Origin of the sequence: Mycoavidus sp. SF9855, assembly GCF_024582735.1 — a bacterium.
GTDB lineage: Bacteria > Pseudomonadota > Gammaproteobacteria > Burkholderiales > Burkholderiaceae > Mycoavidus.
In genome coordinates, this window is record NZ_CP102085.1 from 1 (window position 1) to 115343 (window position 115343).

Consider the following 115343-nt stretch of genomic DNA (forward strand, 5'->3'; position numbering starts at 1 on the left):
ATGAATGATTTTTGGCAACAATGCTCCACTTTGTTGGAGCAAGAGCTTCCCTCCCAGCAATATCAGACGTGGATCAAACCACTCTCTTTGCTCGAATTTGATATTGAGGCAAGTACCCTGCATATTGCCGCACCAAACCGCTTTAAGCTCGATTGGGTAAAAAGCCAATTTTCTAGCCGTATCGCCGATCTGGCGCGAGATTTTTGTTGTAAACCAATGGCGGTACATTTTGTACTTGACCCCAAAGTCGCACGCCGGGCCAGCGGAGCAACCATGGCCAACTCCGTTGACTCCGCTGCTGTTCATCATACAGCTGCCGCAGACCTTACAGCCCAGATGACATCACTTAACCCGACTACAAGTGAGGCACCTATCGGCCAACAGAAAAACAGCGCAGCATCGGGATCCGGATGGTCAGGTTCACCGCTTACCAATCACGACAGCAGCGGTGCGCCAGAGCGCTCAAAATTGAACCCCGTGCTCACCTTTGAAAACTTTGTCACCGGCAAAGCCAATCAACTCGCACGAGCCGCCGCCATTCAGGTTGCCGACAATCCTGCGGTTTCGTACAATCCGCTTTTTCTATATGGTGGTGTAGGTCTGGGCAAAACACATTTGATTCATGCAATTGGCAACCAACTTAGGCAGCAAAAAGTGGGCGCGCGGATTCGCTACATTCATGCGGAGCAATATGTATCAGATGTTGTAAAGGCCTATCAGCGTAAAGCTTTCGATGAATTTAAGCGGTATTATCACTCGCTCGATCTTTTGCTCATTGATGATATTCAATTCTTTTCCGGCAAATCGCGCACCCAGGAAGAATTTTTCTATGCTTTCGAAGCGCTGGTTGCCAATAAAGCACAGGTCATTATCACCAGCGATACCTATCCCAAAGAAATTTCCGGCATAGACGACCGGCTCATTTCACGCTTTGACTCCGGCTTAACCGTGGCCGTTGAGCCGCCTGAGTTGGAGATGCGCGTGGCTATTTTGCTGCGCAAGGCGCGTTCGGAAGGTGTTGATTTGTCAGAGGATGTCGCGTTTTTCGTGGCTAAACATTTACGCTCAAATGTGCGTGAACTCGAAGGCGCCCTACGCAAGATTCTGGCCTATTCAAAATTTCATGGCCGCGAAATTACCATCGAGTTGACTAAAGAAGCGCTCAAGGATTTGCTCACCGTGCAAAATCGGCAAATCTCCGTCGACAATATCCAGAAGACGGTCGCTGACCGTTATGGCATAAAAATAGCGGATATGTATTCAAAAAAACGTCCGGCAGATATTGCCCGCGCGCGCCAAATTGCGATGTATCTGGCCAAAGAGCTCACGCAAAAGAGTCTGCCCGAAATTGGCGAACTCTTTGGGGGGCGCGATCACACCACGGTTTTGCACGCAGTGCGCAAAATTGCGGATGTCCGCAGCAAAGATGCGCTGCTCAACCGTGAACTGCATGTATTAGAACAAACCCTGAAAGGTTGATTTTTCAGGCACAATATAGGTTTTTCTCTGCCCATTTTAGGTAGAAAGCGCTTCTCCTTAAGCGAAGCGCAACCCGTTCAAGCTAAAGAAGGATATGTATGCAATTGGTTAAGACCGAACGAGAGAAGCTTTTGCGGCCACTGCAAGCTGTCAGCGGAGTCGTGAAGCGCCGTAGCAATACCACCCTGCCTATTTTGACTAACCTGCTGATCACTAAACAGGGCTCGGAGGTATCATTTCTGTCTACTGACCTCGAGTTGCAGATCATGACGCGGGCCGAGTTAAGTTCCGGCACAGAGCAGGGTGCCACCACGGTTGCCGCGCTTAAGTTGGTCGATATCCTGCGGGCTATGCCTGATGGAGAGGTGAGCCTAAACCTCTCTGATAAGCGCCTGACGGTACAATCCGGCAAAAGCCGTTTCGCCTTGCAAACGCTTCCAGCGAGTGATTTTCCGACCATTTCGCAAAATCAGGCGTTCGATGCGAGTATCACCATTAGCCAAAAAGCCTTTCGGCAACTGTTGGGTTTTGTGCATTTCGCCATGGCCCACCAAGATATCCGTTACTACTTAAATGGCATGTTGCTCATCGTTGAGGGCAGCCAATTGATGGCCGTTGCGACCGACGGCCACCGCCTAGCGTTCGCCTCAACCTCAGTTGAGGGTTCATTTGCACGGCAGGAAGTGATTATCCCTCGCAAAACGATTCTCGAATTACAGCGCTTGCTTGAAGATAATGACGAAGCGCTTTGTATCGATCTCGCCCCAACTCAGGCGCGTTTTACTTTTAGCCAAATTGAACTGATTTCAAAATTAGTTGAGGGTAAATTTCCTGATTTCCAGCGCGTCATTCCAAAGGGCTATACTAATACCTTTACTATTGGACACGGCGAATTCCAGCAGGCTCTAATGCGCTCCGCCATTTTGACATCCGACAAATTTAAGGGTGTGCGTTGCTTAATTGCGCCGGGCCAATTAAAAATTACGTCGAACAATGCAGAGCAAGAAGAGGCTCAAGAGGAGTTGGAAATTGCCTATGATGGCGCGTCAGCCGATATCGGCTTTAACGTAACCTATTTGCTTGATGTACTCTCCAATGTAAAGGCTGACATGCTGCAATTTAGCCTAGGAGACTCTAACTCTAGCGTACTTTTAACGATTCCAGGCAATGAGGATTTTAAATACGTCGTCATGCCAATGAGAATTTAAGCACAGAATAGACACTATTTCACCGGGGGCCATGTGCCCCTTTGGCGTTTTTAACGCACCAGCAAAATTGGAAGAATTTCATGACCGATCAGCAACAACCGCACGCCGACAACAGCTATGGCGCCTCGTCGATCCAGATTCTTGAAGGCTTAGAAGCTGTTCGCAAACGGCCTGGAATGTATATTGGCGATACCTCCGATGGCACCGGCCTGCATCATTTGGTATTCGAAGTGCTCGACAATGCTATCGACGAAGCATTGGCAGGTCATTGTAATGATATCCATGTCACGATTCACGCGGATAACTCGATTTCCGTCACCGACAATGGCCGCGGCATCCCGACTGATATCAAGCTCAACGATAAGCATGATCCGAAACGCAGCGCCGCTGAAATTGTGATGACTGAGTTGCACGCAGGCGGTAAGTTTGACCAAAATAGCTATAAAGTATCCGGCGGCTTACACGGCGTGGGCGTATCGTGCGTCAATGGCCTATCAAAATGGCTACGCTTGGTCATCCGCCGTGATGGTAAAAAGCACTTTATGGAGTTTCACCGCGGGGTGGCACAAAACCGAGTGATCGAGCAGATCAATGGTGAACCGGTCTCTCCCATCGCCGTCGTGGGTGCCACTGAACAACGTGGCACAGAAGTGCACTTTTTAGCCGACGAAGAAATCTTTAACAATATTGAATTCCATTACGATATTTTAGCCAAACGCATACGCGAGCTTTCCTTTTTGAATAATGGCGTGCGTATCCGTCTAACTGACCTACGCACAGGCAAAGAAGATGATTTTGCCTTTTCAGGTGGGGTCAAAGGCTTTGTTGAATACATTAATAAATCAAAACAAGCTTTGCATCCAACGATTTTTCACACGACGGGTGAAAAAGACAATGTGAGCATCGAAGTGGCGATGCAATGGAACGACAGCTACAACGAAAACGTACAATGCTTCACCAACAATATCCCGCAACGCGACGGTGGCGCTCACTTAACGGGCTTACGGGCGGCGATGACGCGAGTCCTCAATAAATACATTGAGAGCCACGATCAAAGCAAAAAAAATAAAACCGAAACCGCCGGCGACGACATGCGCGAAGGGCTCACCTGTGTATTATCAGTAAAAGTCCCTGAGCCCAAATTCAGTTCGCAAACAAAAGATAAACTGGTTTCGTCAGAGGTGCGAGCACCCGTCGAAGAATTAGTGGCAAAAGCGCTCGAGACATTTTTGCTGGAAACACCGAGCGATGCAAAAATCATTTGCGGTAAGATTCTTGAAGCCGCACGCGCCCGTGAAGCGGCGCGTAAAGCGCGCGAAATGACGCGACGCAAAGGAATTCTAGAAGGCGGTGGCCTACCTGGCAAACTGGCTGATTGCCAAGAACGCGATCCCGCCAAATCAGAAATCTATATTGTTGAGGGAGACTCGGCTGGCGGCTCCGCCAAGCAAGGGCGCGACCGTAAATTTCAAGCCATTCTACCTTTGCGCGGCAAAGTGCTTAATGTCGAAAGAGCGCGCTTTGACAAACTATTATCGTCAGAACAAATCGTCATTCTGATCACCGCCCTTGGCTGCGGTATCGGCAAAGAAGACTATAACCTCGACAAACTACGCTATCACCGCATCATTATCATGACCGATGCAGACGTTGATGGCGCCCATATCCGCACCCTACTGCTCACCTTCTTCTACCGGCAGATGCCGGATATGATCGAGCGTGGTTATATTTATATTGCGCAACCGCCACTTTACAAAATTAAACATGGCAAAGAAGAGCGCTATCTGAAAGACAACCACGAGTTAGGCCAACATATGCTGCGGCTTGCCCTACAAGGAGCTGAGTTGGTGCCAGCAGAAGGCGCTGAACCACTCACCGGGGATACGCTAGGCGAACTGACACGTTCTTACTTACTCGCCGAAGCAGTGATTGACCGCCTGCGCCAGATGATCGACGCAGGTGCGCTAGAAGCCATTATGGATGGCGTTGAAATTGACTTATCCTCATTAGCATCCGCTCAAACCAGCGCAGAAATGCTCGAAGCGGCATTACGCGCCGAGCCGCTTAAGCCTGAAATTCGCGTACGGCCTATCTACAATGAGACCCTTGAATCTCATTCACTACGCATCGAACGCAGCCATCATGGCAATCTAAAAGTCAGCGTCATTGATGAAGAGTTTCTAGTCACGTCTGATTTCCAGCAATTAAGAACAACCGCACAAATTTTTAAAGGCTTAATTAACAAGGGTGCTGTTATCAAGCGTGGCGAGCGCAGTATCGCCGTGAGTAATTTTAAGAGCGCGATGAAATGGCTATTTAGCGATGCTGAGCGCAACGTTAGCAAACAGCGTTACAAAGGTCTGGGTGAAATGAATCCAAGTCAGTTGTGGGAAACCACGATGGATCCGACTGTGCGACGTCTGTTACGCGTGCAACTTGAGGACGCGATTGCTGCTGATAATATCTTTACAACTTTAATGGGCGATGAGGTTGAGCCACGGCGGGCGTTTATTGAGACGAATGCGTTGCGGGCTAAGAATATTGATACGATTGGGTGATTTGTAAGCGGCCGGCTAAACCGGTGTCGCGGGTGGCACGGCAACATCTTTCAGGACGGCGAACTAGTAACTGGTTGAAGAAAGCAATGTGCAAAATTTGCACATTGCCGGTTCGGACAAACCAGTGAAACTCTACAACCTGGACGCCATCATTTCCGTCGAGTACCGCGTCAATTCCAAGCGCGGCACGTAATTTCGCCAATGGGCAACCGGCATTCTACGCGACCATTTAATGCAGGGTTGGACGCGAGAGTGATCCAAACTGGGGGCTGGCGTTTCTAGGCCGCCTCCTTGAGCGGCGTCAACTCAACACTCTCTTGTGTTTTCATACAGGGGAACTAGCGGCAGAAGGTTTTACGCAGATCACCGTTGAGCACTTGCACACGCGTTTGCAACAACAGATGCGCGCCACGTCGAGTCCAACGCATCTGCTGTTTTTTCGTAAGCACTCCACGATCCCCAGACTTGGCGCTTGGGAGAGAAGAAGGCATACTGAATTCCTCTAGATAAAACAGAAGCGATGGAGCGGAGTTAAGGATGGGAGCGGAATTTTAGCCAGAGCAGCATGTGGGAGTAGCCAAATTAGATAGGGATAAGGGACCGCTAACTGATATTGGTCAGGGGGTTAAAATTCCATGGCAACGAGCCTGTCAGTTTTTTTGTGTGTCCGAAGTCACGGTTAAATTTTACAGCTTCTTATAATGAGGCTGTAAAACGATCGCCAAATAAAATGGCAAATTGAATTTTTGCAGATCGCCATGTAAGAGGGGGCATTTTCCAATCTTTAGTGATATTTCGCAAAGCCAAATAAATGAGTTTAATGGCGGCCTGGTCATTAGGTGTAGTAGTTTTGATTTGATCGTACAGTAAGGCCTTGCCAAATGGTGGGGTTCTTCGGTTTGATAGAGGTGCGAATCTTTATTAAACCAGCGCGTAAGCGCCTAGGAGATACCCCATGTATAGTGTTCATCAAAATATCATCAAACACAAGGTAGGCCTGCTCAATTTGGCAGAAGAACTTGGCAATGTGTCTCGCGCCTGTAAAGTAATGGGATTTTCCCGCGACACATTTTATCGCTATCAAACGGCGGTAGAAACAGGCGGAGTGGATGCGCTGATTGATGCCAATCGTAGAAAGCCCAATCTTAGAAATCGTGTTGAAGAAGCCACCGAAATAGCGGTAGCCGAATTTGCTCTGGAACAGCTCGCTTTTGGCCAAGTCCGCGTTTTCAACGAACTGCGTAAGCGGGGTATTTTTGTGTCTCCATCAGGAGTGCGGTCAGTTTGGCTACGGCGCGATTTGGAGTCATTTAAAAAGCGCCTTTCAGCGCTGGAGAAGCACGTTGCTGCAACGGGTGTGGTTCTGACTGAAGCACAGGTCGTTGCGCTCGAGAAGAAGCAGGAAGACGACGTAGCGCACGGCGAGATCGAAACAGCTCATCCTGGTTATCTTGGTAGCCAGGACACGTTTTATGTTGGCACGATCAAGGGTGTGGGCCGAATCTACCAGCAAACATTTGTGGATACCTACTCGAAGTGGGCTGCGGCTAAGCTTTACACAACCAAGACGCCAATTACCGCAGCGGACCTATTGAACGACCGAGTGTTACCGTTCTTAGAGGAGCAGGAAATGGGGCTGGTCCGCATACTGACCGATCGGGGCACTGAGTATTGTGGCAGGCCAGAAACCCATGATTACCAGCTCTATTTGGCCCTCAATGACATTGAGCACACCAAGACAAAGGTTCGACATCCGAAGACGAATGGAATTTGCGAGAGATTTCATAAAACTATCCTGCAAGAGTTTTACCAAGTCACATTCCGCCGCAAAATCTATTCTTCAATCGAACAACTGCAAAACGATCTCGATGATTGGCTGGCTTATTACAACAACGATCGTACACACCAAGGCAAAATGTGTTGTGGTCGCACACCGATTCAAACATTAATTGACGGAAAGGAGGCATGGCGAGATAAAATCTCAATACTGAACAACTGCATTTGACCTGACAACTGCTCTCGTCAAACCGGGGAACTGTCAGATCAGATCTGAACTAATACAGATTAAGCTTCTCAGTTAAGTATTCAGCCATTCTTAACAATTCAGCATCCATCTCTTTTCTGCTTCAACGCTTAAACCCCGATATAAAATTGGCAGTTATGCAATAACCAATGACTTACGAGAAAGAAGATTAAAGAGGACTCTGGTTCGAAAGTGTCCTATCCTATGTTAATGGGCCTATGCGAACTTCAAGCTTGCATAGAATGTGTGATGGACTTTGATAAGGAGTGGGTTCGCGATGGGGTGCTCAAGCCAGGGGCAGATGGGTCGGCAAGGTTAAGTCAAACACATCAGTCTTAAAATGAAGAAGGGGCTAGGCAAACCAGGAGGGACTCATAGGCATTGCTATGCTACCAAAAATATCTAGTGTTCCAAATTTTAAGCGTAATGTCCTAGGTCACGACCGAGATTACTATTTAAAAGAAGCTAATATTTATTTAAAACGAGCTAATGAGCAGCAACAAAATAACAAATTTTCTAAAGCTGAGAAGTTATTTATCGAAGCGCAAGATACGCTGAACAAAATTCTTCCCACAGAGAGGAATGAGCAGGTTATCGATTGCCTAGCGCAAGCGTATTTAGGGCAAAGCGAGGTTTTATGCAAGCTGGAACCATTTGAAGAAGAGCGTATCCGTATCGTCTATGGAAAAGCCAGTCCCTATCGGTCACACGAAGTTGAGCAAAGACTGGCCAATTTGCAGCGCCGTTTATCCACCTCAGTAACACCAGCTCAGCCCCGAGGGCAACACACTGTCGCCGCGGTTTATGGATATACGATCCAGCACGCGCTTTCCAGCCCATCTCAGACCCAAGCCGCGGTCTTTTTTAAACAAGATGTCTCCCCCGTTACGAATAAGCAGTATCAGGTCGAGGAAGATATCGCTAAGTTGCAGGATACTCGGCACCTAGCCTATTGCCTTCAACAGGCTACGCTGAATGAAGAGCAAAAAAAGCCATTGACGGAGTTGGCCGCCAAGATCGCGGATCTCTTTGCAGGCAGAGCCACTAAAACATTATCAATAGTGCAAGAAATTGCCCCTTTAGCCACTATCCCTAATCCAGATATCTATCAATCGTTACTGAACCAAGCCTTAAAGACGCTGGAAGAACCTTTGCTTAACGCCAATGTTGTGCAAGGCCTAGCGGTGATGATTCGTTACTGCCCAGGAAAGCTGGTAGAAGAAGGCAAGCTCAGTTCGAGCGATTTAATGGATGGACTGAAATTGTTACTGAAACGCTTACAAAGTGCTTACCAGCATGATAAAGACACGACACGGCTCCAAACGCTCTTACAGGCCCATACGCAACTCTTAGAGGCGATGGCGTTAATGGGGGTGACGGGCATAAGCCGTGTGCAAGTGCAAGAGCCCCTTAAGGAAATCCTGTGCAAATTGAGTGGACATAGCTCTTTCACGATCCAGTTTCAAGCCCGTTATGCCCGGCAAGCCTTAGCGCATATTCCGAATGATGAAAGCACCTCGCAAGCCGTATTACGCCGGATGGCCAGTGTGACCAAGGGGGTGTTGACGCTAGCCAGTGCGGTCAAAACCTTAGATCCAGCGAAATTGCTTGAAACCTTTGAGCACTTTAGCGAAGTGTTTTCAGGAGCGGAAGAAATTACCAAGGAGCTGATCAGCCTGGCAAAAGAGATGTATGAAGCTGGCTCGACGGTGCAAAAAGGCGGTACAGAAATTCGGGAGGGCATGGATTTTAATCGGCGACATCGTTGGTACGCGGCGCTCCAAGCGACCGATATCCTATTGGCGGAAGGTCAATTCAGTCAGCTTGAAGTCTTTGTTCGCAACAGCCCATATTGGCAGCATGCTGATTTTTTACAGGGACTGTGTCAACGGTTAGAACAGATTGCCCGCAGTCATCAGGACGAGTTGATACAACGGGCCGCCGTGGATTTTTTGGGGGATTTGATCCAAAACCCAGCGCAATGGAAATCGCATAGCGATGTCAAACAGAGTGCCTCGTATGCTTTAGAGCGTCTCGCCATAGCGCTCACCGGGACCGTGCAGACTCGTGTTCAGGAAATTTTAAAGCAGAGCAACCCGAATTGGGTGCCCGCTGGGCACACTGGACAAAACTATGTGCCACCAGTTTGGGCTTCGATCTGGCACGAAGGACAGAGCAGTCAATTACTCAGTGAAGCCCGAGGCGACCTTGCCCATTTTAAACGTCAGCAAGAAATAGAACTGCGATCGAAGAAAGAGCCGCTTGCGATCTTAGGCAAAAATATCGAAGCAGAATATTTCACGGCTTGGGAAAATGCCGGGGGAGAAATTCAGGAGGGGCTAGCCATGTATGTCGCTCCGCAGGCCACTACCGTCACAGATAGAAATACCCTTTTTGATTTAAACGAAGCAGTCACGGCTTTTTTGACACAAAAGGAAGATTCTGGCGTGAAAACACAGGTACTGTTGCTACGGGGCGAAGCAGGCTCAGGCAAATCGACCTTTAACCGGCAGTTAGCGCGTCGCTTATGGCGAGAATATAGTGTAGCGCCCGCTTCCGACGAACGGCCGATCCCGCTGTATATTGCTTTGCCGACCGTAGACAAGCCACACCAAAACCTGATCGGCCAGTATTTATCGGATAAATGTAGTTTCTCTCCAGAGCAGATCGACGCCTTGCGCCAAAGCCAACGCTTTATTTTGATCTTAGATGGCTATGACGAAATTCCTGCGGAACAACGGAATTTATATGCGGATGAAAAACTGGACCAATGGCAAGCCAAAATTATACTGAGTTGTCGGCCGGAGTATTTAACCGAAGGCTATAAAAACCATCTGCAGCCACGAGGCCATTTGCGGTTGCTGCTCGAGTATCAGCTCGCCCCGTTTTCTGAACCATTAATCGACACTTATATTGATCAGTACGTTAAGCATATGCATGTTGAGTGGAGCGCCTCAAAATATAAGAACATATTAAGGCGCATGCCGAATATCAACGCACTCTTGGGTACGCCCTTTTTGCTCAAAATGGCCTTAAGCGTGTTGCCTACATTAGACAGAGCTCAGTCCGATCAAGTGGGGCTGACCCGAATCCAGCTCTATGAGAAGTTTGTGCGGAAGTGGTTTAAGCGCGCTCTCAATCGTTTAAAGCTGATGCAGCATAAATTAACCGATGCGCAGCAGAAAGCCTTTGGCAGTTTAACAGACGCAAACGAATTTATCGGGCATAGCCAGAAATTTAATACCGACTTTGCAGTGGCGATGGCTGAGGCTAAAACCACGGTGGCAGAATATTCAGCGATCGCTCACAGAGGGATGCCTCAGGATAAACGGTACGAGCCCTTTCTCAGCAGCAAAGATGAAGAAAAGAATCTACTGCGCTTTAGCGCTTTGCTCACTCGTCAGCAGCAAAAATATCGTTTTATTCATAAATCGATTCAAGATTATTTAGTGGCGCGGGCCGTATGGGAAGAGCTGGAAAACGCAAGCGGACGCGATGCATCCTCTGGTACTGAGCCGCTGAACGAGATAAAAAATGTGCGCCTGATATGGGAGACATTGGACCCTTCTATTCAAGTCGATCCAACCGCGTTATTGAATCAATTCAATTTAGTGGAGGAGCTAGCCGTCCAGCGCTTTTTAGTCGAGCGAGTCCAACAGAACCGAGCGTTGGTGAAGCTCCTGTTGACGTGGATCAAAGCCTCAACGAGCCAAGATACCGTGAACACAGCAGCGGCGAATGCGATCACGATCTTGGTTAAAGCGGGCGTGCAGTTTAATGGAATGGATTTACAAGGAATCCAGATTCCGGGCGCAGATCTGAGTTTTGGGGTTTTCGATTCTGCGCAGTTGCAAGGGGCTGATTTAAGCAATGTCAATCTTCGCAATAGTTGGCTACGCGCAGCTAATTTAAGCGGCGCGCAGATGGCCGAGGTGCAGTTTGGCGAATGGCCTTATCTGCGAGAAGCGGGCGAGGTGCTGTCCTGCGCGTATTCACCGGATGGGAAAACGTGTGCGATTGGGCTTGGAAATGGCGAAATCAGTGTCTATGACACCTCGACTTGGAAAAAAATCTACACTTTAGGAGCGCATGACAACGCTGTTTTAAGCGTGGTGTATTCTCCCAGCGGCCAGCAGATTGCCTCGGGTAGTAAGGATAAGACGGTACAGCTGTGGGACGCGCAAACCGGTGCCCGCGGGCGCACCTTAACAGGACATACAGGCTCTGTTTTGAGCGTGGCGTATTCGCGGAGCGGCCAGCGGATTGCCTCGGGCAGTGTAGACAAGACGGTGCGGCTGTGGGACGTGCAAACTGGGAAATCCGGCCCCCCCTTAACAGGACATACAGGCTCTGTTTTGAGCGTGGTGTATTCGCCGAATGGCCAGCAGATCGCCTCGGGCAGTGATGACAAGACGGTGCGGCTGTGGGACGTGCAAACTGGGAAATCCGGCCCCCCCTTAACAGGACATACAGACTCGGTTTCGAGTGTGGCGTATTCGCCGAGCGACGGCCAGCAGATCGCCTCAGGTAGTAAGGATAAGACGGTACGGCTGTGGGACGTGCAAACTGGGAAATCCGGCCGCACTTTAACAGGACATAAAGACTCGGTTTTGAGTGTGGTGTATTCGCCGAATGGCCAGCAGATCGCCTCGGGCAGTGATGACAAGACGGTGCGATTGTGGGATGCGCAGACCGGTGCCCTTGGGTACACCATGAAAGGGCATACCGACTGGGTTAGGAGCGTGGTGTATTCACCGAGCGGCCATCAGATTGCCTCGGGCAGTGATGACAAGACGGTGCGGCTGTGGGACACGCAAACCAGTGTTCCTGGGCACACCTTGCAAGGGCATACCGACTCGGTTTGGAGTGTGATGTATTCGCCTGGCGGCGAGCAGATCGCCTCGGGCAGTAGGGACAAGACGGTACGGCTATGGGACACGCAAACCGGTGCCCACGGGCACATCTTACAAGGACATACCGACCGGGTTTGGAGCGTAGTGTATTCGCCGAGTGGCAAGCAGATCGCCTCGGGCAGTGATGACCATACGGTGCGGCTGTGGGATACACAAACCGGTGCCCCTGGGCGCATCTTAACAGGACATACAGACTGGGTTAGGAGCGTGGTGTATTCGCTGCCGAGCGGCGAGCAGATCGCCTCGGCCAGTGATGACAAGACGGTGCGGCTGTGGGACGTGCAAACCGGGAAATCCATCCACACCTTAACAGAACATACCGACTCGGTTTCGAGTGTGGCATATTCGCCGAAGGGAGATCAGATCGCCTCGGGTAGCAAGGATACGACGGTACGGCTGTGGGACGCGCAAACCGGTTCCCTCAGGCGCATCTTACGCGGTCATACCGACTTGGTTTCGAGCGTGGCGTACTCGCCGAGCGGCGAGCAGATCGCCTCGGGCAGTAGGGACAAGACGGTACGGCTGTGGGACGCGCAAACTGAGGAATCTGACCACACATTAGAAGAACATACCGACTCGGTTTCGAGCGTGGCGTATTCGCCGAAGGGCGATCAGATCGCCTCGGGTAGCAAGGATAAGACGGTACGGCTGTGGGACGCACAAACCGGTTCCCTCAGGCACATCTTACGCGGTTATACCGACTTGGTTTCGAGCGTGGCGTACTCGCCGAGCGGCGAGCAGATCGCCTCGGGCAGTAGGGACAAGACGGTACGACTGTGGGACGCGCAAATTGAGGAATCTGACCACACATTAGAAGAACATACCGACTCGGTTTCGAGCGTGGCGTATTCGCCGAGCGACGAGCAGATCGCCTCGGGCAGTGATGACAAGACGGTACGGCTGTGGGGCGCGCAAACCGATTTCTCCAGGCTCACCTTAAAAAAACATAAAGACTCGGTTTCGAGCGTGGTGTATTCGCCAAGTGGCGAGCAAATCGCCTCAGGTAGTGATGACACTACAGTGCGGCTGTGGGAGATCAAAACGGGTAAGTGTTTAGCAGTGGTACCAGGTTTGGGTGGCGCAATTCGTAGCGTCGCCTGGAAAAAGACACCAGACGGCCTCTGTTTGGCAATCGGCTGTGACGACAAGTCTGTTCGCCAGTGGCAGATTATAGAAGAGGAGGGTCATTATCAGGTACGCCTGTGCTGGAGTTCAATGCATGACAGACTGACCGTGTCGAATATCTCTATCCAGAACGTACAAGGTTTAAGCCAAGTAAATACACTGCTTCTCCAGCAGCGCGGCGCGGTAGGTGAGCCATCGTTACGCTCATGCGAAGTGAGTCAGGAGCTAATCGCAGACCCTACATTCAGACAGGTGTCCAGTTCCGGGAGTTTAGATAGTCTTGCTGCGGCCGAACCCAACCCACCCGCTGGACAGTCAGCCCAACCGGCTCTCTCGGAGAACGATCGAATTGTGGTCTCTGATCTGGTCTGAGAGAGGAGGCCGCAATGCCATAGCCAGACTGTTCGCCCCGGATGGAAGGGGGATAGACAACGATGAAGGAGAGCAGAGCTGTTTGCGTAGAGAATGCTCTCATGATGGATGGTGTTTTCTATGTGCATCACTACCCTATTTTACATAAGAGAAGTTATGGACGGCTTTAGTTGTAGGCCCCCAATAGTAATGTCTGGTTTTAGGTCGGGTAACAGCAGCGCATTGCTACGCTGCCGTCCCCTAAGAACTGTACGTGCGAGTCGCCCCGCATACAGCTCAAGCCAAGCGTACAGCACTTTTTAAGGCGCCGGGCCGTACCGAAACTTGGTGGTATAGTAACGCTGGATAAAGTAATTTCTCCATTGAGGGTCAAAAGGGTTCGCCAGCTTACGTATTTTGATATGTCTGACGATGGGTACTGAGACTGCATTAAAGAGCGCTGTGATGCGAGTTTCTCCGTTGCAGCGCTCTTGCGCAGCGAATACCCCATTGCGCCCTTCTACTCGGTGGAAGTATTTTTTCTCAATCCAGTGCGCTCCTTTGGATGGGTGTCTTCGCTTTGCCCATTTCCGAAGGCACTGCCAAATGGCGTTATCGATCAAGGTGAAGCTGGCTTTGGCGACGACATGCCTATGATATTGGGCCCAACCTCGAATAATGGGGTTGAGTTTATATATCAGTTGAGCTTGGGTCACACTGCCACTACGTTTGATGATTTCCCGGACTTTATCTAGGAGGGCTTTAATGCTCTTCTTGGCCGGCTTAATAAGCAGCTTGCCGTTGTACTTGCGTACATTTTGCCCGAGGAAGTCAAACCCTTCGGCGATATGGGTGATCTTCGTCTTCTCGTTAGAGAGTTCTAATCCCCTAGCAGCCATGAATTGTTTGACTGCCGGGAGAACCTGTTGCTCTAAGACTTCTTTGGAGCTTGAAGTAACCACCCAGTCATCCGCGTAGCGGATGACATGGATTTTAAGCTTTTGATGTATGGAGCGATGAGGCCCCACGCTTGCGAAGACAGCAGCTTCTAATCCATCCAGAGCCATCATGGCGATCACGGGTGAAATTGGACCACCCTGTGGCGTCCCAGCCTTGGTCGCGTAGAGAGTTCCTTTATCGATAAAACCGGCATGTAGCCACTGTTGTAGGATGCGTTTTTCCATCGGGATATAATTTAATAGCCATTTCGAACTAAAATTATCGAAACAGCCTTTGATGTCTCCCTCTAGTACCCACTGCGCTGCATTTTTACGGGCAAGACAGTTGAAGCACTGTTCTATGGCATCCGCTGTCCCACGCTTAGGCCGAAATCCATAGGAGTTCGGATCCGCTAGACATTCCGAAATTGGTTCGAGAGCGAGCTTCCATAAAGCTTGCATCGCTCTGCACCGCATACAAGGGACGGTCATCGTTAACTACACAGGTGCCCAACCATCATTTGGGATTGGCAGAAATTCTCCACCCGTTTCATCCGCTTAGAGGCCAACGCTTTCCAGTACTGAAGACGCGTCGCGTCGCAGGGATCGATACGCTGATCCTTTCTCATGCAGAGCGTGGCAGCTTCAGTATTCCCCGTGAATGGACTGACTGGGGCGCGCCATCAGCTCATGATGGTCAAGAAGCTGTCGCTCACTACTTTGACCTTGGCATGCTCTTGGATCTAACCGCCTTGATCGATCAGCTCCCCCACTCATCTTCCAAGAAATAATTTGCAAAGGAGTTTGATAAATGAATTTTTCTATCCTATTATCAGACCAGTTATATATGTGGTCCGATATACATGCAAAATACCTTGTCATCCACTTTACGCAGACGCCGATCACAATTGTTGCGACGAATGCCAGCCTTGGACTCACTTTTACGTGGTTCGCTTATCGAACGTTACAAGCGTTGCGGCAAACCTGGCTGCAAGTGTGCCGATGGCCCCGGCCATGGCCCCAAATACTATCTATCGGTCAGCTTCCCAGGCAGCCGACCGCAAATGGATTACGTGCCGCAAACCAATCAACCCGATGTTGCCCATCGCATAGAAAATTATCACCAGGTCCGCCAAGTCATCGAAGAAATCTGCGAGATCAACCGCGAATTGCTACGTCGCCGCGAGGCGTTCTGAGAGAGTTCGGTGAATCAGTTGCCACTATCTCTCGAGCTCATCGACCCACAAATTGGTGGCGTACTTATTGCCAATATGCTCGAAGCATGGCTCGCTGCCGAGGCTATGTCAGAGCTAAGCGAGGAGGCCGTCAATGAACACTGCGATCACCGAACAACACCTCAGCAAACCAGCGTATATCTATGTACGTCAGTCAACGTTAGCTCAAGTACGGTTCCATCAGGAGAGCACCGAACGCCAGTATGCTCTACGAGACAAAGCGCTCGCACTAGGTTGGCCGAACACGGCGATCCGTATCTTGGATCGCGACCTGGGTGTCTCGGGAGCCCAGATGACAGGCCGGGAGGACTTCAAGACCTTGGTGGCAGATGTCTCAATGGGACAGGTCGGTGCAGTATTTGCCCTGGAGGTATCCCGACTGTCACGCTCAAACCTAGACTGGCATCGACTACTCGAGTTGTGCGCGCTAACCCACACCTTGGTTATCGATGCCGATGGATGCTACGATCCGGGAAACTTCAACGATGGTTTGCTGTTAGGTCTCAAAGGAACTATGGCACAGGCCGAATTACATTTTTTGCGCGGGCGCCTCCAAGGTGGCAAACTTAACAAAGCGCAGAAAGGCGAGTTGCGGTTTCCTCTTCCGGTAGGTTTATGCTACAACGACGAAGGACGAATTGTTCTCGACCCTGATAATGAAGTGCGTGGTGCTGTGCAATTGGTTTTTCGTCTGTTTCAAGAGACTGGCAGCGCATATGCGGTTGTCAGGCGCTTCGTAGAGAATAGCTTGCGCTTTCCAAAACGGGCCTACGGCGGAGCTTGGGCAGGGCAGCTAATTTGGGGGCAGCTCAGTCATAGACGTGTCCTCGGATTGATCAAGAATCCCGCGTATGCAGGCACCTATGTCTTTGGACGGTATCAGTATTGCAAACGCATCACACCTCAGGGTGAAGTACACAAACGCATGCAACTCGTGCCGAAAGTGGACTGGCGCGTTCATTTGCCTGGGCACCACGAGGGGTACATCACGTTGGAGGAGTTCGAGCAAAACCAGCAACGCTTAGAGTGCAACCGGACCAATGGCGCACAGACACTATTAAGCGGTCCAGCGCGCGAAGGTTTGACACTGCTTCAGGGTTTGTTGATATGCGGTTGCTGCGGACGAGCCATCACAATACGCTACCAAAGTCACGGTAGCATTTATCCGGTTTATCTATGCAGTTGGAAGCGACGCGAAGGCTTGGCTACTAAGGATTGCATACACGTACGTGCTGATTTACTCGATAAAGCCATAACTGATGAAGTCCTCAAAGTCTTGCGGCCAGCTGAACTTAAACTGGCCTTAGCTGCATTCAAAGAGCTTGAACAACGTGACCAAGCCATCATGCGCCAATGGCAGATGCGCATCGAACGCGCTCAATATGAAGCTGCGCTTGCGGAAAGACGCTATCAAGAATGCGATCCTGCTAATCGGCTCGTTGCGTCAACCCTTGAGCGACGCTGGAATGAAGCCATGCTTCGCGTTGAACAGATTGCGGCTGAGGCCGCTCAATTCGAAGCCCAAAAAGCGCGCGTAGCCACACCCGAACAGAAGACAAAGGTACTTGCCCTGGCGCGCAATCTCCCACGCCTCTGGCAGGCGCCATCGACCCAGGCGAAGGATCGCAAGCGGATGCTACGATTCCTTATTCGTGACATCACGGTCGAGAAATTGCCGGATCAGCGGCAGCTCATTCTGCATGTCCGCTGGCAGGGTGGCGCCTGTACCAATGTCAACGTGAATTTACCTAAACCGATCGCTGAGGCAATGCGCTATCCCACAGCTATCGTAGAACGGGTTCGTGAGCTCTTCCAGCATTTATCTGCTTCGCAAATCGTCGTGCAATTTAATCATGAAGGGCTGCGCAGCCCCCACGGCAAAGCATTCACTCTTGCCATGATTAAATGGATCCAATATAAATATCGAATTGTTTCCTTTTGTCTCAAGCGTCCTGACGAAATGACCGTCAAGCAGCTCGCTCATTACTTGGATATCAGTACATACGTGGTCTACTATTGGATTGAACGCAACATCGTTCAAGCACGTAAGCTTGATGTCCATGGTCCATGGTGGATCACTCTCACCGCTTCCAAGGAACAAGTACTTCGGGATTGGATACGCAACTCAGGACATCTACAGTCTCAACATGCCAATATTTAACTGTAAGGAGTGCATTATGAAACTACCGTCGGTATGCCTAACGGACGCTGTTTGCCATTGCTTTTTAAAATATAAACGCGCCGTAGAGGTAGAGCACGGTATCCGTGATGCCTCAGTGACAGCATTCCTTTCCATTTGGCAGCCGGAGTGGTCCAAAGTTGTCGATCTACTCCTGGCGTGCGTTTACCACGATTTTCCGTCACGCGTTTGACGGCAAGCATTTTGCCGCCGTGTGAGCGTGTTAGTAGGTGTTGCAAAGCACGGGCTTTGCCCCATCGTCCTGCTAAAACTGCCTGAGCAATACGCTCCTGGAGCCGTTTCACCTGTTTTATGATGCGGGGCCAGTTGGTCTGGCTCCACAAATTATTCGGGCGCGCAGGTGCACAACAGACCTTTACGGTCTGCCTCATCTGACTTTCCTGCGTATAACGGTTTGCCATGATTTCTTGCCCATCTTGACCAGGTGCAAGTCTGCTCGCTTTCGCGCGAGAGAATGTTTCACTCTCTATCCACCCCATTACAGGATGACATTCGCTTTTTGCACCCTCCTGTACCCACACCGTCAACAGCATTCCTCGCGGTCTGCCTGCCTTTAAGGCAACGTTATGGGCTTACCCTGTTTCATTTGAATTTCAGTGCGAGTCGGATCCCTCTTCTTTGCCGGCGGTTGTTTGTCCATGTTGGCTGAACTTAGAACAACCAAACCTAACCGCATACCATTTTGGTTCAGGCCCAGCACCTTTGGCCTGTTCATCTTAACGACAATTGCAGAGATTCACGTGTGTTGATCGTATTCGCACATCCCTAGCCCCTCTCCGCTTTAGTGCTAGCAGATTCGGCTTTGCCTCGCAGCTCGGCCTACCGATTACTCGGCGGTTACATTGTCATCGGAGCTTCATACCGAGCCGTTACCAGCCCCGCATGTCCGACTAGGGAACGATTGATGGAGCAATCGGTCTTATCTGGTCATGTTTCTCCCGTAAGACAGAAATTCAAACGACTTTTCAGGTCGCACCAAAATTAAGATGTCGCAATTTACAATGAATACTGGTATGAAATGGATGCGTTTAGAGCAGATTAAGCTGAATGTAGCGACTTTTCACTATCGCAATAAACAGTTTTATGCATAATTGCTGCGTTTAAATCATCAGCCGTAAATTTGAGCGGTTGCTTCGTTCCCTCTTTACTCTTTTTTTGCTGAGGTTCGGCCCCTCGGTTAGTCCTAGAAGGGGTATATGAGGCGCTTCGGTCATCGCGTTGAGCCTGCATAAGTTTAGCCACATGTAGAACATGGTCTAAACGCTTATGGTCAACAATCGTTCCTTGATTGATTTCAGACAGTTTGTCATAGCGCCGATAAGCAAAAGCAATGCCGTCAGCTCGCAATTCAATACGGCCATCAGGATACTCATAAACTTCAATATATCGACTGATGAGCTTGCGCGCTTCAGGAGTGTCCTCAAGTATGTAAATCACCCGATCATATTGCACTGTTAGCGAGCGCGTAACACGACGCGATTGGCGCCATGTCAGAATTGTATCGAGATCCTCGTCCTCGCGCAGCGGCCGGTGCGCATTAAAATCACTTTTAGGTGGCTTTGCAAAGCGAGCGTTGAAATCAGCCATAAAGTGCGGTACAAAAGCATTAGCCGCTTCCTTAGTGTTGATGCCACGCAGTCGAAGTTCCTTCACTAATCGATCTTGCAGCGTAAGGTTAGCGCGCTCAACACGACCTTTGGCCTGGCTCGAGTTTGCACAAATACTTTCGATGTTCAGTTCATACATAGCGCGACCAAAGTGGGTCACACCTTTGCCGCCAGTCGTCGCGTATTGCGCATTACGGAAGACGCTCGCCTTGTCACTGTAAAACGCAACGGGCTTCCCATGTCGCTCCAGATAACTGCGCGTCGCCTTAAAGTAGCTGAAGGTCGATTCCGTCGCTGTGAAATGCAACTGCATGATACGACTTGTGGCATCGTCGATGTACACTAACAGCGTACAAGCAGGACCTCGACCCTCAAACCAATGATGATCACTGCCGTCAATCTGTATCAGTTCGCCCAGGCACGCACGCCGGGCGCGTGGCTGATAAACCTTGGCCAACCTCTGCCTACGCGGCACCCACAAACCTGCTTCTGTCATCAGGCGTCGGATGGTTTCTTTGGAGACAATAACGCCATGGCATTCTCGAAGCTTTTCACAGGCCAGCGTGGGGCCAAAGTCAGCGTAACGGTCTCGTATCAAACCCAGCGCGTGGCTCGCAACACCCGCCGGCAATTGGTGGTTGCTCGGGCGTCCGTTTCTTTTTGAAATCAGGCCTGAGGCACCTTCGGTTCGATATCGCGCAATCATACGCTCCACCTGTCGCCGGCTCAACTCAAGCCGTTCCGCGGCTTTCCACACCATCAATCCGCCGTCTACAACGGCTTGTATCACTTTCAGTCTATCTACGTCTCGCATCGTCATTGTGATCGTACCTGGTGCCGCCATACCGCGCCCCTACATCAAGGAACAGCGGCATCATAAACGACATCTCAATTTTGCCCAGATACGACACTACAACTTTGCCCTTACAAAAAATGTCAAGGCTCAATTCAAATGTCCCACTTTTAACTTAATAGAAATGTCCTATTTGTCTAGCTTTAAATAATAGAAAGCGTAGGGTTGTCCACGGCAGCCCTCGCCGGGCTCTATCAAGCCCAAGAGCGGGGGCTGCCGTGGACAACCCGGTTAGCAGTGTTACAGCAATCATTGTGCAAAATTAAGCCCACTTCGTTGCAAAAGCGATGATTCAATTCTGTGTCAGATTGTTAACAACAGAAATCGCATGATTGAGATCTGCAGCGTTCAATTCTCGCTGTTTTTTAAGGCCTTTATCCTTCACTTTGGACTTAACGGGTTGGCCTGCATGGGTCCGCGAGGGGGCGTGTGTATTACGACGGTTATCCCGTTTTGCTTGTACGGTCTGAGCTACTCTCAAGACATGGCTTAAGCGTTTATTTTCCACGATTGAGCTCTGATCAATCTCCGACAAGCGGTCATAAATTGTGTAGGGCACAGAGGTGCCATTGCTCCAGACCTCGATGTGACCGTCCGGGTATTCAACGATTTCGAGATACTTACGGATCAAACAGCGCATCTCGGGATTATCTGGCAACAAATATAAAATTTTATCGTACTGCAAGGTCAGGTTGCAGGAGACTTTGCGGAGCTCTCGCCAGGTAAAAATATGATCCAAATTCTCATCGCTACGAATCCCTCTGTGAGCATTGAAGTCACTACGTGGCGGTTTGGCAAAACGAGCGTTGATATCACAAATAAAATGTGGCGCAAAGGCATTTGCTTCTTGCTGGGTAGAGATGCCGCGTAGCCGTAACTCCTTGACTAAACGGTCCTGTAAGGTCAAATTCATTCGTTCTACACGACCTTTAGCTTGACTGGTATTGGCGCAGATACTTTCGATATTTAATTCGTACATCGCTCGAGCAAATTGGGTGTGTCCTTTACCCGAAGTTGCGTCTTTGGCATTGACTCGAAAAACGCTAGCCTTGTCACTGTAGAACGCTACAGGTTTGCCGTGTTTATCTAAATATTTACGAGTGGCCTCGAAGTATGAGAAAGTAGATTCGGTTGCCGTAAAGTGTAGCGCCATCAATTGGCTGGTCGCATCGTCAACGTACACTAGCAATGTGCATGAGGGCGCACGGTCTTCAAACCAAAAGTGGTCACTGCCATCGATCTGGATCAGTTCGCCCAGACAGGATCGTCGATTTCTAGGCTGGTAAACCTTAGCAGACCGTTGTCGTCTAGGGACCCATAGACCTGCCTCAATCATCAAGCGACGCACCGTTTCCTTGCCCAGCTTAATGTCGTGACATTCGTATAGCTTCTCGCAAGCCAGCGTTGGACCAAAGTCCACGTAGTGCTCACGAATGAGTGCAATCGCACGCCCAGAAATACCCGCTGGTAGCTGATGATTGCTCGCTTTGCCACGGTGCCGGGACGGTACTCCAGCCGCCCCGAAGTTGCGATACCGATCAACGATTCGTGTCATCTGCCGAAGGCTCAAACCTAGGTGCTCTGCTGCCTGGTAACGTTTCAAACGACGTTCGATAACTGCTTGTATAACCTTGACCCGCTCAAGTTCGAGCATGCTCATCGTAATCCATCCTGGTTTAGCCATACTACGCCTTAGATCAGCAAAATAAGCCCCTTAGCATAAGGCTAGTGATCTAAAAGTAGGACTTTTGTACTGAGCTAAAATAGGACATTACTATTGGGGGCCTACAAAAAAGCTGTCCCTAATCGGACGTTATGTTCAATCGGCGACGAAAAATCGGGAGCGGAAGGCCCTCCAACGGCCCCCGACGGTCGATTCAGGCTCACTCAGAGCCCCCATCCTAGGCGCCCCTCTGCTGCAACAGCGCTCGATTCATCTCGCTTAAGCCTTGTATGCCTTCCAATAATGCCCCCTGCACGGTCAGAACGTCATGCCCTGAACTCCAGTGCAGCGTCACTTTATAGCCTTCTTGGTCTTGTTTCACCGCCCACGTCCGCACGGACTTATCTGCGCTACCGGCCACTAAATAGGTCCCCTTCGACGTCGCTTTCCACGCAACGCTAGGGACACCCCCGATAAATCCTTGAATCACCCTGAGACATTCACCCGAGGACACGTCCCACAGCCGCACCGTCTCGTCATAACTGCCCGAGGCGATCTGCGTTCCGCTCGGCGAATACACCACGCTCCTAACCCAGTGGGTATGTCCTTCTAAGGTGTGCCCAAGGGCTCCGCTGTGCGCGTCCCACAGCCGCACTGTAGTGTCATTACTGCCCGAGGCGATCTGCGTTCCGCTCGGCGAATACACCACGCTATTAACACCTGAGGTATGTCCTTCTAAGGTGTGCCCAAGGGCTCCGCTGTGCGCGTCCCACAGCCGCACCGTAGTGTCCTTACTGCCCGAGGCGATCTGCGTTCCGCTCGGCGAATACACCACGCTCAAAACAGACCAGGTATGTCCTTCTAAGGTGTGCCCAAGGACTCCGCTGTGCGCGTCCCACAGCCGCACTGTCTTGTCCTCACTGCCCGAGGCGATCTGCGTTCCGCTCGGCGAATACACCACGCTATTAACACCTGAGGTATGTCCTTCTAAGGTGTGCCCAAGGGCTCCGCTGTGCGCGTCCCACAGCCGCACCGTATGGTCCTCACTGCCCGAGGCGATCTGCGTTCCGCTCGGCGAATACACCACGCTACTAACCCAGTCGGTATGTCCTTCTAAGGTGTGCCCAAGGGCTCCGCTGTGCGCGTCCCACAGCCGCACCGTATGGTCCTCACTGCCCGAGGCGATCTGCGTTCCGCTCGGCGAATACACCACGCTACTAACCCAGTCGGTATGTCCTTCTAAGGTGTGCCCAAGGGCTCCGCTTTGCGCGTCCCACAGCCGCACCGTATTGTCCCGACTGCCCGAGGCGATCTGCGTTCCGCTCGGCGAATACACCACGCTACTAACCCAGTCGGTATGTCCCTCTAAGGTGTGCCCAAGGGCTCCGCTTTGCGCGTCCCACAGCCGCACTGTAGTGTCCTTACTGCCCGACGAGGCGATCTGCGTTCCGCTCGGCGAATACACCACGCTACTAACAGCGTAACTATGCCCTTGTAAGGTGTGCGCGAGGACCCCGGTTTGCGCGTCCCACAGCCGCACCGTTTTGTCCTCACTGCCCGAGGCGATCTGCGTTCCACTCGGCGAATACGCCACGCTACTAACCCAGTGGGTATGTCCTTCTAAGGTGCGCCCAAGGGCTCCGCTGTGCGCGTCCCACAGCCGCACCGTATTATCCTCACTGCCCGAGGCGATCTGCGTTCCGCTCGGCGAATACACCACGCTACTAACAAAGTGGGTATGTCCTTCTAAGGTGTGCGCAAGGGCTCCGCTGTGCGCGTCCCACAGCCGCACCGTATTGTCCTCACTGCCCGAGGCGATCTGCGTTCCGCTCGGCGAATACACCACGCTCCTAACAGACCAGGTATGTCCTTCTAAGGTGTGCCCAAGGGCTCCGCTGTGCGCGTCCCACAGCCGCACCGTCTTGTCCCAACTGCCCGAGGCGATCTGCGTTCCGCTCGGCGAATACACCACGCTATAAACATAACCGCTATGTCCTTCTAAGGTGTGCGCAAGGGCTCCGCTGTGCGCGTCCCACAGCCGCACCGTAGTGTCCTTACTGCCCGAGGCGATCTGCGTTCCGCTCGGCGAATACACCACGCTCAAAACAGACCAGGTATGTCCTTCTAAGGTGTGTATTTTTTCCCAATTCGAGGTCATATACACGCTGATATTACCGTTACCAAGCCCTACCGCGCAGCTTTTTCCATCTGGCGAATAGGCACAGGAATGGACCAAGCTCTCTTCTTCAAGATACGGCCATTCGCCAAACTGCACCCCGACCATCTGCGCATTCCTTAAATTCGTCTGGCGCAGCCAGCTCGCCCGAAGCTGGACACCACTTAAATCCGATCCTTGCAACTGCGCTGAATCGAATACCCCAAAACTCAGATCTGCTCCAGGAATGCTTATCCCTTTTAAATCCGCTCCATTAAATTGCTCACCCGCTCTCACCAACACCGTTATCGCATTCGCTGCTCCTATTTTTACTGGTGCATCGGACTCTTTAGACGCTTCTATCCAGGCATACAGGCACGCTTTAAAAGACGATTGCTGTTTCACCCGCTCTAACAAAAAATCCAGAATCAATGGTTCATCCACCAGCAAACATTGATTCAGCACCGCATCAGCATTAAGGACTGCGCTATTAAACCTCGGGCCACAAATCGCTCTCGCCACACAATAATCCTGAATCGATTTATGGATAAAGCGATAGTGCTGTCCCTGGTGAATCAGCGGAGCATTAAACAACAATAAACGCTTTTCTGCATCCTCTTCAAAATATGCTCGCCATGCTTCTGGCGCAACCTCGTTCCTTTCAGGATCATAGAAGGCTTGAATCACACCTTTTTGGGTCAGGGTGACCGCCATCTCCTGGCTCGCACACAGTCCTTTTGCCGATAAATCCTTACCCAGCCTGATTTGCGCGGCTTTTTCCTCTTTCGTCAATTGAATATGCTGCAACCGCTCTTCCGAACGATTCCACCAACGCGATATAAATTCGTCATACAGCGTAATCCGGGTAATGGGCTGCGCCTTACTTTCAGTCAGATCTGGTAAAAGATCCAGCGCCATATGCAGTAAAAATGGACGGCGTATTGCTTCTTTTAATGTTGGCAATCGATTCAGGGCTGATTGATACCGCTCCAGATCCCATCCTGTACGCTGGGTATACTGAATATACTTTTCAATATAAGCACTTATCCAGTCATCTGAAATCGGCGACAGCCAATATTCTTGCAATGCCCGGGTTTGCCCCCTTTTCTGAAACTGGCTCTGATACGCCGGTCCAAGATACTCGGGGCGAGAGCTGATGATGGCTTTTGCATTCGTCCACTGATCGAGCTTATTCTGCGTATAAAATGCCTGGGTGCGATCCCTGATTTCATCAAACCCATCTAAAATAAAAACCAGCCGTTCTCTTTTGAGCTCCTCAATCGCCTCTGCTGAAAATCCTTGCTCAAGTAAATAGCTACTAATCAAATCTTGGCAAGACGGAGTATGTTCAGCAAGCGCAATAAAAAGTGGGATGGGCGCAGCAGAGGATTGCTGATATTCAGCCCAGAGCGTACGCGTTAGATATCGATTGAAGGTCGATTTACCAGAACCCGCCTCACCGAGCAATAAAAATACTTTATTCTTAGAAAATAAAAAGTCACGGACTTTATCTATTAAAGGAAAAGTTTCCCGTGCACGCACACTTTCTTGGCCTTGAGGCGCAACATATAAGTCCAGCGCATCCTTGACTGCATCGAGTTCTTCCAGAGTTTTTAGATAGGCGACTTTTAATGCCTCAATATTATCGTTACCGCCGAGTTGCACTAAAGGCTTATAGTGTTCAGTCTTTGCATAAGTGTTTGACTTTTCTAGCAGACTAACTATGTTATTTGAACCAATGATTTGGATATTATTCGAGCCTCTGCTAGTTTGTAATGTAGTAATTCTCCTCTCTCGGATCCGGACAGATTTTTTATTTAAGCGCTCACTACCTGAACCATGCTCTGCCCCTCGCTTTCTAGAAGAGGCCGTGTTATCTGACATGTATTGCTCACCCATCTCTTCTAGTATTTGAGAGGGGCTCTGTTCATTCCGCTGTGCGATGAAATTTAACCTTGGCGGCCCTATTCCGCTGGTAGATATATCCATAGCTTTCTTTATGGAGGATATTTTTTAATTCTTGCTCTGCCTAAAGATCAACAGGCATAGAAAGATTTTGCTCTAAAAAAGTACGCGTTCAGACTATAGAGAAAATTATTTCGATTCTAGCTCTTATTACTTGGATTGGCTGTTTTCGAAACTACTGAAATAAGAGCGTTCAGAGTATCACGCGTAGCGACCGTATTATTCTTACCATATACTGAATTACTGTTCTTGCCAATTAATATTTGATCTGTATTTTCTCTCTCACCTAAACGCATTGCTTCGAGCCAAATTGATTCAGTTATGGGTGTATCGGGCTGTTTTTTGCTTTTAGCTGAGCTGACATCGTCCTCTTTTGAAATGGAATCTTTCTCGACAATATTACCCGAACCTTTTACTGCATTTTGATTATCTCCAATTGCTATCTGCCTTATCCTTTTGCGCTTCTTTCCATATTTTGTTTGTTTAGAAGTTGAGGCTGCCTCTATTTCAATAGACCCTTGATCATCAGTAAGATCACTGGTCTTTTGTTCTTCACTCAATGGGCGCCCCGTTCCTCGAGGAACAAGTTCCCATACATGGTTTTGAGACTGCATCAACCCACTTTGCATAGCCTGGGTTACGCCTAAAGATTGTATGAAGCTTGTTACAATTTGGGCTAGATTTACATGGGAAGTATGCATCTCTTGCCTAGACACTCCAATCTGAGGGAGAAATTCTCTGGCATTAGCATCGGCCCGAGCGGTTTGCTGGACTTCATTTAGAATGCGACTGCTCGGCCTGTCTTGCCAAAATGAATGCCATGCAGCTGGCGCATAATCCACACGCTCCATCAACTCTTTATTCGGCAGCCGCCAAAAATGACCGATGCGCTGAAGTGTAGCGATTGCACAGCCTTTGACTTCTGCGAGATCTTTTTCATTACCCCATTCTGTGTTACCCTGTGCTAACTGTTTTAAAAGACCTAATGCCCACTTTTTTGTACTTTCCTCGGATGAGGCTAAGACAATCCTTTCCAAACGAAAACAAAATCCCTGCAAAAGGCGGTCTTTTCCTGGCAATGACCATGCTTTTACAAAAGTTTCTAATCCATGCAAGTAGTTCAGCTGGATGCCTTGATCAATATAATGCAGCGCTAAATACCATTCTCGTTTCTTATAGTATCGCGCCCATTCTTCATTGATTTTCAAAAAACCTTTGCTCAATGTATCAAACGTTTTTAAGAATTTATCTAGATCTCCGCTCTTAACAGCACTCACTCCATGCGCTAAACCTTTTCCTAAATCCTTCGCTATCGGCCAGGCTCTCTGCCACCGCGTTTTTTCCGTGTTTAGACGCTTGAGTGCCTGTAAAGCATATGTTGCCTGAAATGCTATATTCGGATCCATATGACTGTTGCGATCTTTGACATCTTCGAGCTCTCTTAAAGTCCTTTCCAATGTTTCTTTAAGCTCTTTAGGTTGAAGCTGCTCAAATCCCGCATCAAACATCGTATCAAGTAAAAGCGAAACTGTTTGTAACAAAGCGCCCAATTGTAGTGCATTTTCTTTTCGATGTGCCCGCATGAGCAGTTGGTGCACATACTCCAGTAGTCGAACGCAATCCCCCGCTAAATTATAATCCGATGTTATGTGCCTCGAACGCGCACGATGTTGTATCAAAACCGTGAGGCCTTGCAACGCAGCCATATTCAAGATGCGTTCAGACGGAATCTGTAATTTATCGATTAGCCGGCGGTAATAGCCGAAATGCCCTGTCGCCTGGATCAAAAAGACGACTTCTTGTACTGAGGAAAGTGTACAAGAGGGCTCTTCTTCAAACCGGCGCAAAACACGTTCAGCAAGGTCTTGATAGGAAGAGAATTGGACGGAGTTAATAGAGCGTCTGATCCCTTCGCGTAAACACGCTGCTAAAAGCGCTGTATCGGTAATCTTATCTAGTGAGGTGGGCCAAACAAAGGATTGGGTGGCCTGAGTAGAAGGGATCGCTGACGCATTTAAAGCAGGAATTGTATTGCCTTGCAAATTAATTTGCAAACTGCTAATGAGTCTTTCAAACTCTGGATCGAGCGGTACGGTCCGGGGACGTTCGAAACACCTTGGTATACTATTTTCTTTAGTCCGACGAAAAAATGCACGATCTTCTCTGGCTAATTTACGCTTTCGAGGCATAGCCAGAGACATATATTTTTGTGCGAGTTCCTGTGCCTTGACTTTATTGCCTTGATGATCCTCAAACTCGCTATAGGCCTTATAAAACTTCGCAAGCTCAATATCGATGTCTTGCTCAGAAAAGTAACCTTGACTCCGCACGTTTCCGAGAAACTCAATGGCCTTCTCGTAAACTTTTCGCTGATTTTCCCAATCGCGTTTTAAAGCATACGAATCGATGGTCTTTTGATACTCTGTCAGCTGCTCTCGGACTTGCTCTGGGCTTAATGCTGAGATTCCTGAGGCGGATTGTGAAGCCATAGGGGTGGTTATACGTGCGCTTGAACTGCTCGCTCCGATAGAGTTGATTACCATCGTTTTTTTCCTCTTGTTGTTTCTATAAGAAATGGCTGAGCCTAAGATTCTCACTGCTTACTGTCAATAAGCGTCTTTAATTCTAGGAAAAGCTAACGATTTTTGCAAAGCATTTTTGAGGGTTTTGTTACAAATTTTCTCTCGATTGGGGTGCGCCGGAGAATGTTGAGGAGGTGGTCAAGTCTGATAATTCTTATTATCGTGCGACGAGCAAAGTCGCGTTAGGTACTGTTTCACAAGTAGAGAGAAACCTGCCGTTCCTCCGGCAGTAGCCTACTAAAACTAGCGTAACTAGCAATGGTTAGGTTAGGAGCTTTTGGGACAATGTAGCCCTTCGAAAGAGAAGGAAGAGCCGTGAGGCAACTCCAACGACTGCTAGCATCAAAGCGGTCAGGGCGCTAGGCTGGATAGCATGGTCAACATATGTGAATTGCTGATAAAACTCGTAACTATTGACAAGCTAAAGATGCTGATAAGCTTGAACCAAAAAGGTAAGTGGTGAGTTGTCTGATGATAATTGCGGACACGAGGATATGAAAATCACCGGGTGATAGGCGAGACCTAAACTATTCGTGTACCTAACGTGGAACTCGGTAAGCCCGTATATCTGCCTTTAAGGCAAAGTGAACCGCAAGGGACACCGATAGAGGTGCGGGTAAAGGATGGTCGAAAAAGCATGCTGCTCTGTAATGGAGTAGATAGGGATTGAGCGGTGCAGCAAGATTATCCCGCGCGAAAGCGTAGCCCAATTCGACTTGGTCTTTCTTGACTAAAGAACTTGAGAAACTTTTTCTAGGAGGGCAGCAGATGTCGGCATATGTAATCAGTGCTGTTGCGCCCTCCGGCTATGCGGAACACTGGCACGGTATTAACTGGGCCAAATGTTACCAAGAAGTCAAAAAGCTGCAAGCGCGTATAGTCAAGGCAACGAAGGAAGGTAAGCAACGTAAGGTTAAAGCCTTGCAGTGGTTACTAACCCACTCGTTCAGCGGCAAAGCAATCGCTGTGAGACGGGTGACTGAAAATCAAGGAAAGAAAACGCCAGGCATAGACAAGGTAATATGGCCGACACCCATCGATAAATACAAAGCGATCAAAACACTAAAGCGACGCGGATACAAACCCAAACCACTGCGTAGAATTTACATACCTAAAAGCACTGGCAATAAGAAAAGGCCGCTTGATATTCCCTGTATGATCGACAGAGCTCAGCAAGCTTTATATTTACTGGCTTTGGAGCCCATTTCAGAGACCAAGGCGGATCCGAATTCTTACGGATTCCGCCCTGAAAGATCTACAGCAGATGCGATGCAGCAGTGCTTCAATGTACTCGCTAAAAAGTGTTCACCGCAGTGGATTCTAGAGGCAGACATTCAGGCGTGTTTTGAGAAAATTTCGCATAATTGGCTGATCGAACATATTCCGATAGACAAGGAGATATTGCGACGGTGGCTAAAAGCCGGATATCTGGAAAAACAACGATTCTGTCCAACAGAAGAAGGCGCAGCGCAGGGTAGTATCATTTCGCCAGCGCTGGCAAATATGACGTTGGATGGTTTGCAAGAACGACTTGCAATGACCTGTGGCAAGGTCAGTTATAAAGGCGGTCGGACCGACCCCAAAGTTAACCTTGTGCGGTACTGTGATGACTTCATTGTTACGGGAGCTTCAAAAGAGTTACTGGAAAACGAAGCGTTACCAGTGATCAAAGAATTCCTGAGTGAAAGAGGACTATCTTTATCGCCAGAGAAGACCAAGGTCACAAATATTGCACAAGGATTCGATTTCTTGGGTCAGAACGTCCGTAAATACAACGGCAAGTTTTTAATCAAACCATCAAAAAAGAATATCCAAGCGGTTCTGGCGAAAATTCGCTCAATCATTAAAGATAATAAGGCAGTCAAGCAAATCAATTTGATTAGCTTACTCAACCCTGTCATCAAAGGATGGGCGAACTATCACAAGCACGTGGCCGCCAAGCAAACCTTTTCCAAAGTCGATAATGCAATATGGCATGCGTTGTGGCAATGGTGCCGCCGTAGGCATCCTCAAAAGGGAGGTCGCTGGATCAAGCACCGGTATTTCCACTCTATCGGAACCCGGAGCTGGGTCTTTGCAGCACCGACGGATGAAAAACGTTCGGATGGTACAACGGTCATGAAGACCTTGCATCTAGCCGCCGACGTTGCGATCCAGCGTCACATAAAAATCAAAGCTGAAGCAAATCCTTTTGACCCAGCATGGGAATACTACTTTGAAGACCGGCATGGTCGGAAAATGCGGGAAAACCTTGCTGGTTACAAAAAGCTTATTCGCTTATGGCTCGATCAGAATCGCCGTTGTTGCGTGTGTCGCCAGTTGCTTACAAAAACAACAGGATGGCACGTCCATCACATCATCCGACGCGTCGATGGAGGGAACGACGCCTCAAGGAACCTTGTGATGGTTCATCCAAATTGCCACATGCAAATTCATAACCTTGGTTTAAAAGTAACGAAGCCGGCTTCCGAAAGGGGGCTTTGAAAGGCTTGAGCTGTATGCGAGGAAAGCTCGCCCGTACAGTTCTTAGGGGGCGGTGGTGCAGTAATGTACTGCTGCTACCCGACAACCTTGCATTTGCTTTGCAAAAACCGGGTTTTTTAAATTTGATCACACCCCAAAATTTCGGTCATTTAAAAGTAGAAAAAATGCCACAATTTTGCTGTTGATTAGGAGGTCGTTCGGTGAAGAAAAATTGTATTAAAGTGACTCGTCCGTGCCAGAACTATTTTCTTTTTGTTGCGCCCGCAACTCAGCCAGCATATTACAAAACAAGGCACCTTGTTCGATTGCATCATCAAGTGCAACATGAGTATGCGGGTGCGCATCAAACCAATGGGCTGGAAAACGCGGTTTAATGCATTTCCTGTAAGGCAAGCCCGTCATCGCAAAGGCCAGCGTTTTAATATCAAGCGCTGACCAAGAAAAAGGGCAACGGCCAACAAAACGCATCATGTACCAAAACATGAAGGTAAAATCAAAACCTGCAGGAAATGCGACAAACACCGGTTTACCTGGCAATGCCTCAACCCATGCAACATAGTCCGTGAAGGCTTTTTCCGGCGCCTGCAAGCTCTGCCGACTGGCAGCCCATGCCTGGGGCTGTGTTTTCCACCAAGCGGCCTGCACGGGGTGCGCAGTCGCTTCTGGCAGCGTTTCAAGATTGGCGCTAAAAGTTGCCACTAGACGCTTATCTGAAGTGTAAGCTGCTGAAGCAAAGCTTAGCATTGAATGTGGTCCAGGAATCGGGCCATCCGCTTCAACATCTGTACTTACGTAAATTTCTTCTATTGCATTATTCATTTTGGCGCGAGCATTGTTTTTCGGCACTTACGCGCGCCACAGCGGCATGCATAAGCCAGTTTTAACGCTTTAGTGTGGCGTGCATCACAGACTAGCCCATAATCATAAAATAATTCTTTGCCTGCTTCGATCGTGCGTGATGCATAGATGTAAATACGCCCATTAATTTCTTCAGCATAGCAATTTGGCGCGCATGAATGATTTATCCAACGCGCACTGTTGCCTCCAAAATTAGCATCGATGACATTGCCGTCTTCCAAAGCGAAATAAAAGGTGTGATTTGGTTCATCTGGATTCCAAGGGTGACGTCTTTCAGCTTCTTCCCATGAAATAAGCTCACCTTTGTATTCAAAAATACGTTCGTCTGCAAGCAATCGCCGCGCAGCAAATACCCCTCGTCCATGCACGCTTGAGCGGCGTACGGCCATTTTACGCTTCATCCAAGCGTTCCTCTTTCTACTAATGAATTGTTTTTCATCCAGCAAGCCTTTTCAACATAATGCCTAGAACTTCTCTTCGTTCAGCAGATGTCAATTACGCCAAAGCTGACATTGTTGGCGCACTGTTTCATGCAAGGAGCCTTGCTCGTGATATACCTCGCGCAGCCAGGTCGCATCATTTGTCTGCGCTTGGACAAGTTTGCGCACCACTTCAAGCGCGTCTGTACACTCTAATTCTTGTGCGTGTGGCGTAAGCACATCAAGGGTCATTATGATATCTTGTGCAATCGTACGCCGCTCGCCGCTTTGCGGATTAACCTTCATCCCTGCAAGTCCAAAGCGGCACGCCTCAAATCGGTTAAAGTTGTAAACTAGGTAATCGTCTTCATGCAGTGTTAATGGCCTGTCAAGCAATAAGTAGCGTGCCAGCGCCTGAATATAGCAAGCAATGGCTGCTGCTTTTTCTACTGATAATGGCGTATCCATGACGCGAACTTCAACTGTGCCAAAGTTAGGTTTTGGTCTAATATCCCAATAAAAATCCTTCATGCTCTGAATTACGCCGGTACTGATCATCTTTGCGTAATATTCTTCAAAATCAGACCAAGTCAGCGCAAAAGGTGCACGGCCACTCATTGGAAAAGCAAATACCGAATTCAGTCGGGCTGAATGAAAACCCGTATCTGCTCCTTGCACGAAGGGCGATGATGCCGATAGGGCAATAAAATGCGGGATATAGCGTGATAATGAATGAAGCAAAAAAAGCGAGCTGTCTGCATCTGGGCAACCAATGTGAACATGCTGGCCAAATATAGTAAATTGTTTTGCAAGATAGCCGTACAGTTCCGATATATAGTGAAAACGTGGTTCATCGGAAATCTGCCGGTCATGCCAGCGCTGAAATGCATGGGTGCCACCGCCACATAAGCCAATATTCAGTTTTTCAGCTGCCGTGACCAATACATCACGGAGTATTCCCAAATCAGTCAATGCTTGATGGTAATTGGTGCAAATACCAGTTGCCATTTCGATCATGCTCTCTGTGATCTCAAGTTTGATATCACCTGGCACTTTTTGATCCTTAACCAGCCGCATCAGATCTGAGGCAGCTTTAGTTAGATCATAATCGTGTGTATTAACGAGTTGAATTTCAAGCTCTATACCAAAAGTAAACGGCTTAGATGGGTTAAAAGGTTCAAGACTCATTGTCAAGCTAACTCCTATTTAGAACGACCCTCTAAAAGGGCCGTGCCGGATAATTTTTATTGCCTTCGTTCACCGATAGACGATAGGCTCGAATAGACCAGAAGCGGCGTGAATAATTGCAAGATGACAATTGCGCACAGCATAATTGCTCGTAGTTGCGGATCAAAATCTGGATAAAGATTATAAGTATTTTCAACTAACAGATAAGCAAAGGCAGACATTGGTGCTAGTGCTAAACCAAGTGCCACACCTTGTTTTACATTAATTCCACTCGGCTTAGCAAAAGTTAAAACGCCAATCAGTTTTGCCAGCATACGTGCAGCAATCATCGCCAGCGCCGCAAACCCGCCAAGAGCTACGTAGTTCCATTGAAATGAAATCAGCGTAATAACAAAAAGGACTACCGTTAAAAGCCAGCCTGCGGTACCGAAGTGTGCTGGCCATAACTGTGGACGCGGATCGAAATTTTTAAGAATAATGCCAGCCGCGAGCAAAGCGAGAAGAGTCGAGAGCTCTAGCATGTGGGTAATCGCAATGGCTAGTAGTACGAGTCCAATTAAGATAACAAACGAATGCTCATCTTGTAAATTGACCCGCCGACAGCTACGCGCAAGCACATAGGCTACCGCGAGTGAGCCTACGATAAGATACAAGGGCTCAGTTAGCGTAGCAAATAGATTGCCATAGTATTCTTGGTGCATCCAAGTTGATACAAGTTCTAATAGGACCACCGCATACATACTATTTAGCGCGGTCAATGCGAGTAATCTTTCGGTAACTTGTCCCTCGCTTTTAAGTTCATTTTTTAACTGGATGACCATTGTAGGTGAAGTTGCAATTGCAATAGACGCGATCACTGTTGTTGTCATCAGTGGAACACCTATCAGTTGCAATACGATCATCACCATAGCGAAGGTTAAGGTGGCTTCAGCAAGGCTGGTTGCAATCAGCCATGGATTCTTACGAATCCATCGTAAGCTAAGCCGGCTACCTAATTCAAAGAGCAGCATGCCAAGCGCAACATCCATTAAAAATCGCGCATCATTGGCTAGCGCACTATCAATCACGCCAAAGCCTGCCGAACCTGCAAGCAAGCCGATAATGCTATAGCCTGTAATGCGTGGCAGACGCCATGCTTTCCAGCACAATTCACCACATAAACCTGCTGTTAGTAGAGTCAGCCCTACCCAAAACACTGCATCTGGAACCAGTGGCCAATGAGGCAAATATGAGAACGCCGATTTCATTAGTAACTTTCCTTGGTTAAACAATGTTGCAGAAGTTGGATCTACGTACTTGCATAGTGCTTGATACGGATACCTATCAATGCACATTAGTTGTTCTACGAGCTAAGCGAATGCATCAAAAGGCAATCGCCCTCTTACTATTTTTAGTGAACAGAGTGGCTTGATACATTTGGAGAGCCCTTATTGTGCCACAGCTTTTGGGAAGATTTTCATTTGAAATCAAGATAAGTATTTAGCGTTGGAAGGCGAGTTGTCTAGGTTTACTGGTTTTTATAATAGCTTTATATATACAAATAGTAGTAACAATAAGCCTCCAAGATTTCTGTGGAAAAGTAGATTTTTCGCTTTGAAATCAAGTGGATAGAAGATATATAAGCGCTTGTAAAAATATCGTATTGGGAAGTGGATAAAGAGGATAACTTTTTTCTTAAGTTGAAAAAGAAGGAGTTATCCAGAATGCGCCCACATCATTTCCTCAGGATTAGAGTCTACTTATCCACAGCCTTGTGTGGATAAGTAAGATGAATTGTTTAGGTCAATGAGTAGAAATTGTTTCACGTGAAACAGCCATCAAAAAACATTATTTATGTGAAGTCTTTAACCGTTATAATTAAAGACCAAAAATTTTGAAGGTTCACGCGACAACGTGTGAAATGCAATGCTTTATCCAACAGAATTCGATGTCATTATTGTCGGCGGTGGCCACGCTGGTACAGAAGCGGCTTTAGCTAGCGCTCGTATGGGTTGTAACACACTGCTGTTAACCCATAATATTGAAACTTTAGGCCAAATGAGCTGTAATCCGTCAATTGGCGGAATTGGCAAGGGACATCTGGTTAAAGAAATTGATGCGTTAGGGGGAGCAATGGCCCTAGCAATAGATGAGGCGGGCATCCAGTTTCGTACACTTAACTCATCAAAAGGCCCAGCAGTGCGAGCGACTCGGGCTCAAGCCGATCGCGTGTTATATAAACAAGCGATCCGTCATCGTTTAGAAACTCAGCCTAATTTGCATTTATTTCAGCAAGCTGTGACTGATTTAATCGTTCAAGGTGATCGAGTAACTGGTGTTCAAACCCAGTTAGGTATCCATTTTAGCGCGCGATCAGTGGTGCTCACTGCGGGTACGTTCTTAGATGGAAAAATTCATGTTGGATTAAATCATCATTCTGGTGGTCGCGCAGGCGATCCAGCCGCAGTTCAACTTTCTGCACGTCTTAAAGAATTGAAGCTTGCGCAAGGACGGTTGAAAACAGGAACCCCACCGCGGATTGATGGCCGTACTATTGATTTTTCAAAGCTGCAAGAGCAACCAGGAGATAACCCGACTCCAATTTTTTCTTTTATCGGACATGCTCACCAACACCCTGCTCAATTACCATGCTGGATAACCCACACTAATCAGCGCACGCATGACATCATTCGTGCAAGCTTGGATAGATCACCGATGTATACAGGAGTGATTGAAGGAACTGGGCCACGCTACTGTCCATCCATTGAAGATAAAATTCACCGTTTTGCAGATAAAACTGCGCATCAAATTTTTCTTGAACCAGAAGGATTGTTGACGCATGAAATTTACCCAAATGGAATTTCCACAAGTTTGCCTTTTGATGTTCAATTAGAACTTGTACGTTCGATGTCTGGACTGGAACATGCGCATATCTTGCGGCCAGGCTATGCGATTGAATATGATTATTTTGATCCGCGTGGCTTAAAAGCATCATTAGAAACAAAAGCTATTCAAAATCTCTTCTTTGCTGGCCAAATTAATGGCACAACTGGCTATGAAGAAGCGGCTGCACAAGGGCTTTTGGCGGGGATAAATGCAGCGCTTAAAGTTCAAGAAAAATCGGCCTGGGTTCCACGCCGCGATCAAGCTTATTTAGGCGTATTGATTGATGATTTAGTGACACGTGGTGTCTGTGAGCCTTATAGAATGTTTACTAGCCGGGCTGAATATAGACTCAGTTTGAGGGAAGACAATGCTGATATGCGTTTAACTGAAATAGGCTGGAATTTAGGTGTGGTTGATAAAGTTCGTTGGGAAATTTTTAGCCGTAAGCGCGAAGCTGTTTCACGTGAAACAAAAAGACTAAAATCAATTCGTGTGACTCCAAAGACGCTATCAGCAGAAGAGGCAACTTCATTATTAGGTAAGCCTATTGAGCACGAATATAGCCTTGCCGATCTGCTGCGACGCCCAGGTATTAGTTATACGGCGCTTATGGTTATGCAAAATAGTGTTTATGTCCCTGCGGAAGCGCTTGCGGATGATGAGTACCTAAGGCAACAAATTCAAGAGCAGGTAGAAATTAGTCTTAAATACGAAGGGTATATTGAGCGTCAGGCGAACGAGATCGAACGGAATGAGGCACATGAAAATACCAGCCTACCCAATAAGTTTGATTACGCTAAGGTTCGTGGCTTGTCGGTTGAAGTGTGCCAAAAATTAAATCAATATCAACCGGAAACCATAGGACAAGCTTCACGAATTTCCGGCGTGACGCCTGCCGCGATTTCACTTTTGATGGTTCATTTGAAAAAGAAATTTAATCAAAATATCCAGTTAAATTCTGCAGAAACAAATGATAACCAACAATCGAAGACCTGATAAATTGAGCTATATGGTTCAATTGATTTCGCTTTATTTAAAAACAATATGCAAATAAATTCACGGTTGCTTGCCAATACGCTTAATGAAGGCGCTATGGCAGCAGGTGTTGTACTGAATGACAACCAGCAAACGCGTTTGCTGGCTTATCTTGAATTACTTACGAAGTGGAACCGGGTCTATAATCTGACCGCGATCCGTGACCCGTATCAGATGTTAGTCCAACATTTACTGGATTCATTAGCCATTTTGCCCCACCTTAGCCGGTGTGCCCCATCAAATTTGCTTGATGTTGGCTCTGGTGGTGGATTGCCAGGGGTTGTCTTGGCGATTGCGCAACCCGCTTGGAAGGTGACATTGAATGATATTGTTCACAAGAAAACGGCTTTCTTGCAGCAAGCCAAAGTAACGCTCGCCTTGCCAAATGTTGCCGTTGTAACAGGCCGGGTTGAGTCATTGCAACCAGGCGTTGAGGTTGAGCGGCCGTTTGATATCATTCTTTCCCGTGCTTTTGCTAAATTAGCGGATTTTGTCTCACTTGCTCGCCATTTGTTAGCCCCAGGTGGTTCAATCTGGGCAATGAAAGGCACCCAGCCGGCAACAGAAATAGAGGCCTTACCGGCTGATGCGAAGGTCGTCAATATGATTGAGCTTGCGGTTCCGTTCCTTGATGCGAAGCGGCATCTTGTTCAAATCAAGCTTGGCGCTTGAAATAAAAGGCTAGATAATGGTTAAAATATTTTGCGTTGCAAACCAGAAAGGTGGGGTTGGTAAAACCACCACCACGGTTAATCTTGCTGCTAGTCTAGCTGCGCATAAGCAGCGCGTCTTGTTAGTTGACCTTGATCCGCAGGGCAATGCAACGATGGGTAGTGGTATTGACAAGACGCAGTGTGAATCTACGCTTTATGATGTTTTAGTGGATGGCACAGCCTTTGCCGAGGTACGCGTAAAATCAGCAGCAGGCTATGATGTGCTACCTGCTAACCGTGAGCTCGCTGGTGCTGAAATTGAGCTTGTTAACCGTCCTCAAAGAGAGCGACAACTTAAAAATGCGATTGCTACGGTTAGTGCGGAATATGATTTCATCTTAATCGATTGTCCACCTGCATTATCATTACTTACGCTCAATGGCTTATGTTGCGCTAATGGCGTAATTATCCCAATGCAATGTGAGTATTTTGCGCTTGAGGGTCTTTCTGATTTAATCGACACGATTAAGCGTGTGCATGCCAATCTCAACCGTGAGCTGCAAATTATTGGTTTATTACGGGTCATGTTCGATTCACGGATTACGTTACAACAACAAGTATCCGATCAACTCGAGCAGCATTTTGGCGACAAAGTGTTTAATACCATTATTCCGCGCAATGTGCGGCTAGCAGAAGCACCTAGTCATGGCATGCCTGGCGTGGTTTTTGATCGAAACTCCCGAGGCGCACGAGCTTATATGCAATTTGGCGTCGAGATGATTAAGCGTATTCGAGCAAAATAGAAACGAAAGAGAGCAAAATGAATGCAGTAAGCAGAAAAAAGGGTTTAGGACGCGGACTTGAAAGTTTGCTAGGCGCGGCAGTTCATGTGCTCGATAGCGCACCTCAAGAAGGCCGTCCAACCACATTACGACTCGCGCAATTGCAGCCCGGTAAATATCAGCCGCGTACCAGAATGGACGAAAGTGCATTGCAAGAGCTTGCAGCCAGTATTCGTGCCCAGGGTTTAATCCAGCCGCTTTTAGTACGTCCACTTACAAACAGTGACAACTATGAAATCATTGCGGGTGAGCGACGCTTTCGGGCGGCAGGCTTGGCAGGACTGAGTGAAGTGCCGGTCCTGGTCAGGGATGTTCCTGACCAAGCTGCTGCAGCCATGGCCTTGATTGAAAATATCCAGCGTGAAGATCTAAATCCGCTGGAAGAAGCACAAGGGATTCAACGCCTATTAAATGAATTTGATTTTACTCATGAACAAGCGGCGCAAGCGGTTGGCCGCTCGCGTAGCGCAGTGTCAAATTTATTGCGCTTACTTAATTTAGCGCAGCCAGTGCAAGTCATGCTAGTTGCTGGAGATCTGGATATGGGGCATTCACGAGCGCTGTTGGCCGTGGATGCTGCTGCGCAGATCACACTTGCTAACCAGATCGTTAATCGACGGCTGTCTGTGCGTGAGGCTGAAAAACTGGTAACGGCCTCGCTTAAATCGACCCTAGCGTCACCTAAACGGGCGCATGAAAAAGGACAAGATCTTATGCGGCTTGAAGAAGAACTCTCTGATGCGTTAGCGGCAACAGTTAAAATCAAGTTAAAACGTAAAGGTCAAGGCCAGTTAACGATTGATTTTGGTGGACTTGATGCGCTTGAAGGCATTATTGAGCGTCTACGTGTTCATCAGGACTAGAGAGTTACAAAAACTTCTCTCTTGATTAAAAAATCACTTAATACAAAAACTTGAGCTCTGACACAGAATCGCTTACAATTGCCCGCGCTGTTTGTTTATAGCGTGCGATCTCGCTTATGCCAGCCTTGTAAAAGTGGCAAACAGATGAGGATCCTTTTGTTCTTCCGCTTAGCGGTTTAAATGAAGCGCTCAATGCGGATCACTCCATTCAAAGTTGTGCAGGCGCAAATAGCTTTGTCTGTTACGATGGCCGTGCTATTTGGAGCGTTTGCTAGTAAGCCAGGCAATGCCGTGCTATCTGCTTTAACCGGCGGAGCAATCGGCTGGATACCCGCGGCTTTGTTTGCCTTGCGCTTAAGTACACGAGTATCGGCGGCAAGCTGGGTGGTGGGCGAGGTAATGAAGATTGGCCTGACCATTGCGATGTTTGTCGCAGCAGGGGTTTTTCTTCCCGCGATAAATTGGCTGGCTTTACTGGTGACTTACATTGTCGTGCTTAAAGTATATTGGGGCGCGCTGATTTTGCGGTGAAGGTAACGCAAATGCGGATAATCGCACAGAGAATTTTGTTGAATTGAGTTAAAAACGTAAATTTGAGATATGACGGCCGATACAGCAACTCATACCCTAAACCCCTCTGGGTACATTGGGCACCATCTGCAGAATTTTTCGAATAAGCCACAAACTTCAATTGTGGATTTTTCAGTATGGCATATAGATACCCTATTTTGGTCGGTGCTAATGGGTTTGGTTACGATTGGCGTGCTTTATTTTGCAGCGCGGCGTGCCACCAGTGGCGTGCCATCCCGCTTCCAGTGTGCTATTGAAATTCTGGTTGAGATGGTCGAAAGCCAATCGAAATCAATGATTCATGGTAGCCGCCGCTTTATTGCGCCACTTGCCTTAACGGTATTTCTTTGGGTCGCGCTGATGAATGCGCTAGACTTGCTGCCCGTTGATTTACCAGCGAAAATAATTGGCTGGCTTGGCTTAGCCAGCGTGATTCCTAATCACCGTATTGTCCCGACCGCTGATCTAAATGCGACCTTAGGGATCGCCCTAGGGGTATTGCTTTTAATGTTGTATTACAGTGTTAAAGTAAAAGGTCTGGGTGGCTTTACACGTGAACTGCTGTCGGCGCCTTTCGGTAAGCACCCTGCACTATGGCCTTTTAACTTATTGCTCAATGTTATCGAATATCTTGCTAAGACCATTTCACTGGGTATGCGGCTCTTTGGCAATATGTATGCTGGAGAGTTGTTGTTCTTGTTGATTGCCCTGCTTGGTAGTTTGTGGAGTTTCAGTTTAGATGCTTCCATTTTTGGTTTTGCTGGTCATGTGCTGGCCGGAAGTTTGTGGGCAATATTCCATATCTTAGTTGTGTTGTTGCAGGCATTTATTTTTATGATGCTGACGCTGGTGTATCTGGGTCAAGCACACGATAGTCATTAATTTTTGTTTTAAATTTTAAATCAAGGAGTTGTCATGCAAGCTTTTATCTCCAATATCCAAGGACTTACTGCGATAGGGATCGGCATTATTATTGGTCTAGGCGCAATTGGCGCATGTATTGGTATTGCGTTGATGGGCGGTAAATATATCGAGGCTTGCGCACGTCAGCCAGAATTGATGAACCCACTGCAAACTAAAATGTTTTTGCTAGCGGGTTTGATCGATGCGGCCTTTCTGATTGGCGTTGGGGTTGCAATGTTGTTTGCTTTTGCTAATCCATTGCTTGCGCCATTGGCAAGCTAAAGAACCCAGTGTATTTTCAGAATAAGGGCACATCGTGAATATTAACGCAACCCTCGTTGCGCAAGCGATGGTGTTTTTGATCCTCGCATGGGTTACGATGAAATTCGTGTGGCCTCCGTTGATCAATGCACTGGATGAGCGCACTCAGAAAATCGCCGACGGCTTGGCCGCGGCGGAAAAGGGCAAAGCTGAGTTGGCCGTGGTGAATAAGCAGGTTGAGCAGACCCTTGTGCAAGCGCGCGAGCAAGGTCAACAACGTGTTGCTGAAGCCGAAAAGCGGGCCCAGGTAGCCGCTGAAGAAATCAAGCGTAATGCGCAAAGCGAGGCGGCGCGCATTGTGGCGCAAGCCCAGGCGCAAGCTGAGCAGCAATTTGTGGCTGCCCGGCAAGCATTGCGCAATGAGGTTGCTGAGCTCGCAGTTAAGGGCGCCGAACAAATTTTACGGCGCGAAATTGACAGTAAAGCGCATGCTGCATTATTGCAGCAACTCAAAACCGAGCTTTAACTATGGCGGAACTCGCTACACTCGCTCGCCCTTATGCTGAAGCGCTTTTTCAGGCGGCGCAAGGCAGTAACCTTGCCGCTTGGTCTGGCTGGTTGCAGCAATTGGCGCATATCGCTAGTTTGCCTGAAGTGCATGCCGTGGTAACTAACCCTAAGATAGAGCGTGCGCAAATTTACGAATTGCTGCTGTCGGGGGTGACTTTGCCTGCTGCTGCTGAACAAGCCGGGCAGCTTAACAACCTTGTGCAAATACTCACTGATATGCACCGGCTTCATGTTTTAAATGAAATCGCGACACAGTTTGATGCACTGAAAAACGCCAGCGAAGGCGCTGCAGATGCGCTGATTACCAGTGCTTTTGAGCTTAAGGGCGAAGCGTTATCAACATTGCTGGTCGCGCTAGAGCGCAAATTTGGCTGTAAGCTCAAGCCGCATGTGACAATAGATCCGGCTCTGATTGGCGGGATTTGCGTCACGGTTGGCGATAAAGTGCATGATACGTCAGTGCGCACACGGTTAGCGCAGATGCGTTCAGCGCTCACAGCATAGCAGATGGCTTTCACAGAATTGAATGATTAGGAGCAAAATATGCAGCTTAACCCTGCGGAAGTAAGTGAACTTATTAAGACGCGGATTCAAGGTCTTACAGCTGGCACTGAGCTTCGCAATCAGGGAACCGTCTTATCCGTAATGGACGGGATCTGTCGCATTCATGGACTTTCTGATGTGATGCAAGGCGAAATGCTTGAATTTCCTGGGCAGACTTTTGGCCTTGCGTTAAATCTTGAGCGTGACTCAGTGGGCGCGGTTATCTTGGGCGAGTACACGCATATTTCTGAAGGCGATATCGTAAAGTGCACGGGCCGCGTTCTTGAAGTGCCTGTTGGGCCAGAGTTGATTGGCCGCGTAGTAGATGCGTTGGGTCAGCCAATTGACGGCAAGGGCCCGATTAATACCAAAGAAACCGATGCAATTGAAAAGATTGCGCCAGGCGTGATTTGGCGTAAATCTGTTTCAGAACCTGTGCAAACAGGGCTGAAATCAATTGATGCAATGGTGCCGATTGGCCGTGGCCAACGCGAATTGATTATTGGTGATCGCCAAACAGGTAAAACTGCAGTCGCAATCGACACCATTATTAATCAAAAAGGTAAAAACCTGACCTGTATTTACGTTGCGATTGGTCAAAAAGCAGCGTCGGTGATGAATGTAGTGCGCAAGCTTGAAGAGCATGGTGCGCTTGAATATACCATCGTTGTCAGTGCTGCAGCCTCAGATTCGGCTGCGATGCAATATATCGCGCCTTATGCAGGTTGCACGATGGGAGAATATTTCCGTGACCGTGGTCAAGATGCATTGATTATTTACGATGATTTAACTAAGCAAGCCTGGGCGTACCGTCAAATTTCGCTGCTATTGCGCCGGCCACCTGGCCGTGAAGCCTACCCCGGTGATGTATTTTATCTACATTCGCGCTTGCTTGAGCGGGCGGCAAGGGTTAGCGAAGCCTACGTTGAGAAATTTACCGAAGGCAAAGTAAAAGGTAAAAGTGGTTCACTGACGGCGCTGCCAGTGATTGAAACCCAGGCGGGTGACGTAACCGCCTTTGTGCCAACCAATGTTATCTCGATTACTGATGGTCAGATCTTTTTGGAGACCGATCTCTTTAATGCGGGCATTCGGCCGGCGATTAATGCGGGGGTTTCGGTCTCACGTGTTGGCGGTGCCGCACAAACTAAGATTATTAAAAAATTGTCAGGCGGGATTCGAACCGATCTCGCACAATATCGTGAGTTGGCGGCGTTTGCACAATTTGCGTCTGATTTAGATGAAGCTACGCGCAAACAGCTTGAGCGTGGTCGTCGGGTGACGGAGTTGCTTAAACAGCCGCAATATAATCCATTACAAGTATGGGAGCTGGCGGTTGCGCTCTTCGCTGCAAATCATGGCTATCTTGACGAGATTGAAGTCAACGCAGTCGCTAGCTTTGAAAAAAGCTTGCGCGAACACCTCAAAATTAGCCATGCTGATTTGGTGCAGCGTATTGAGCAGAAAAAAGAGCTCTCCGCAAGTGATGAAACGGCGCTACACGCAGTGCTTAAAGATTTTAAACGGTCAATCGCTTGAGGTCTCTGATGCGCAAAATGCGGAGCATAGAAGGCTGGGCGCACGCAAGAGCTGGCTTTCAAAGCAAAATCAGGAGTGATGAATGGCGGGCATGAAAGAAATTCGCGGCCAGATCAAAAGTGTCCAAAACACGAGTAAGATCACCAAAGCGATGGAAATGGTGGCGGCCTCAAAGATGCGCCGGGCGCAAGAGCGTATGCGCGCGGCTCGTCCCTATGCTGAAAAAGTACGAGAGATTGCGGCTCATATGAGTCAGGCGAGTCTCGAATACAAGCACCCGTTCATCACGCAAAATCAAGCTGCCAAGCAAGCCGGCGTCATTCTGGTGACAACCGATAAAGGGTTGTGCGGCGGTATGAATACAAATATTTTGCGTGCCGCGATGGCAAAGTTTAAAACGCTTGAAGCGCAAGGTTTGCGGATCGAAGCAACTGCAATTGGTGGCAAGGGCTTTGGTTTTTTGAGCCGTATGGGTGTCAAAATAACCTCGCATGTGGTGCAGTTGGGCGACACCCCGCACCTGGAAAAATTAATTGGCGCGGTTAAAGTACAGCTTGACGCTTATGCCCAAGGCAAGCTCAATGCAGTGTACCTAGCCTACACTCGTTTCGTTAATACAATGAAACAAGAACCGGTGATCGAGCAGTTATTGCCGTTGGCCGGTGAGCGCTTTAGCCAGCGTAGTGAGCATAATGCGACGCCGCTTACGGCGCGGCATGTTGCGCAGGCTAGTCAGCCTCATGCATGGGACTACCTTTACGAGCCAGACGCGCAAGCGGTGGTCGATGAATTGCTGCTACGTTATGTCGAGACGCTAGTTTATCAAGCCGTAGCGGAAAATATGGCATCTGAACAGTCGGCCCGCATGGTTGCGATGAAAGCAGCCTCGGATAATGCTAAGACGGTGATCAACGATTTGCAGTTGGTCTACAACAAAAGCCGCCAAGCCGCCATTACGAAGGAATTGTCCGAAATTGTAAGTGGTGCGGCAGCGGTTTAACGGTCTTTTGTAATGGCCCAAAACATGATCTGATGGGCAAGCAACCCATTCTAAAATCTTTAAAGATAGCTAAAGGAAAATTGATGAGTACCACGATGGCAGAAGGCAAAATCGTACAGTGCATCGGTGCGGTGATTGATGTCGAATTTCCGCGCGCACAGATGCCTAAAATTTATGATGCACTGATGCTAGAAGGCTCCGAACTCATTCTTGAGGTGCAGCAACAGCTTGGTGACGGCGTCGTGCGCACGATCTGCCTAGGCTCATCTGAAGGTTTGCGTCGCGGTCTGACAGTTAAAAATACCGGTAACTCGATTCAAGTACCGGTCGGTAAACCAACGTTGGGCCGCATTATGGACGTGTTGGGTCGGCCGATCGATGAGGCGGGTCCAATTGATAGCGAGCATCAGCGTTCAATCCATCAAAAAGCCCCTAAGTTTGACGAACTCTCTCCGTCCACTGAATTGCTTGAAACCGGCATTAAAGTGATCGATTTAATCTGCCCATTTGCCAAGGGCGGTAAGGTCGGACTATTTGGTGGTGCTGGGGTCGGCAAGACGGTTAATATGATGGAGTTGATTAACAATATTGCGAAAGAGCATGGTGGTTATTCCGTCTTTGCCGGGGTTGGCGAGCGGACTCGTGAAGGTAATGACTTTTACCACGAGATGAAAGACTCCAACGTGCTTGACAAGGTTGCGTTAGTCTATGGTCAAATGAACGAGCCGCCAGGCAATCGCTTGCGTGTAGCCTTGACGGGTTTGACCATGGCCGAGCACTTCCGTGATGAAGGGCGTGATGTCTTGTTCTTCGTCGACAATATTTACCGCTTCACGTTAGCCGGTACTGAGGTCTCCGCTTTACTTGGCCGGATGCCATCCGCCGTGGGTTATCAGCCAACCCTGGCCGAAGAAATGGGCCGCCTACAGGAGCGTATTACCTCAACGAAGAAAGGCTCGATTACCTCGGTGCAGGCAGTGTATGTGCCCGCCGATGACTTGACCGATCCTTCGCCGGCTACGACCTTTGGTCACCTGGATGCGACGGTTGTGTTATCCCGCGACATCGCTTCATTGGGTATTTACCCGGCAGTGGATCCACTCGATTCAACTTCACGTCAGATTGATCCAAACGTGATTGGTGAAGAGCACTATACGATCACCCGCCGCGTGCAAGCGATTTTGCAGCGCTATAAAGAACTGCGCGACATCATCGCGATTCTTGGCATGGATGAGCTTGCACCAGAAGATAAGTTAGCCGTTTCTCGCGCGCGTAAAATGCAGCGCTTCTTATCGCAACCGTTTCATGTGGCGGAAATCTTTACCGGTGCGCCAGGTAAATATGTGCCACTCGCCGAAACGATTCGTGGCTTCAAGATGATTGCTGATGGTGAATGTGACCACTTGCCTGAGCAAGCATTTTATATGGTTGGCACGATTGACGAAGCGTTTGAAAAAGCCAAGACAATCCAGTAAAGCGGGTTTCACGCAGGAATTTATATGGCAACCATCAAAGTAGACGTCGTCAGCGCCGAGGAGCAAATCTTCTCGGGGCAGGCGCAATTTGTTGCGCTTCCGGGCGAAGAAGGCGAGTTGGGTATTTTGCCTGGCCATGTACCATTACTGACCCGGATCCGCCCTGGCGCAGTGCGGATTGAGTTGGAAGGCGGCGCTGAAGAGTTTATCTTTGTTGCTGGCGGCATACTTGAGGTTCAACCGGGCGTGGTGACTGTGTTAGCTGATACAGCCATTCGCGGCCAAGACCTTGATCAAGCAAAAGCTGAGCAAGCGCGCCGTGAGGCTGAAGAGGCCCTACAAAATACGGGTTCAAACGTTGAATATGCGACGGCCCAAGCGGAGCTGGCTTATGCAGCAGCTCAGTTGGCCGCTATTCAGCGATTACGTCGGAATCGAAGTTAGCTTGCATATCTCTCAATCTTGGTTTAATATTAAATCAACGAGTTAAATTCTTTGTCTATCCATATGAGCGACAGCAAATCTTATATGAGTTGAAAAATGCTACATACACTAGATTTGAGAGATTTAAGAGAACTAAGGAAGGTTGCTATGACGCTTGCCGCTTTTGACACGCTGAAATTCGTTAAACGCCTCCAAGGTGCTGGCGTTCCTGTTGCCCAGGCTGAGGCAGAGGCTGAAGTTTTGGCTGAGATTTTTGAAAGCAATCTGCAGCAGTTGGCAACTAAAGAAGATCTGCAGCGAGAAATTGGTATCTTGCGTAACGACATGGATGGCAAACATGAGCTGTTGCGCAAAGACATGGACGCTAAGCATGAGCTGTTGCGTAAAGACATGGATGCCAAGCATGAGATGCTACGTAAGGACATGGATAATAAGCATGAATCCTTGCGTAACGATATGCATACGATGGCGGAGCGTTTTGACGCTAAGCTCGATAAACTTGGACTCACTCTAACCATTAGACTGACATTCATTATGATTGGCGTAATGAGCGCTGCCGTCACGCTCAATAAACTCTTTTGAATAAGTTTGAAGCCTTTTGAGTCGGTATATAATGTTCGGCTTGTTCTTCTTAGCCGTCCAGACTTCCGCACATGAAAGAAAAAACTCGCATTGAACGTGACACATTTGGTGACATCGCTGTACCTGCAGCTCGCTTATGGGGCGCACAGACGCAACGCTCACGGCACAATTTCAAAATCTCAAATGAAAAACAAGCGCCTGAATTGATTCGAGCGCTCGCCCAGGTTAAACGCGCAGCCGCCACCGTGAATCATGCGCTTGATCTATTACCTGCTGATAAAACGAATGCCATTGTTCAGGCTGCTGACGAAATCATCGCCGGCCTGCACCCTGATGAATTTCCGTTGGTGGTCTGGCAAACGGGTTCAGGTACTCAGACGAATATGAATCTGAATGAGGTGATTGCGAACCGTGCGAGTGAATTAACGGGCGGCGAGCGCGGAGAGGCGCGTAAGATCCATCCGAATGATGATGTCAATCGAGGACAATCGTCCAATGATGTCTTCCCAACCGCGATGCACGTTGCGGCTGCGGATGGGATTGCGAATACATTATTGCCGGCCTTAAAAACGCTGCGTGATACATTGGCGGCGAAGGCGCAGGCTTTTACAGATATCGTTAAAATCGGGCGCACCCACTTACAAGATGCGACGCCGCTTACGCTTGGTCAAGAATTTTCTGGTTATGTGGCACAGCTTGAGCAGGGAATGCGCCATTTGGCGGCGGCTCTGCCTCATTTGTATGAGCTCGCTTTGGGCGGTACCGCCGTTGGCACTGGCCTCAATGCGCACCCAGCTTTTGCCGATAAAGTTGCCGCAGAAATTAGCTCACTTACCGGCCTTCCCTTTGTCAGCGCACCCAATAAATTTGAAGTCATGGCGGCGGCTGATGCACTGGTGCATGCGCATGGCGCGCTGAAGACAGTGGCTGCTGGTTTGATGAAAATCACCAATGATATCCGTTGGCTAGCGAGTGGGCCGCGTTGTGGCTTGGGTGAATTGTTGATTCCAGAAAATGAGCCGGGTAGCTCAATCATGCCGGGCAAAGTTAACCCAACCCAGGCAGAAGCCGTGACCATGTTGTGCTGTCAAGTATTTGGTAATGACGTGGCAGTCAACTTCGGTGGCGCGAGCGGTAATTTTGAATTGAATGTATTCAGGCCCATGATTGCGCATAACGTGTTGCAATCGATTCGGTTACTCGCAGATGGCGCGCAAAGCTTTAACGACCACTGTGCCATTGGCATTGAACCAAACCGTGACCGTATTGATGCGTTGTTAAACGAATCCTTGATGTTGGTGACCGCGCTAAACCCACATATCGGCTATGACAAAGCAGCACAAATCGCGAAAAAAGCCCACCGTGAAGGCACCACTTTAAAAGTCGCGGCGCTGGCTCTTGGCCATGTCAGCGAGGCTGAGTTCGATGCCTGGGTACAGCCACGCAAGATGGTTGGCAACAAGCATTGACTAGAATAAAAAAAGCGGGCCCAAGAGGCCTGCTGAAACCGTTAGTGGCATTCTGGTGGATTTAAGCGGTTTTAGGAGTAATAAAATGTTGCAGTCTGTATCAAACGATACGTTCTTACGTGCGCTTAAACGCGAGCCTACCGACCATACGCCGGTTTGGTTAATGCGCCAGGCGGGTCGCTATCTGCCTGAATACAACCGCATACGCGCCCGCGCTGGCAGTTTTCTGGCACTGGCGAAAAATCCTGACTACGCTACTGAAGTGACATTGCAGCCACTAGAGCGTTATCCTCTTGATGCAGCGATTCTTTTTTCGGACATTTTGACTATTCCCGATGCGATGGGGCTTGGTCTAAGCTTTGAAACCGGTGAAGGCCCGCGTTTTGCCCGTCCGCTGCGGACCGAAGCTGATATCGCGCGGCTGGCGGTACCGGCAATTGATTCGACCCTGTCTTATGTGACCGATGCCGTTACCCAGATCCGGCGCGCGCTGACCAATGCCAATGGCCAACAGCGTGTACCGCTGATAGGTTTTTCTGGTAGTCCGTGGACGCTTGCTTGTTACATGGTCGAAGGCGGCGGCTCTGACAATTTTCGCCTGGTTAAAGCGATGCTCTATCAGCATCCGGCTTGGTTGCACCGCATACTTGAGATTAATGCGCAGGCTGTCGCGGCGTATCTCAATGCGCAAATCGACGCGGGTGCGCAAGCTGTGATGATCTTCGATACCTGGGGCGGAGCGTTGGCTGATGGTAAATTTCAGCAGTTTTCTCTGGCCTATACTAGAGCTGTTATCCAAAACCTAAAGCGTGAACATAATGGTGAGCAAGTACCGGTGATTGTGTTTACTAAAGGTGGTGGCCAATGGCTAGAGGAAATTGCGGCGATTGGTGCGCAGGCGGTTGGTCTTGACTGGACGGTGAATCTGGCCCACGCTCGTGAGCGTGTTGGCCACCGTGTGGCCTTACAGGGCAACCTCGATCCAACGGTGCTATTTGCCTCGCCGGCTGCCATTCGTGCCGAAGTGCGTTCAATCTTGGATAGTTATGGCAATCAAGCTGGCCATATTTTCAATCTTGGCCATGGTATCTTGCCTTTAACGCCTCCTGAGCATGTGGCTGAAATGGTCGATGAAGTTCATTCTTATAGCCGCTCATTGCGCGTGCAGTCGGCCCCCGAGCCTAAGTCTTGAGTGAGTACTCGGTCGGTTCCTAGGTAGATTCTATCAGGGGGATAGGCCGATTGGCTAAGTGCGCGACTTATACACAATTAGCCCGCCTATTGCAAGAGGTGGGTCAAATTTTTTATAAATAGCAAAAGAGTACCGTTGTCTTTTTCTAAGTGGTTGATTAATAAGGATTTGTGAAAATTGCTTCGAAACTGGGCAAACTAAGGTAAAGCCTTTGTCTTGGCCTTTTCAGCGGCTAAAGAGCGAGTTTTCAACAAAGTTATCCACAGGATTTGTGGAAAGCTAAAAAAAAGCCAAGAAATCCGGTAGTTAGCTGTTTATTGTATGCATTACTTTAAATTTGATCTGTTGATTTCGTATATCAAACGCGTCGTTTTGGAGATTGCGTGCAAACGTCTGTAATGAGTCGCTTAATTGTTCGTGTCGCCTTAGACCACCCTATCCCAACGCTGTTTGATTACCTTTGCACTATTTTGCCGGCGCCTCAACCCGGTCAGTTGGTGTCTGTACCGTTTGGTAGGCGGTCCTTAGTCGGATTAGTGTGTGAGGTGGTCGAGCATAGTGACATACCCACTGAACGCTTACGTACGCTCGAGGCTATTTGGGCTGATTGTCCGCCGCTGTCAACTCAATGGTTGGCATTATTGGCCTTTGCCGCTGATTATTACCAACGCTCACTAGGTGAAGTCGCATTACCATCGCTGCCGCCAGCGCTACGCAATGCAAAACGCTGGCCGCGGCTGTTGATCCCGGCTTCTCCCGTACCGTTAAGCGGTGAGCCTAAGGCTAGCGCGCTGGCCGTTCTCCCCATCATGGCGGACACCCAAGCACCGCTGATTGTGGAGCGGACTCTAACCCCTGAGCAAACGGAGGTGTTGCGCACGCTAAATTCAGCGCGAGGTTTTTCTCCTTTTTTACTATATGGGATAACGGGTAGCGGTAAGACGGAAGTCTACTTGCAAATGGTGGCCGGTTTGTTGGCGCGTGACCCTTTGGCTCAGGTGCTGGTGTTGGTGCCTGAAATTAATCTAACGCCCCAATTTGAAAAGACCTTCCGAGCGCGCTTTTCGGCTTGGCCTGCGCAAGCCATTGTCACTTTGCACAGTGGTTTAGCCGAAGGTGTGCGTGCGCGGCATTGGCTGGCCGCACATACAGGGCAGGCGCGTATTGTGTTGGGGACTCGGCTAGCTGTGTTAGCGTCGTTGCCAAGGCTGTCGTTAATTGTCGTGGATGAAGAGCATGAAGCGGCTTATAAACAGCAAGAAGGGTTGCGTTATTCTGCGCGTGATTTGGCCGTTTGGCGTGCGAAACAACTGAATATTCCAATTGTGCTGGGCTCGGCGACACCGTCGCTTGAAAGCTGGCAGCAAGTTGCACAGGGCCGCTATACCCGGCTAACGCTGACGCAGCGCGCGCATACCGAGGCAGTGCTGCCAACGGTGCGCTTGATCAATATGGACGGTAACAGTCACACGGCTCATGCCCCAAACTCAGGGCTGTCATCCTCTCTGGTTAAGGCGCTGCAGGAACGCTTAGTACGGGGCGAGCAAAGTCTGATTTTTTTAAACCGGCGTGGCTATGCGCCCGTACTTGCTTGCGATGCATGCGGCTGGGTCGCCGGTTGCGTGCGCTGCAGTGCTTATACTGTGCTGCATAAGCTTGAACGGAAATTGCGCTGTCACCATTGCGGTTGGCAAGCCCCTATCATGCGTGCTTGCCCGGATTGTGGCAATCTTGATTTAGCTCCGCTTGGGCGAGGCACACAAAAAATTGAAGAGACTCTCGCCGCGATTTTGCCGACAGCTCGGATTTTACGCATTGATGCGGATAGTACGCGTCGCAAAGGAAGTGCACAGGCGTTATTCGCAGAGGTACATGCAGGTGAGGCAGATATTCTAGTTGGCACGCAAATGATCGCAAAAGGACATGATTTCAAGCGGGTGACGCTGGTGGGCGTATTGAATACGGATGCTGCGCTGTTTTCGCATGATTTCCGAGCGAGCGAGCGGCTCTTTGCCCAGTTAATGCAAGTCAGCGGACGGTCAGGTCGCACCGGTCAAGGTGAGGTCCTGCTGCAAACGCGTTACCCGCAGCATCCTCTGTATGAAGCGCTGGCCCGGCATGACTATGCGGGTTTTGCTGCGACGACCCTTGCGGAGCGGCGGCAGGCGCGTTTGCCGCCCTTTGTTTACCAAGCGCTACTCCGTGCTGAGGCCCGTACCTTAGAAGCCGCACAGGCTTTTCTGATGCAGGGGATAGAATTATTGAATGGTTTGTCTGGCGCTGAACGGGTAACATGTTATGACCCTGTACCCATGGCCGTAGTTAAAGTCATGAATGTACATCGGGCTCAATTGCTGCTGGAGAGCCCATCGCGCATCGCGCTGCAAAGCGCATTACATTTATGGCAGCCTCATTTGCGTACGCTCAAAGTCAAAGGGATTGTGCGCTGGTCGCTCGAAGTCGATCCGCTTGATATCTAAATTAGCTCAGAATTGTTTCCTGATCGGGAAATTTTGTTGCATTGATTGAGATTTAGGCAGATAATTTCCCGAACAGGAAATTATTATGGCTGTTATTCATACCTCGGTAGATTTGGGCGCTGCGCTACGCCATGCCCGCAAACAACTTAAATTAACGCAACCACAACTGGCGTTAGTCGCCAATGTGGGGGTGCGTTTTCTGGTCGAACTGGAGGCGGGCAAGCCGACTATCCAGCTTGAGGGAGTATTACGGGTTATCCAGGCTTTAGGTAGTGAGCTGACTTTGACTATGCATCCTAGCTTAGAGAGTGATAACAATGACTAAACATACACTGGCCTAACTTTGCTTCTCATTCAAGAAACAAAAAAAGATGCTGACACCTCTCAAGCAACCTCAATCGTCACTACGCGCAGCAATTACAGCTGCCTACCGGCGCCCAGAAGCTGATGCCATTATCCCTCTTATTGATGCAGCCCATTTAACGGCTGAGCAAAGCGTTACGGCGCGTACGCTTGCCGGTGAATTGGTTAAAGCGCTGCGCACTAAATCTGTGGGCGGCGGCATTAAAGAATTGCTTCACGAATTCTCCTTGTCGAGTCAAGAGGGGGTGGCTTTGATGTGCTTGGCCGAAGCGTTGCTACGTATTCCTGATAGCGCTGTGCGTGAAGCATTGATTCGAGATAAGATTAGCCACGGTGACTGGAAATCGCATATCGCTCAAAAATCTTCATTATTTGTGAACGCGGCGGCTTGGAGCTTAATGCTGAGCGGCAAATTAGTCGCGAGTCATAGTGAGATAGGTTTGTTTGCTGCGCTTTCTCGACTGATTGGTAAAGGCTGTGAGCCATTGGTTCGCAAAGGCGCGGAGTTCGCCATACAACTGATGGGCGAACAGTTTGTGTGTGGTGAGACAATCGCTCAAGCACTGACCAACAGCCGCAAACTTGAAGCGCGCAATTTTCTTTATTCATATGACATGCTGGGCGAGGCGGCGCTCACAGACGAAGATGCCCAAGCTTATTTTATGGCTTATAAACAAGCCATTCACGCCATTGGCAAAGTAGCTGGGGCGCATGATATTTATGCTAAACCCGGTATTTCAATCAAATTGTCTGCGCTGCATCCGCGCTATGCGCGGGCGCAGAAAGATCGTGTTATGGCTGAACTCTTGCCACGCGTGCATGCTCTCGCAGCGCTTGCTCATCATTACAATATTGGGTTAAATATCGATGCCGAGGAAGCAGATCGATTGGAGCTGTCTCTTGATCTGTTAGAGGCGTTGTGTTTTGATCCGGCGCTCGCAGGCTGGAATGGTTTAGGCTTTGTGATCCAGGCGTATCAGAAACGTTGCCCGTTTGTGATTGATTACTTAATTGATTTAGCCGTGCGCAGCCAACGCCGGTTGATGGTGCGTTTGGTTAAAGGGGCGTATTGGGACAGCGAGATCAAACGCGCGCAAATTGACGGGCTAGAGGGATATCCGGTTTATACGCGTAAAATCTATACGGATGTTTCTTACCTTGCTTGTGCCAAAAAAATGCTCGCCGCGCCAGCCGCGATCTACCCGCAATTTGCCACCCATAATGCTCATACACTGGCGGCCATTTACCATTTGGCCGGCCCGGATTATTACGCGGGCCAATATGAGTTTCAATGTCTACATGGCATGGGTGAGCCACTTTATGAAGCGCTCCATAACCGCTGTGGCATAAAACGCCCATGCCGGATTTATGCGCCGGTGGGCATGTATGAAAGCTTACTGTCCTATTTGGTTAGGCGTTTGCTAGAAAATGGGGCCAATACTTCATTTGTTAATCGCATCGCGGATGAAACAGTGACCCTTGATGAACTTATTGCCGATCCGATTGAAGAGGCTTTAAAGGTCACCCCGCTAGGGGCTGCCCACCCGAAAATTGTGTTGCCGCGTGATCTCTATGAGAATGAGCGTGTTAATTCAAGTGGACTGGATTTATCGGACGAAAATCAGCTAGCTCGGCTATCTTCTGTTTTGTACGCCAGCATGAATATGAAATGGCAGGCAGCGCCTATCCTGGGGGCGGACATAGAGATGGACGGCAATAGCCCAGTACGCAATAGTTTTAACCCCGCTAATAAAGGTGACATTGTCGGTACGATAATTGACGCTAGCGTAGCTGAAGTGAAGGCTGCTTTGGCGATTGCATGTGCCGCAGCGCCTGGTTGGCAAATGACGCTGCCGGCAGCGCGTGCAGCGTGTCTGACGCGGGCGGCCGATCTACTTGAAGCGCAAAAATATACGCTGATGAGTTTACTGGTGCGAGAAGCCGGTAAATCGCTGGCGAGCGCGGTGTCCGAAATACGCGAAGCGGTTGATTTCTTACGCTATTATGCAGCGCAAATCGACCATGAATTTTCTAACCAAACGCATCGCCCGCTTGGGCCAATCGTTTGCATTAGCCCGTGGAATTTTCCGCTGGCAATTTTTATGGGACAAATTTCTGCTGCCTTGGCAGCGGGCAATCCGGTGCTGGCAAAGCCTGCTGAACAGACGCCGCTGATTGCGGCGCAGGCGGTTCGGATCTTGCACGAAGCGGGAGTGCCGATTGGCGTCGTGCAGTTGTTGCCAGGCGCAGGCGAGACAGTGGGGGCCGCGCTGGTTGCTGATGAGCGCATTAGTGGCGTGATGTTTACCGGTTCAACAGAAGTGGCGCGGCTGATTGCGAGAACACTGGCTACTCGGCTTGATGGTTATGGTAAACCGATTCCATTGATCGCAGAAACGGGTGGGCAAAATGCCATGATTGTGGATTCATCTGCGCTGGCCGAGCAAGTCGTCGCCGATGTTCTGGTGTCGGCGTTTGATTCGGCGGGCCAGCGTTGCTCTGCCCTGCGGGTTCTATGCGTGCAAGAGGAGGTTGCTGAGCGCATCTTGACGATGCTCAAAGGGGCCATGCAAGAGTTGGTGATCGGCAACCCGGGTTATCTGGCGACGGATGTTGGCCCAGTGATTGATGCGGCGGCTAAAGCGGCGCTTGAAAACCATATCGAGACCATGCGTGCCAAAGGGCATAAAGTGTTTCAGCCACGTTTGCTTGACGCATCGGCCACTGGTGGTTTTTCTAATGGCACCTTCGTCTTGCCAACATTGATTGAAATTGAATCAATCAATGAATTAAAGCATGAAGTATTTGGCCCCGTGTTGCATATTATCCGCTATCGCCGTCCGGCTCTTGATCTCTTACTTAAGGCGATTAACCGCACGGGCTATGGCCTAACGCTTGGCCTGCATACGCGGATTGATGAAACCATTACCTATGTCAGCGAAGGTGCGCGGGTTGGCAACCTCTACATTAACCGTAATATGATTGGTGCAGTGGTTGGCGTACAGCCATTTGGTGGCGAAGGTTTATCGGGGACCGGGCCCAAGGCGGGAGGGCCGCTTTATTTGCTACGTTTGCTGTCGCAACGGCCCTTGCAAGCACCCGCTAGGTTGACGTGGCGGCAAGCTCCGCGCAACGGGAGCTTAGTCGAGACGGCAACGACTCATGCTGCGGTGGCGAGATTGACTGCATACCGTGATTGGCTGACCGCACAAAATGATGCGCTGACCGCGCTGCGTTGCGAGCGCTACTTAAAACAAATCATCGTTGGCTCGACCTTTATCCTACCTGGCCCAACGGGCGAAGAAAACACCTATTCGCTGAAGTGCCGCGGGACCGTAAGGTGCGAGGCAGCTACGCTAAGCGGAGCGCGCGCACAACTAGCTGCCGCGTTAGCTACGGGAAATCATGCGCTGCTTGCCCCAGGCATCACGCAGCATCATGCTGAGCCTAGCCACAACCATCCTGATATGGCATGGGTTCAGACTCTTCCCGCAATCCTCAAGCACCATGTCAGCGTAGAGCGCTCTCTTGAAGATCCGTTTGATGCAGTATTATTCGAGGGGGAGCGGGCGCTGTTACAAACGCTTGTTAAGCGCATTGCGGCGCGCCCGGGTCCGCTGATTGGCATACAGAGCGTGGCGACTGGAGCACTGGCTTCGAATGAAGACGATTATATCCTGGAGCGGCTTTTAAGCGAAAGCTCGGTTAGCCTCAACACAGCGGCCGCGGGGGGTAATGCAAGTTTGATGACGATCACGTAATTGAGTTTAACGAAACTTAACCAGCACCTTTAAAACAGGCTCGGTGATAGACGAGCTAATATCGCTTTGACCAATCAAAACACAGAGGGACCAATGGAACGAATGATTAAGCAAGTAATACGCATGATGCTAGCAGGGTTGTGTATGGGCATGATGGCTTTTGCACAGTCCGCCGAGGAGGTAAAAATTGGGTGTGCGGCACCGCTGACGGGGGCGCAAGCACATTACGGCCAAGATTTCCAGAATAGCATCCTACTTGCGGTAGAAGATTTCAATGCAACTAAACCCACAATTGCGGGTAAGTCGATTCGGATCGTGCTGAATACGGCAGATGACCAGGCGGATCCCCGCACGGGTACTACCGTAGCGCAAAAGCTTGTCGATCAGGGCATTAAAGGGATGCTAGGTCATTTCAATTCGGGGACTACGATTCCAGCGTCTCGTATTTATGCCAATGCAGGCATTCCTCAAATCGCGATGGCGACTGCGGCCGAATATACCCAACAAGGTTTTAAAACAACCTTTCGTATGATGACTTCGGATACTCAGCAGGGGGCGGTGATTGGCGCTTTTGCAGTCAAACATCTCGGCTTTAAAAGGATTGCTATCGTTGATGATCGCTCGGCTTATGGTCAAGGTTTAGCGGATCAATTCGAAAAAGCGGCTAAAGCTGCGGGTGCCAAAATCATTGGCCGTGAATATAGCAGCGATAAAGCCGTTGATTTTAAGGGGGTTCTAACCAAGCTCAAGCGCGTCAAGCCGCAAGCAATTTTCTATGGCGGCGCTGATGCCCAAGCGGCACCGCTGGTTAAACAGATGCAAGCGCTTGATATAAAAGCCGTATTGATGGCCGGCGAGATGGTTAAATCAGAGACCTTTTTAAAGCTTGCCGGCAAAGCTGCCGAAGGTACTGTGGCCTCATTGGCAGGGCAGTCTCTTGACGAAATGCCAGGTGGTAAGGAATATGCTGATAAATATAAAAAGCGTTTTAACGAAAATGCGCAAACCTATGCGCCTTATGCCTACGATGGTGCGATGGCAATGTTTAATGCAATGAAAAAAGCTGACTCAACCGAGCCGGCAAAATATTTACCTTTGCTGGCTAAAACTGAAATGCCGTCAATCACCATGAAAATGCTCGCTTATGATGCACGTGGCGATTTGAAGCATGGCGATATTACGATTTATAAAGTGGTGAATGGACAGTGGCAGGTATTGTCTAGTATTAAATAGAGCTTTCACCCTGTAAATGCTCACTGAGCAACTTGTCCGTATAGCATCGCTGGGCAAGTTGCCGAGAATAAAAAATGAAGCGTGGTCGTCAAGCCACTGAGCACACTTTCTAAATTGCGCACTACAATTGCCCTATGCAGGCTAGTGCCAACTGACAGGAAGCGTGAGCCGCTTGATCTTTCCTGAAGCCAATGCAGTCCCTGCCAAGATAGTGATGCACCCTACCACCATAGAGGTTGTTAGCTGCTCTCCTAGAAAGTACACGCCCCATAATGTCCCGAAAATAGGAACCAAGAAAGCGACCGACATTGCATACGATGCGCCGGCATGAGCGACGAGTCGAAAATAAAGTAAATACGCGACACCGCTACACAAGATGCCAAGCGCGCCAACCGCATGCCATGTACTGAGGGCAATCGGCTGCTCTGGCCAAGTGAGTAACGCTAGCGGCAAGAGTGTGATGGCAGCAAAAAACTGACTGCTAAAAGCGACTACGCCTGGTGATACGGCGGCTAGTCGCTGTTTAGAATAATTTGTAGCAAAGGCATAAAGTAAAGTGGCGCTCAGCACCGCCCCAATCGCAAGGGTGAGCGGGACACCGTGTTCGGTTGTCTTTTCCCCTTCATGCATTCTGCTGACGACCAGGATGATGACACCAGTAAGCCCGACCGCTAAGCCTAATATCTGCATTTTGGTCAGTGGCGTGCGTAGCCATAAATAAGCAATCAACGCACCCCAGAGCGGGGTCGTGGCGTTTAGGATCGAATCAAAGCCTGCGTCGAGCGTAAGCGTTGAATAAGCAAATAAACAAAACGGCACAGCAGAATTGGTGATGCCTACAATGAAGAGGGGCCATATAAACTGGCGCAGGTGCGCGCGGGCAAGGGCGGTGCGTAATACCGGCAGCAGCACGAGCGAACCAATCCCAACCCGCAATGCAATCAGCGCAATTGGACCAAACTCAGGCGTGCTAATACGCATGAAGAGAAACGATGAGCCCCAAATAGCGGCCAAAATAATCAATTCGATGAGATTCATGATACGCGCAATGTGGATTTTTATTTTGTGGACGTTCCTGGATGGCGTATTATCGGTTTGCCGTCGAGATCAGTGTTATAGCGCATGGCACGTGCGCGGTAGCGCTGCGCCAGTAAAGAGCCTACCATTAACTGCATTGGATGAAACAACATTAAGGGCAAGATGGCGACACCTACTGTATAACCGGCAAAAACGATTTGTGCAATGGCAACTCCTGAGGCCAAGCTTCTTTGTGATCCGCAAAATATAACGGCAATCTGGTCAGCTTGGTTAAAACCAGCAAGCTTGCTCAGAGATTTGGTGATGATCAGTGCTAGTGCTATTAGTACTCCATTCACAATGATCAGACCCATGAGTGAGCGTGGTGGAACCTGCAGCCACAAACCTTGTACCACCGCTTCGCTAAAAGCAGTATAAGCAACCAGCGGAATCGCGCATTGTTCAATCAATTTCAGAATACGCGTATTACGTTCAAAACATGCACTGAGCCAGGGGCGGGTAATTTGGCCGATGATAAAAGGCACCAGTAAAAGCAATGTGATTTGCTTCACGGCAGACAGCCATAAAGTATTGCTGAACCCCTGTTGGCTGAGCAGTAAGCTGGCAAGTAACGGAGTGATAAGAATGCCGATCAGATTGGAGGCCGGGGCAGAACATATCGCCGCGGCTACATTACCCTTTGCGACTGAAGTGAAGGTAATCGATGCCTGTACGGTAGAGGGCAACATACATAGAAACAAAACCCCCGTATATAAAGCTGGCGTAACCAGCGGTGAGAGAATGGGCTTGAGCGTTAAGCCAAGCAATGGAAAAATCATAAAGGTGCAACTGAAAATCAGCAGATGCAAGCGCCAATGGGTGGCGCCTGCTAGTAATGTTGCGCGTGGCAATTTGGCGCCATGCATGAAAAACAGGATGCTAATCGCGATATTCGCAGCCCAACCAAAAGCCATGGCCGCTTCACCCTGGCATGGCAGTACATTAGCCAGGACAACTGCGCTGAGGATAGATACGGTGAGAAAATCTGGTAGAAACTTTGGGCGCATCATAGAGGGAAGTTAAATTGTCTTCGAGCTTGATTGTATTCGTCTTTTAAGCGTGTCACGAGCTCTACTACAGAAGGGCTATTCTCTATCAGTCCGACTCCTTGACCTGCTCCCCAAATATCTCGCCACGCTTTGGCCTGGTGGTTGTCAAAAACCATCTTTGATTTGTCCGCAGTGGGTAATTGATCTGGGTTTAATCCAGCATTAAGAATGCTTTGCCGAACATAGTTGCCGTGCACACCGGTAAAAATATTGGTGTAAATAATATCGGCTGCATTCGCCTCAATCAGCGCATTTTTATATTGATGGCTTGCATTGGCTTCCTGCGTGGCGATAAAGCGAGTGCCAATATAAGCAAAATCGGCGCCCATGGCTTGGGTTGCAAAAATAGCTTGGCCCGTGGTGATCGCGCCAGAAAGGACAAGTGGCCCCTCAAAAAAGCGCCGTACCTCGCCAACTAATGCAAAGGGTGACAAAGTGCCGGCATGGCCACCTGCACCTGCTGCTACCAAAATTAAACCATCAACCCCAGCTTCTAGTGCTTTGTGCGCATGCCGGATACTGATTACGTCGTGTAATACAATGCCGCCGTAGGCATGGACTGCGTCTATGAGCTCTTTAATTGGCTCGCGCAAGCTGGTGATAAAAATGGGCACCCGATGTTCAACGCAAACCCGCACATCGTGTTCAAGTCGCTCATTTGTGCTGTGCACAATCTGATTGACCGCAAGTGGGCCAATACACGCGTTGGGGTGTGACGTCCGGTAACTATCAAGCGCTTGCTCAATGCTCGTAAGCCAAGTATCAAGCAAGCTAGCAGGCCGCGCATTTAATGCCGGAAAAGCCCCCACAATGCCAGCTTGGCATTGTGCAAGCACCAATTCTGGGTAGCTAACGGCGAACATTGGTGCTGCAATAACAGGCAGAGCGAGGTTTTGCAAAACTGAGGGTAGAGCCATTACATTTCCGCTTTTGAGGAATCACGGCACAGCGTGATTGATGTATTTGCTGGAAAGAACGCGTACTTTACACACCCGGCACAACCTTATTCTTTTAGAGGTTACCTGCAAACGTCCCAACGGATGCTGACCTTACGCTGAAAATTAAATTTCCATCCTTGCCGGCGCGGCTTAACGAGTTGCTAGCGAGAGCATGATCAAGCCGCACAGTCTGCATCAGCACGCATCCCTAGCCGTGTGAGTAGAGCGCGGTCGGCTTCTGCTTGTGGGTTTGCCGTGGTTAACAGTTTTTCGCCGTAAAAAATTGAATTTGCACCAGCGAAAAAACATAACGCTTGTAACGCCGAATCCATCTGTTCGCGGCCTGCCGACAAGCGCACCATCGCGCGTGGCATGGTGAGGCGTGCTACCGCAATCGTGCGCACAAATTCAAATGGATCTAGCGGCTCAGTGCCGGCTAACGGCGTGCCTTCAACTTGCACGAGATTATTAATCGGTACTGATTCTGGATAAGGGTCTAAATTAGCGAGTTGGGCAATCAGCCCTGCCCGTTCGCGACGTGACTCACCTAGGCCGACGATGCCGCCACAACACACGTTAATCCCCGCTTCGCGCACATGTTCAAGCGTATTCAGTCGCTCTTGGTAGGTGCGAGTGCTGATGATCTGCCCATAAAACTCAGGGGAGGTATCCAAGTTGTGGTTGTAATAATCAAGGCCCGCGTCTTTAAGCGCTTGCGCTTGCGTTTCTTCGAGCATGCCTAGAGTGACGCAAGTCTCAAGCCCTAAAGCTTTAACCCCGCGAATCATCTCCATCACCGGTGCCAGATGTCGCTCTTTGGGGCTGCGCCAGGCCGCGCCCATGCAAAAGCGGGTGGCGCCATGTGCTTTAGCCGCCTGTGCTGCCGCTAGCACTTCATCAAGGGGCATTAATTTATCGGCGTCAACGCCAGTATCATAGTGTGAAGATTGCGGGCAATACGCGCAATCCTCTGGGCAGCCACCGGTTTTGATGGAGAGCAAAGTGGACAATTGCACGACGTTTGCATCGAAATGAGCGCGATGGGTTTGTTGCGCGCGAAACAACAAATCATTGAACGGTAGCTCATATAGCGCAAGGATGTCGGCGATTTTCCAAGGAGCTGCGTTAGTCTCATTAGTCGCGCAAGCTAAAGGCGTCAGGGCCGTGGATGGAGCAGTGTGCTCCGCACAAGTCGCTTGTGTCATTTTTTCCTCTATCAAAGGCGCTTAGCGCAGAGCGCGAGCAGTGGATCAATATTTAAATGAAGCGCGGCGGCCGCAGCCGACGGAGATTCCAAATATGGAATTTTACCTAATAGTGGCGCGTTGTATTGCTGCTCAAAGCGCATGCGCAGTGTAGCAATGTTTTCATCAAGGTAACGCATAGTCGGATCAATTTGATTGGCGACCCAGCCAACGAATGTGAGCCCGCTCGCACAAATTGCCGCGGCACTCAATAATGCGTGATTTAAACAACCAAGACGTAAACCCACCACGAGCACTACCGGCAGTTTTAACGCGCAAGCAAGATCGGCGGTATCATAATGGTCATCAAGCGGTACTCGAAAGCCACCTACGCCCTCAACCACAACGCAATCAGCTGCTTGAGCTACTGTAGCATAACATTGTCTGATCTGCTCAATATCGAAGCGGATTCCTTCTTGCTTGGCGGCGAGATGCGGGGCACAGGCTTCTTTGCATAGGTAAGGCGTGGTCAAGGTACGCGGCAAGGTAACGTTTGCTGCGTGCGCAAGAAAATCAGCATCTTCATTATGCCAAACGCCATTGCGGTATTCTGCACCTGCTGCAATTGGCTTCATGGCGGCTGTGCGTAGACCGCGAGCGCCGAAGGCACTCAGTAATGCGGCCGAGGTAAGCGTTTTGCCGATCTCAGTATCGGTGCCGGTAACAAAAAAAGAATAGGATGGATTCATCAAATTTCAGGGGTCAGTAATGCAGCGCTGAGTTGCTCAAGGTCGGCCGGCGAGTGATTCGCCGACAATGAAATGCGTAATCTTGACGCACCTGGTGCGACCGTGGGGGGGCGGATGGCAGGTACCCATAGTCCTTTTGCGTCAAGCTGCGCGGCGAGGGTAAGAGTCGGTGCATTCTCACCGATAATCAATGGTTGGATCGCGGTTATAGAATCGATTGATTGCCAATCGGTGTTCTGTAATAACGTGCGGGTTTGCGTGATCCGCTGTTGCAGCTGTCGGCGTCTGGTTTGCCCTTCGCTGCTGGCAATCAGAGTCAGGCTAGTAGACGCCGCGTGAGCGACAGCTGGCGGTGAGGCGGTGGTGAAAATATAGGGCCGTGCACGTTGTATCAGCCATTCAATCACAGTGTCGTGCGCAATCACAAAAGCGCCCGCTACGCCGGCTGCTTTACCGAGCGTGGCAACATAAACCAGGCGCGGTGAGCGTAGCCCAAATGCTGATACTGTTCCGGCGCCATTGCTTCCCAGTACGCCAAAGCCATGGGCATCGTCTACCACCAGCCAAGCATGATATTTTTCAGCCAAAGCAAGCAGCTGATCAAGCGGTGCAATATCTCCATCCATACTGAAAAGAGCATCTGTTACAATCAGCTTCAACGGAGTTTTGCAAGCGCTTAATAAGGTTTCAAGGGCGCTCGTATCTACGTGTGGGTAGATTTGTACATTAGCCCGCGAGAGGCGTGCCCCATCGATTAATGAAGCGTGATTAAGGGCGTCCGAAAAAATGGTTGCCGTCGGTTCAGGTAAATTTTTGGTCGGGCTTGCGAGCGCAGACAGCGTAGCAAGATTGGCCATATAACCGGTACAAAAATAGAGTGCGCGCGGCCTATCAATAAATCCACCGGCGAAGGCAGCAAGTTCATCTTCAAGCGCGGCGTGGGCTCGTGAATGCCCTCCCAACAAATGTGAGCCGCCGCTGCCTACGCCATAACGCGCGGCGCCCTCGACAAAAGCCGCAATCAACTTAGGATGACTGGCCAGTCCTAAATAATCATTGCTTGCAAAGTTGACCATAGTCCGCCCATCAACCTGCATATGCGTGGCACAGCCTGTTTCAGTGCAGCGCCGCTGGCGGCGCAAAGCCTGTGCGTCAAGGTCCTGTAGATTGGTTAAAAGGGTCGTCAGGGATTCCATTTTTAGGCCTGTTCAGCGAGCACTTGCTCTAGCGTGGCGCAGGTACGTGCGGCCAGCAAGGTGATTTCCTCGCTAGATAAGATATACGGTGGCATGAGATATACCGTGTTGCCGATTGGACGTAGCAGAAGCTCGTTGTGCAAGGCAAGCTCAAAGAAACGACGTGCAAAAGTCACCGGTGGCGTAGACGTTTTGTTTGAACTCTTATCAAGAGCCTTAGCCGTAGTGACGGTTTTGGGTATTACATCAAACGCAATAATTGTTCCACAGCGGCGTAGATGGCGCACTTGCGGGTTGGCGGCTAGTGGTGCCAAAAGGCCGGCAAGAGTCTCTGATTTTGAGCGATTACGCGTCAGCACATCCTCTGTCTCAAACAAATCAAGTGTAGCAAGGGCGGCTCGACATGCGAGCGGATTGCCGGTGTACGAATGTGAGTGCAAAAAGCCGCGGGCGGTGTCATCGTCATAAAATGCAGCATAAATTGTCTCACGTGTTAAGACCGCGGATAGCGGCAAATAGCCTCCACTAATGCCTTTTGATAAGCACAAAAAATCAGGTTGGATGGAAGCTTGTTCATAAGCAAAGAAAGTGCCGGTGCGCCCGCATCCGACGGCAATTTCATCGGCAATCAAATGCACTTCATAGCGATCGCATAGAGTCCGTAATTCCGCGATAAAGCATGGGTCATGCATGGCCATTCCCGCGGCGCATTGCACGAGCGGTTCAATGATGATTGCCGCTATATGAGTGTGCCGCGCTTCTAGTAATTCAGTTATGGCAGCAATGCTACGCCGAGCGACATCAGCGGCTGATTCACCTGCGCGAGCTTGACGTGCGTCGGGTGAAGGGGCAACATGAGCGTGCCGCAAAAGAGGATCATATGCAGTCTTAAAGAGTGCCACATCAGTGACGCCAAGTGCGCCGATGGTTTCACCATGATAGCCATTGGCGATGCAGACAAACTCCTGTTTGCTTGGGCGCATGGTATTACGCCAATAATGAAAACTCATCTTCAGCGCAATTTCGACGGCGGATGCTCCATCAGAGGCAAAAAATGCATGACCCAGCACGCCTCCTGTGAGAGCCGATAAGCGCTCTGCCAATTCAATTGCGGGTGCGTGGGTGCAACCTGCTAGCATGGCATGCTCAAGGGTATCAAGTTGCGCTTTGATCGCATCATTGATGTGCGCATTGGTATGGCCAAACAGATTGACCCACCATGAGCTAATGGCATCAAGATAGCGCTGTCCATCAACATCGTATAACCATGCCCCTGCGCCACGTGCCAGAGGTACCAGCGGTAGTTGCTCATGGTGCTTCATTTGCGTGCAGGGGTGCCAGACGGCGCGCTGACTGCGCGTAATCCATTCGTTTGAAAGTTTCATCTTGCCAGTATTCATCATGCTTTTAATTATAGGTGTAGTGTATCGTGTTGGGCTCGAGGCTGATTTTATAACCCTAGCTTTGCTTGCGTAAAGAGCGTAGTAAAAAACGTGCTGGATCGAGCGCGTCGATGAGTGAGCGTTCAATCGGCATCGGCTCGCCATCAAGTTGCGAGGCAATCAACTCTGCACCAAGCGTGGCCCACAGTAAGCCACGAGAGCCATATGCAAATGCGCCAAATAAACCGGGTGCGCGTGGCATGTCTAGTAAATGAGCACTGATAAATTGAGGGGCATGTATTTGCGTCATAGCTTCATCGGCTAAAGCGCCGATGAATGGCATGCGGTCGCTGGCAACGCACCGGAAGGCAACATGTCCGGCCAGTTTATATGGATCAAAACAGCCGGCTAGCGATGGTGCAAGCCGCGCTAATTGGTTGAGGTTGTGTTGATGACTCTCGATAGATGGCGTGAGATTGGGGTCATCGAAATCATAACTAGCGCCGGTTAGCATACTGCTTGAGGTTAAAGGGGCTAAGTAGCCATTGCCAGTGACGGGCAGATGTAAACTCGTAGAGGGTGGGACGATTGCCGTGCTAGAAGCCGCAGCATGGTCGGTATCGCTGGCGTCGCTCGCGGGTGTTGGCAGTATCGTTAATTGACCGCGTATGCAATGGGTTGGCGCATAACGTAAACCGGCAAGGCTGGCGGCATCGTTTGCATTCGCTAAGATGGCGACGGGGGCTGCGACGATGCTGCGGCCAGTTTCGTCCAAAGCGTGCCAGAGATTTTCACGATAAACGAGTTGCTTGATTGGCTTGCCGAAATATCGCGTAACCGCCGTGTCCGCCGCTATCAGTTGCGCCTGGCATAGTGATGCGGGGTTGAGCCAGCCCCCTTTAGGGAAATGCCAGCCCCCTTGTGCCAGCTCAAGCCCCGCTAGCGTGCTGGCTTCAGCGCGGGTGACAGAACTCACCATTTCTTTTGGATAGGCTAAATGATCGAGGGTTGCTCGCATTGCATCGAAGGCGGCCTTGTCCGGTGCCATTTGTACTAGGCCGGTGGCGCGCCAGATAAACTTCTCTATATGGCTAAGCGCTTGCCAGCGCTGCAACGCATACAGAAAACCTGCGCGCGAGGCGCGGGCCGCGATATTATCATCGCGTGAAATGAAAGGATGAAACACGCTGACAGGATTGCCGGAGGCGCCGGTTGCGCATGTTTTGCCTTGCTCAATTAATGAAACATGCCAGCCGCGTGCTGCTAGCCGCTCAGTGAGTGCGCAGCCGGCGAAACCGGCACCAATCACAAGCGCATGCCGTTCAGGTACAGCATAGGCGGTGGGTGGCTCATGCCGCCGGACACGCCAGCGAGGCGTGAAACGGCCAATTAACATTTTGCGTTTCATCCAAAAGCCTTGCGCCTTATGGACTTCAAAACCTGCTGCGGCAAGCCCTTGAAGTACAGCGCCTGCAGTCGTATAGGTGGCGAGCGTTGCGTTTTGGGTTGCGAGGCGGGCAAGCGCTTTGAAAATAGATGCGTTCCACATCTCTGGGTTTTTTGCAGGGGTAAAACCATCCAGATAAAATGCATCGGCGCGCAACCATAGCTGTGGCAGTAAATCGCTAATATCTCCCAAAGCCAAGGTTAGGATGACACGCCCGCCCTCAAACTCTAAACGATGCAACCCTGCTGTCAAAATAGGCCATGCCTCACACAACTGCTTAGCAAGTGGTGCGAGCGTAGAGAAAATAGGGCGCCTATACAGCGTATGTAAATCCTCGCGCGTAAACGGATGTTTTTCAATCGAGACAAAATGCAAGCGAGCGCAACGCGCAGGATCGTCGCGCCAGGCCGCCCACGTTGCGAGAAAGTTGGCGCCAGTGCCAAAGCCGGTTTCAACAATCGAGAAAATCTGTTGCTCCGCCCAGCGGGCGGGAAGCGCATTGCCCGCGATAAATACATGCTGCGCTTGCGCAAGCCCACCTGCTGCGCTGTGATAAATATCGGAAAATGCAGTTGAATAGGGCGTGCCGTCTTCAAGTAATGTGAGTGGGGCCGGGATAATAGGCATTTTAAGGTGAGGTCTGAGTGTTAGGTGCTCGTTTAGCGTAGCTTTTGCGCCCAAATTCTCTGATTTTTGTGGCCTGAAAGTGGCTTGTTAAATAAGAAACCGCAGAAAACGTTGGCAAAAACCAACGTTTACCTTTTATTGGCAATGGTTTGCGGCAAGATTGAGATGCGGCTTGATACACTGTACCCGTTTTGTGGCGGCGCTTGTAAACTGTTTTAAAGCCGCCCCAGCACTACGTTTGTGGCGCTTTACGCCGGAGCATGCTATGTTACGTTGACGCTGTTGTCGCAAAAAAATGCGATGCAGTGGCGCTATCGTCAGTATTTCTGCGCTGGGCTATATGCTTTCTGTTTTAACTCAACTGTGAAAGGAATTTTATGAATAAGCAAGAATTGATCGATGCTATTGCCTCAAAAACGGAGGCCAGCAAAGTCTCCATCGGCGAAATCTTGAGCACCTATGTGGAATTAGTTAAAAAAACGGTAGCGAAAGGAGACTCGGTCGAATTAGTCGGTTTTGGTAAATTTTCTTCGGGCAAGCGCGCAGCGCGTGAAGGGCGTAATCCCAAAACCGGTGAGAAAATCAAAATCGCCGCAACCAATACAGTTAAATTCACCGCCGGTAAAGCATTTAAAGAAGCGGTTAATGGCAAGGCAAAGAAGTAAAGTATTTTGGTACGTTAGACCCGCTGCAAGCGGGTCTTTTAGTATTCGTTCGCGGTGTTTTATTAAAAGTTTTTTTTAGTCGGCATTCAACGCGGCGGGGAGGTGATGCCCCAGCGAGCCAGAATTTTAATAATTTGGCTCGAATATTTGTCGCGATGCACCGGCGTTTCAGAGTGATAAGCGCCAATTGCTTGCCAAGTATTACCGTGTTTATTCATCTTTTGGCGCAAATGCCAAGCCGCAATATAAACGCTGGTGCAAGGTTCCATCAAAGTATTAGATGAAATGCCATATCCAGATAGCGCTGAAAGATGGATTGAATTAATTTGCATCAAGCCGTAATCGGTTGAGCCATTATCGTTTTTGCGCATGGCGTTAGGGCGATTGCGCGATTCTTGCCAGGCGATGGCGCGCAGAATGATTGGGTTCACATGTTGGTAACGCGCTGCGTCGTCAAAACAATCGGCGTGCGCTGGCAATGTAGTATACGTGCCAATAAAAATGAGTGAGTAAATAATCGGCTTGAGCATTCCGGTACCCGGTTTTTGGCGCTGAACTGGAATTAATAGCATAATAATAGGCTACTTTGCAGTTTGTCGCATCGATGCATACCGTAGCCTATATGAACGAAATTATCTGAGAAATTGTATTGTAATGCGTTATCTAATTTATGTTCTTTTTGCTGCATGGCTCGTGATTCAGCCTGCGCGGGCGCAAGTTACGCTGAATTTTGTGAACGCGGAAATTGATCAGGTTGCTAAAGCGATCGGGGCGGCCACGAATCAAACCATCATTGTTGACCCGCGCATTAAGGGGCAACTTAACTTGGTGTCCGAGCGCTCTGTAAGTGCGGCGCAAGCCCTGAAAACGTTGCAATCGGCGCTGCGTATGCAGGGTTTTGCCTTGGTGCAGGATCATGGGGTGCTAAAAGTCGTGCCGGAAGCCGATGCGAAGCAGCAAGGCGTGCCCGTTTTTATCGGCAATACACCGCAGGCAAAAGGCGACCAGGTCATCACGCAAGTCTTTCAGCTACGCCACGAAGCGGCGAGTAGCTTGGTGCCTGTATTGCGTCCGCTGATTTCCGCCAATAATACAATTACTGCGTATCCAGCAAATAACACGCTGGTCGTGACCGACTACGCCGATAATGTTCGACGTATTGCAAAGATCATCGCCGGAGTTGATACAGCGATTGGCCGCAATATCGAAGTGGTGCCACTGAAAAATGCCAATGCGCTTGACCTTGCTACACAATTACAAAAAATATTAGATCCGGGTCCAGTTGGCAGCGCCGACGCCACTCTGAAAATGTCAGTGCTAGCAGATTCGCGCACCAATTCGTTGATTTTGCGCGCTTCTAGCCAAGCACGGATGAAAGCGGCAAAACAACTGATCGCAAAACTTGATTTACCTACGCAAGAGCTTGGCAATATTCATGTGGTGCCACTACGCAATGCCGATGCAGTCGAGCTTGCTCAAACTTTGCGTGGCATCTTGGGTGAAAAAGGGGGCGCTGCCTCAACCGCCAATAGTGCGCTGAACTCATTTAATTCGAGTGGTGGCGGGTTGGGTGGTATGGCAAGCGGCGCCACCGGCATACCTGGTATGCCTCCTTTGCCAACGGGCAGAGGCAGTAGTGCTGCGCGTAGTCAGTTTGGCGCCCAGGCAAGCTCATTGAGTAATCCATTCGGTAGTTCAGCCAGCGGTGGCGCGAGCAATAGCCGCGACACGGGTTCAGCCAGCGGCATGATTCAGGCCAATGCCGCGACTAATTCACTCGTTATCACCGCCTCAGAGCCGGTTTACCGGAATTTGCGTAGAGTGATTGATCAACTCGATACACGCCGCGCTCAAGTGTACATAGAATCATTGATTGTCGAGGTTTCATCAGGCGATATGGCCCGCTTTGGGATTCAATGGCAGGCTGTGTTGAATATGGGTGGAACGAATGCCTTATTTGGCGGCGCTAATTACACCATGGACAAAGATCCAGGGACCAATATTGTCAAACTGGCAACCAGCCCTTTCATGGCGGCAAAAGATCCGCGTGCGTCGCTGGTTTATCCAGCAGAAGGGTTGAATATTGGTTATCTGCGCAACTATGGCAAATTTTTAGGATTGGGTGGGTTGTTACAAGCGCTTAATTCGCTCGGCAACACGAATGTGCTCTCTACGCCTACGATGGTTACTCTTGATAATGAAGAAGCGAGAATTGTAGTCGGGCAGAATGTGCCTATTTTGACTGGCGCATATTCGCAAACGGCTGGGGCGAATCAAGCCATTACGCCTTTTCAGACTTTTGAGCGGCAAGATGTGGGCGTGACGCTACATGTGAAGCCTAAAATCACTGAAGGGGGGGTGATTCAGCTGCAGATTTATCAGGAAGACTCTGGCGTGGTCGCTAATTCCCAGGATAGTTCAGGTGGGGTGACGCTGAATAAGCGAGCAATCCAATCGACCGTCCTGGCGGACGATGGCCAGATCATCGTGCTGGGGGGGCTATTGCAAGATAAATATAGCGATGGCAATTCTAAAGTGCCTGTGCTTGGCGATATACCTCTGCTTGGATCCCTCTTTCGCTATGAAGGTAAAAGGCGCGAAAAGACAAACCTGATGGTATTTCTACGCCCGGTGATCATTCGCAATGCGCAAGATGCGCAACGTGTCTCGCTTGATCGTTATGACTATATGCGCGCCCAGACGACAAATTTTGGCACGGATAATTGGCTTGTGCGTGATCAAAATACGCCCGTGATGCCAGGCGCGCCGTTGCCACTTAGCGAGGGGGGCGTCGCGGCGCCCGCGCTTAGCCCCCAACAACGAAGCGTTCCCCCATCGGCTCACCAACCGGAGGATTCTTCTGCCTTAGGCGTGCCGCCTAAGGCTCGCTGGCTCAATGATTTACCAGGCATGGATGAGGCTGGGGCGCGGCCGTGACGGTCTCAGATACTCGGTCACACGCCCCGGCGAAACCTGAAAAAGTTTCGCAAATCCAGTGCGATAAACAGATTGGGATAGAAGTGTGGATCAGCAATTAGCTGCACAAGCCAATGTGCAACCAGGGTTTTCCCGCGAAGCCCCGTCGTCTTTGGTGGCGCGGATGATACCCTATGGTTTTGCTCGGGCAGGTCAAATTTTGGCTGCGCATCAACATAGTGACAGCCTTGAAGTTTGGATTAGCGAGCGCACGCTAGCGAGCTCATTGGCCGAGGTGGCGCGTCAATTTGGCGCCTTGCGCCTTGTGCGTGTGGCGGCCGACGAGTTGGTGCAAGCCATTAATCGTGCTTATGCGCTGCAGGATGGAAGCGCGGCGCAAGTCGTGGGCGAGGTCGAAGGCGAGGTCGACTTATCTCGGCTGATGCAAGATATCCCTGAGGTTGAGGACCTGCTTGAATCGGAAGATGATGCGCCGATTATCCGCATGATCAATGCCCTATTTACGCAAGCCGCGCGAGAAGGGGCCTCGGATATTCATATTGAACCTTTTGAGAACGCATCCGTTGTGCGGTTTCGCATCGATGGTACCCTGCGCGATATAGTGCGCCCGCAAAAAGCATTGCATGGCGCGTTGATTTCTCGCATTAAGATTATGGCGCAGCTTGATATTGCCGAAAAACGGCTGCCGCAAGATGGTCGCATCACCTTGCGGGTCGCCGGGCGGCCCGTCGATGTACGGGTTTCGACACTGCCGACTGGGCATGGCGAGCGCGCTGTATTGCGTTTGCTTGAGAAAGATGCGCAACGGCTGAACCTCGATACGCTTGGCATGGCCGCCGCGACGCAAGTGCAATTCGATAAATTAATTGCCCATCCGCATGGCATTGTGTTGGTCACGGGTCCAACCGGCTCAGGCAAAACAACCACTTTATATGCGGCGCTATCGCGGCTTGAGACCGCTAGCACCAATATCATGACAGTTGAAGATCCGATTGAGTACGATCTGTCTGGGATTGGTCAAACGCAGGTTAATGAACGGATTGGCATGAATTTTGCGCGTGCCCTCCGCTCGATCTTGCGGCAAGACCCCGACATTATCATGATTGGCGAAATTCGAGACCTTGAGACAGCGCAGATCGCTGTGCAGGCCTCGTTGACCGGGCATTTAGTGCTGGCTACGCTACACACCAATGATGCCGCCTCAGCTGTCACCCGGCTAACGGATATGGGCGTTGAGCCCTATTTACTCGCGTCCAGCTTGCTAGGCGTGCTGGCGCAGCGGCTGGTGCGCTGCTTATGCCCCACTTGCCGGCTTGAACGCGCTGATGGTTGGCATGCATCTGGCTGTGAACAATGTGGCCAATCGGGTTACCAAGGCCGGCGTGGCGTCTACGAACTGCTCGTACTCAATGATGCAATCCGCACACTGATTCACCAGCAAGTCGCCGACGTTGAATTGCTAGCAGCGGGGCGGGCTAATGGGATGCGCACCTTGCGTGAAGATGCACAACGCTGGCTAGCGGCAGGCGTGACCTCGCTTGAAGAGGTGATCCGTGTTACCGGCGAATAGTGCAACAGCATTAAAAATCGTTCAATCCATCAAGATATAAGGTAGTCTGCCAATGCCAGCGTTTCGCTTTGAAGCCATTGACTCATCTGGCAAAACACAGCGCGGTGTGCTGGAGGCGGATAGTGCGCGAGCTGCTCGCAGCCAGTTGCGTTTGCAGGCGCTTACCCCGCTTTTGGTTGAGTCAGCCGGCAGCCGCACGCGCAGTGCGCGCCATGAGCGGCTTGCCTTCGGGCGCCGTTTATCGCAGCGCGAGCAAGCGATCTTCACGCGCCAGCTTGCCAGCCTATTGACCGCCGGTTTGCCGCTCGATGAAATTCTCGGCGTGCTGGCTGAGCAAGCAGAGCGTGATTATGTGCGTGAATTGGTCGCGGCGATTCGGGCTGAAGTGTTGAGTGGGCAGTCGCTGGCAGGTGCCTTGAGCATACACCCGCATGATTTTCCGGATATTTATCGTGCTTTGGTTTCCGCCGGCGAGCAAACTGGCAAGCTCGATATCGTGTTGGCGCGCCTTGCGGACTATATTGAACAACGCAATACGTTACGGCAAAAAATTCAATTGGCCTTTACTTATCCAGCGATTGTAACGCTAGTCGCTTTTGGCATTGTCGCGTTTTTACTAAGTTATGTGGTGCCGCAGGTCGTGAGCGTGTTCTCCAGTACTAAACAGCAACTACCGTTATTAACGGTGGCGATGCTGGCGTTGTCCAATTTCGTTAAGCAGGGCTGGTGGGGTATGTTGATAGCAGGGGGGCTGATAAGCTGGCTGCTAAGACGTATTTTACGCCAGCCAGGCCCTCGACTGACCTTTCATCGTTGGCTGTTGGATGTGCCGCTGCTCGGCAAACTCGTGCGTGGTTATAACACCGTACGTTTTGCCAGTACGCTAGCCATCTTGACCGCAGCTGGAGTGCCTATTTTACGAGCGCTGCAAGCCGCCGGCGAGACACTTAACAATGTTGCCATGCGTCAAAATATTGACCAGGCAACGGTGCGGGTGCGTGAAGGCGCTTCTCTCTCGCGCGCACTGGCTGGCACACATACCTTTGCCCCGGTGCTGGTCCATTTAATCCGCGCTGGTGAAGCGACTGGCGATTTGACTGCGATGCTTGAGCGTGCAGCGAGTGGCGAAGCCGCTGAGCTTGAGCGCCGCACCCTATTTTTAACGAGTTTGCTGGAGCCGCTGCTGATTCTTGCGATGGGCGGCGTGGTGTTAATGATTGTGTTGGCAGTGATGATGCCGATTATTGAATTAAATCAAATGGTGGGGTGATGATTAGCGCATATAAATAGTCGGCGACTCGGTTGCTGCGGGTAAAAATACTTCGCTTTTAATGCCGCTTTGCTCAATAATAACTGAGCGCGCGCGGACTTCGTTAAGGCGTGTGTTTTGATCAATTGGCTGGCCAACAGAAATCGCCCGCAGGGGCTTGCCCGCTTGCCCGATAATGGCGGCAGCGCCGCCCTCTTGAAGGGCGAGCACGCCGGCCAATTGAAAATCGCTACGGACTGAATTAGCTTGTCCTCCAAATAGCTGGTTGGCATAATCGACTTTTACCGGCGCCCGGCTCGCGCTGGCCGCCGATAGAGGAGTTGTGTGAGGGGAGTTCAACGTAATGAACCAATACGTTGAGGTTGCACAGAAAAGCGCAAATAGCGTGAGTGAAGTAATCCGCACTAAAGCGGAGCTTTGCATAGATATCATGAAAAAAGGTAATAAAAAGCATTAATTAGGAACAGTATAGTGAGTTTACTGCTGTATTGGGTTGAGTGTTTTATTTTTGAGGGTTGGAAATAGTTATGATGAATTGGAGAATGCGCGATTACCCAAATAGGGCCAGCGCTTTAAGCCGCGTTTTACCTTCTCAGCGTGGTTTTACTTTAATCGAAGTCATGGTTGTCATCGCGATTCTGGGTATTCTTGCCGCCTTGGTCGTGCCGAAAATCATGAGCCGTCCAGATGAGGCGCGCCGGATTGCGGCGGTACAAGACATTAAAACGATCGCGCAGGCGCTTAAACTTTATCGTCTCGATAATATCCGTTATCCAACGCAAGAGCAGGGTTTGCGCGCTTTGATCGAGAAACCGTTAACCGACCCAGTACCAAATAATTGGAAAGATGGCGGTTATCTAGAACGTTTGCCAAACGACCCTTGGGGTCATCCGTACCAATATCTCAATCCTGGCGTGCATGATGAGATCGATATTTTTAGCTATGGAGCCAGTGGCTCGTCAGGTAATGATGGGCGCGAGATTGGCTCGTGGCAATAGTTTGGCTAATGCACCTCGGCCCTTATGCATAGCGAGAGGGTTTACCCTGCTCGAAATGCTGGTTGTGCTGGTGATTGCTGGCTTGCTGATTTCTTTGGCGGCTTTATCCATTAGCCGTAACCCGCGCACCGAGCTTGCCGAAGAGGCGCAACGCCTTGCCTTATTGTTTGAGTCGGCGGCGAATGAAGCGCAAGTTCGGGCGCAGTCAATTGCATGGGAGCCAGTGTCAGGAGGATATCGTTTCCTGATACAGGTGGAAAAAGACTGGCGTGTGTTGCGCGATGATCTATTTGCCCCCCGTCAATGGCGTACCCAGCTCAACGCTATAACGATTCGTTATTCGGGTGGACAAGAACTCGCCGAACGGGTCATATTCGGTACGGAAAGCATTGATATAGCCGTCACCGTGACACTTTATTCAAATGCCGCACAGCTTAATGTGGTGAGCAATGGCAATGGCCGTTATGAAGTGCAAGAAAACAAAATATAGCGCTTACGTCGCTGGTTTTACGATGATTGAGGCACTCATTGCGCTCACTATTATCGCGATTGCACTGGCGGCATCGTTGCGCGCAGCAGGGAGTTTGGCGCTGGGCGGGCGCGAGTTGCATGATCGACTATTGGCGGGTTTTAGTGCAGATAATGTACTTGGGCAACTGCATCTAGAACGTGCTTGGCCGCAGCTTGGCGCAATAAATTTTGCTTGTCCCCAGGGGAATGCCGCTTTTATCTGCATCCGCACCGTGTCGGCGACTCCCAATCCGAGTTTTCGACGGGTCGATGTGGTGGTGAAGCGGCCGGGGCTTAACAGTGAACTGGTGCATTTGATGACGGTGGTGGCGAATGAAACGCAACGGCCGTTGTAAGTATCAAGCAGGCTTTACGCTGATCGAATTACTGGTCGCCATTACAATTCTTGCGTTGGTTGCCGTGCTGTCCTGGCGTGGCCTTGATCAAATTGTGCGGACGCGCGATGTGGTGACCGTATCGATGGCAGAAGAACGCGCGTTGGCACAGTTTTTTGACCAGGTGGGGATTGATGTGCGGCAAGCAGCTCTGGAGCGGGAGATTGGTCAGTCGCCGATGGCTTTTGGTGGGGGGCAGTTGCAAATTGTGCGCCAGCTTAATTTGTCTGGGCAGGCGCCGCGTTTACAAGTCGTGCGTTACCACGTGCCGCAAGGGCGAGTATTGCGTACAGCTTCGCCTCCTTTGGCCACGCTTGGGCAGTTGCGCGCAGCCCTGGCTGCTGGTGCCAACATGGAAGGCTGGAGCGTAGTGGAGCTCATGGGTGGAGTGGTTGCGGTGAATCTGCGCGCCTGGGTGCCACAACTAGGTTGGACGGCCAATATGCTCGATGTGCAAACCGCTTTAAATAAAAATTTAAGTCAATTGACTGGGTTGCGAGCGCCTAACGCGCCGCCTGTGCGGAGCATAACAGGCATTGAATTGAGTGTACGCGTGGTGAACGCACAGCACGCGCTCACCCGAATTCTATTGGTAGGGGAGTAAAGATTTGCGTACCGCTCTCCTCTATTCTTCCGGTTATGTTGGCCTAAATCGTGTCCGCGGCGCAGCAATGATTACGGCTCTTTTTGTGGTGACGTTGTCGGCGATGTTGGTGTCTGGGTTGCTATGGCGGCAGCAGATTCAAATTCGCCGAATCGAAAATCAACAGATGATATTGCAGGCCCAGTGGGTGCAGCGCGGCGCGCTTGATTGGACGCGCTTTATCTTGCGCGCGGCAGCAGATACTTCGCCGATTGATTATCTCGGAGGCATTTGGGCGGTGCCTATTGCACAGACGCGGCTATCCGATTTACTTGGACGAGCAGGGGCCGCGGGCGAGGCATATGGGCAAGACACTTATTTATCCGGTTCGATTGAAGATGCACAGGCGAAATTCAATCTACGGAATTTGGTGAAAATGCCCCGCTCCGGACAGTTAGTCTTAGATGTTGTGCAGATTGCCAGCTTTGAGCGTTTGTTAGCCATCCTCAATTTAAAGCCAGAGTTGGCAAAGGTTGTCGCTTTGCAACTGCGCGCGTCGCTGATGCATGCAGGGCAGCTTTTTCCAGAGCGAGCAAATCCTAAGCTGAAAATCTCAGCGGGCAGCGATAACCTAGAGAGTCAAGCAGAAGATCAGTTATTACCAGTAAATTCGGTGGCGGGCTTGCTCGATATACCCGGTTTCACTGCAGAAATTGTCGAGCAGCTCAAACCATTTGTTACGGTCTTGCCGCAGCCAACCACGGTCAATGTGAATACGGTGAGCGCTGAAGTATTGGCATCCATGATTCCAGGTTTTGATGTGGCAAAGGCGCAAATGTTGTTAGCCTTGCGCGAGCAGGTTTTTTTTGTCAACACAGGCGATTTTACGAACCGTTTGCGCACGATTGCTGGGTCGCAGCTTGAGTTTGATACGAGCCAATTTGACGTAAAAACAAATTTCTTTGTCATCCATGGACATGTTCAGTATGATCGCGCGCTACTATTGCGCGATGTGTTAGTGTACCGCCACAGTTCAACGCATAGTACACGCATCATTAGTATGCGTGATGCAATATGATTATTTTGCGAAAGGGATCAACGTTTTGACGACACTCGTGGTTCAATTACCCGCCCGCGACCCAGCACTCAGCCCTGCGCAATGGCAGTTGCCGGCTTTGCCATTTATGCTTTTTGACCGGCGCGACCGCGTGTTACGCGCGGGTAAATCATCCGTCGCGCTCCTGCCTAAAGCACGGGCCACGGTCTTACTGGTTGCCGCACGCGATCTACTCATGTTAACTGTGGCGCTTGCGCCACTGAAGGGTGCACGCTTACGGCAAGCTTTACCCAATGTGATCGAGGAGCATTTAATCCAAGATCCGCAAGCCTGTCATATTGCGCTTGACCCTATGATAGTGGGAAGCAATCAGCGCGTGCTGGCAACGGTTGATCGTGCCTGGTTTCGTTTTGTCTATGAGGCTTTTATCGGAGCCGGACATCGCGGCTTACGCGCGGTACCGATTACGCGTTGCTTGTCTGTAGAAGGTACGGTAGCGGCTGAGGCCACGGTTGAGAGTGCCGCAGATAAAAAAGCCGCGCCTTTATTCGCCATCATCATTGGGCACCCTGAATCGATCGCTTCAGCCTTGCCGTCGGATATCGCGGCGCCCTGCGTTGAGCTTGCTTTGATCCGTGACGGACATGGCCAAGGCCTGATGGTCCCGCTGGATGCGTTAAACGATACGCTAAGTGCGCTGGCCGCGGACGCACCGCTTGCCTTATACCGGCTCACTGACGTGCCAGGTCCGCCATCTTCTACGGCACTGCCGTTACCGTATGCGGATAAGCTGTCACTATCCTTTGAGGCATTGGCGCGGCAAGCGCTAACCTGCCCCTTTAATTTGTGCCAATTTGAATTTGCAGAACAATCATGGCGCCCCAGGCGCGGTACCTTAAAGCACTGGCGTTTGCCATTTGGCTTAGCAGTCGCAACCTTAATGGTGGCGGTGATTGGCGCTAACCTACAGTGGCTGTTGTTGGCTCGGCAGCAAACCGCGCTTAGCACGCAGCACATTGAAGTATTGCTGAGTGCTTTTCCAAAAACAACGGTAGTACTGAATCCCCCTCAACAAATGACGCGCCAACTCGATGCTTTGCGGATAGCCGCAGGCGAGCTTTCGCCCGCTGATTTTTTAAGCCTAGCCGAGGGACTTGCACGCTCGCTCGGGACGATACCTGCTGATGCTATTGTGCAGTTGGATTATCGTAACCGTCTGCTTGAAGTGGGCTTTAAGCCCACGGCAAAGATTGATGAAACCTTTGTGCAGCGGCTCGCTAGCCAAGGGCTCGAAGGACATTTTACGCAAGGCAAATGGATCATTAGGGGGCGTGGATGAAAAGTATTCTGACAACGCTTTGGGGGGATTTCTGGAGTGAGCGTAACCCCCGCGAAAAAACCTTATTAACCGCATTAGGAACGGTACTGGGTATGGTTTTGCTCTATAGTCTGTTATGGGCGCCTGCGCGCACAAGCAGCACACGGCTTATGGCTGCACTGCCGATCATGGAGCGCGAACTAGCGCAGATGCAAGAACAAGCGCGGCAAGCGCGAGAACTGGGGCGCATGTCTGCCAATATAACGCCTATTAACGATAGTTTGCGCGACGCTCTGGTAGCTTCGCTGGCGCAACGTAGCATCGCCAATGCACAGATCTCGGTGCTGAATGGTGTCGTGCAAATTAAGTTGACGAACGTTGCCTTCGCAGATGGGATCGGCTGGCTTGATGAAATACGCAAACGATACAAGTTGCAAGTCGCTGAAGCTCATGTGACAAGCCTTAACGAAGTAGGCCAAGTGAATCTTACGATGTTGTTGCAAACGCCGGTTGCGCGTTAATTTCATGCGTTCATTATTGCAAAAATCCAAAAAGGCGCTGCCATGGAGCTTGGTCGCGCTGGTTTCAATTATGTTCACGGTGCTGGTACTCTTGCCGGCGGCTTGGTTTTCACCGTTAGTGGCGCAAGCAACAGGTGGTCGCGTCAGTTTAGCGGCTCCGGCCGGCTCGCTATGGCATGGCTCAGCAGTGCTGATGTTAGCGGCCGGGCCGAAAGCGAGTGCACCCACCGCGTTAGCGGGGCGCATTGAGTGGCATACAGCATTCGGGCCGCTCTTCTTGGGGCAAGCGAAAATCTCAATGCATGCTAACGAGGCGATGTCCGAGGCGGTCCAACTTATCATGACACCGCGTGGCGCCACCCTTTCCTCTGGACGTTTAGACGTACCTGCAAGCTTATTGGCCGGCTTGGGCGCGCCGTTTAATACCTTTAACTTGCAAGGTGAGGTGCGGCTGCAATGGAGCGATTGGCGGCTTTTAGGGGATAAGCCATTTGGCCAACTTATGCTGAGCTTAAACAACATGTCATCGCGGGTTTCACGCGTGAAGCCGTTGGGCTCCTATCGGGTCGTAATGCAAGCACTCGGCCGTGACGCGACGCTTGAGCTCGCGACAACAAAAGGCCCTCTTCTGCTTGACGGACGTGGCCAGTGGGCCAAGCAAAAGTTTTCTTTTCGTGGTACGGCCCAAGCAGAAGCTACCGAACGGGAAAATTTACGCACTTTGCTCAATTTGCTGGGTAATCGTATTGAGCATGACGTGTACGCGTTGGTTCTAGATCTCTAATTAGAGTTAACGATAACCTTACTGTTCTATTGCTATGGCTGCAAGTCAGGGTAAAAAAATGCAAGCATTTAAAAAATGGTGGCCTGTTGCTGGGCATTCTTCTTTAATCAGATTTATTTCTCACATGACGTTATGCTCGGCCATTGGGCTATTAACGAGTGGCCTAACCAGTTGTGCCGTCGGTCCTAGCTATACGCGTGCCATGTTGGCTGTACCTGAAAAATTTAAGGAGGCGCCTGCTGGCTGGAAAGTTGCGCAGCCGGCTGATCAATTTGAGCGCGGTGCCTGGTGGCAAGTATTCAATGATCCACAGTTAAATACGCTTGCTGACAGAATTGATATCTCAAACCAAACCGTAGCGGTCTATGCGGCAACTTATCAGCAAGCCCGCGCCTTGGCGGCTCAGGCGCGCGCAGCTTTTTTACCCAAAGTGGGCATAGCAGCAGACGCTAAGCGTTTGCGCACACCATCGCGTAAAGCGAACGGTCTGAGTGCCGTGGACACAGCATACTCATTATCGCTTGACGCGTCTTGGGAGCCTGATTTGTGGGGTACGCTACAACGTACAAAGAGAGCTGAACAAGCCCAAGTGCAAAGTGCTGCGGCAGAATTTGCGAATGCGCGCCTATCTGCTCAAGCGACATTGGTGCAGAATTACTTTCAGCTGCGCACGCTGGATGCGATTCAAAAATTACTGGACAATACGGTGCTGGCTTATCGTCAAGCCCTCAAACTCACGCAAAATCGTTATGCCCAGGGAGTTGCTGCGCGTGCTGATGTGCTACAAGCACAAACAGCATTACAAGCGGCGCAAGCCGCCGCATTTAACAATGGCATTGCGCGTGCCCAATACGAACATGCGATCGCCGTGCTGGTGGGTGAGCCTGCCTCAACTTTCTCGCTAGTCATCTCACCATTGCAGATGGCTGCGCCGCCGCGCATACCATTAACGCTCCCCTCAGCATTGCTTGAGCGTCGGCCTGATATTGCTTCCGCTGAGCGCCGTGCCGCTGCGGCCAACGAAAAAATCGGCATCAGCATGGCAGCATTTTTTCCATCATTGACGCTTTCGGCAGCAGGCGGCTCCCGGAGCTCGGTGTTTTCGCAGTGGTTCAATGTGCCCGCACGCGTTTGGTCATTGGGCCCGCAATTAGCGGCTACCTTGTTTGATGGAGGGGCGCGGCAGGCGCAAACAGTAGCTGCGCGTGCGGCGTTTGAACAGGACACAGCGCATTATCGACAAGCGGTGTTGAGTGCATTTCAAGAGGTTGAGGACGCACTGGCGGCCCTGCGTATCCTGGCACAAGAAGCTGCGCTACAGCAACAGGCCGTGCAGTCAGCACAACAAGCGCTGGACATTGTTTTAAATCAATACAAAGCTGGCACGACGATGTATCTTAGTGTCATTTCCGCCCAGGCAACCGCGTTTGCTGCCGAGCAGAAAATGGTAAGCATCAATGGCCAGCGGATGGTTTCTGCGGCGGGCCTGATTAAAGCGCTTGGCGGGGGTTGGGATTTATCGCAGATGGCAGGGCAAAGTCAATAATTGGCCAGTTACAAAGCATCCAGAAGATTCTGCGGATGATTTTCATCCGCTGTGTGGATGAAAATCATCCATTGCATGGACGATTTTCATCCATTAGAATGATGATATGTACACCAGACATATTACCCCTTTGCTGTTAGAAGCATTAACTGACACACCAGTTGTATTAATTAACGGTGCGCGCCAGACCGGTAAAAGCACGCTAGCTCAAGTACCGGGGATCCACAGCTATCGCTATTTAACACTGGACAATCCAGTCGTGCTGGCGTCTGCAAAGAATGATCCAAGTGGTTTTATTGATGCGCTTGATGGTCCTGTTGTCCTAGATGAAGTACAACGTGCCCCGGAGCTCTTCCTGTCGATTAAGGCTGCGGTTGATCGCGATCGTAGGCCCGGCCGTTTTTTGTTGACGGGATCGGCTCATGTCCTATTGCTACCAACGATTGCTGATTCCTTGGCTGGGCGTATGGAGATATTGTCGCTCTGGCCTTTATCGACTGCGGAGTTAGCGGGTATACCAAGTTTTAATCGTGCGGATTGGCTGTTTAATGGTGAACTCAATGCGTTAGCAATTCCCGCTTGCAAACGTGAGCAATTGATTGATACTTTGCTAGCCGGAGGGTTTCCAGAGGCGGTTAGCCGGAATCTAGAAACGCGCCGTTCAACATGGTTTGATAGTTATTTACACGCTATTTTGCAGCGAGATGTACGTGAATTGGCAAATCTCGAACAATTGTCCGAAGTGCCTAATTTACTCCAATTGCTTGCTGCACGCAGCGCCAACTTGCTGAATTTTGCAGAATTGTCACGCTCAAGCGGCTTGCCGCAAACCACCTTAAAGCGCTATTTCAGTTTGTTGGAGATGCTGTTTTTAGTCTATCGGCTACCTGCTTGGCACCGTAATGCAAGCAAACGATTGGTAAAAGCCTCTAAAGTGTTTGTTCTAGATAGTGGTTTGCTTGCTCATCTAAGCAATGTATCTAAGAGCCATTTGATGGCAGGAGCTGGGCTACCGGGCGAGTTGGTTGAAACTTTTGTATTAAATGAGCTGCTTAAACATCTGGCTTTTGCAAAACAAAAAATGACTTTGTGGCATTACCGTACCCAAACTAATTTTGAAGTGGATTTTGTGCTGGAAAATCGGCTAGGTAAAATCACCGGCATTGAGGTTAAAGCAAGCAGCACGGTGACTAGCCATGATTTTAGAGGGTTGCGTCATTTACAAGAGAATGAGCCAGAGGCGTTTCAGCGCGGTATTGTGCTGTATAACGGACAGGAGATCGTGCCGTTTAGTCCCTATTTATTTGCTGTTCCGTTATCGATGTGGTGGGCAAAGGTTAATTAATCCTTTGAAAATAGTAAGTCACGATAGCCGGCTTTGAATCCGTTATGAGCAATTTCGAGTACCGTATCGAGTGATAGCTCGATACGGCTCATCTCGCTGTTAACCTTAATAGCGATAATGGTCTGGCTTATATGGACCGTTCTGATCCACGCTAATATATTTTGCTTGGGCCGCGGTGAGTTCGGTGAGGTGGGCGCCAATTCGCTTCAAATGTAGCCGCGCTACTTTTTCATCCAAATTTTTGGGTAACACATAGACTTTATTGCCATATTGCTCGCCCCGTGTGAATAGCTCAATCTGTGCCAAGGTTTGATTGGTGAACGAATTTGACATCACAAACGATGGATGGCCGGTAGCACAGCCAAGATTAACCAGACGACCTTGCGCTAACAAGATGATCCGCTTGCCATCAGGAAATTCAATATGGTCAACCTGCGGCTTGATATTTTCCCACTTGTATTGACTGAGTGAGGCAACCTCGATTTCTGAATCGAAGTGACCGATATTGCAAACGATCGCCTGATGCCGCATCTTTTTCATATGCTCGTGGGTAATCACGCTTAAATTGCCGGTTGCAGTGACAAAAATATCCACTTTATCAACAGCCTCTTCCATCGTGACCACACGATAACCTTCCATCGCAGCTTGCAAGGCGCAAATCGGATCGATCTCGGTAATCCAGACGGTTGCCCCCAGTCCACGCAATGATTGGGCGCACCCTTTGCCAACGTCACCATAGCCGGCGATTAATGCAACTTTGCCGGCAATCATGACATCGGTTGCACGCTTGATGCCATCAACCAGGGATTCGCGACAGCCATATAAATTATCAAATTTTGATTTGGTGACGGAATCATTCACATTAATCACTGGAAAATGCAGTTGTCCTTCTTTTTCCAGTTGATATAGACGATGTACGCCGGTGGTGGTTTCTTCTGTGACACCTCGGATATGGGCCAGGCGGCTTGAATACCAATGTGGGTCGTGTTCTAAATGCCGGGCAATGGCCGCAAATAACGCAACTTCTTCCTCATTGGCCGGTTGAGCCAGCACGGAACGATCCTGTTCCGCGCGCGCGCCGAGCATGAGCAGCATAGTTGCATCGCCGCCATCATCAAGAATCATGTTGGCATGTTCGCCGTTCGGCCAAGAGAAAATGCGGTGGGTAAAAGCCCAATATTCGTCGAGGCTTTCGCCTTTAAAGGCAAACACAGGGGTGCCGCCTGCGGCGATAGCTGCCGCCGCATGATCTTGCGTGGAAAAGATGTTGCACGATGCCCAACGAACTTCAGCGCCAAGCACTTGCAAGGTTTCAATCAGCACGGCGGTCTGAATCGTCATATGGAGCGAACCAGCAATACGCGCGCCCTTGAGTGGCTGGCTCGCACGATATTCATCGCGTAACGCCATCAAGCCAGGCATTTCAGTTTCAGCGATGAGAATTTCTTTGCGGCCCCAATCGGCTAGATGTAAATCGGCGATGGTATAATCGGAAAAGGTACTTGATTGCTTATGCATAGGCTGTACGGCGGTGTTCATGTCACGTTCCTTTCTTAAAAGCAGAAGATTGAAGACATGAGCGCCGTTTGATACAACCACGCAATGCGTGGCGTCAAGGGTGTTTTGAGCCTGGCGGAGATTCCGTCGCAACGCTCCTCAAAACGGTTCCTATTGTAGCAAAAGTAATCCACAAAGTAACAAGTCGCTACACGCGGGTTATAGTGTGCGCCGATGCGTAATTTGATATTGTGTTTTGATATTGCGTTTCGCTTCAGTGTGAAGTCTGTAATCAGTATGGCAGCGTATTTATTTTTGTGAGCTGTTTTTTTTAACTTACAGGACTGTTGGCTTTGTCAGTGGCAGTCGCAAAAGAGATATCCGATGAGTCTTTTACGCACTAAGAACGTCGAACAGATGATCGCAGCAAGCGCTGCGAATACCGGGCTCCAGAAAACAATGGGGCCGCTCGATCTGACTTTCCTTGGCATTGGCGCAATCGTTGGCACGGGCATTTTTGTGTTAACGGGTACGGGTGCAGTCACGGCCGGTCCGGCGCTGACCATATCATTTATTATTGCTGCCCTAGCATGCGGGTTTGCCGCGCTGGCGTATGCTGAGTTCGCTTCGACTATTCCTGTCGCAGGTTCGATATATACCTATGCTTATGCCACCTTGGGCGAACTGATCGCCTGGCTGATTGGCTGGGACTTATTGCTTGAATATGGGCTGGCGATTTCAGCTGTGGCGGTAGGTTGGTCAGGTTATTTTCAATCGCTGTTAGCCGGCTTTGGCATTGGGCTACCGGCTATTTTAAGCGCCGCCCCAGGTACTTTGCCAGGACAGCTTTCGGTTTTCAATTTGCCCGCTTTTCTGGTAGTGATGGCAATCGCCGGTGTGCTCTCGCTTGGTGTGCGCGAATCGACGCGTATCAATAACATCATGGTGGTTGTTAAGATAAGCGTTGTGTTGCTGGTGATTGTAGTTGGCGCCTTTCATGTGCAGCCGGCCAACTGGCAACCATTTATGCCAATGGGTTGGACCGGTACGCTCAGTGCTGCAGCAGTTATGTTCTTTGCTTTTATCGGCTTTGATTCCGTGAGTTCGGCTGCCGAGGAAGTTAAAAATCCAAAGCGTGATTTGCCAATTGGCATTATGGCATCGCTAGCCGCCTGTGCTTTGATGTATGTTGCCGTAGCGGCGGTCGTGACGGGTATTGTCCCTTACGCACAATTTATGGATGTTGCGCATCCAGTTTCGTTAGCCCTGCAAGTTGCTGGTGAAAAATGGGTCGCAGGTTTTGTCGATCTAGGTGCAGTCTTTGGGATGTTGACGGTTATTCTGGTGATGAGCTACGGTCAAACACGGATTTTGTTCGCAATGTCCCGTGATGGCTTGCTTCCTCCTGCGCTGTCAAAAGTTCATCCGCGTTTTAAAACGCCATTTTTTGCAACCTGGTTAGTGGGTTTATGTTTTGGTTTAATTGCTGCCTTGGTGCCGCTCAAAGCACTAGCGGAATTGACCAATATCGGCACGCTAGCGGCGTTCGCAATGGTATCTGTTGCGGTACTTATTTTACGTCGTACACATCCTGAATTGCCGCGCGCTTTCCGTTGCCCAGGGGTACCAGTAGTGCCAGTATTTTCGGTATTATTCTGCCTATTCCTAATGCTTCAGTTGCAGCTTTCGACATGGGTCGCGTTTATTGCTTGGTTAGTGGTGGGTCTGTTGATTTATTTCGGCTATTCACGCCGCCATGCAAAACTAGCAACGGAGGCTTGATGAATGAGGGCGATCAATTACTGGCTGTTGAAAAATAATTGATCGTCTCATTTGAGCAGTGGCGCGTCATCGAGAATGATGTCAGCCACTGTCTTCTGTTCATGTAGAGAAAATAATATGCAGATTGTCCGATATAAGTATCAGACAATCTGCATTATTTTTTTGATTTTTAAGTATTTAGGCTGGCCAGTATATTCTAGTGCGTTAGCACTGGCAGAGAGCTTAAGCTATCGCTGCAACCTTTACCCCTGCTGCTTCAGCCAGCATATCAGCCTTGTCTGTAGCTTCCCACGTAAACTCTGAATCTTCGCGTCCAAAGTGACCATAGGCGGCAGATTTCTCATAAATCGGGCGCAGCAAATCGAGCATTTGAATAATACCTTTGGGGCGTAGATCAAAATATTCCTGTACCAAACGGGTAATGACTGCATCAGGTACGCGGCCAGTGCCGAAAGTATTTACCATCACAGAGGTCGGTAGTGCCACACCGATTGCATAAGAAATTTGGATTAGACAACGTGTTGCTAAACCCGCAGCGACAATATTTTTTGCAACATAACGGCCTGCGTAAGCCGCTGAGCGATCAACCTTAGAGGGATCTTTGCCAGAAAACGCGCCCCCGCCATGAGGTGCTGCCCCGCCATATGTATCGACAATGATTTTGCGGCCGGTCAAGCCACAATCGCCTTGCGGGCCGCCAATCACAAACCGGCCGGTCGGGTTGACTAGGTAATGGATCTTATCTTTGATAAGTGCTGCCGGCAGGACCGGTTTGATCACTTCTTCGATGACGGCTTCGCGCAGTGCGCCTAAGCTTATTTCGGGCGCATGCTGGGTGGATAGTACAATCGTGTCAATGCTATGCGGTTTGTTATTGACATAGCGTAGGGTAACTTGCGCTTTAGCATCAGGACGTAGCCAAGGTAGAAGGCCACTACGGCGTAGGTTGGCTTGGCGTTCAACTAAGCGATGCGCCAGGTGAATTGGCAAAGGCATTAATTCTGGTGTTTCATCACAGGCATAGCCAAACATCAGTCCTTGGTCACCTGCACCTTGGTCAAGAGAGTTGTCATGAGCGTTATTTACGCCTTGTGCAATATCTGGCGATTGCTTATCGTAAGCAACCAGCACGGCGCAGCCACGGTAGTCAATGCCATAATCGGTATTATCGTAACCAATGCGTTTGATTGTATTGCGAGCGACCTGAATATAATCGATGTTTGCGTTTGTAGTGATTTCGCCGGCGAGCACCACTAAGCCTGTATTACATAATGTCTCGGCTGCAACGCGTGCATATTTGTCTTGTGCGAGAATCGCATCAAGGATAGCATCGGAGATTTGGTCAGCTACCTTATCAGGGTGGCCTTCCGAGACGGACTCAGAGGTGAATAGATAGTCATTTGCCACTTCAGTTCTCCTTAAATGTCGTTAACGTTTCTATCGGAAATCCGGTTTGGCGAAGCCGGTTTCAGGAGGAGATGAAGTGGCGACGCTTTAGCAGATTTCTAACACGGTAAACCGCGCTTTCCGCCCCGCAAGTTGTCTTTAACTCGGCGAAAATCGTATTGCAGAGGTTAATTTTAAATTTTTTAAAATTAACCCATACCCATAAGAACTCTAAAATTTAAAGCCTTACGAGTGAATTCATAGTAGCAGGATAATAATGTTTAATCAATTCGGTATTTTTTGTGCGTTTGGCTTATTGAAATTATTTGCCATTTTGCCGTATGGGTTTGTCGCTCGTTTTGGCGATCTATTAGGCCGTTTGTTGTATCGAATCCCTAGTCAACGGCGGCATATTGTGCATACTAATTTGAAGCTGTGTTTTCCTAACTGGAGCGAGGCCCGCCGTGAGGCAGTGGCGGCGCACCATTTCAGGCATGCGATTCGTAGCTATGTTGAGCGGAGCGTGCAATGGTTCGGTTCGGCTCAAAAACTTGAAAAGCTGGTTCAAGTCGACAGTGAAATTGATTTAAGCGATCCGAATTTACCGCCAACAATTCTTTTGGGATTTCATTTTGTTGGTATTGAAGCGGGCTCGATTTTTATAAATTATGCGCTAAAGCGCGGTTGTGGCGCTCTCTATCAGCCACTCTCAAACCCTAAGGTTGATCAGATTGCAAAAAAAGCGCGTGGGCGTTTTAATGCGGAAATGGTCTCCCGCTCAGAGAGTGCACGAACTGTCTTGCGGATGTTGCGTGCGCATATGCCCGTGATGCTGGGGGCGGATATGGATTATGGCGTGCGCAATTCGGCTTTTGTGCCATTTTTTGGGGTCGATGCCTGCACCTTGACTACCGTTTCTCGCTTGGCTAAAACCGGCCAAGCGCAAGTAGTGCCGTTTATCGGTGAAGTTTTGCCTAATTATCGCGGCTACCGGTTGAAGGTCTTTCGTCCATGGGAAAATTATCCGAGCGATGATCCCGTGGCGGATGCGCGCCGGATGAATGCTTTTCTTGAAGAACAAGTTGAGCTCATGCCTGAACAGTATTATTGGTTACATAAGCGTTTTAAGACACGGCCGCCGGGTGAGCCGAGTTTTTATGACGCCGCTTGATACTCAATCGTTTATCTTCATATGACAAAACTCCAATTTACAAAGATGCAAGGTGCCGGCAATGATTTCATTGTGCTGGATGGCATTCGCCAGTCATTTGCGCTAACGCCTAGTCAAATACGTTGGTTGGCGGACCGACATTTTGGCATTGGCGCTGATCAGGTGCTGCTGATTGAGCGCCCAAGCCGGGTCGATGCAGACTTTAAATACCGCATTTTTAACGCAGATGGTGGTGAGGTTGAACATTGCGGCAATGGCGCACGCTGTTTTGTTAAATTTGTGCATGCAGCTGAACTAACCGACCAGCGTGAAATCCGGGTTGAAGTGCAAAAAGGCTTAATTACCCTGGCATTGCAAGCAAACGGCCAGGTTTGTGTGGACATGGGTACGCCTGTATTTAATCCGCGTGATGTGCCATTCGATCCCGATCAACTTGCTAGCCGTACTGACGGTTGCGACACGATTTGGCCGCTTGAACTAAACGGCAAGCAAGCATGGTTTTCTGTCTTATCGATGGGCAATCCACATGCAGTGCAGCTCGTGGCTGATATTGACACGGCGCCGGTGTTGAGTGACGGTGCGCTGATTGAGGCGCATGCCCGTTTTAGGCAACGTGTGAATGCTGGTTTTATGCAAATTGTTAGGCGCGATCTGATTAAGCTGCGGGTCTATGAACGCGGTGTTGGGGAGACTTTGGCGTGTGGTACAGGTGCTTGTGCGGCGGCGGTGACCGCGATTCGCCGCGGCTTGGTTGATTCGCCTGTCACCGTGTCGATGCGTGGCGGTCAACTGACAATTATATGGCAAGGCGCTGAAGTCCATATGATCGGTCCGGCGGTGATTGTATTTAAAGGTGAAGTTGACATTCCCGATGGCCCTTTGCCATCTAATATATCTATTTAATACTAATGAACGACCATCAAATTGCTGAGTATTTACTGGCTCACCCAGAATTTTTTGAGCACCATGCGGAGCTTCTTGCTGCCGTGCGGTTAGCCAGCCCGCATAACGGTCGTGCCGTGTCATTGCAAGAACGCCAAATGGATATCTTGCGGGCCAAAAATAAACAACTCGAGCTTCGCTTAGCTCAACTGATGCAGCATGGTCAAAAAAATGATGGGCTGATGTTCAAGCTTGGCATATTAGCTAAGCGAATCTTGGCCGAGGAAAAGCCCGATGCTGTGCCGCAACTGATAGAACAAGTCCTGCGTGAGGTTTTTGGAGTGGCGGCGGCGGTGCGTATTTGGGGTGCCGCGGCGCCTTATGCGCAGGCCGACTTTGTCGTTAGTCCAGAGCACGAGATTGGCCTTTTTGCAAATCAGCTGACTGCGCCGTATTGTGGGAATAATCCTGAGCTTGACGTTACGCAGTGGTTAACGGCCGACGAAGAGTCTGATACGGTTTCGGAGTCTTTCGCACTAGTGGCCTTACGCAAGCCACACTATGATGAGACAAACGCTTTTGGCCTGTTGGTTATGGCTTCGCCTGATCCGCAGCATTTTCAGGAAGGAATGGCGACGGATTTTCTGTCATATATGGGCGTGCTAGTGAGTGCGGCGCTGAGCCGTTTACTTGTGCGTAGCGAGTAATGGCGGCTACCGTGACGGCTCCTGCTGATCCAATTGCTGGCTATCTTGATAGCTTGGTCTATGAACGCAAGCTTTCTAAGCATACCTGGACGAGTTATGCCCATGAGTTGGCGCAATTGGTGGTGTTAGCAGATACACGGGCGCTCAATGAGCTTACACCGGCTAATATTCGCGAGGGCGTGATCCAGGCACACGCTCAAGGTTTGTCGGCGCGTTCGATTGCTCATCGGCTTTCCGTTTGGCGGAGCTTTTATCGCTGGTTGACATTACATACTGCACTTGAGACTAATCCAGTGGCTACGGTGCGTGCGCCGAAACGTGCCAAGGCCTTGCCCAAAGCGCTCTCCGTAGATGATACAAAAACCATGATGGAGGCAAGCCAAAGCAAGCTGCCGCAGGCTTTACGGGATGGCGCTATGGTTGAATTGTTTTATTCGTCCGGCTTGCGCCTAGCTGAATTAATCAATTTAGACCTTAAATATAAGGAGCATGCCAATGGCGATCGCTCAGCCGGTTGGCTAGACTTGCCTGGCAAACAAGTCCATGTAACGGGCAAGGGCAATCGTCAGCGCACGGTGCCAATTGGCAGCAAAGCGATTGCCGCACTTAAAGCATGGCTTGCTGTGCGGCCACAGTTTATACGCGCTGATGCGCAGCCGCTTTTTTTATCTTCACATGGCCGTAGGATTTCTCCTAGCTCGGTCAAGCAGCGCGTCAAGCGAGTCGCACTGGCTGCTGGGATTGCGCCCAATGTGCATCCACATGTGTTACGCCATTCGTTTGCCAGCCACGTATTGCAATCCAGTGGCGACTTGCGTGCAGTGCAGGAAATGCTTGGCCATGCGAGCATTGCTGCTACTCAGATTTATACTTCATTAGATTTTCAGCATCTTGCTAAGGTGTATGATCAAGCGCACCCGCGCGCGCGCAAGAGGAGTTGATGTGCCACCGCGCGGGTGTATTCGACATGCCGATTGAGTCCGTTAGCGGAACATCAGCACATACATCAAGACGATATTGACTGTGAGTAAAACAAGTGCGGTTGGGGCTTGCGCTTTAATTACCGCGTTTTTATCCGGTAATTCGAGCAACGCGGCGGGTACCATATTAAAATTGGCGGCCATCGGTGTCAGTAAGGTGCCGCAATAACCAGAGAACATCCCAATCGCCGCCATAATGGCGGGGTCGCCATGGTGCATGCCAATCAGAATAGGGACGCCAATCCCACCGGTCATAACCGGAAATGCAGCAAAAGCGTTACCCATGACCATCGTGAAGAGCGCCATGCCGATGCAATAGACAAGCACCGCGATCAACTTCAAGTCCATATTGATATAGGCGGTACTGAGAAAGGCTACGGCTTTGCCGACTCCCGTTTCTGAAAATACCAAACCCAAGGTACCCAGTAATTGCGGTAAGACCACTGCCCAGCCGAGTGATTCGGTCAGACGACGTGTCTCGCGTATGGATTGCCCAACGCTGTCACGAGTTAGCCAGCAGCTAAAGCCAGCAGCAACGATACAGCCTAAGCCAAATGAAAGTAGCGTGACATTTTTCGGGTCAAATAGGGGGCGTGCATGAAACACAAGATACGGTGCTAGCAGGGTGCCAATCACGGTGACGGCAGGGATGGTGAGGGCCGGGATGAAGAGCTTGTTACCTAGCCGTCGTGCGCTTTCATGGCGTGCGCTCTCAGATAAATGTCCGCGAGCCTGACTGGCGACGACTCCACCCAACCCCGCAAGTAGCGCCATAGCGATCACCAAAATACCCACCAGTTCAGCTGGCAATCTGTCGCCTACCAGAAAAATCATCGCATAAATCGCCCAAAAACTGCCTGTTTGAAACCGTTTGGGATGAGTGCGATCACCTAAAATCATGACCGCGATGACCGCTATAATTGCACCGAGCAGCCAAAATAGATAATTAATCGATACAATCATGATGGCTCTCCTTATACGTTGTGGTCGGCAGAGTCAGGGCGCGGACCGAATTCGCGCTCAAGCTTGCGATCAAGTCGATAAAGTCGGAAGGCATGGATGATGAAGGCGCAAATCGCAGTTGGAATGCCCCATAGCGCAATACTTAGCGGCGCCACCTCAATCCCCGCTTCGCGTAAGAAGGTTGCCATCAGTACAATGGCACCGAACGCGACAAAAATATCCTCGCCAAAAAAGAGACCCACATTGTCAGTTGCCGCAGAAAATGCTCTTAACCGGTAGCGTAGCGCGTCACTAATTTTGCCGTAACGGCTATGCGCCGCGCCTTCAACCATTGGCGCGAGCAGAGGACGCACCATTTGCGGATGGCCACCCAGCCCAGTTAAACCCAGGGCAGCAGTGATCTCACGCACAAACAGATAAATGATTAATAAGCGGCCAACTGTTGCTGAGCGAATACGGGCTATCCAGGCTTGCGCATGCTCACGTAAACCATGTCGCTCGAGTAGGCCAATCACGACGAGGGGTAACAAAATAATCAGCGGCAGATTGCGGGTTTTAACAAAACCCGTGCCGATGGTAGCGAGTATTCCTCTCACCGGCAAGCCAGCTGAAATACACGTTGTAACAGCTGCTGCGGCAACCACTAGCAGCGGATTAAAACGTAACAAAAAGCCAAGAATAATGACGGCTACACCCAGCAGCGGCCATAAATTGACAATGGTTTGCATAATCGTCTCCAAAGTGTGGTCTTAAATCATCACGTACATCGACTTGATTCACCTACAGTCACAGCCTATTAAGCCGTGGATAAAAATTTAACGAGCCACCAAACATCCTTATGAAGCAGCTACAGTTGAGCGCACTTGAATTCCTTCGGCATCGAGTTGAGCACGAATGCGCTGAGCAAAAGCAAGTGCGTGCGGATTATCGCCATGTAAGCAAATTGTTTGTACCTTAAGCGGCACCCAATGGCCATCGATGGCTTGCACCCGTTGCTCGCGAATCATTTTTAAGGTGCGGGCTAACACTTCGTCTTCGTCTTCGAGAATCGCGCCTGGGCTTCCGCGAGGCACGAGCGAGCCGTCTGCCCGATAAGCCCGATCTGCAAAAACTTCTGCAACCGCCCGTAAGCCGGCTTGCTGTGCGGCAGCCATTAATGCGCTATTGGCCAGCCCAAAAACGGCTAATGCTGGGTCAAAGTCACGGATGGCGGCGATGACGGCTTGTGCCAACTTGGGTTCACGTGCTGCCTGGTTATACAGTGCGCCGTGCGGCTTGACATGAGTGACGCAAGCGCCTTGCGCACGCACGATGGCGCTGAGTGCGCCGAGTTGATAGAGGATCGCGGCGTGAATTTCTTCAGCAGATAAATGATGCTCGGTACGGCCAAAATTTTCCCGGTCATTAAAGCTGGGATGTGCGCCGATGGCCGTGCCTTTTTGCACAGCCCAGCGTGTGCACTTAAAGATTTCGTTGGCCCCACCGGCATGCCAACCACAAGCAATATTGGCTGAACTAACGAGGTCAAGTAAGGCTTCGTCAGTGATGCAACCTTCACCTAAATCGGCATTTAGATCAATGTGCATGGCGAGTCCTTTATTTAAAGGTTAGGCAAGCGCTTGCGTTGCTTATGTATAGCCTCGGTACTGCTGCTTAATAGCGGCTTCAATATGGGTTAAATAATGCTGCAAATCTGTATAGGCGATACGTGCATCGGCAATAGTGCATTCAGTAAAGCGCAAAGTGCTCGCGAGTCGTGCTTGCGCTAAACGCCATAAATCTGCTTGGATAACAATGCCAATCTTTGCATAGCCGCCCGTCGTTTGCGCATCATTCATGAGCACAATCGGTTGCCCATTGCCTGGCACTTGAATGGTGCCAGGCAGGACGGCATGCGATAGAAGTTCAATATGCTTGGTGCGCTTTAGCTCAGCACCAGCAAGCCGGTAACCCATTCGATTGCTACTGGTGGTGATGAGCCATGGCTCAGACCAGAAACTTTCATGGGCGCTCGCCGTAAAGCAAGCATATTCGGGGCCGTGCAATACACGTACGGTGGTAGTGCACGGTGCGCCACGTGGCGATGGTTTATTTTCTTCAACTATATTAGTACGGTCAAAGTGGCACCAGCCAGGCGCCTTGATGCCAAAAGCCGGGATTTGTAGCACCTGAGCGGTCTGCGGGGTGCCAAGTGGTAGTTGGTCTCCGTTTTTCAGGGCGCGTCCGTTCAGACCGCCAAAGGCCGCTTTTAAGTCTGTGCTGCGTGAACCGAGTATAGGCGCAACGTCGATGCCACCACTCAACGCAATATAAGCGCGCATGCCGATTTTAGGTGTATGCAATCGCAGTATTTGTCCGGCTTCAACGGAAAAGCTCCACCAGGCATGGACCGGCGTGTGATCAAGGGTGGCCTTAAAATCAGCGCCGCTTAGCGCCACGCGCGTCGTTTGCGTGAAGCGCAAACTGACTGGCCCGGCAGTCACTTCAAGCCCCGCTGCGTTAGGCGGATTACCAACCAGTCGGTTGGCTACATGTAATGCAAGGGTATCGAGTGCACCAGCTGCACACACCCCTGACATGCGATAACCAGCCCGGCCAAGATCCTGTACGGAAGTGAGTAAACCGGCACGCAAAACTTCAATCATCGTAACGCTGGCTCCGTGTTCGAACTTATCTGACAGAAGGTGGGCTAAATGAGTCCACAGATGGCTCTAAATCGTTGTTGTGGTTAAGCTCGCAATGGTAAAGCGCACTCGATCTCCTGGCTGTAGGAGGCTTGGGGGAGTGCGCATAGGATTAAACAGCTTTTCTCTAGTGTGTCCAATTAACTGCCAGCCTCCTGGTGAGCTGGCAGGATAAATCCCTGTCTGTGCGCCGCCAATGCCCACTGAGCCAGCAGGAATCGCAACTCGCGGCTCAGCCCGGCGTGGCGTTTCAAGTTTGGGATCAAGGCCGCCCAAATAGGCAAAACCAGGCTGAAAGCCAAGGCAAAATACGGTGTATTCTGTACTCGCATGGAGTTTAATGACGGCTTCAGCACTCAGTGCAGTATGACGCGCTACTGCAGCGAGGTCAGGCCCGTATTCACCACCATAGTCCACTGGAATTTCAACCAGGCGGCCTGGTTTTAGGTTTGCATCAGCTGCGCCCCAAGCTTTGGCAAGTTTTTGCGTTAGCACGTCTACATTGGCTGCGAGCGGGTCAAAAAGCACGGTCAAATTATTCATCCCTGGCACAACCTCAGTCACATGTGGCCAATGACGCGCCGCCGCTGCCATCGTCCAGAAGCGTTTTTGGCAGGCAAGCGTTGCAGGCGCGGGCGACTCGCAGACGAGCGCGCACTCGCCAAAAGGGAAGATGCTCGGCAACTCCATCAAACCTTGTCCTCAGATAAAGAGATAAGTTAAACGCGACTTAGTTGAATATTACTATACAAGCATATAAGATGTTTTAGTCAGTAATCTGCAAAAAATTGTTGTTATTTTATGCTGCTAGACTACAGTGGATTGCAAGCTAGGCCGTTAGTTGCTAAGTAGTGAGCTATTCATAGCGTGCCTTTTCAGTGAGCACTAGATCAAGCGCAATGTCATGGGATTCGCGTGGCAATAGATGAGTCACACGGCCGCATTCATAACTAATGCCGGCTGTAAACGGACATGGCTTAAGCCTAGCTAGAGTGCGGTCATAATAACCGCCGCCATAGCCAAGCCGGTAACGTGCTGGATCGAAACCCACGCATGGAATGAGCAATAGATCAGGGTGTACTGCAACCGCGTGAGCAGGTACAGGGATCTTGAAATAACCTTCTTTCATCGGCGTTTCTGGGGTCCAGCGATGAAAACGCAACGCGCCCCCTACTTCAGTTACGACCGGTAGGGCGGCACAGTGCGTGGGTGCCTCATGTAGCCAGTTAACCAGTGTTGTACGCGCATCGAACTCACCCGCAAATGGCCAATAGAATGCCACACAGTACGGAGTGCGTTCGGCCAGCAACGTGGCAATGCGCGCGGCAAGTGCTGCCTCGCTATGCGCTTGAACTTGTCGAGTTTGCCTGGCGGTTAGTAAAGCACTGCGTAATGCAATTTTTGAGGAATTAGCTGCGGCCTTCGTGTATTTACATGCTATGCTTTCTACGCCCATTATTTGCCTCTAGGTCAAAAAAAATGCTGCAATGCGTTCTTCAACGGGTGACTCAAGTATATCGTGCGCTCTCGGTTGTCTGCGTGCTCACAACGCTCATTAGTTGTAGCACCGTAGAAGCTGCGCGCGCGCAGTCTGAGAATGCGCCGCGAGAGCCCGATGCTATTTTTATTGCATTACGTGAGGCGGCCCAGAAAAATAATGCGCCGCGCGCGCTTGAACTGGCGCGCCAAATTCCCGCATACCCAGTCCCCTCCTACGTAGAGTACTTTGCACTTAAACCGCAACTGTTCGATAGCTTAGGTCATGCGCGCTTGAACGCGCCTGACACACCTATCTTGGCTTTTCTGCAAAGATATGAGGGGCAAGCGATTGCCGATCGGCTGCGCAATGATTATTTGCTGGTGCTCGGTGCGCGCCACGCCTGGCGTGACTTTGATGAGCAATATCGCCGCTTTGTATTAAAAGATGACCTGCAACTTAAATGTTACGCTCTCCAGGCACGAGCCGCTCGCGGGATGGACGTGGCTGAGGCTGCGCGTACTTTATTGGTCGCGCCAAACCGGTATGGCGATGGTTGTGTAGAACTGATCACGGTTTTGACGCAAAAGAAGCAGCTCGACCAGGATGACGTCTGGCAGCAAATTCGGTTGGCTTATGAAATGAACGAAGTCGCAGTGGGCAACCGCATTGCGGATGCGCTAGGACCTCAACGCCCAAGCCCAAAACAATTTGAAATGGCAGCTAATAAGCCACGGGTCCTGTTGGAGCAGGGTGTATCCATCAACACGGCGGCCCATCAGCTGGCGTTACTGGCGATTACTCGCATCGCCCGTCAGGATCCACTATTAGCGGCGGCGATTTTTATCTCGGTGGCGCCGCGCTTGACGCCGCAAGAGCAGGCAACGGGTTGGGGTACGATTGGCTATCGGGCGGCGCTTGACAAAATACCGCTTGCGCTTGATTGGTATCGGCTATCTGTTGATGGCTGGCTGTCTAATGCAGCTCACGAGTGGCGTGTGCGAGCAGCGCTGCTAGCCAACAATTGGCCGCTGGTGCGGCAGGCGATTGAAACCATGCCAAGTGCGTTGCGCCGTCAGCCAGCCTGGATTTATTGGCAAGGCCGAGCTTTACAAGCAACCGGTGAAAACGCTTTAGCGGTACAAGCCTGGCAGCAAATTGCCCCCAATTTTGATTTTTATGGGCAACTGGCAACGGAAGAGCTCGGTGGCCGCATCAGCTTCCCTGCGGCGACTAAGGTTGCTGAGATTGAAACGGAAATGGCGCGCATGCAGGCTCTGCCAGGCTTTCAGCTGGCTCAGCATCTTTATCGCTTGCAGTTCTATTTCGAAGGAGCTCGAGAGTGGAACTGGACGCTGCGTGGCATGAGTGATCGCCAGCTATTGGCGGCAGCCGAACTGGCTCGGCGCTTTAAATTGTACGATCGCGCGGTCAATACGGCTGAGCGTACCCGGCAAAAGCATGACTTTAGCCTGCGGTATATTTTGCCATTGCGCGAGATTATGGAGCGTAATGCAAAATTGACTGGACTGGATGTCGCTTGGGCTTATGGCTTAATCCGGCAAGAGTCGCGTTTTATTAGCGATGCCCGTTCTAGCGTTGGCGCGGCTGGCTTGATGCAGTTAATGCCAGGGACCGCACAACTCGTCGCCCGAAAGATTGGCTTGGGCAAAATATCTAGCGTAAGAATCAATGAGGTTGAGACCAATATTTTACTTGGGATGAATTATTTGGCGATGATTTATGCTGAGCTTGATGATTCACCGGTCCTAGCGTCTGCTGCCTATAATGCCGGTCCGCGGCGGGCGCAGCAGTGGCGTGCAGCATTAACGAGGCCAATTGAAGGGGCTGTGTTCGCGGAAACCATTCCATTCAGTGAAACCCGCGATTATGTGAAAAAAGTTTTGGCTAATGCGGTTTATTATGCCGCCTTGTTAGAAGGGACTCCGCAATCGCTCAAAGCGCGACTTGGTGTGATTGCACCTGAGAGCATGACTGAAACGTCACAATAACGATATGAAAATTTATGTGGTGGGTGGGGCGCTTCGTGATGAACTACTTGGCCTGTCTGTGCGGGACCGTGATTATGTCGTGGTAGGGGCGACTCCTGAGCAAATGGCTAAGCAGGGTTATCGGCCGGTTGGACGTGATTTCCCGGTATTTTTGCATCCGCAAACGCAAGCCGAATATGCCTTAGCGCGCACCGAGCGCAAAACAGCGCGTGGCTATCACGGTTTTCAGTTTTATTATGCGCCGGATGTTACCCTTGAGCAGGATCTAGCGCGGCGTGATTTAACGATTAATGCAATGGCGCGCGAGCTCGATGCAAAGGGGCTACCGGTTGGCCCGGTGATTGACCCATTTAATGGTCGCGCTGATTTGGCTACGCGCGTTTTGCGTCATGTGGGGGATGCGTTTGCTGAAGATCCGGTGAGAATTTTGCGATTGGCGCGCTTTGCCGCGCGCTTTGCTGATTTCACCATAGCCGATGAGACGCTGAATTTGATGCGTAAAATGGTGGTAAATGGAGAGGTGGATGCACTGGTGCCTGAGCGCATTTGGCAGGAAATTGCTCGTGGTTTAATGGAAGCCAAGCCCTCGCGTATGTTCACTGTATTGCGCGAATGTGGGGCGTTGGCGCGAATTTTGCCTGAAGTCGATGCGCTATATGGTGTGCCGCAGCGCCCTGAGTTCCATCCAGAAATCGATGCGGGTGTGCATGTCATGATGGCACTGGATTATGCGGCGACTCGTGGATATGCGTTGACGGTGCGTTTTGCGGTGTTGGTGCATGATTTAGGCAAGGCCAATACGCCGGTGGAGATGCTGCCGCGCCATCTTGGCCATGAGGAGCGTAGCGTTACACTGTTGCGGCCGTTGTGTAATCGTCTGAAAGTGCCAAATGCATGCCGTGATTTGGCGATGCTAGTGGCGCGTGAACATGGCAATATCCATCGCTCTCTGGAGTTTGGTGCCAGTGCATTAACGCGCTTGCTTGAACGTTGTGATGCCTGGCGCAAACCCGAACGTTTAGTAGAGGTCATGCAGGCATGCGAGTCTGACGCTCGCGGCCGGTTGGGTTTTGAAACTGCGGCTTATCCACAGGCGGCCCGGCTGGACAATGCTTTGAGCGTAGCGTGCCGGGTTAATGCGGGGGCCATTGCGGCGCATTATCGTGCGGCGCCCGCGGCCATCAAGGCCGCGTTGCACCGTGCACGCATCGCAGCCATTGAGGCGGCATTAAATCCGGTGAATGACCCAGTGCTTTAATTGGCTTTGGCAATAAAATTTTTATAGCGTCATTGAGCGATCGCCATGACTGAACCCTGATAAACCGTTATCAATGCCGCGACTAAATCCAATCACTTTGAACAACTCGCCCATCTCCGCTTCGGATAGCAATTTTTGCACCGCATTTGCAGCCGGCAGAAACTGTTGCGGATCATTTGCATCAAACTGCGCCAGAAGTTCAGTGATACCACAGTTGATTAAAAAGCGGGCTTGTGATGTGTAGCCGAGTAAATCCACGCCCGTCTCAAGGGCTGCTTGCGCAATGCCTGAAAATTCAACATGGGCCGTGATATCTTGTAAGCCTGGATAAAAAAATGGGTCGGTGTGTGCGTGATGCCGGTAGTGGCACATCAAAGTGCCGGTGTTGCGTTGCGGGTGGTAATACTCATGGCTTGGAAACCCGTAATCGATTAGCAATAGCGCGCCGCGCTGCAATATTTGACAAACCGTGCGCACAAATGCGCTAGCCGCTTCGTGCTGTTCAGTGAGGTAGTCCTCTTCACCGTCGATTAAGGGGAGTTGTGCTGTATAGCTAGCGTCATTTAGGTTATGGGCATCTATGGCGCCTGGACTGAGCGGTCGATCATGCCATTCTAATGGGTCGCCGGGTGCGCCACGGCGTGCCACACCGCGCTCAAACCAAGCGCTTGATTTCCGTATAAAAAGTCGTACCGGCATTGCATCCAGTACTTCATTGCCGAGGATGACGCCATTAAATGTAGCGGGTAAGCTATCCAACCACTGCACCCGGGTCGCGGCATCATGGACATGAGTCGCAAGCGTTGCGGACTGTTGGGCGCGTAATCCGCTAGACAACTCGACAATGCTGTAGCGTTCACAGCGTACGCCTAGGGCGTCGAGCGCGGGGAGTAACTGCGCCGCGAGGGTGCCGTTGCCCGCACCGAATTCCATCACATGTTGAGTGGCAGACGCAGTCAGTGCTTCTGCCACAGCGCGCGCAAGGGTTTGAGCGAAAAGGGGGGATAATTCAGGCGCCGTAACAAAATCACTGCCATCACCCGCATGCCAGCCGAACTTCGTTAGGGCATTGCTGTAATACCCTAAGCCTGGCGTGTAAAGGGCCAGCTCCATATAGCGGTCAAATGGCAGCCAGCCGCCGGCTTGATCAAGTTTTGTATCAATCTGCGCCCGCAGAGTCTGAGATTGCGCTCGTGCTGCGGGGTCTGGTACAGGTAAACTAGCGGATTCGTGAAAACTTATCTTCATCACTACATTTTAAATGACAGTGGTGCTTGACGGATATAGTCGATGAAGGTTTTACTCATTCTCATATAAAGGTTATGCTCAATTCTCTTGCCTACTCGCAACTTGCTGATTGTCGGCGGCTTTTTCTGCGGGATTATGTCATCCACCTTTTTATTGGTGTCCATGCCTTTGAGAAAAAAAAGCCGCAGCGCGTGGTCATGAATATCGAATTGTATGTTCCATTTGCTGTCTCCACTTCGGCCTCTGACGCACTCAATGAAGTTCTTGACTACAATTTGATGCGCGATACGATTGCATCGTATGCCAAGGGCCAACATATCCATTTATTGGAAACGTTATGCGACGATGCTGCCAATAGAATGCTCGCGCATCCTGGCGTGCGTGCGGTACGGATTCGCGCGGAGAAACCAGATATTTACCCTGATTGCGCCGCAGTGGGTGTAGAAGTGTTTCGTTGTAAGGAAATTTAAAATGAATGGGCATGAAAATTTACAGGATGCGCCGGCATCCCCTGCTGAGGCAGAGACTCGTGCACGCGAGCGCCCGATGAGCGCACTAAGCCGTCGCGCACAAAAAGATGCTTACGAGAACAATAAGCTTTACAAGCGGCTGGCGCGGCAGGTTGGCCAAGCGATTGCTGACTATCAGATGATTGAGGCCGGCGATAAGGTGATGGTGTGTCTATCGGGGGGTAAAGATAGCTATGCCTTGCTTGATATCTTGCTTAGATTACGGGAACGAGCGCCGTTACATTTTGATATCGTTGCGGTTAATCTTGATCAAAAACAGCCAGGTTTCCCGGAACATATATTGCCTGAATATTTAACCCAAAAGGGTGTGCCGTTTCATATTGAAAATCAAGATACCTACAGTATCGTTAAACGCCTCGTGCCAGAGGGAAAAACCACGTGCTCATTATGCTCACGCCTACGGCGCGGCATTTTATATCGCGTGGCAAGCGAGCTGGGCGCCACCAAAATTGCGCTTGGCCATCATCGTGATGATATCCTTGAGACATTATTTCTGAATTTATTTTATGGTGGCAAGCTCAAAGGAATGCCGCCAAAACTACAGTCAGATAATGGTAAGCATATCGTTATCCGTCCGCTCGCCTATGTAAAAGAGGCCGACTTAGAAGATTATTCTGCCTTGCGGCAATTCCCAATTATTCCGTGTAATCTGTGCGGTAGCCAAGCCAATCTAAAGCGTGCAGAAATGAAGGTTTTGATCCGTGATTGGGAAAAGCGTTATCCGGGCCGAGTGGAGAGTATCTTTAATGCACTGACGAATGTGATTCCATCACATCTGATGGACCGTGAATTATTTGAGTTTGCTGATCTACGTGTGACGGGTGCTGTACCTGCTCATGGCGATATTGCCTTCGATGATGAACCGTGTAGTGTTGGGCCGGCTGACACAGGAGTAGAGAATACTTTGCCCCTCAGTTTGCAGCCAATGCTACGCGCGACGCCATGATAAAATAATTTTATTAGATTTCTCACCCTAGTTTAACTCTCTGCGCGCATTGTGAATATTGTGATCCTGGCGGCCGGTGAAGGTAAGCGTATGCGCTCAGCCTTACCCAAAGTGCTCCATTTACTGGCGGGCCAGCCGCTTCTTTGTCATGTTCTTGATACTGCGCGCGCCTTGCAGCCTGCAAAAATCGTCGTGGTGCTTGGGCATGGTGCGCAGGCAGTGCAGCAAGCCGTTGCTCTGCCCGCGGTCGAATTCGTGATACAAGCGCAACAATTAGGGACGGGCCATGCAGTGCAACAGGCACTGCCATTACTGGATCGTTCTATGCCAGTGCTGGTGCTATATGGTGATGTACCTCTGATTAGCGTGCCCACACTTGAGCGACTCATTAAACAGGCCAGTGCGGACCCTAAGGCAGAGCGTTGTGCGATGTTGACGGCGACACTCGCCGAGCCCAGCGGTTATGGGCGTATTGTGCGTGAGTCGATGGGCCGCGTGGTGCGCATTGTGGAACAAAAAGATGCCAGCCCTGAAGAATGCAAGATCAATGAAGTTAACACCGGCATCATGCTGCTGCCCGGCGCCCGTATTGCCAATTGGCTTGCCGAACTGAACAATCATAATGCTCAGCACGAATACTATCTGACCGATGTGATTGAGCGTGCGATTGCGGAGAATGTAGACGTTGTCACGAGCCAGCCTGACAATGTATCCGAAACAATGGGGGTTAACAACAAAGCACAGTTAGCACTGCTTGAGCGCACTTATCAGCGCCAACTGGCAGACGCATTACTTGATAATGGCGTTACGCTGGCGGACCCAGCACGGATTGATATACGTGGCGCACTTACCTGTGGCCGCGAAGTGTCAATTGATGTGAATTGTGTGTTTGAAGGCGCTGTGAAGTTAGCTGATGGCGTGAGTATTGGTCCGCATTGTGTGCTGAAAAACGCAGTGATTGGCGCTGGGGCAAAAATTAATGCATTGACGCATATCGAAGGGGCGCACATAGGTGAGCGCGCCGTGATTGGTCCATATGCACGGCTGCGGCCAGGCGCAATCCTTGCAGAGGATACCCATATTGGCAATTTTGTCGAGGTTAAAAATGCCATGCTTGGCGCTAGCTCAAAGGCAAACCATCTTAGCTATATTGGTGACGCTGATGTTGGGGCGCATGTCAATATAGGTGCGGGTACGATTACCTGCAATTATGACGGCGCACAAAAGCATCGCACGGTAATTGAAGATAACGTGTTTGTGGGTTCTGCGACGCAGCTGGTGGCGCCGGTTAAGATTGCACAGGGAGTAACGATCGCAGCGGGTACAACCGTTTGGCGAGATGTGCCCGCGAGCGCCCTCGTGCTTAACGAAAAAACGCAAATCGCTAAAGCTGATTATGTGCGGCCCACCAAAAGAAAAGATTGATGAGTATTAAACTCCAACGCTCGCTATCTTTCATTATTCAACTTTTATCATTCTGAGTCTTATATGTGTGGCATTGTCGGCGCGGTCGCGCAGCGTAATATTGTTCCAGTCCTAATCGAAGGGTTGCGGCGGCTTGAATACCGCGGCTATGATTCTTGCGGTGTGGCCGTGCTGGCAGAGAAAGAACTGCGCCGTGCACGTAGCGTGTCGCGTGTCACCCATCTTGCAACTGAGGCGCAAACGACACATTTAACGGGTGATATTGGGATTGCGCATACGCGTTGGGCTACCCATGGCGCGCCGGTGACAGATAATGCCCATCCGATTTTTTCACGCGATACGATTGCGCTTGTGCACAATGGCATTATCGAGAATTACGAAGTCCTGCGTGAAGCGCTGCAAGCACAAGGCTATGAATTTATCAGCCAAACGGATACTGAAGTCATTGCTCATTTGATTCATAGTTTGTATCGCGGCGACCTTTTTAGCGCAGTACGTGCAGCGGTCCGTCAGCTACATGGTGCTTTTGCAATTGCCGTTTTTAGTCGCGATGAGCCGCACTATATTGTGGGTGCGAGGCAAGGCTCACCTCTGGTAGTCGGGGTGGGTGACAATGAGCATTTTCTTGCTTCCGATGCGCTCGCGCTTGCGGGTAGCACAGAGCGCTTTATTTTTCTTGAAGAGGGCGATGTCGTGCAACTTTCGCGTACGGCATCCTGTATTGCTGATCACACTGGTGCCATTGTGGAGCGCGAAATACGTACCGTCGCGGCCTATGGCAGTGCGGTTGAGCTCGGGCCCTATCGCCATTTTATGCAAAAAGAAATTTTTGAGCAGCCGCGCGCGATTGCGGACACCATTCCCGTGGCGGAGGCATTTATCCCCGCACATTTTGGTGAACAAGCTGAGCGGGTATTTGCAGGGATTGATAGCTTGTTGATATTGGCTTGCGGCACCAGCTATTACGCTGGTTTAACGGCTAAATATTGGTTTGAATCAATGGTTGCGCTGCCGACTCAGGTTGAAATTGCCAGTGAGTATCGTTATCGAGATTCAGTACCCAATCCGAATAGTTTAGTGGTGGTTATTTCGCAGTCAGGTGAGACCGCTGATACATTAGCTGCGTTAAAGCATGCGCAAGCATTAGGACACACTCGTACACTGGCGATTTGTAATGTCGCAACCAGTGCGATGGTGCGGCAGACGGCGCTGGCATTTTTGACGCATGCCGGCACAGAGATCGGCGTGGCCTCAACCAAAGCTTTTACTACACAGCTGGTTGCCCTGTTTATGCTGGCGGTCACCTTGGGTAAGCTGCGAGGGCGAGTTGCGGCAAGTGCTGAAGAAACTTATCTCAAACAACTCCGTCATTTGCCTGCTGCTTTAAACCATGTTCTTGCACTGGAGCCGCAAATCATTGCATGGGCTGAGCAATTTGCCTCTAAAGAAAACGCGCTTTTTCTCGGACGTGGCCTGCATTACCCAATTGCGCTTGAGGGCGCGCTCAAGCTAAAAGAAATCTCGTACATTCACGCTGAGGCTTATCCCGCTGGTGAACTCAAGCATGGCCCGCTAGCCCTGGTTACTCGCGCCATGCCAGTTGTCACGGTTGCGCCAAACGATGCGTTGCTTGAAAAGTTGAAGTCGAATATACAAGAAGTTCGCGCCCGCGGTGGCGAGCTCTATGTCTTTGCCGATGCCGATACGCGCATCGTCAATGGCGAAGGTTTGCATGTGATCCGGCTGCCTGAACATTACGGTTGGTTGTCCCCGATTTTGCACGTCATACCGTTGCAATTGTTGGCATACCATACTGCGTGTGTGCGTGGGACAGATGTCGATAAACCTAGGAACCTTGCAAAGTCAGTGACGGTGGAATAACCGTGATATCTATTTGGACTGTTTGAAATGGATTATCAGACCCTGCTTATCCAACGTAATACTCATCCAGCATGGCGCTTACTCGCAGCAGTTAATGCACCATTGGTTGCTAGTTTTCTATACCGCAGTTTCATCGAGCCAAATGTGCGCACTGTTTCTCGGCAAGCGTTAGCATTGCAGCTAGAAGGCTACCTATATCATTTGCATGAAACCGAGGGTGAAATTCTTTTTCCTAAGCTCGCTACAGATTATTTGGATGATTGGGCAGCGGATAAGTGCGGGTGGTTGCGCAAATACTATACGGTCGACAGTGACGAACCACATTACGATTTAACGTTCTCTGCTGAATTGGCGATTAATTGGCTTGCTGGCCTTAAACAGCGGCAATTTATCGGCACCGAGTCGCGTTTAATCATGGTGTTTGAGTTATTGCGCCAAATTGCTGACGGGACTGAGCTTGATCCTGCTGCGCGTATTGCGGAGCTTGAAAAGCGTAAAGGCGTGCTTGAAAACGAGATCGCGCGGATTCAATCCGGGCAATTGGATTTGATGGGTGCAACACAAGTCCGCGAGCGTTTTTTACAAATGGTTGCAACAGCCAGAGAGTTACTTGCTGATTTCCGGGCCGTTGAACAAAACTTTCGGTGCTTGGATCGTTCAGTACGGGAGCGTATTGCCACCTGGGGCGGTAGTAAAGGCGAATTGCTCGGCGAGATTTTCGGTCAGCGTGATGTCATTGCCGATTCGGATGAAGGCAAGAGCTTTCGCGCTTTCTGGGATCTACTGATGTCACCGGCCCGTCAAGAAGAACTTTCGTTATTACTGGAGACGGCACTTTCATTAGAGCCAGTGCGGGGGTTGATGCCGGATAACCGATTGTTGCGGATTCATTATGACTGGTTAGAAGCTGGCGAGGTGACTCAGCGCACGGTGGCGCGTTTATCGGAGCAACTGCGGCGTTATCTAGATGATCAAACATGGTTAGAAAACCGACGCATTATGCAGTTGATCCGAAACATAGAACAAAAAGCACTCACGGCGCGAGATCAAATACAAGCGGACGTTTTGACCTCTTTTATGACGCTGGAGAAGCTTACGCCTGCGCTCCGTCTTACGATGGAGCGTACCCTGTATTCACCACCGTTTAAACCCGAGATCTGTCAGCATATCCTAGCCGATGATGACGTTGCGATTGTCACAGATGCGCTTTTTGAGCAGGTGTTTGTTGATAAAGTGCGCCTCTTAGCTAATATCAGGCGTTCGTTGCAAACGCGTCGACAGATCTCACTTGCTGAGCTAGTTAGGCAATATCCGCTGGAACAAGGTTTGGCTGAGCTGGTTGTTTACCTTAGTCTCGCGACTCATCCAGACTACCATGGGGCGCTTGATGATACCCAGACTGAAAGTGTAATGTGGACAGATTTGCTTGGCCAAGTGCGAAGAGCGATTCTACCTTTAGTGATTTTTGCCCAATGAATATGGATGATAACCGCCTACCTCCGTTATTGATTGCACTGCTGCAAAGTGTGCTGTACCGTGATATTGACTTGGCTCGTTGGCAAGCACTACTTGATTTACAAGCTAGAGTCCGTGACTACTATGTAATCATTGGTTTAGAGTTAATTGTAGATGAAGCAGAGGGGTATGCTTATTTGCGTCAGCGTCCAGTGGTGGAAGGCGCCGCAGAATTGCCGCGACTGTTGCCACGCCGCCCTTTAAGCTATCCGGTTAGTCTTATTCTAGTGCTATTGCGCAAAAAAATGGCCGAATTCGACGTGACGAGTAGCGATAGCCGTCTTGTCATGAGCCGTGAAGAGATTGTTGAGTTAATCCGTCTCTTCTTGCCAGATACCGTTAATGAAGTTAAGTTACTCAATCGGATCGATACACATATCAATAAAATCATCGAGCTGGGGTTTTTACGCCGCTTGGCGGGGCAGGATCAGCAATTTGAAGTTCATCGCATTCTCAAAGCTTTTGTCGATGCACAGTGGCTCAATGAATTTGAGCAGCGGCTAACGGATTACTGTAACCATGCTCAGGCGACGCTGCTGTCGGAGGATGCATCATGAGTCATGTAGATCAGCTCGATTTCGCTCAAGACGGCGAGCGGGCAGGTTTTCGTTTACATCGTTTTGAAGTATTTAACTGGGGTACGTTTCATCAGCGGGTCTGGAGCTTGCAGCCAGGGGGTGACAATATCTTGCTAACGGGTGATATCGGTTCTGGTAAATCTACGTTGGTTGACGCGATAACGACGCTACTCGTGCCAGCGCAAAAGATTGCCTATAACAAAGCTGCGGGAGCCGATGCACGTGAACGCAGCTTACGCACTTATGTGCTAGGACACTATAAGTCAGAGCGTGGTGATGGCAACACTACTGCACGTGCGGTGACTTTGCGTGATCATAATAGTTATTCGGTACTGCTGAGTATTTTCCATAACCAGGGTTTTGACCAAACGGTGACGTTAGCGCAAGTATTTTGGTTTAAGGACCCGCGTGGGCAACCTGAGCGTTTTTATATTGTGGCGGATCACGCGTTGTCGGTCGCTGGGCATTTTGCCGACTTTGGCTCTGATATAAGCAAATTGCGCAAACGCTTACGCAATACGCGTGGGATTACGCTACACGAGAGTTTTACGCAGTACGGCGCGGATTTTCGGCGCCGTTTTGGCATCGCCAATGAGCAGGCGATGGATTTGTTCCATCAAACGGTATCGATGAAATCGGTCGGTAATCTGACTCAATTTGTGCGTGATCATATGTTGGAGGCTTTTCCAGTAGAGGCTCGTATTGCAGCCTTGATTGCGCATTTTGACGATCTTAATCGGGCACACGAATCGGTGCTTAAAGCCAAAGCACAGATTGGCCATTTAGCGCCATTGATAGAAAATTGTGACCAACATGCGCGGCAGGTAGCTGAAGTTGAGGAGTTACGTTATTGTTGGGATGCACTGCGGCCTTGGTTTGCACATCTGAAAAGTGGTTTGCTACAGAAGTGGATGAGCCAATTGCAAAACGAGCTAGAGCGCCTCTCTATAAACTCACTGGCGCTTGCAGATAAAAAACGGAGTGAGCTGGCTACCCGCGATGAAATCAAACAAGCTATTGCCTCGAACGGCGGTGACCGGCTTGAGCGCATCAAGTCTGACATTTTTCTGACACAGCAGACAAAGGATGAGCGCGCTAAGCGGGCCGATCAATATGATGCCTTAGCCCAAGCAGTGGGCTTGTCAGGTGCGGTAAATGCCGAGGCTTTTACAATCAATCGCCGTGCCATTGATGCCGGACAAGCAGCATGTGTAGAAAAGCGAGATATGCTGCAAAATGAGTTGACCGAAAAGGGTGTTGCGTTGCGGCAGCTTGAATTTCAGCATAATGAATTAGAGTTGGAACTTGATTCATTACGGAAACGGCGCTCAAATATTCCCGATCAAATGTTAAAGCTGCGCGATATATTATGTGACGCGCTATGCCTATCCGCAGATGATTTACCGTTTGTCGGAGAATTAATCCAAGTGCGTGATGAAGAAAAAGCATGGGAAGGCGCTGCTGAGCGGTTATTGCATAGCTTTGGTATCTCTTTATTGGTCCCTGACATACATTACGCTAGATTGGCTACCTGGGTTGATCAGACGCATTTGGGCGCTCGTCTAGTGTATTACCGAGTACGTTTAGTCGCGCAAACGAATCAACATGCTGTGCACCCGGCTTCATTGGCGCGCAAATTGGCGGTTAAGCCTGAGTCGCCTTTTTATAATTGGCTGGATACTGAATTAGGGCGGCGTTTCGATTATGTGTGTTGTCCTACGCTTGATCAATTCTATCGAGAGAAGCGGGCGATCACGCGTAGTGGTCAGATCAAAGCGGGTGACGAGCGCCACGAAAAAGATGATCGGCGCCGACTTGATGACCGTTCGCGTTATGTTCTAGGTTGGTCTAACGAAGCTAAAATCGCTGTCCTAGAAAAACAAGCCAGTGATTTAAAGACACGGATGCAAGCAAGCATAGCGCAAATTGCTATCGCTCAACGTGAGCTTGCTACTCAGCAGAAAAAATTGGGAACTTGGCAGCAACTGGCTGTATTTAGCAATTTCCAGGAATTAGAGTGGAGATCGCTACTGATCAAAATTGAGCAGCTTGAGCGAGAAAAACAACAACTGGAGGCGACTTCTGATGTGTTGAGCACACTAGAGCAGCAATTGGCTAAAATAAGCGAGGTGTTGCAAGAAACTGAGCACAGTATTGAAAAGAACTCACGTGCACAGGGCACCAACGAAGAAAAAATCAAGCAAGCCGAGAACACCTTAAAGGATTGTGAGCTTTTGCTTAAAGCAATGCCGCCACAAGTTCAGACCGACTATTTCCCATTGCTCGAAGCGATGCGACCTGAAGTGCTTGGTGGGCAATCGTTAACGGTTGAATCTTGCGATAATCGCGAGAAAGACATGGGCGCATGGTTGCGACAAAAGATTGGGGACAAGAGCAAGAAAATTGATCAGATCCGCGATAAAATTATTGACGCGATGCGTACCTATACGCTGGCTTACCCACTTGCCACGCGCGAGGTAGACGTGAGCGTCGAAGCGGCGCATGAATATCGCACCATGCTGAGTAATTTGCAAAGCGATGATCTGCCGCGTTTTGAAGCACGTTTTAAAGAGTTATTAAACGAAAACACCATTCGGGAAATCGCTGGCTTCCAATCGCAATTACATCGTGAGCGCCAGACTATTCGTGAGCGCATTGCTTTCATTAATCATTCATTGCGGGATATTGATTACAACCCAAATCGCTACATCGCACTTGAGGCTGAACCTAACATCGATGTTGAGTTGCGCGATTTCCAACAAAATTTGCGCACGTGTACTGAAGGTGCGCTCACCGGATCAGCTGATGAAGAATATTCAGAGGCTAAGTTTTTACAGGTGAGGCGCATCATTGAACGTTTCCGTGGCCGAGAGGGCAGCGCTGAATTTGATCGGAATTGGACGCGCAAAGTGACTGATGTGCGCAACTGGTTTACATTTTCTGCGTCTGAGCGTTGGCGCAACGATGATCGTGAGCATGAGCACTATACTGATTCAGGCGGAAAATCGGGGGGACAGAAAGAAAAGCTTGCCTACACGGTGCTAGCTGCGAGTCTAGCGTATCAGTTTGGGCTGGAAAAAGGTCCGACCCATTCTCGGTCATTTCGCTTTGTTGTGATTGACGAGGCTTTTGGTCGTGGGTCCGATGAGTCAGCTCGCTATGGCTTGGAATTGTTTAAGCGGATGAATTTGCAACTTTTGATTGTAACCCCGCTACAAAAAATACATATTATCGAACCCTATGTGGTGAGCCTAGGTTTTGTACATAATGACGAGGGGCGCCAATCGATGTTACGTTCTCTTACGATTGAGGAATATCAGGTCGAGCGAGAAGCACGCCAAGCACAATGATGAGTAACAAGGCTTCTTTAGCTATATCATGGACCACACCAACGGAGATTGAAGCAAAGTTATTGCGGCTTTGGAAGCAGGGCCGGTTGCTCTCAGCACAACTCAATGGCGCAGTTTTATTTCCGCTCAAAATGAATCTGCGCCAGCCTGAGGCGAATGCTGTCATGCATCGCTTCGACGATGTTCGCTGCTGGATTCGACTGCTAGAAAAAGATAGCAAAGCAGTCAGGGGATATGGTTATGAAATCGAATGGCAGGAATTTAATCACCGCCAACTGGGGCGCAACCGTATCCCCACAAAGGTGATTCTGCCCACGGCAGCAGATGCGTTACGCTTGCTTGGGCGGCAACGTGATGCTGCTCGTTTTGATCAATTGGCGGCGATTACCCTGGATGCTTTTCCTGAGTTGAAAGAATGGCTGAGCCGGCGTGCGTTGACCGTTCTAGAGTCGGCAGAAATATGGGAGCGGATTATGGCTATCTTGCATTGGTTTCGCCATCGTCCAAAGCCCGGCATATATTTACGCCAACTGGATATTGCCGGGATTGATACCAAGTTTATTGAAACTCGCAAAGGGCTTTTGACAGAATTGCTCGACCAGGTGCTGCCATCATCGGTGATTGAGCCAAGTGCGACGGGCGCCCGTCATTTCGAGTTGCGCTATGGCCTATTGAGTAAACCTTCATTAATTCGTTTTCGGATACTGGATCAATCCGATCGCATCGGAGGGTTGTCTGATATCAGTGTGCCGCTCTCCGAATTCGCCGCATTAAATCCAAATGCGAGACGGATTTTTATTACCGAAAATGAAATAAATGGCTTGGCATTTCCTGAGTTACCGCACAGTATGATTATTTTTGGTGGGGGATACAATATCGGCCGTTTGGCTAATATCGGGTGGTTGGCGCATAGGGATATCACTTATTGGGGTGACATCGATACCCATGGTTATGCGATCCTGGATCGTCTACGAGCTTCCTATCCGCATGTCAAATCGCTATTAATGGATCGCGCCACCTTACTGGCTCATCGCACTTTATGGGGGGCTGAAGAGCAGGACAAACGCTATTGCGGCCAGCTGGATAGGCTAACTGAACCTGAACAAGCATTATTTGAAGATCTGCGCTCTGATAGATTAGGAGAAAGGGTCAGGATGGAACAAGAGAAGCTGAGTTTTGGCTGGGTTGCTCAAGCCATCCGTAGTTTGGAAAATTAGAGTTCGAGAGTGGATTGGTCTTTATGCGATAGCAGTCAATCCTGCCATTTCACCCGTACCAAGGCGTAGGTTCATGCATTGAATCGCGGCGCCTGATGCACCTTTGCCTAAGTTATCAAGCCGGGCAATAGTGACGATCCGATCTTGGTTACCAAATACAAAAATATCTACGCGATTTGTATTATTACACTCTTGAATATTAAAAAACCCCTGATCAAGATTCTCTACCGCATCAAATGGCGCAACCCGGATAAAAGGCTCATTTTCATAATATTCGGCAAGCACCGCCTGAACGTGTTGAGGGCCAACGCCGGGGGCAAGATAACGAGAATAAAAACAAGTCGTAACCGCCAAACCTTGATAAAAAGACGCAACAATCGGCGTGAAGATGGGCGCGGTGGCAAGTTCCGCATGCATCGTCATTTCTGGCAGATGCTTGTGCTCAAGGCCAAGCGCGTAGTGTCTCGGACTTGTAAGTGACGGGTTTTCACCGCACTCATAAGCCGAAATCATTTGCTTGCCGCCACCGCTATAACCCGTAATTGAATAACTGCTCAGCGGACAATCAGGCGGCATAATGCCTTTTGCTACCAACGGATGCGCGGCGAGTATAAACGCCGATGCATGGCAACCTGGCACCGCAATTCGCTGGGACGTGCGGATGCGCGCGCGCTGTGCGCGGTTTAGTTCCGGTAACCCGTATGCCCAATCATGATCGGTGCGAAAGGCGGTACTGGCGTCAATGATGCAGGTATTGGGGTTGTCGACGAGTGCTACCGATTCACGCGCGGCAGTGTCGGGTAAACACAAGAAGGTCAGATCTGAAGCGTTGATCAGGGTGCGTCGCTGCTCAACGTCTTTTCGTTTATCTTCGTCAATACGTAGTATTTCAATATCACGTCGGATCGCAAGATATTCAAAAATCTTCAGGCCGGTGGTGCCCTCTTGCCCGTCAACAAATACTTTAATCATTAAACCACCGTTTCAGAGCCACCGTGCGCCGCTGACCATGCGGCGGGAGCGTGTAAGAATTTCTCGACTTCATCAAGCGTCGCAGGATCGAAATAATTCAGTGACTTGGCCACTCGAAGAACATCCCACCAAGTGGCAAGGGCATGGAGCTCAACCCCGATATCTTTTAAAACAGAGCGGCTTTCGGCAAAGATATCATAGTGAAAGAGCACAAAGACATGGTTAACTTGAGCCCCCGCTGTGCGCAGCGCTTCACAAAAATTAATCTTGCTGCGGCTATCGGTGGTTAAATCCTCCACCAGTAAAACACGCGCTCCTTCTGTGAGATGACCTTCAATCTGCGCATTGCGGCCAAAGCCTTTTGGTTTTTTTCGCACATATTGCATGGGCAACATCAGCCGGTCAGCGATCCAGGCGGCAAAAGGAATGCCAGCGGTTTCACCACCGGCTACCGCATCAATTTGCTCGAAGCCAATCTCATCTAAGATCGTCGATTCAGCCATTGACATCAGCGTGCGGCGTGCGCGCGGAAAGGAAATCAGTTTGCGGCAGTCGATATATACCGGGCTGGCCCGACCAGAGGTCAACATGAAAGGATTGACGGTATTAAAGTGCACCGCTTGTAACTCAAGCAGAATTTTTGCTGTAGTGTCAGCAATGGAGGGGTGATTAGAGCCTGTCATGGCAAATCCTATTTTAGTAGACCCCTTATTCTACCTAGAATTTTTGTGAAATTCTTTCATTTATGGCGAAAATAAATAACAAAAATTTTGTGCTTAAACCTTATTGATGGCCTTGAGGTGTAAACTAGGCTCCCCGCGGCGAGTGGCCAACTCATTCAGCCTGCTGTCGGGCAGCTTAATTCTTTTGGGCTTAAAATCAACAAAACCACAGGTTAGATGTAATGGACGAACAACTTAAGCAAAGCGCGCTTTATTATCATCAATTCCCCCGCCCTGGCAAGATATCGGTTACTCCGACGAAGCCATTGTCCAATAGCCTAGACCTTGCTCTAGCCTACTCGCCGGGAGTGGCGGCCGCATGTGAGGCGATTCATCAAGATCCGCTGACGGCACAAAAATACACCTCACGCGGCAATCTAGTGGGCGTGATCACAAATGGTACCGCCGTGTTAGGTCTTGGTAATATTGGGCCACTTGCAGCTAAACCTGTGATGGAAGGCAAAGGTTGCTTATTTAAGAAGTTCGCTGGCATTGACGTATTCGATATTGAGTTGGCAGAAAACGATCCAGACAAGCTGGTTGAGGCAATCGCTATGCTGGAGCC

Annotated in this window: 90 protein-coding genes, 2 pseudogenes and 1 riboswitch (1 of these 93 running past the window's edge); of the genes and pseudogenes, 59 read left to right on the forward strand and 33 right to left on the reverse strand. The window is 50.1% G+C overall.

The genetic code is table 11. The features are described from left to right. The 3 genes from dnaA to gyrB all read left to right on the forward strand — a co-directional run bounded on the left by dnaA (position 1) and on the right by gyrB (position 5245). Positions 1-1479: a chromosomal replication initiator protein DnaA gene (gene dnaA, locus NQD60_RS00005; protein ID WP_257100560.1), complete on the forward strand. Its 1479-nt coding sequence runs from the start codon at positions 1-3 to the stop codon at positions 1477-1479. A gap of 98 nt (positions 1480-1577) precedes the next feature. After that, the gene (dnaN, locus tag NQD60_RS00010; RefSeq protein WP_257100561.1) at positions 1578-2687 is read left to right on the forward strand and encodes a DNA polymerase III subunit beta; all 1110 of its coding nucleotides are present in this window, start codon (positions 1578-1580) and stop codon (positions 2685-2687) included. A gap of 80 nt (positions 2688-2767) precedes the next feature. Further along, a complete protein-coding gene (gene gyrB, locus NQD60_RS00015; RefSeq protein ID WP_257100562.1) occupies positions 2768-5245 on the forward strand; it encodes a DNA topoisomerase (ATP-hydrolyzing) subunit B in 2478 nt (825 codons plus the stop codon). Positions 5246-5583: 338 nt separating this feature from the next. Here the strand turns inward: gyrB and NQD60_RS00020 are convergent, their stop codons facing one another. Both NQD60_RS00020 and NQD60_RS00025 read right to left on the reverse strand, forming a co-directional pair. After that, positions 5584-5736: a hypothetical protein gene (locus NQD60_RS00020; protein ID WP_257101320.1), complete on the reverse strand. Its 153-nt coding sequence runs from the start codon at positions 5734-5736 to the stop codon at positions 5584-5586. A gap of 205 nt (positions 5737-5941) precedes the next feature. After that, positions 5942-6085 (reverse strand): annotated as a pseudogene (locus NQD60_RS00025) (IS256 family transposase); the annotation flags it as partial. Between the two features lie 115 nt (positions 6086-6200). Here NQD60_RS00025 and NQD60_RS00030 point away from each other — a divergent pair. Together NQD60_RS00030 and NQD60_RS00035 are read left to right on the forward strand one after the other, a co-directional pair. Beyond that, positions 6201-7250 carry an IS481 family transposase gene (locus tag NQD60_RS00030; RefSeq protein WP_257100563.1) on the forward strand — a complete coding sequence of 350 codons (1050 nt, stop codon included), beginning with the start codon at positions 6201-6203 and terminating at the stop codon, positions 7248-7250. Between the two features lie 404 nt (positions 7251-7654). Then, on the forward strand, positions 7655-13678 hold the full coding sequence (locus NQD60_RS00035) for an NACHT domain-containing protein (RefSeq protein ID WP_257100564.1): 6024 nt from the start codon (positions 7655-7657) through the stop codon (positions 13676-13678). Positions 13679-13977: 299 nt separating this feature from the next. On the opposite strand, the gene NQD60_RS00040 is transcribed toward NQD60_RS00035, so the two are convergent. Then, complete coding sequence (locus tag NQD60_RS00040; protein ID WP_257100565.1) at positions 13978-15057, reverse strand: reverse transcriptase domain-containing protein; 1080 nt, start codon at positions 15055-15057, stop codon at positions 13978-13980. Positions 15058-15101: 44 nt separating this feature from the next. On the opposite strand from NQD60_RS00040, the gene NQD60_RS00045 reads away from it, so the two are divergent. The 3 genes from NQD60_RS00045 (at position 15102) to NQD60_RS00055 (ending at position 17991) form a co-directional block, all read left to right on the forward strand. Further along, a complete protein-coding gene (locus NQD60_RS00045) occupies positions 15102-15386 on the forward strand; it encodes a Y4bD/Y4pK family protein (protein WP_257100566.1) in 285 nt (94 codons plus the stop codon). Positions 15387-15515: 129 nt separating this feature from the next. Then, positions 15516-15791 carry a DUF6788 family protein gene (locus tag NQD60_RS00050; protein ID WP_257100567.1) on the forward strand — a complete coding sequence of 92 codons (276 nt, stop codon included), beginning with the start codon at positions 15516-15518 and terminating at the stop codon, positions 15789-15791. A gap of 133 nt (positions 15792-15924) precedes the next feature. Then, a complete protein-coding gene (locus tag NQD60_RS00055) occupies positions 15925-17991 on the forward strand; it encodes a recombinase family protein (RefSeq protein WP_257100568.1) in 2067 nt (688 codons plus the stop codon). A 14-nt stretch (positions 17992-18005) separates the two neighbouring features. Here the strand turns inward: NQD60_RS00055 and NQD60_RS00060 are convergent, their stop codons facing one another. The 5 genes from NQD60_RS00060 to NQD60_RS00080 form a co-directional block, all read right to left on the reverse strand. Continuing rightward, entirely contained in the window at positions 18006-18401 is a 396-nt protein-coding gene (locus NQD60_RS00060; protein ID WP_257100569.1) for a reverse transcriptase N-terminal domain-containing protein, read from the reverse strand. A gap of 667 nt (positions 18402-19068) precedes the next feature. Continuing rightward, complete coding sequence (locus NQD60_RS00065; RefSeq protein ID WP_257100570.1) at positions 19069-20481, reverse strand: ISNCY family transposase; 1413 nt, start codon at positions 20479-20481, stop codon at positions 19069-19071. Between the two features lie 301 nt (positions 20482-20782). Then, a complete protein-coding gene (locus NQD60_RS00070) occupies positions 20783-22174 on the reverse strand; it encodes an ISNCY family transposase (RefSeq protein ID WP_257100571.1) in 1392 nt (463 codons plus the stop codon). Between the two features lie 217 nt (positions 22175-22391). After that, positions 22392-26192, reverse strand: a complete 3801-nt coding sequence (locus NQD60_RS00075; RefSeq protein ID WP_257100572.1) for an NACHT domain-containing protein — start codon at positions 26190-26192, stop codon at positions 22392-22394. Positions 26193-26413: 221 nt separating this feature from the next. Continuing rightward, positions 26414-28762 carry a hypothetical protein gene (locus tag NQD60_RS00080; RefSeq protein WP_257100573.1) on the reverse strand — a complete coding sequence of 783 codons (2349 nt, stop codon included), beginning with the start codon at positions 28760-28762 and terminating at the stop codon, positions 26414-26416. A gap of 861 nt (positions 28763-29623) precedes the next feature. Here NQD60_RS00080 and ltrA point away from each other — a divergent pair. Further along, positions 29624-31339 carry a group II intron reverse transcriptase/maturase gene (ltrA, locus tag NQD60_RS00085; RefSeq protein ID WP_257100574.1) on the forward strand — a complete coding sequence of 572 codons (1716 nt, stop codon included), beginning with the start codon at positions 29624-29626 and terminating at the stop codon, positions 31337-31339. Positions 31340-31555: 216 nt separating this feature from the next. Here the strand turns inward: ltrA and NQD60_RS00090 are convergent, their stop codons facing one another. The 4 genes from NQD60_RS00090 to NQD60_RS00105 all read right to left on the reverse strand — a co-directional run bounded on the left by NQD60_RS00090 (position 31556) and on the right by NQD60_RS00105 (position 35051). Continuing rightward, complete coding sequence (locus tag NQD60_RS00090; RefSeq protein ID WP_257100575.1) at positions 31556-32158, reverse strand: exonuclease; 603 nt, start codon at positions 32156-32158, stop codon at positions 31556-31558. Next, the gene (locus NQD60_RS00095; RefSeq protein ID WP_257100576.1) at positions 32155-32598 is read right to left on the reverse strand and encodes an SET domain-containing protein; all 444 of its coding nucleotides are present in this window, start codon (positions 32596-32598) and stop codon (positions 32155-32157) included. Before NQD60_RS00095 ends, NQD60_RS00090 begins: the two co-directional genes overlap by 4 nt. Before the next feature lie 90 nt (positions 32599-32688). Beyond that, positions 32689-33804, reverse strand: a complete 1116-nt coding sequence (locus NQD60_RS00100) for a YbdK family carboxylate-amine ligase (RefSeq protein ID WP_257100577.1) — start codon at positions 33802-33804, stop codon at positions 32689-32691. A gap of 56 nt (positions 33805-33860) precedes the next feature. Then, a complete protein-coding gene (locus NQD60_RS00105) occupies positions 33861-35051 on the reverse strand; it encodes a cation:proton antiporter (protein ID WP_257100578.1) in 1191 nt (396 codons plus the stop codon). A gap of 658 nt (positions 35052-35709) precedes the next feature. Here NQD60_RS00105 and mnmG point away from each other — a divergent pair. From mnmG to NQD60_RS00205, 20 genes and pseudogenes are all read left to right on the forward strand, one after another. Then, positions 35710-37665 carry a tRNA uridine-5-carboxymethylaminomethyl(34) synthesis enzyme MnmG gene (gene mnmG / locus NQD60_RS00110; RefSeq protein ID WP_257100579.1) on the forward strand — a complete coding sequence of 652 codons (1956 nt, stop codon included), beginning with the start codon at positions 35710-35712 and terminating at the stop codon, positions 37663-37665. A gap of 48 nt (positions 37666-37713) precedes the next feature. Then, positions 37714-38376: a 16S rRNA (guanine(527)-N(7))-methyltransferase RsmG gene (gene rsmG, locus NQD60_RS00115; RefSeq protein WP_257100580.1), complete on the forward strand. Its 663-nt coding sequence runs from the start codon at positions 37714-37716 to the stop codon at positions 38374-38376. Positions 38377-38392: 16 nt separating this feature from the next. Then, the gene (locus tag NQD60_RS00120; RefSeq protein ID WP_257100581.1) at positions 38393-39160 is read left to right on the forward strand and encodes a ParA family protein; all 768 of its coding nucleotides are present in this window, start codon (positions 38393-38395) and stop codon (positions 39158-39160) included. Positions 39161-39177: 17 nt separating this feature from the next. Then, entirely contained in the window at positions 39178-40062 is an 885-nt protein-coding gene (locus tag NQD60_RS00125; RefSeq protein WP_257100582.1) for a ParB/RepB/Spo0J family partition protein, read from the forward strand. A gap of 180 nt (positions 40063-40242) precedes the next feature. Further along, on the forward strand, positions 40243-40593 hold the full coding sequence (locus NQD60_RS00130) for an ATP synthase subunit I (RefSeq protein WP_223692892.1): 351 nt from the start codon (positions 40243-40245) through the stop codon (positions 40591-40593). A 69-nt stretch (positions 40594-40662) separates the two neighbouring features. Beyond that, positions 40663-41514: a F0F1 ATP synthase subunit A gene (gene atpB, locus NQD60_RS00135; RefSeq protein ID WP_257100583.1), complete on the forward strand. Its 852-nt coding sequence runs from the start codon at positions 40663-40665 to the stop codon at positions 41512-41514. A gap of 33 nt (positions 41515-41547) precedes the next feature. Then, positions 41548-41817 (forward strand): F0F1 ATP synthase subunit C, encoded by a 270-nt coding sequence (atpE, locus tag NQD60_RS00140; RefSeq protein ID WP_223692896.1) that lies wholly within the window; start codon positions 41548-41550, stop codon positions 41815-41817. Positions 41818-41851: 34 nt separating this feature from the next. Continuing rightward, the gene (locus NQD60_RS00145) at positions 41852-42322 is read left to right on the forward strand and encodes a F0F1 ATP synthase subunit B (RefSeq protein WP_257100584.1); all 471 of its coding nucleotides are present in this window, start codon (positions 41852-41854) and stop codon (positions 42320-42322) included. 2 nt (positions 42323-42324) lie between these two features. Further along, positions 42325-42870: a F0F1 ATP synthase subunit delta gene (locus tag NQD60_RS00150; protein ID WP_257100585.1), complete on the forward strand. Its 546-nt coding sequence runs from the start codon at positions 42325-42327 to the stop codon at positions 42868-42870. Positions 42871-42909: 39 nt separating this feature from the next. Beyond that, positions 42910-44448 (forward strand): F0F1 ATP synthase subunit alpha, encoded by a 1539-nt coding sequence (gene atpA, locus NQD60_RS00155; RefSeq protein WP_257100586.1) that lies wholly within the window; start codon positions 42910-42912, stop codon positions 44446-44448. An 82-nt stretch (positions 44449-44530) separates the two neighbouring features. Beyond that, positions 44531-45448 (forward strand): F0F1 ATP synthase subunit gamma, encoded by a 918-nt coding sequence (atpG, locus tag NQD60_RS00160; RefSeq protein ID WP_257100587.1) that lies wholly within the window; start codon positions 44531-44533, stop codon positions 45446-45448. A gap of 83 nt (positions 45449-45531) precedes the next feature. Continuing rightward, positions 45532-46923: a F0F1 ATP synthase subunit beta gene (atpD, locus tag NQD60_RS00165; RefSeq protein WP_257100588.1), complete on the forward strand. Its 1392-nt coding sequence runs from the start codon at positions 45532-45534 to the stop codon at positions 46921-46923. 24 nt (positions 46924-46947) lie between these two features. Beyond that, entirely contained in the window at positions 46948-47367 is a 420-nt protein-coding gene (locus tag NQD60_RS00170) for a F0F1 ATP synthase subunit epsilon (RefSeq protein WP_045363887.1), read from the forward strand. 147 nt (positions 47368-47514) lie between these two features. Continuing rightward, positions 47515-47949 carry a CCDC90 family protein gene (locus tag NQD60_RS00175; RefSeq protein WP_257100589.1) on the forward strand — a complete coding sequence of 145 codons (435 nt, stop codon included), beginning with the start codon at positions 47515-47517 and terminating at the stop codon, positions 47947-47949. 71 nt (positions 47950-48020) lie between these two features. Continuing rightward, a complete protein-coding gene (gene fumC, locus NQD60_RS00180) occupies positions 48021-49418 on the forward strand; it encodes a class II fumarate hydratase (protein ID WP_223692914.1) in 1398 nt (465 codons plus the stop codon). An 85-nt stretch (positions 49419-49503) separates the two neighbouring features. After that, a complete protein-coding gene (hemE, locus tag NQD60_RS00185; RefSeq protein ID WP_257100590.1) occupies positions 49504-50610 on the forward strand; it encodes a uroporphyrinogen decarboxylase in 1107 nt (368 codons plus the stop codon). 398 nt (positions 50611-51008) lie between these two features. Continuing rightward, on the forward strand, positions 51009-53090 hold the full coding sequence (locus NQD60_RS00190; RefSeq protein ID WP_257101313.1) for a primosomal protein N': 2082 nt from the start codon (positions 51009-51011) through the stop codon (positions 53088-53090). Between the two features lie 85 nt (positions 53091-53175). Further along, on the forward strand, positions 53176-53415 hold the full coding sequence (locus NQD60_RS00195) for a type II toxin-antitoxin system Y4mF family antitoxin (protein WP_257100591.1): 240 nt from the start codon (positions 53176-53178) through the stop codon (positions 53413-53415). 64 nt (positions 53416-53479) lie between these two features. Then, positions 53480-57214, forward strand: a pseudogene (gene putA, locus NQD60_RS00200) (trifunctional transcriptional regulator/proline dehydrogenase/L-glutamate gamma-semialdehyde dehydrogenase); the annotation flags it as partial. 93 nt (positions 57215-57307) lie between these two features. Beyond that, complete coding sequence (locus NQD60_RS00205) at positions 57308-58447, forward strand: branched-chain amino acid ABC transporter substrate-binding protein (protein ID WP_257100592.1); 1140 nt, start codon at positions 57308-57310, stop codon at positions 58445-58447. A 141-nt stretch (positions 58448-58588) separates the two neighbouring features. Here NQD60_RS00205 and NQD60_RS00210 read toward each other — a convergent pair whose 3' ends face one another. The 8 genes from NQD60_RS00210 to mnmC form a co-directional block, all read right to left on the reverse strand. Then, positions 58589-59485 carry a DMT family transporter gene (locus NQD60_RS00210; protein ID WP_257100593.1) on the reverse strand — a complete coding sequence of 299 codons (897 nt, stop codon included), beginning with the start codon at positions 59483-59485 and terminating at the stop codon, positions 58589-58591. Between the two features lie 20 nt (positions 59486-59505). Then, entirely contained in the window at positions 59506-60534 is a 1029-nt protein-coding gene (locus NQD60_RS00215; protein ID WP_257100594.1) for a bile acid:sodium symporter family protein, read from the reverse strand. Then, a complete protein-coding gene (locus NQD60_RS00220) occupies positions 60531-61490 on the reverse strand; it encodes a nitronate monooxygenase family protein (RefSeq protein ID WP_257100595.1) in 960 nt (319 codons plus the stop codon). Before NQD60_RS00220 ends, NQD60_RS00215 begins: the two co-directional genes overlap by 4 nt. Before the next feature lie 197 nt (positions 61491-61687). Further along, positions 61688-62716 (reverse strand): biotin synthase BioB, encoded by a 1029-nt coding sequence (gene bioB, locus NQD60_RS00225; RefSeq protein ID WP_257100596.1) that lies wholly within the window; start codon positions 62714-62716, stop codon positions 61688-61690. Positions 62717-62727: 11 nt separating this feature from the next. Continuing rightward, positions 62728-63444, reverse strand: coding sequence for a dethiobiotin synthase (bioD, locus tag NQD60_RS00230; RefSeq protein WP_257100597.1), 717 nt, complete (start codon positions 63442-63444; stop codon positions 62728-62730). Beyond that, positions 63444-64640, reverse strand: coding sequence for an 8-amino-7-oxononanoate synthase (gene bioF, locus NQD60_RS00235; protein ID WP_257100598.1), 1197 nt, complete (start codon positions 64638-64640; stop codon positions 63444-63446). The genes bioD and bioF overlap by 1 nt, the downstream gene beginning before the upstream one ends. A gap of 2 nt (positions 64641-64642) precedes the next feature. Further along, positions 64643-66025, reverse strand: coding sequence for an adenosylmethionine--8-amino-7-oxononanoate transaminase (gene bioA, locus NQD60_RS00240; protein ID WP_257100599.1), 1383 nt, complete (start codon positions 66023-66025; stop codon positions 64643-64645). Positions 66026-66098: 73 nt separating this feature from the next. Continuing rightward, a complete protein-coding gene (gene mnmC, locus NQD60_RS00245) occupies positions 66099-68096 on the reverse strand; it encodes a bifunctional tRNA (5-methylaminomethyl-2-thiouridine)(34)-methyltransferase MnmD/FAD-dependent 5-carboxymethylaminomethyl-2-thiouridine(34) oxidoreductase MnmC (protein ID WP_257100600.1) in 1998 nt (665 codons plus the stop codon). Between the two features lie 377 nt (positions 68097-68473). Between mnmC and NQD60_RS00250 the strand changes: the two genes are divergently transcribed. Next, on the forward strand, positions 68474-68761 hold the full coding sequence (locus NQD60_RS00250; protein ID WP_223692934.1) for an HU family DNA-binding protein: 288 nt from the start codon (positions 68474-68476) through the stop codon (positions 68759-68761). A gap of 86 nt (positions 68762-68847) precedes the next feature. Here the strand turns inward: NQD60_RS00250 and NQD60_RS00255 are convergent, their stop codons facing one another. Then, on the reverse strand, positions 68848-69291 hold the full coding sequence (locus tag NQD60_RS00255; protein ID WP_257101314.1) for a lytic transglycosylase domain-containing protein: 444 nt from the start codon (positions 69289-69291) through the stop codon (positions 68848-68850). A 124-nt stretch (positions 69292-69415) separates the two neighbouring features. Here NQD60_RS00255 and gspD point away from each other — a divergent pair, with 124 nt between their 5' ends. The 3 genes from gspD (at position 69416) to gspF (ending at position 74538) form a co-directional block, all read left to right on the forward strand. Then, positions 69416-71698 (forward strand): type II secretion system secretin GspD, encoded by a 2283-nt coding sequence (gene gspD, locus NQD60_RS00260; protein ID WP_257100601.1) that lies wholly within the window; start codon positions 69416-69418, stop codon positions 71696-71698. Positions 71699-71813: 115 nt separating this feature from the next. Next, on the forward strand, positions 71814-73268 hold the full coding sequence (gene gspE / locus NQD60_RS00265; RefSeq protein WP_306438088.1) for a type II secretion system ATPase GspE: 1455 nt from the start codon (positions 71814-71816) through the stop codon (positions 73266-73268). Positions 73269-73320: 52 nt separating this feature from the next. After that, positions 73321-74538, forward strand: coding sequence for a type II secretion system inner membrane protein GspF (gene gspF / locus NQD60_RS00270; protein WP_257100602.1), 1218 nt, complete (start codon positions 73321-73323; stop codon positions 74536-74538). 3 nt (positions 74539-74541) lie between these two features. Here the strand turns inward: gspF and NQD60_RS00275 are convergent, their stop codons facing one another. Beyond that, entirely contained in the window at positions 74542-74961 is a 420-nt protein-coding gene (locus tag NQD60_RS00275; protein WP_257100603.1) for a type II secretion system protein N, read from the reverse strand. 119 nt (positions 74962-75080) lie between these two features. On the opposite strand from NQD60_RS00275, the gene gspG reads away from it, so the two are divergent. The 10 genes from gspG to NQD60_RS00325 all read left to right on the forward strand — a co-directional run bounded on the left by gspG (position 75081) and on the right by NQD60_RS00325 (position 83595). Next, a complete protein-coding gene (gene gspG / locus NQD60_RS00280) occupies positions 75081-75536 on the forward strand; it encodes a type II secretion system major pseudopilin GspG (protein WP_223694831.1) in 456 nt (151 codons plus the stop codon). Further along, on the forward strand, positions 75508-76026 hold the full coding sequence (locus NQD60_RS00285) for a GspH/FimT family pseudopilin (protein ID WP_257101316.1): 519 nt from the start codon (positions 75508-75510) through the stop codon (positions 76024-76026). The genes gspG and NQD60_RS00285 overlap by 29 nt, the downstream gene beginning before the upstream one ends. Next, positions 76001-76402: a type II secretion system minor pseudopilin GspI gene (gspI, locus tag NQD60_RS00290; RefSeq protein ID WP_257100604.1), complete on the forward strand. Its 402-nt coding sequence runs from the start codon at positions 76001-76003 to the stop codon at positions 76400-76402. The genes NQD60_RS00285 and gspI overlap by 26 nt, the downstream gene beginning before the upstream one ends. Next, on the forward strand, positions 76380-77045 hold the full coding sequence (locus NQD60_RS00295) for a type II secretion system protein J (RefSeq protein ID WP_257100605.1): 666 nt from the start codon (positions 76380-76382) through the stop codon (positions 77043-77045). Before gspI ends, NQD60_RS00295 begins: the two co-directional genes overlap by 23 nt. 4 nt (positions 77046-77049) lie before the next feature. Further along, positions 77050-78102 (forward strand): type II secretion system minor pseudopilin GspK, encoded by a 1053-nt coding sequence (gene gspK / locus NQD60_RS00300; protein ID WP_257100606.1) that lies wholly within the window; start codon positions 77050-77052, stop codon positions 78100-78102. Between the two features lie 25 nt (positions 78103-78127). Beyond that, on the forward strand, positions 78128-79420 hold the full coding sequence (gene gspL / locus NQD60_RS00305) for a type II secretion system protein GspL (protein WP_257101317.1): 1293 nt from the start codon (positions 78128-78130) through the stop codon (positions 79418-79420). After that, positions 79417-79920, forward strand: a complete 504-nt coding sequence (locus NQD60_RS00310) for a type II secretion system protein M (protein WP_257100607.1) — start codon at positions 79417-79419, stop codon at positions 79918-79920. The genes gspL and NQD60_RS00310 overlap by 4 nt, the downstream gene beginning before the upstream one ends. Before the next feature lie 4 nt (positions 79921-79924). After that, entirely contained in the window at positions 79925-80704 is a 780-nt protein-coding gene (locus tag NQD60_RS00315) for a type II secretion system protein N (RefSeq protein ID WP_257100608.1), read from the forward strand. Between the two features lie 124 nt (positions 80705-80828). Beyond that, the gene (locus NQD60_RS00320; RefSeq protein ID WP_257101318.1) at positions 80829-82250 is read left to right on the forward strand and encodes an efflux transporter outer membrane subunit; all 1422 of its coding nucleotides are present in this window, start codon (positions 80829-80831) and stop codon (positions 82248-82250) included. A 106-nt stretch (positions 82251-82356) separates the two neighbouring features. Beyond that, positions 82357-83595, forward strand: coding sequence for an ATP-binding protein (locus tag NQD60_RS00325; RefSeq protein ID WP_257100609.1), 1239 nt, complete (start codon positions 82357-82359; stop codon positions 83593-83595). A gap of 105 nt (positions 83596-83700) precedes the next feature. Here the strand turns inward: NQD60_RS00325 and ahcY are convergent, their stop codons facing one another. Beyond that, on the reverse strand, positions 83701-85113 hold the full coding sequence (ahcY, locus tag NQD60_RS00330) for an adenosylhomocysteinase (protein ID WP_257101319.1): 1413 nt from the start codon (positions 85111-85113) through the stop codon (positions 83701-83703). 52 nt (positions 85114-85165) lie between these two features. After that, positions 85166-85259: riboswitch (S-adenosyl-L-homocysteine riboswitch) on the reverse strand. Between the two features lie 217 nt (positions 85260-85476). Here ahcY and NQD60_RS00335 point away from each other — a divergent pair. Further along, a complete protein-coding gene (locus NQD60_RS00335) occupies positions 85477-86874 on the forward strand; it encodes an amino acid permease (RefSeq protein ID WP_223692958.1) in 1398 nt (465 codons plus the stop codon). Positions 86875-87096: 222 nt separating this feature from the next. Here NQD60_RS00335 and metK read toward each other — a convergent pair whose 3' ends face one another. Further along, positions 87097-88281, reverse strand: coding sequence for a methionine adenosyltransferase (gene metK / locus NQD60_RS00340; RefSeq protein WP_257100610.1), 1185 nt, complete (start codon positions 88279-88281; stop codon positions 87097-87099). A 256-nt stretch (positions 88282-88537) separates the two neighbouring features. Here metK and NQD60_RS00345 point away from each other — a divergent pair, with 256 nt between their 5' ends. Genes NQD60_RS00345 through xerC form a run of 4 tightly spaced genes read left to right on the forward strand, consistent with a single transcriptional unit; the run spans position 88538 to position 91961 of the window. Continuing rightward, complete coding sequence (locus tag NQD60_RS00345; protein ID WP_257100611.1) at positions 88538-89431, forward strand: lipid A biosynthesis lauroyl acyltransferase; 894 nt, start codon at positions 88538-88540, stop codon at positions 89429-89431. Positions 89432-89452: 21 nt separating this feature from the next. After that, positions 89453-90334: a diaminopimelate epimerase gene (dapF, locus tag NQD60_RS00350; RefSeq protein ID WP_257100612.1), complete on the forward strand. Its 882-nt coding sequence runs from the start codon at positions 89453-89455 to the stop codon at positions 90332-90334. Positions 90335-90339: 5 nt separating this feature from the next. Beyond that, positions 90340-91020 carry a DUF484 family protein gene (locus NQD60_RS00355; RefSeq protein WP_257100613.1) on the forward strand — a complete coding sequence of 227 codons (681 nt, stop codon included), beginning with the start codon at positions 90340-90342 and terminating at the stop codon, positions 91018-91020. Continuing rightward, the gene (gene xerC, locus NQD60_RS00360) at positions 91020-91961 is read left to right on the forward strand and encodes a tyrosine recombinase XerC (RefSeq protein WP_257100614.1); all 942 of its coding nucleotides are present in this window, start codon (positions 91020-91022) and stop codon (positions 91959-91961) included. Before NQD60_RS00355 ends, xerC begins: the two co-directional genes overlap by 1 nt. Before the next feature lie 42 nt (positions 91962-92003). Here the strand turns inward: xerC and NQD60_RS00365 are convergent, their stop codons facing one another. The 6 genes from NQD60_RS00365 to NQD60_RS00390 all read right to left on the reverse strand — a co-directional run bounded on the left by NQD60_RS00365 (position 92004) and on the right by NQD60_RS00390 (position 97103). Then, positions 92004-92963 (reverse strand): DUF979 domain-containing protein, encoded by a 960-nt coding sequence (locus NQD60_RS00365; protein WP_257100615.1) that lies wholly within the window; start codon positions 92961-92963, stop codon positions 92004-92006. Between the two features lie 11 nt (positions 92964-92974). Next, positions 92975-93691 (reverse strand): DUF969 domain-containing protein, encoded by a 717-nt coding sequence (locus NQD60_RS00370; protein WP_257100616.1) that lies wholly within the window; start codon positions 93689-93691, stop codon positions 92975-92977. Positions 93692-93799: 108 nt separating this feature from the next. After that, positions 93800-94549, reverse strand: a complete 750-nt coding sequence (pxpA, locus tag NQD60_RS00375) for a 5-oxoprolinase subunit PxpA (RefSeq protein ID WP_257100617.1) — start codon at positions 94547-94549, stop codon at positions 93800-93802. Positions 94550-94591: 42 nt separating this feature from the next. Continuing rightward, positions 94592-95608: a biotin-dependent carboxyltransferase family protein gene (locus NQD60_RS00380; protein WP_257100618.1), complete on the reverse strand. Its 1017-nt coding sequence runs from the start codon at positions 95606-95608 to the stop codon at positions 94592-94594. A gap of 66 nt (positions 95609-95674) precedes the next feature. Beyond that, positions 95675-96337 (reverse strand): 5-oxoprolinase subunit PxpB, encoded by a 663-nt coding sequence (pxpB, locus tag NQD60_RS00385; RefSeq protein WP_257100619.1) that lies wholly within the window; start codon positions 96335-96337, stop codon positions 95675-95677. A gap of 166 nt (positions 96338-96503) precedes the next feature. Then, on the reverse strand, positions 96504-97103 hold the full coding sequence (locus NQD60_RS00390) for a 5-formyltetrahydrofolate cyclo-ligase (protein ID WP_257100620.1): 600 nt from the start codon (positions 97101-97103) through the stop codon (positions 96504-96506). A 23-nt stretch (positions 97104-97126) separates the two neighbouring features. On the opposite strand from NQD60_RS00390, the gene NQD60_RS00395 reads away from it, so the two are divergent. Then, entirely contained in the window at positions 97127-99136 is a 2010-nt protein-coding gene (locus NQD60_RS00395) for a lytic transglycosylase domain-containing protein (RefSeq protein ID WP_257100621.1), read from the forward strand. 4 nt (positions 99137-99140) lie between these two features. Beyond that, on the forward strand, positions 99141-100394 hold the full coding sequence (locus tag NQD60_RS00400) for a multifunctional CCA addition/repair protein (protein ID WP_257100622.1): 1254 nt from the start codon (positions 99141-99143) through the stop codon (positions 100392-100394). Positions 100395-100415: 21 nt separating this feature from the next. Here the strand turns inward: NQD60_RS00400 and NQD60_RS00405 are convergent, their stop codons facing one another. After that, positions 100416-101642 (reverse strand): class I SAM-dependent methyltransferase, encoded by a 1227-nt coding sequence (locus NQD60_RS00405; RefSeq protein ID WP_257100623.1) that lies wholly within the window; start codon positions 101640-101642, stop codon positions 100416-100418. A gap of 74 nt (positions 101643-101716) precedes the next feature. On the opposite strand from NQD60_RS00405, the gene NQD60_RS00410 reads away from it, so the two are divergent. The 8 genes from NQD60_RS00410 to NQD60_RS00445 all read left to right on the forward strand — a co-directional run bounded on the left by NQD60_RS00410 (position 101717) and on the right by NQD60_RS00445 (position 113084). Continuing rightward, positions 101717-102112 carry a dihydroneopterin aldolase gene (locus NQD60_RS00410; protein WP_257100624.1) on the forward strand — a complete coding sequence of 132 codons (396 nt, stop codon included), beginning with the start codon at positions 101717-101719 and terminating at the stop codon, positions 102110-102112. A 76-nt stretch (positions 102113-102188) separates the two neighbouring features. After that, positions 102189-103118 (forward strand): tRNA 2-thiocytidine(32) synthetase TtcA, encoded by a 930-nt coding sequence (gene ttcA, locus NQD60_RS00415; protein WP_257101215.1) that lies wholly within the window; start codon positions 102189-102191, stop codon positions 103116-103118. A gap of 51 nt (positions 103119-103169) precedes the next feature. Beyond that, positions 103170-104543: a bifunctional UDP-N-acetylglucosamine diphosphorylase/glucosamine-1-phosphate N-acetyltransferase GlmU gene (glmU, locus tag NQD60_RS00420; RefSeq protein WP_257100625.1), complete on the forward strand. Its 1374-nt coding sequence runs from the start codon at positions 103170-103172 to the stop codon at positions 104541-104543. 63 nt (positions 104544-104606) lie between these two features. Further along, entirely contained in the window at positions 104607-106424 is a 1818-nt protein-coding gene (gene glmS, locus NQD60_RS00425; RefSeq protein WP_257100626.1) for a glutamine--fructose-6-phosphate transaminase (isomerizing), read from the forward strand. Between the two features lie 27 nt (positions 106425-106451). Continuing rightward, the gene (locus NQD60_RS00430) at positions 106452-107900 is read left to right on the forward strand and encodes a DUF3375 domain-containing protein (protein WP_257100627.1); all 1449 of its coding nucleotides are present in this window, start codon (positions 106452-106454) and stop codon (positions 107898-107900) included. A 2-nt stretch (positions 107901-107902) separates the two neighbouring features. After that, positions 107903-108496, forward strand: a complete 594-nt coding sequence (locus NQD60_RS00435) for a DUF4194 domain-containing protein (RefSeq protein WP_257100628.1) — start codon at positions 107903-107905, stop codon at positions 108494-108496. Continuing rightward, on the forward strand, positions 108493-111867 hold the full coding sequence (locus NQD60_RS00440) for an ATP-binding protein (protein WP_257100629.1): 3375 nt from the start codon (positions 108493-108495) through the stop codon (positions 111865-111867). The genes NQD60_RS00435 and NQD60_RS00440 overlap by 4 nt, the downstream gene beginning before the upstream one ends. Continuing rightward, positions 111864-113084 carry a Wadjet anti-phage system protein JetD domain-containing protein gene (locus NQD60_RS00445; RefSeq protein ID WP_257100630.1) on the forward strand — a complete coding sequence of 407 codons (1221 nt, stop codon included), beginning with the start codon at positions 111864-111866 and terminating at the stop codon, positions 113082-113084. Before NQD60_RS00440 ends, NQD60_RS00445 begins: the two co-directional genes overlap by 4 nt. Positions 113085-113105: 21 nt before the next feature. Here the strand turns inward: NQD60_RS00445 and argC are convergent, their stop codons facing one another. Together argC and NQD60_RS00455 are read right to left on the reverse strand one after the other, a co-directional pair. Continuing rightward, on the reverse strand, positions 113106-114056 hold the full coding sequence (argC, locus tag NQD60_RS00450; protein WP_257100631.1) for an N-acetyl-gamma-glutamyl-phosphate reductase: 951 nt from the start codon (positions 114054-114056) through the stop codon (positions 113106-113108). Then, positions 114056-114739, reverse strand: a complete 684-nt coding sequence (locus tag NQD60_RS00455) for an orotate phosphoribosyltransferase (protein WP_257100632.1) — start codon at positions 114737-114739, stop codon at positions 114056-114058. The genes argC and NQD60_RS00455 overlap by 1 nt, the downstream gene beginning before the upstream one ends. Before the next feature lie 221 nt (positions 114740-114960). On the opposite strand from NQD60_RS00455, the gene NQD60_RS00460 reads away from it, so the two are divergent. After that, positions 114961-115343, forward strand: partial view of an NADP-dependent malic enzyme gene (locus NQD60_RS00460; protein WP_257100633.1) — the 5' end (the start) only. The gene runs 1888 nt beyond the window's last position; only the first 383 of its 2271 coding nucleotides appear in the window; its start codon is at positions 114961-114963; its stop codon lies off the right edge, out of view.

Bases quoted from the DNA above. Each gene is read 5' to 3' on its own strand.
- NQD60_RS00440 (WP_257100629.1), top strand. From the start codon at position 108,493: ATGAGTCATGTAGATCAGCTCGATTTCGCTCAAGACGGCGAGCGGGCA.
- NQD60_RS00190 (WP_257101313.1), top strand. From the start codon at position 51,009: ATGAGTCGCTTAATTGTTCGTGTCGCCTTAGACCACCCTATCCCAACG.
- NQD60_RS00255 (WP_257101314.1), bottom strand. From the start codon at position 69,291: ATGCTCAAGCCGATTATTTACTCACTCATTTTTATTGGCACGTATACT.
- NQD60_RS00125 (WP_257100582.1), top strand. From the start codon at position 39,178: ATGAATGCAGTAAGCAGAAAAAAGGGTTTAGGACGCGGACTTGAAAGT.
- NQD60_RS00215 (WP_257100594.1), bottom strand. From the start codon at position 60,534: ATGATGCGCCCAAAGTTTCTACCAGATTTTCTCACCGTATCTATCCTC.
- hemE (WP_257100590.1), top strand. From the start codon at position 49,504: ATGTTGCAGTCTGTATCAAACGATACGTTCTTACGTGCGCTTAAACGC.
- NQD60_RS00120 (WP_257100581.1), top strand. From the start codon at position 38,393: ATGGTTAAAATATTTTGCGTTGCAAACCAGAAAGGTGGGGTTGGTAAA.
- NQD60_RS00390 (WP_257100620.1), bottom strand. From the start codon at position 97,103: ATGGGCGTAGAAAGCATAGCATGTAAATACACGAAGGCCGCAGCTAAT.
- dnaA (WP_257100560.1), top strand. From the start codon at position 1: ATGAATGATTTTTGGCAACAATGCTCCACTTTGTTGGAGCAAGAGCTT.
- NQD60_RS00285 (WP_257101316.1), top strand. From the start codon at position 75,508: ATGGGCGCGAGATTGGCTCGTGGCAATAGTTTGGCTAATGCACCTCGG.
- NQD60_RS00080 (WP_257100573.1), bottom strand. From the start codon at position 28,762: ATGGCTTCACAATCCGCCTCAGGAATCTCAGCATTAAGCCCAGAGCAA.
- argC (WP_257100631.1), bottom strand. From the start codon at position 114,056: ATGATTAAAGTATTTGTTGACGGGCAAGAGGGCACCACCGGCCTGAAG.
- gspD (WP_257100601.1), top strand. From the start codon at position 69,416: ATGCGTTATCTAATTTATGTTCTTTTTGCTGCATGGCTCGTGATTCAG.
- NQD60_RS00395 (WP_257100621.1), top strand. From the start codon at position 97,127: ATGCTGCAATGCGTTCTTCAACGGGTGACTCAAGTATATCGTGCGCTC.
- NQD60_RS00055 (WP_257100568.1), top strand. From the start codon at position 15,925: ATGAACACTGCGATCACCGAACAACACCTCAGCAAACCAGCGTATATC.
- NQD60_RS00020 (WP_257101320.1), bottom strand. From the start codon at position 5,736: ATGCCTTCTTCTCTCCCAAGCGCCAAGTCTGGGGATCGTGGAGTGCTT.
- atpB (WP_257100583.1), top strand. From the start codon at position 40,663: ATGACGGCCGATACAGCAACTCATACCCTAAACCCCTCTGGGTACATT.
- xerC (WP_257100614.1), top strand. From the start codon at position 91,020: ATGGCGGCTACCGTGACGGCTCCTGCTGATCCAATTGCTGGCTATCTT.
- bioA (WP_257100599.1), bottom strand. From the start codon at position 66,025: ATGAAACTTTCAAACGAATGGATTACGCGCAGTCAGCGCGCCGTCTGG.
- NQD60_RS00320 (WP_257101318.1), top strand. From the start codon at position 80,829: ATGACGTTATGCTCGGCCATTGGGCTATTAACGAGTGGCCTAACCAGT.
- ttcA (WP_257101215.1), top strand. From the start codon at position 102,189: ATGAGCGCACTAAGCCGTCGCGCACAAAAAGATGCTTACGAGAACAAT.
- fumC (WP_223692914.1), top strand. From the start codon at position 48,021: ATGAAAGAAAAAACTCGCATTGAACGTGACACATTTGGTGACATCGCT.
- NQD60_RS00295 (WP_257100605.1), top strand. From the start codon at position 76,380: ATGAAACGCAACGGCCGTTGTAAGTATCAAGCAGGCTTTACGCTGATC.
- NQD60_RS00050 (WP_257100567.1), top strand. From the start codon at position 15,516: ATGCCAGCCTTGGACTCACTTTTACGTGGTTCGCTTATCGAACGTTAC.
- NQD60_RS00400 (WP_257100622.1), top strand. From the start codon at position 99,141: ATGAAAATTTATGTGGTGGGTGGGGCGCTTCGTGATGAACTACTTGGC.
- NQD60_RS00365 (WP_257100615.1), bottom strand. From the start codon at position 92,963: ATGATTGTATCGATTAATTATCTATTTTGGCTGCTCGGTGCAATTATA.
- NQD60_RS00355 (WP_257100613.1), top strand. From the start codon at position 90,340: ATGAACGACCATCAAATTGCTGAGTATTTACTGGCTCACCCAGAATTT.
- atpA (WP_257100586.1), top strand. From the start codon at position 42,910: ATGCAGCTTAACCCTGCGGAAGTAAGTGAACTTATTAAGACGCGGATT.
- NQD60_RS00405 (WP_257100623.1), bottom strand. From the start codon at position 101,642: ATGAAGATAAGTTTTCACGAATCCGCTAGTTTACCTGTACCAGACCCC.
- NQD60_RS00075 (WP_257100572.1), bottom strand. From the start codon at position 26,192: ATGTCAGATAACACGGCCTCTTCTAGAAAGCGAGGGGCAGAGCATGGT.
- rsmG (WP_257100580.1), top strand. From the start codon at position 37,714: ATGCAAATAAATTCACGGTTGCTTGCCAATACGCTTAATGAAGGCGCT.
- ltrA (WP_257100574.1), top strand. From the start codon at position 29,624: ATGTCGGCATATGTAATCAGTGCTGTTGCGCCCTCCGGCTATGCGGAA.
- NQD60_RS00325 (WP_257100609.1), top strand. From the start codon at position 82,357: ATGTACACCAGACATATTACCCCTTTGCTGTTAGAAGCATTAACTGAC.
- atpE (WP_223692896.1), top strand. From the start codon at position 41,548: ATGCAAGCTTTTATCTCCAATATCCAAGGACTTACTGCGATAGGGATC.
- NQD60_RS00030 (WP_257100563.1), top strand. From the start codon at position 6,201: ATGTATAGTGTTCATCAAAATATCATCAAACACAAGGTAGGCCTGCTC.
- bioB (WP_257100596.1), bottom strand. From the start codon at position 62,716: ATGACACAAGCGACTTGTGCGGAGCACACTGCTCCATCCACGGCCCTG.
- NQD60_RS00210 (WP_257100593.1), bottom strand. From the start codon at position 59,485: ATGAATCTCATCGAATTGATTATTTTGGCCGCTATTTGGGGCTCATCG.
- NQD60_RS00220 (WP_257100595.1), bottom strand. From the start codon at position 61,490: ATGGCTCTACCCTCAGTTTTGCAAAACCTCGCTCTGCCTGTTATTGCA.
- dapF (WP_257100612.1), top strand. From the start codon at position 89,453: ATGACAAAACTCCAATTTACAAAGATGCAAGGTGCCGGCAATGATTTC.
- pxpA (WP_257100617.1), bottom strand. From the start codon at position 94,549: ATGCACATTGATCTAAATGCCGATTTAGGTGAAGGTTGCATCACTGAC.
- NQD60_RS00370 (WP_257100616.1), bottom strand. From the start codon at position 93,691: ATGCAAACCATTGTCAATTTATGGCCGCTGCTGGGTGTAGCCGTCATT.
- NQD60_RS00335 (WP_223692958.1), top strand. From the start codon at position 85,477: ATGAGTCTTTTACGCACTAAGAACGTCGAACAGATGATCGCAGCAAGC.
- bioF (WP_257100598.1), bottom strand. From the start codon at position 64,640: ATGGAATCCCTGACGACCCTTTTAACCAATCTACAGGACCTTGACGCA.
- NQD60_RS00275 (WP_257100603.1), bottom strand. From the start codon at position 74,961: ATGCAAAGCTCCGCTTTAGTGCGGATTACTTCACTCACGCTATTTGCG.
- NQD60_RS00090 (WP_257100575.1), bottom strand. From the start codon at position 32,158: ATGAATAATGCAATAGAAGAAATTTACGTAAGTACAGATGTTGAAGCG.
- NQD60_RS00040 (WP_257100565.1), bottom strand. From the start codon at position 15,057: ATGCAAGCTTTATGGAAGCTCGCTCTCGAACCAATTTCGGAATGTCTA.
- NQD60_RS00315 (WP_257100608.1), top strand. From the start codon at position 79,925: ATGCGTTCATTATTGCAAAAATCCAAAAAGGCGCTGCCATGGAGCTTG.
- NQD60_RS00250 (WP_223692934.1), top strand. From the start codon at position 68,474: ATGAATAAGCAAGAATTGATCGATGCTATTGCCTCAAAAACGGAGGCC.
- gyrB (WP_257100562.1), top strand. From the start codon at position 2,768: ATGACCGATCAGCAACAACCGCACGCCGACAACAGCTATGGCGCCTCG.
- NQD60_RS00455 (WP_257100632.1), bottom strand. From the start codon at position 114,739: ATGACAGGCTCTAATCACCCCTCCATTGCTGACACTACAGCAAAAATT.
- bioD (WP_257100597.1), bottom strand. From the start codon at position 63,444: ATGAATCCATCCTATTCTTTTTTTGTTACCGGCACCGATACTGAGATC.
- NQD60_RS00095 (WP_257100576.1), bottom strand. From the start codon at position 32,598: ATGAAGCGTAAAATGGCCGTACGCCGCTCAAGCGTGCATGGACGAGGG.
- NQD60_RS00445 (WP_257100630.1), top strand. From the start codon at position 111,864: ATGATGAGTAACAAGGCTTCTTTAGCTATATCATGGACCACACCAACG.
- NQD60_RS00065 (WP_257100570.1), bottom strand. From the start codon at position 20,481: ATGGCGGCACCAGGTACGATCACAATGACGATGCGAGACGTAGATAGA.
- glmS (WP_257100626.1), top strand. From the start codon at position 104,607: ATGTGTGGCATTGTCGGCGCGGTCGCGCAGCGTAATATTGTTCCAGTC.
- NQD60_RS00205 (WP_257100592.1), top strand. From the start codon at position 57,308: ATGGAACGAATGATTAAGCAAGTAATACGCATGATGCTAGCAGGGTTG.
- NQD60_RS00100 (WP_257100577.1), bottom strand. From the start codon at position 33,804: ATGAGTCTTGAACCTTTTAACCCATCTAAGCCGTTTACTTTTGGTATA.
- gspI (WP_257100604.1), top strand. From the start codon at position 76,001: ATGAAGTGCAAGAAAACAAAATATAGCGCTTACGTCGCTGGTTTTACG.
- NQD60_RS00105 (WP_257100578.1), bottom strand. From the start codon at position 35,051: ATGAAATCGGCGTTCTCATATTTGCCTCATTGGCCACTGGTTCCAGAT.
- dnaN (WP_257100561.1), top strand. From the start codon at position 1,578: ATGCAATTGGTTAAGACCGAACGAGAGAAGCTTTTGCGGCCACTGCAA.
- NQD60_RS00175 (WP_257100589.1), top strand. From the start codon at position 47,515: ATGACGCTTGCCGCTTTTGACACGCTGAAATTCGTTAAACGCCTCCAA.
- NQD60_RS00345 (WP_257100611.1), top strand. From the start codon at position 88,538: ATGTTTAATCAATTCGGTATTTTTTGTGCGTTTGGCTTATTGAAATTA.
- NQD60_RS00060 (WP_257100569.1), bottom strand. From the start codon at position 18,401: ATGAGGCAGACCGTAAAGGTCTGTTGTGCACCTGCGCGCCCGAATAAT.
- ahcY (WP_257101319.1), bottom strand. From the start codon at position 85,113: ATGCATAAGCAATCAAGTACCTTTTCCGATTATACCATCGCCGATTTA.
- NQD60_RS00310 (WP_257100607.1), top strand. From the start codon at position 79,417: ATGAAAAGTATTCTGACAACGCTTTGGGGGGATTTCTGGAGTGAGCGT.
- NQD60_RS00430 (WP_257100627.1), top strand. From the start codon at position 106,452: ATGGATTATCAGACCCTGCTTATCCAACGTAATACTCATCCAGCATGG.
- atpG (WP_257100587.1), top strand. From the start codon at position 44,531: ATGGCGGGCATGAAAGAAATTCGCGGCCAGATCAAAAGTGTCCAAAAC.
- mnmG (WP_257100579.1), top strand. From the start codon at position 35,710: ATGCTTTATCCAACAGAATTCGATGTCATTATTGTCGGCGGTGGCCAC.
- gspF (WP_257100602.1), top strand. From the start codon at position 73,321: ATGCCAGCGTTTCGCTTTGAAGCCATTGACTCATCTGGCAAAACACAG.
- NQD60_RS00170 (WP_045363887.1), top strand. From the start codon at position 46,948: ATGGCAACCATCAAAGTAGACGTCGTCAGCGCCGAGGAGCAAATCTTC.
- NQD60_RS00435 (WP_257100628.1), top strand. From the start codon at position 107,903: ATGGATGATAACCGCCTACCTCCGTTATTGATTGCACTGCTGCAAAGT.
- pxpB (WP_257100619.1), bottom strand. From the start codon at position 96,337: ATGGAGTTGCCGAGCATCTTCCCTTTTGGCGAGTGCGCGCTCGTCTGC.
- NQD60_RS00070 (WP_257100571.1), bottom strand. From the start codon at position 22,174: ATGGCTAAACCAGGATGGATTACGATGAGCATGCTCGAACTTGAGCGG.
- NQD60_RS00035 (WP_257100564.1), top strand. From the start codon at position 7,655: ATGCTACCAAAAATATCTAGTGTTCCAAATTTTAAGCGTAATGTCCTA.
- NQD60_RS00410 (WP_257100624.1), top strand. From the start codon at position 101,717: ATGCTCAATTCTCTTGCCTACTCGCAACTTGCTGATTGTCGGCGGCTT.
- NQD60_RS00150 (WP_257100585.1), top strand. From the start codon at position 42,325: ATGGCGGAACTCGCTACACTCGCTCGCCCTTATGCTGAAGCGCTTTTT.
- NQD60_RS00380 (WP_257100618.1), bottom strand. From the start codon at position 95,608: ATGATTGAAGTTTTGCGTGCCGGTTTACTCACTTCCGTACAGGATCTT.
- gspG (WP_223694831.1), top strand. From the start codon at position 75,081: ATGCGCGATTACCCAAATAGGGCCAGCGCTTTAAGCCGCGTTTTACCT.
- NQD60_RS00195 (WP_257100591.1), top strand. From the start codon at position 53,176: ATGGCTGTTATTCATACCTCGGTAGATTTGGGCGCTGCGCTACGCCAT.
- NQD60_RS00130 (WP_223692892.1), top strand. From the start codon at position 40,243: ATGAAGCGCTCAATGCGGATCACTCCATTCAAAGTTGTGCAGGCGCAA.
- atpD (WP_257100588.1), top strand. From the start codon at position 45,532: ATGAGTACCACGATGGCAGAAGGCAAAATCGTACAGTGCATCGGTGCG.
- mnmC (WP_257100600.1), bottom strand. From the start codon at position 68,096: ATGCCTATTATCCCGGCCCCACTCACATTACTTGAAGACGGCACGCCC.